Here is a 115,343-nt window from a genome sequence, read left to right as displayed (position 1 = left end):
GAGGGGATCACCTTCCACGAGGTGCTGTGCAAGTCGGCTCTCAACAAGCTCCCCGCGGAGTCGACGCTGCCGTTCCGATTCACCGTCAATACCTTTCGCGGCTGCATGCATGCCTGCCGCTACTGCTTCGCCCGGCCGACGCACGAGTACCTCGACCTCGACGCGGGCACCGACTTCGACACGCAGGTCGTCGTGAAGACCAACGTCGCGGCGGTGCTGCGCCGCGAACTCGCCAGACGATCCTGGAAGCGCGAGCCGGTGGCACTGGGGACGAACACCGACCCCTACCAGCGGGCCGAGGGCCGCTACCGGCTGATGCCGGGAATCGTCACCGCGCTCGCCGAGTCGGGGACGCCGTTCTCGATCCTCACCAAGGGCACGCTGCTGCGCCGCGACCTGCCCCTGCTCACCCTCGCCTCCCGGCAGGTGCCGGTCTCGCTGTCGGTGTCCCTCGCGATCGGCGATCCCGAGCTGCAGCAGGCGATCGAACCCGGAACCCCGACGCCGGGAGCCCGGCTCGACCTGATCCGAGCGATCACCGATGCCGGATTCGACTGTCACGTCATGGTGGCGCCGGTCATCCCGTACCTCACCGACTCGAACGCGCACCTCGACGCACTGCTGTCGGCGATCTCCGAGGCGGGGGCCACCGGAGTGACGGTGTTTCCCATGCATCTGCGCGGCAGTACCCGCGGCTGGTTCCTCAACTGGCTCGCCGAGCACCACCCGGCCCTGATCCGCCGGTACCGGCAGCTGTACGGGCGTGGCTCACACGTGACACCGGAGTACAAGACGTGGCTGCATCGGCGTGTGTCGCCCCTGGTCGACAAGTACGGGCTCGCCGGTGACGCCATCCGGAAGGAGCCGGTCGCCCCGACTCGGGAACTCGTCGGCGCAGGCGCGGCGCCCGCGTTGACGCTGTTCTGATCCCGCTGCGCGAGTAGATTCCGCACCGGGGTGCGAACCGACTGGGCGGCACGACCGGCGTGGAGGTGCGATGAGTGAAGACGACCCGGCGGAGTCACCTGCGCCGACCCCCAAGCGCGTGAACCGAGTCACCCCGGACTCCTCGGGTGCGCGTACATCCGCGGCCGCCAGATCCTCGGTCCGGCGTCTCGGGCCCGAGACCGCCGCGCGGACAACGAACGTGCGATGGCTGCGGCTGATCACCGTGTACGCCGTCCTCGCGATCGCGGCCTATCAGATGTCGGGGTGGCTCTTCCACAATCTGCGAGGCTTCCTCGGCCTGCTGTTCCTGGCCTGGCTGGCCAGCGTCACGATCGAACCGGTGGTCGACTGGTTCGAACGGAAGGGTATGCGCCGCGGCGCGGGCACGGGCATCGTCATGGCGTCACTGACGGTGTTCTCGATCGGGTTCATTGCCCTCTTCGGCACCCTGCTGGCCGAGCAGCTGGCGCAGTTGCTCACCGCGCTGCCCGACGCGCTGTCCCAGGTGACCGAGTGGGCGAACCGCACCTTCGGCACTGAATTCGCCACCGGCAAGGACCTGATCAAGATCACTCCCGAGACCGTCAAGGACCTCGCGCAGCGCTACACACCCAGTGTTCTGGGAGTGGTCTCGTCCATCGTCGGGGTCGTGTTCCAGGCCCTGACGATGCTGCTCTTCGTGTTCTACATGTCGGCGCAGGGACCGCAGTTCCGGCGGACGATCTCGAGTTGGTTCCCGGCTCGGCAGCAGGAGGTCATCGCGACGGTCTGGAGCATCTCGGTCGAGAAGGCAGGCGGCTACGTGGTGTCCAGGCTGATCCTGGCCGCCGTGAGCGCCGTCGGTACGGGAATCTTCCTGATGCTGATCGGGGTCCCGTACTGGCTGCCGCTGGCGATCTGGACCGGCGTCGTCTCGCAGTTCATTCCGACGCTCGGCACCTACCTGGCGATCGCCCTGCCCGCGATCATCGCCGCGGCGCAGCAGCCGATGGACGGCGTGTGGGTGATCGCCTTCGGCACCGCGTACCAACAGCTCGAGAACTACGTGCTCCATCCGCGCATCACGTCGCGGACCGTCTCGATCCACCCGGCCGTCGCATTCGGATCCGTGATCGTGGGCGCGTCACTGTTCGGCGCGATCGGGGCGTTGGTGTCGGTTCCCGTTGTCGCCGTCATCCAGGCGATTGTCGAAACCTACGGTCGCCGTTACGAACTCGTCGCCGAACAGGAGTCGGCGGAGTCGCCGCCCGAGTCGCCGTCCGAGGAGTAGTCGCAGCGGCGGATTCGTCGAGATGCAGTTCGGTCGAACCCGGCACCCACACGTTCCTCAACCACCGGATGGCAGCCGCGGATCGCGGCGCCCCCGGCCTCATCGTTGTGGAGTAGTCAGGTCGTGACGAGTCAGCGGGTGAGCCCGGACGGGTTGTCGAGGTCGCGGGCGCGGTAGGTGTCACAGGCCGACACCTGCCCGGTCTGGTAGCCGGTCAGGAACCACTTCTGCCGCTGCTCCGCCGAACCGTGCGTCCACCCTTCGGGATTGACGCGGCCGGTCGCGGCCTTCTGGATGCGATCGTCGCCGACCGACGCCGCCGCCGACAACGCGTCCTCGACGTCAGACGTCGACAGCGGCTTCAGGAACGGTGTACCGCCGTCGGGCCCCGCCTGGTTGTCGGCGTAGTGCGCCCAGACGCCTGCGTAACAGTCCGCCTGCAACTCGGTGCGGACCGCGCCCGACTCGGGGCCCCGCGGATCGGCCTGCGCGCGGCCGATGTCGCCGAGCTGGTTCTGGATGTGGTGACCGACCTCGTGCGCCACGACGTACTCCTGCGCCAGCGGACCCGCCGACGATCCGAACCGGTCGACGAGCAACTGGAAGAAGCTGGTGTCGAAGTAGGCGGTCGAATCCGCCGGGCAGTAGAACGGCCCGACCTCGCTGGTGGCGTTGCCGCAGCCCGTGGCGACCGAACCGGAGAACAGGACGACCTCGGGCTGCACATACGGCGTGCCCGTCTGGTCGGCCAGTTCGGCGCCCCACACGGAGTCGAGGCTCGCCGCGGTGAACGCCACCCGGCAGTCGACGTCGCGGTTGGCGTCCGCGCCCGTCTCGCAGTTCTCGAGACCGCCGATCGGACCGCTGCCGATCGCGCCGTCGTCGGTCCCCGAGGTGGCCCCGAGCAGAGATCCGGGGTCCCCGCCCAGCAGCAGCGCCAGGATCACCACGACCAGTCCGCCCAGGCCGCCGCCGATCGCGACCTTGCCGCCGCGGCCCCCGCCGCCGCCGACCTTGACCCGGTTCGGGTCGATTCGCGCGCCCTCGTTGAAGGTCATCGGCACCTCTCGTCAGTTGGCCGGCTCCGTCCCGTCACAGCTTGGCACGCGGACCTGCATTGCCGATGGTTCCGGTGCGATGTGTCATCGAATCCGCGCCTCCGTAGGATCACAGGACAACAAGTCCCAGATCCTGTGTGACTGGAAGTGTGAAAGGAACCCCGTGCTGCGCACCCATCTCGCCGGCTCGTTGCGACCCGAGCAGGCCGCCCAGACCGTCACCCTCACCGGCTGGGTTGCGCGGCGACGCGACCACGGCGGCGTCATCTTCATCGACCTGCGCGACGCCTCGGGCGTGTCGCAGGTGGTCTTCCGCAGCGACGACGTTCTCGAGCAGGCGCACCGACTGCGCGCCGAGTACTGCGTCAAGGTGACCGGTGTCGTCGAGGTCCGCCCCGAGGGCAACCAGAACTTCGAGATCCCCACCGGTGCCATCGAGGTGAACGCCACCGTGCTCGAGGTGCTCAACGAGAGCGCCCCGCTGCCGTTCCAGCTCGACGACAACGCCGGTGAGGAAGCACGCCTGAAGTACCGCTACCTCGACCTGCGGCGCGAGGGCCCCGGCCACGCGATCCGGCTGCGGTCGAAGGTCAACGCCGCGGCCCGCGAGGTGCTGGCGCACCACGAGTTCGTCGAGGTCGAAACCCCGACCCTCACCCGCTCCACCCCCGAGGGCGCCCGCGACTTCCTCGTCCCCGCCCGCCTGCAGCCTGGCAGCTTCTACGCGCTGCCCCAGTCGCCGCAGCTGTTCAAGCAGCTGCTCATGGTCGGCGGCATCGAGCGGTACTACCAGATCGCGCGCTGCTACCGCGACGAGGACTTCCGCGCCGACCGGCAGCCCGAGTTCACGCAGCTCGACATCGAGATGAGCTTCGTCAACCAGGACGACGTCATCCTGCTGGCCGAGGAGATCCTCACCAACGTCTGGAAGCTGATCGGGCACGAGATCACCACCCCGATCGCCCGGATGACCTACGCGGACGCGATGCGCCGCTACGGCTCCGACAAGCCCGACCTGCGGTTCGGTATCGAACTGGTCGAGTGCATGGAGTTCTTCAAGGACACCACCTTCCGGGTGTTCCAGGCTGAGTACGTCGGCGCCGTCGTCATGCCCGGCGGTGCGAACCAGCCGCGGCGTGAGCTCGACCGCTGGCAGGAATGGGCCAAGCAGCGCGGCGCCAAGGGCCTCGCGTACGTGCTGATCGCCGAGGACGGCGAGCTGACCGGTCCGGTGGCCAAGAACCTCACCGACACCGAGCGCGCCGGCCTCGCCGCGCACGTCGGTGCCAAGCCCGGCGACTGCATCTTCTTCGCCGCAGGACCGACCAAGCAGATGCGTGGACTGCTCGGCGCGGCACGCGGCGAGATCGCCCGTAAGCAGGACCTGATCGACCCCAACGAATGGGCGTTCGTGTGGGTCGTCGACGCGCCGATGTTCGAGCCGACCTCCGATGCCGTCGCGGGCGGCGACGTCGCACTCGGCTACAGCGCCTGGACCGCGGTGCACCACGCCTTCACCTCCCCGAAGCCGGAGTCGATGGACACCTTCGACACCGATCCGAGCTCGGCACTGGCGTACGCCTACGACATCGTCTGCAACGGCAACGAGATCGGCGGCGGCTCGATCCGTATCCACCGCAAGGACATTCAGGAACGCGTCTTCCAGGTCATGGGAATCTCCCACGAGGAGGCGGAGGAGAAGTTCGGCTTCCTCCTCGACGCCTTCGCGTTCGGAGCGCCGCCGCACGGCGGCATCGCGTTCGGCTGGGACCGCATCACCGCACTGCTCGCGGGAATGGACTCGATCCGCGAGGTCATCGCGTTCCCGAAGTCCGGTGGCGGCGTCGACCCGCTCACCGAGGCGCCCGCCCCGATCACCGCCCTCCAGCGCAAGGAGTCGGGCATCGATGCCAAGCCCGAGCTGAAGGCCGAGAAGGATGCCAAGCCCGAGCCGAAGGCCGAGAAGGACGCCAAGGCCGAGTCGAAGAAGTCCGACGAGGGCGACAGCGACAGCTGATCGCCTCTGACCTCCCGATCCCGGGCGGCCGTGACCGTTTCGCAACAATGAGGACTGTACGGTCTGTTGTCGCTGGTCCGCCCGGGAGAAGGGGGCGAATCGGGGGTGATCGATCCCCGATTCGATGCGGTCGGCATCGCCGACGGCACCCGAACTGTCACACCGGACAGGTAGGTTGTTGGGCGCTATGACCACACTCTTGGCAGATCCAGTCTCCGACGTGGTCGCCGCAGCCGAACGGCTGCTCGAGCGACGCACCGGAGCCCCGGTGTCCCTCGTCGATCCCGTCGACCTCGGAGGTAGTGGGCGCACCGTCGTCCTCCGCGTCCGGTGCGCGGCGAACCCGTTCTCGCTGCCCCGGACCCTGGTGGTCAAACAGGTCCGCGAGCTGTCCGAGGCGGCACACGCCCTCAGTGCGAGCCCGCACTCCGACAGCGCGTTCCCGGACGGGATCCAGGGCGACGGCGTCGACTCCGCGTTCCTCCGCGAAGCGGTGTCCTACCAGTTCGCCACCGCGCTGGCCACCGAGAACCGGCCCGGGCCCTCGCTCATCGCCTACGACCTCGAAGCCCGGCTGCTCATCCTCACCGACCTAGGCGACGCCGCCCCGATCGCCCGGCTGCTCGTGCGACCGGACGAGGCCGCGGTGACCAATTCCCTGATGGCACTGGCACAGGCGATGGGCCGGATGCATGCGGCGACCGTCGGACGCGAGGAAGACTTCTCGGCGTTGCTGCGACGCTCCGGCGTCTCCCACAACGGAAACCTCGTGTCGTCGGAGGTCACCTCCAGCATCCCGCGCTTGCCCACGATGCTCAGCCAGGAGATCGGTGTCACGCCCGGACCGGACGTCACCGAGGCCGCCGAGCGTGGCGTCGCATTGTTCTCGGGTGGACGTCACCGAGCGTTCAGCCCGTCCGACCTGTGCCCGGACAACATCATCGTCGACGACGAGGGCGTCCGGTTCCTCGACTACGAGTGGGGCGGCTTCCGCGACGCGACCCTCGACATCGCGTACGCGCTCGTCTCGTTCCCCGGCTGCCTCTGCAGCTTCTCGCTGTCCCTGGACCGCTCGCTGGCGATGATCGAGGCGTGGCGTGCCGAGGTCGTCGGTATCTGGCCCGCGCTCGCCGACGACCGCACCCTCCACTCGCGCCTGCTCGACGCGCAGTTGGTGTGGGTGTGGCTGTCCACCTACTGGTTCCTGCCCGAGGACCACGCGCGCATCGCCGCGGTGCGTGAGCACCAGCTGTCGGCGCCGCGTTCCAGGGCCCTGATCTCCCGGTGGCGTGCACTCGCCGAGTTCGCCGAACACGTCGGCAACGCCGCGGTCGCCGAGCACGCGCACGAGGTTGCCGCGCGGTTCACCGAGAACTGGGGCTGAGCACCCCGGGGCCGCTGCAGGCGGCCCCGAGTGCAGGTCAGCGCGACCCGAGGGTCACCGCGCAGTTCCCGGCGTAAGCGGAGCGGCCGGCGCCAGTCGCTGACTGCCGTGCGGCGTCGCGAAGCTCGCGCCCACCCGCACACCCGCGCCCGGATCGGTCGGATCGGTGAGGAAGCACCAGTCCATCTGCGCCCGGGACGCGTCGACGTCGAGGACGCCGTACCCGTGCGAGTCGAGTTCGACGTATCGCAGGTGCCGGTTCGTCGTTTGCAACGCCGCCTCGACGGCGGGCGAGGTCGAACGCGGCGGAACGCCGAGACTGTCGTCGATGTTCGGCGAGGTCACCGACGGCACCACGAACTCGGTTCCGACGGTGACACCCGCGGGCTGCGCGGCCGCGTTCAGCGGCAACTCCGCACCCCACGAGCAGTGGATGTCGCCGGTGAGGAAGACGGTGTCGGTGACCGCATCGCCCGCGATTGCATCGAACAGACGACGCCGGTCGGCGGTGTACCCGTCCCACTGGTCGGCGTTGAACGGGATGCCGGAGTCGGGCAGCCCCACCATGTCGGTCAGGGCTTGCGTGGTGCGAGTGTCCAAGGGTGGGAACAGGATCGGCGCGATCATCACGGGATTGCCGACCAGCTTCCACTGCGTCGGCGACGACACGATGCCCGATCGGAGCCAGTCGAACTGGGCGCGACCGGTGAGGCTCCGATCCGGGGAATCGACGTTCTTCGACGTCGCGGACACCTGCAGGTCGCGGTGGCTGCGCAGGTCGAGCATCGACAGTTCGGCGAGCGTGCCGAAACGCAGCCGCCGGTACAGCGGCTGCTCGGTTCCCGACACGCGGATTGGCATCCACTCCAGGTAGGCGCGCTTGCCCGCGGCGAACCGAGATGCCCAGTCGCCCTCCGTCGCCGGGTCGTGGTTCTCCGCGCCGCCGATCCAGGCATTGTCCGCGGTCTCGTGGTCGTCCCACGTGACGATGAACGGGAACCGCGCGTGCAGCGCCTGCAGGTCGGGGTCGGTCTTGTACTGGGCGTGCCGGATCCGGTAGTCGGCGAGGGAGATGATCTCGTGGGCGGGGTCGTGCCAGCGCACGGAGCGGCCCCGGGTGCCGTACTCGCCGCGGCCGTACTCGTAGAGGTAGTCGCCGAGGTGCACGATCGCGTCGAGGTCGTCGCGTGCGGCCAGGTGCCGGTACGCGGCGAACCAGCCCGCCTCCCAGTTGGAACAGGACACGACGCCGAAGCGCAGCGACGACACCGCGGCGTCCTCGGCCGGCGCGGTGCGGGTGCGACCGACCGGGGACCGCGATCCGTCGGGGGCGACGAACCGGAAGTGGTACGACCGGCCGGCCTGCAGTCCGGTGGCGTCCACCTTCACGGTGTGGTCTGCGTCCGCCGTCGCGGTCACCGACCCGGAGCGGACCACGGAACCGAACCCGGCGTCGGACGCCACCTCCCAGCGCACGGTCACCGGACCCCCGAGGCCGGAGCCGGGAACGGCGTCCGGGGTGGGAGTGATGCGCGTCCACAGGATCACCCGATCGGGGAGTGGGTCACCGGAGGCGACGCCGTGAACGAACGGGGTTCCGGACTGCGCGGCAGCGGCAGCCGGGCGAGCGAGCAGTGCGGCGCCGGTCGCCAGGGTGGTTCCGCGCAGCATCGCGCGACGGTTCAATTGCGGCATACCTCGGATGACATATGAATCTGGACGCCCGTTCAATCCAGATTCGCGCTGAACGCCCGATGTTCGCCGAGTGTTCGGCATCTCGTCGCCTTCGGGGTCGGTCATGCCGCCGGGTAGATTCGAACCCGTGAGCGATTGGCTGGGGCCCCGCGACGGCACGGACGGACCGCACGGGTCCGAAGAGGACGGACTGTTCGACACCACCCGTCCCGAATCCCCGCCCGATTCCGCGGGGGTCACCGGCGGACTCGCTCCGACCCGCCCCGACGCGCCGCTCGCCGTCCGGATGCGACCCGAGACCCTCGACGAGGTCCTCGGGCAGGGTCACCTTCTCGAACCGGGTGCACCGCTGCGGCGTCTCGTCGAGGGTTCGGGAGCCGCGTCGGTCATGCTCTACGGGCCGCCCGGAACCGGGAAGACGACGCTCGCGTCACTGATCTCGCGCGCGACGGGCCGCCGGTTCGAGGCGCTGTCCGCGCTGTCCGCGGGCGTCAAGGATGTGCGCGCCGTGATCGACCTCGCCCGCCGCAGACTCACGGCAGGGGAACAGACCGTCCTCTTCATCGACGAGGTGCACCGGTTCTCCAAGACCCAGCAGGATGCCCTGCTCGCCGCTGTCGAGAACCGCATCGTGCTCCTGGTCGCCGCGACCACCGAGAATCCGTCGTTCTCGGTCGTGTCGCCGCTGCTCTCACGCTCGCTGGTGCTGCAGCTGAGATCGCTGACCGACGACGACATCCGGACGCTGCTCGATCGCGCCGTCACCGACCCGCGCGGGCTCGGTGGAGCGGTGACGTTGACCGACGAAGCCACGGGCCACCTGGTGCGGCTCGCAGGCGGTGACGCGCGCCGCGCGCTGACGGCATTGGAGGCCGCCTCCGGCACCGTCCTCGACCGCGACGGAGGCGCCGTCCAGCATCGCGACGGAGGCGCTGTCGTCGACCTCGCCGCCGTCGAGTCCAGCGTCGACAGGGCGGCAGTGCGCTACGACCGCGACGGCGATCAGCACTACGACGTCACCAGTGCCTTCATCAAGTCGCTCCGCGGCTCGGACGTGGACGCCGCACTGCACTACCTGGCCCGCATGATCGTCGCGGGGGAGGACCCGCGGTTCATCGCGCGCCGACTGATGATCCACGCCAGCGAGGACGTGGGGATGGCGGACCCGAGCGCGCTGCAGACCGCGACCGCGGCCGCCCAGGTGGTGCAACTGGTGGGCATGCCCGAGGCGCAACTCGCGTTGGCGCAGGCCACGATTCACATCGCGACCGCACCCAAGTCCGGCGCGGTCACGGCCGCGCTCGGCGCCGCGATAGCCGACATCCGGGCAGGTAAGGCGGGTGCCGTTCCGTCGCACCTGCGGGACGGGCATTACGCGGGCGCACAGAAACTCGGCAACGCAATCGGATACAGGTACCCGCACGACACCACCGACGGTGTCCTCGCGCAGCAGTATCCGCCCGACGAACTGGTCGGCGTCGACTACTACGCGCCGACCACGCACGGTGGTGAACGGGAACTCTCGACACGCGTCGGAAAGCTGCGTCGTATCGTGCGCGGCTGACCTCGGGAGGGTGAGACTGGGCGCACCTCTCGGCGATGGGATCCGTGATGACGCGACAGCGTGAACCGGACTGGCAGCCTCGGTCCGACGAGGTGCAATCCGACCAGGTCGCGTCGTACGACGCGATGCGGGAGGGGTGTCCGATCGCCTATGACGGCAATGACAGTTGGACCGTGTTCGGGCACGCCGACGCCGTTGCGGTCGCCGACGACACCGCGACGTACTCCAACGCCGTGTCACGGCACCTGCAGGTTCCCAACGGATTCGACGGCGCCGCCCACCGCGACTACCGGACGATGATCGGCCGCTACTTCACCGACGACGCCATCGCCGGATTCGAACCGACGCTGCGCAGCATCTGCGCCGATCTCGTCACCGCCGTGCCGCGCGGAGTGGACGTGGATCTGATGGCGGAACTGGCCGAACCGTTTGCGAACGACACGACGTGTGCGTTCATGGCTGGCCGGATTCGCTGCGTGCACCGATGCGGGAGTGGACGGAGAAGAACCGCCGCGCGACCCTCGCCGTCGACCGCACGGCGATGGCCGAGATCGCCGTCGAGTTCGACGACCACATCCGCACCCAACTCGACGCCCGACGGGGACGGCCCGCCACCGACCCGACCGGTGCGCTGCTGGAGGAACGGTTGGACGGTCGACCGCTGAGCGACGAGGAGATCGTGTCGATCATCCGGAACTGGTCGGTCGCAGAACTGGGCACGATCGCGGCGAGTGCGGGCGTCGTCGCGGGCTTCCTCGCGCGGCACCCCGACGTTCAGGAGCAGTTGCGCGCCGACCCCGGGCTGTTCGACGTCGCCACGGACGAGATTCAGCGGATGAACTCGCCGTTCGTCGCGAGCCGCAGGCGTGTCACCGTCGCCACCGAGATCGCAGGCACTCCACTCGAGGCCGAGGACCGGGTGTACGTGGTGTGGATGTCGGCGAACCGCGATCCGCGGGTGTTCGGAGACCCCGACGAGTTCCGTCTCGACCGCGATCCTGCCGACAACCTCGTCTACGGGCGAGGCAAGCACTACTGCCCGGGTGCGCGGTTGGCGCGACTGGAACTGCGGGTGCTGTTCGAGGAACTGTTCTCCGGCACGATCGTGATCGCACCGGGAGTGCAGGCGCCCGTGCCGGCCCGCTGTCCGGCAGGTGGCTGGTCACGGTTGCCGGTCCGGCTGACCTGAACCGGGACGCGAGCCCGCCCGGAGGAAACCCGCCGGGAGAAAACCCGCAGACTCGACAGTTAAGCTTGTGAATGGTCGATTCGCCTCACTCGGCGGCGTCGACGGCAAGGTTCAGTTCACTCGCGAAGGGCAACAAAGGTGCAGACCCACGAGATCCGCAGGCGATTCCTCGACCACTTCGTCAAGGCGGGTCACACCGAGGTGGCCAGCGCCTCGCTGCTCTTCGACGACCCGAACCTGCTGTTCGTCAACGCGGGCATGGTGCAGTTCAAGCCCTACTTCCTCGGTCAGCAGACCCCGCCCTACGACACCGCGACCAGCGTCCAGAAGTGCGTGCGCACCGGCGACATCGAGAACGTCGGTGTCACCACACGGCACAACACGTTCTTCCAGATGGCAGGCAACTTCAGCTTCGGCGACTACTTCAAGCGCGGCGCGATCAAGCACGCCTGGGCGCTGCTGACGAACAGCGTCGAGGATGGCGGCTACGGCTTCGATCCCGAGCGCCTGTGGGTCACCGTCTACCTCGACGACGACGAAGCCCGCGACATCTGGAAGGAAGAAGCCGGCATCCCGGACGAGCGCATCCAGCGCCGCGGCATGGCCGACAACTACTGGTCGATGGGCGTTCCCGGACCGTGCGGCCCGTGCTCGGAGATCTACTACGACCGCGGCCCCGAATTCGGTGTCGAGGGCGGCCCCGAGGCCGACGAGGATCGCTACCTCGAGATCTGGAACCTCGTGTTCATGCAGAACGAGCGCGGCGAGGGGACCGGCAAGGACAGCTTCGAGATCCTCGGGCCGCTACCCAAGCAGAACATCGACACCGGCATGGGCGTAGAGCGCGTCGCCTTCCTGCTCCAGGACGTCGACAACGTCTACGAGACCGACCTCGTGCGTCCCGTGATCACGAAGGCCGAGGAACTGACCGGTCGCTCCTACGGCACCGACCACGAGTCCGACGTCCGGTTCCGCGTCATCGCCGACCATGCCCGGACCGGCGTGATGCTCATCGCGGACGGCGTGAACCCCGGCAACGAGGGCCGCGGCTACGTGCTGCGCCGCCTGCTGCGCCGCATCGTGCGTTCCGCTCGACTGCTGGGCGCGGAGAAGCCGAGCATGGCCGAGTTCGTCACGGTCGTCCGCGACACGATGTCCGAGTCGTACCCGGTGTTGGCGACCGACTTCGACCGCATTCTCGGTGTCGCGGTCGGCGAGGAGACCGCGTTCCTGCGCACCCTCGCGTCGGGGTCGAAGATGTTCGAGGCCGAGGCCGACGAGGTCAAGGCGGCGGGCAAGAAGGTCTTCGGCGGCAGCGAGGCGTTCGTCCTGCACGACACCTACGGCTTCCCGATCGACCTGACGCTGGAGATGGCGGCCGAGGCAGGCCTCTCGGTCGACGAGGACGGGTTCCGGTCGCTGATGGCCGAGCAGCGCAAGCGCGCGAAGGAGGACGCCCAGTCCCGCAAGCACGCGCACGCGGACCTGAGCATCTACAAGGAGTTCGTCGACCGCGGCGAGACCGAGTTCACCGGTTTCGCCGAACTGACCACCGAGGCAACGGTTCTCGCGCTCATCTCGGGCGGAGTCCGGGTCCCGACCGCGACCGCGGGGCAGGAGGTCGAGGTCATCCTCGACCGCACCCCGCTCTACGCGGAGTCCGGTGGCCAGATCGCCGACATCGGTCTCATCACCGGACCGGGTCTGCGGGTCCGGGTCCGCGACGTGCAGAAGATCGCCAAGAAGGTCTGGGTGCACAAGGTCACCGTCGAGGAAGGCCAGCTGACCGAGGGGGACGCGATCCTCGCGCAGGTCGACGCGGCGTGGCGGTCCGGTGCAACTCAGGGCCACTCCGGAACCCACATGGTGCACGCCGCGCTGCGGCAGGTGCTCGGCCCCAACACCACGCAGAAGGGGTCGCTGAACAAGCCCGGCTACCTGCGGTTCGACTTCGCGTGGCAGAACCAGCTGTCGGCGCAGCAACTCGCCGACATCGAGGCCGTCGCCAACGAGGCCGTCGCGGCCAACCACACCGTCAACACGTTCGTCACCGACTTGGACAAGGCCAAGCAGATGGGCGCGATGGCACTGTTCGGCGAGAACTACGGCAACGAGGTCCGGGTCGTCGAGATCGGTGGACCGTTCTCGATGGAACTCTGCGGCGGCACGCACGTGCAGTCGTCGGCGCAGATCGGTCAGATCACGCTGCTCGGTGAGTCGTCCGTCGGCTCCGGCGCGCGCCGCGTCGAGGCGTTCGTCGGCCTCGACTCGTACCGCTACCTCGCCAAGGAACGCGCACTGCTCGCGGGCGTCGCGACCGCCCTGAAGGTGCCGTCGGACGAGGTGCCCGGCCGCGTCGAGCAGCTCGTCGAGCGGCTCAAGGTCGCCGAGAAGGAACTCGAGGCCACCAAGGCGGCGGCGGTGCTCGCCTCCGCGGCGGGCTTCGTCGAGAAGGCGCAGCGCGTCGGTGGGCTGCTGCTCGTCGCCGAGCAGGCACCCGACGGCGTGCCCGCAGGCGATCTGCGCACCCTCGCCACCGACATCCGCGGCCGGTTCGGCACCGAGGCCGCCGTCGTCGTCCTGCTCGGCTCCGCCGACGGCAAGGTTCCGTTCGTCGTGACAGCCACGAAGGCGGCACTGGATCTGGGCGTCAAGTCCGGCGACCTCGTCGGCGCCTTCGGGCCGCTGATCGGTGGCCGCGGCGGCGGCAAGCCCGAGATGGCGCAGGGGTCGGGCAGCGATGCGTCCGGCATTCCCGCAGCGCTCTCGGCTGTCCGCGCCCGCGTCGCCGAGATCGCCGGGTGACGGACCTGGACGGAAGCGGCGACCCCGGTCGGGGTCGCCGCATCGCGATCGACGTCGGAAGCGTCCGCATCGGCGTCGCCGCCAGCGACCCCGACGGTATCCTCGCCACGCCGGTCGAGACCGTACCGAGGTCCAAGAGCAGGGCCGACACCTCCGACCTCCGGCGACTCGCCGCGATAGTCGAGGAGTACGAGGCGGTGGAGGTTATCGTCGGTCTGCCGCAGACCCTGCGTGGGGAACGCGGCGCCGCAGCAGGTCTGGCCGTGAAGTTCGCCGACCAGCTCCGGGAACGGATCGCTCCGATCCCGGTCCGGATGACCGACGAACGCTTCACGACGGTCACCGCGTCGCGATCCCTGCGTGAAAGCGGGGTCAAGGCCAAGGGCCAGCGGTCGGTGATCGATCAGGCAGCAGCTGTCGCGATCCTCCAGGGGTGGCTCGATCAGCGAAGCGCGGCGCTGCGGTCGGCGCAGGCCGCACAACCGGAGGGACCGGACGTGACCGAACCGGAGGGCGCGGAGTGACGCACGACCAGCGGCAGTACGTGAGCCGGGCCGAAGCCCGTCGTGCACGTGAAGCCCAGGAGGCGGCGGTGACCCGCCGCAAGCGCGGTCGCGGGGTCTTCCTCGCGCTGGCGGTCGTGGTCGGCCTCGCCGTCGTCGGCGGCGTCGGGTACGTGGCGTTCGACATGCTCGGTGGCAAAGCTGCCCCCGACTACGCGTCTGGCGAAGCCGGACCCGAGGTGGTCGTCGTCGTGAACGCGGGCGACACCGCGACCCAGATCGGCGCACAGATGGCCGAGAAGGACGTCGTGGCAAGCAGTTCCGCGTTCTACGAGGCCGCGATCGCGAACCCGGACATGCAATCGCTGCAGCCCGGCTACTACCACCTGCAGTCGCGACTGCCGGCCGCCGAAGCCGTCGCCACGCTCGTCGACCCGTCGTCGCGAGTCGGATCCCTGGTGATCTCCGAGGGCAGGCAGCTGCACGACACCCGCGACGTCAACACCGGCGCCGTCAAACGCGGCATCTACACGCTCATCTCGGAGGCGAGCTGCCTGCCGGGGGCCTCCGGCGGGCTCGACTGCGTCACCGTCGACGAGCTCGACGCTGCGGGCGCGAGCCCCGACCTCGTCGGGCTCGGGGTGCCCGCCTGGGCGATCGACCAGGTGCGCAGGGTGCCCGATGCGTCCCGTCAACTCGAAGGGCTCATCGCCGCGGGCAGCTGGGACTTCGATCCCGCCGCCGACGCCACCCAGATCCTCAGCGGGCTCGTCGGCGGAAGCGCCGCGAAGTACCAGTCGACCGGCATCACCACCGCCGGAGCGAACGTGGGGTTGAACCCCTACGAGGTGCTGATCGCGGCCTCGCTCGTCGAGCGGGAGTCGCTGCCCGCCGACTTCGGCAAGGTCGCTCGAGTGATCGTCAACCGTCTCGCCGTGCCCCAGAAGCTCGAGTTCGACTCGACGGTCAACTACGCGCTCGACACCACCGAACTCGCCACCACCGACCAGGACCGGGCCACCGTCACACCGTGGAACACGTACGCGAAGGAAGGCCTGCCCGCGACCCCGATCTCGTCACCGAGCATCGCGGCGGTCCAGGCGGTGGAAACCGCGCCTGCGGGGGACTGGCTGTACTTCGTCACCATCGACGACCAGGGCACCACGCTGTTCACCCACAGCTACGAGGAGCACCTGGAGAACAGCAAGAAGGCCGTGGAAAGTGGGATCCTGCGCAGTGGTCGCTGACAACGTGACGGGTTACGACAACACGGTGAGCGGGCCGCGCCGCGCGGCGGTCCTCGGCAAGCCGATCGAGCACTCCCGCTCACCCGACCTGCACCTCGCCGCGTACCGGGCGCTCGGACTGACCGACTGGACCTACGAGCGCATCGAGTGCACCGGCGAGCAGCTTCCCGCGCTCGTCGACGGGCTCGGGCCGGAGTGGGTTGGACTGTCGGTGACGATGCCGGGCAAGCTCGCCGCGCTCGCCCACGCCACCGAACGGACCGAGCGGGCCGTGCAGGTCGGGTCCGCGAACACCCTCGTCCGCATCGGTGACAGCGGTTCGGGGGGCGGCTGGCGCGCGGACTGCACCGACGTCGACGGCGTCGCGGGCGCGCTCGCCGAGGTCGGGGTCGTCGACCTGAGCGGGTCGAGTGGCGTCGTCATCGGCGCGGGCGGCACCTCACGACCTGCGCTGCGTGCACTCGCCGACCTCGGGGTCGCCGAGGTGACGGTGGTTGCCCGCTCGGCCGACCGCGCCGCGGACACCCTCGCCTGTGCGGAGGTGATGGGCGTGCGCGCCCGGTACCAGGACTTCGACGGACTGTCGGCCCCGTGCCGCGACGCCGCGGTCGTGGTGAGCACGGTGCCCGCCGACGCGATCGCCCCCTATGCGTCCGCCGTTGCGCAGGCGCCGGTGGTGTTCGACGCGATCTACGATCCCTGGCCCACCCCGCTCGCGTCCGCTGTCGCCGCCGCGGGCGGCACCGTCGTCGACGGTCTTCGGATGCTGCTCAACCAGGCGTTCGGCCAGGTCGAGCAGTTCACGGGCAGGCCCGCGCCCCGCGACGCCATGGCCGCTGTGCTCCCGCGTCGTTCATCCACAGGCTGATACGTAACGCCAGGTCACCGCGCCGGTCGGTGCGCGCGGGTGTGGCAGCGTGCACCGCATGGGGGAGATGTGGGAATTCGCGGTGCTCGCCGTGTGGTGTGTGTGGCTGAGCGTGACCGACCTGAGGACGAGACGCCTACCGAACGCGGTGACGCTGTCGGGTGCAGTGGCGATCGTCGGCGTTGCCGGTCTGCGCGGTGAGCTGCGCCCTGCGATCGTGGGCGCACTGCTGCTGGCAGGCGTGTACCTGTTTATGCATCTCGCGTCACCGGCGTCGATGGGCGGCGGCGACGTCAAACTCGCGCTCGGCCTCGGCGCCGCGACGGGAACGGCCGGGTCGGCAGTGTGGCTGGCCGCGGCAGTGGGAGCGTTCGCACTGACCGCCCTCGTGGGCTGTGTCCTGCGGGTTGCCGGGCGTCGTGTCGAGGACCTGCCGCACGGACCGTCGATGTGCTTCGCGACGCTCGCCGCGTTGACGCTGTGACCGGTGTGCATTGCAGTGGTCGGCCCGTGGAATGATGGTCGACGTGCTGCGCTGGATAACTGCTGGAGAATCCCACGGTCCCGCCCTCGTCGCGATGGTCGACGGAATGGTCGCCGGGGTCGAGATCACCTCGGACGAGATCGCCACCCAACTGGCTCGCCGCCGCCTCGGCTACGGTCGCGGTGCCCGCATGAGCTTCGAGAAGGACGTCGTCACCGTTGTCGGCGGCGTCCGGCACGGCCGCACCATGGGCGGACCCGTCGCGATCGAGGTCGCCAACAGCGAGTGGCCCAAGTGGGAGACCGTGATGGCCTCCGACCCCGTCGACGAGGCACTGCTCAAGGACCTCGCCCGGAACGCCCCGCTGACTCGGCCGCGGCCCGGCCACGCCGACTTCTCGGGCATGCTCAAGTACGGCTTCGACGACGCCCGGCCCGTGCTCGAACGCGCCAGTGCTCGCGAAACCGCGGCCCGCGTCGCTGCCGGAACCCTCGCCCGGAACTTCCTCCGCCAGGTGTTCGGTGTCGAGGTCGTCTCGCACGTCATCTCCATCGGCGCCTCGAAGCCCTATGTCGGCCCCGCCCCGCACGCCGACGACCTCGACGCCGTCGACGCCAGCCCCGTTCGCGCGTTCGACAAGGCGGCCGAGGAGTCGATGATCGCTGAGATCGAGGCCGCCAAGAAGGACGGCGACACCCTCGGCGGTGTCGTCGAGGTCGTGATCGAGGGACTGCCCATCGGACTCGGCTCGTTCATCAGCGGCGAGAACCGCCTCGACTCGCGCCTCGCGGCTGCCCTGATGGGCATCCAGGCGATCAAGGGCGTCGAGGTCGGCGACGGCTTCGAGACCGCCCGACGTCGCGGCAGCGCGGCGCACGACGAGATGAAGCCCGGACCCGACGGTGTCCTGCGGTCGACCAACCGCGCGGGCGGACTCGAAGGCGGCATGACCAACGGCGAGGCGCTGCGCGTGCGCGCGGCGATGAAGCCGATCTCCACGGTGCCGCGGGCGCTGGCCACCATCGACATGGCGACCGGCGACGAGGCCGTCGCGATCCACCAGCGCAGCGACGTCTGCGCGGTGCCCGCAGCGGGCGTCGTCGCGGAGTCCATGGTCGCGCTCGTCGTCGCGCAGGCCGCGCTCGAGAAGTTCGGTGGCGACTCCGCCGCCGAGACCCAGCGCAACGTCGAGGGGTACCTCGCGGCAGTGCGGGAGCGGCTGGCACGGTGACTCCACGTGCGGTCCTGATCGGGCCGCCCGGCGCGGGCAAGTCCACGATCGGGCGGCGCCTGGCTCGGGCGATCGACGTCGAGGTCTTCGACACCGACGCCGCGATCGAACACGAGACCGGGCGCAGCATCCCGGAGATCTTCGCCGAGGACGGTGAACCGGCGTTCCGGGAGATCGAAGAGGACGTCGTGCGCCGTGCGCTCCTCGAACAGGACGGCGTCGTCTCGCTCGGTGGCGGCGCGATCCTGTCCGATGCGACGCGTGCCCGCCTGGCCGGGCACACGGTCGTGTACCTGGAGATCAGCGTCGCCGAGGGACTGCGCAGGACCGGCGCGAACACGAGCCGGCCGCTGCTCAACGGCGGCGACCCGCGGCAGAAGTACCGAGAGCTGATGCGGCGGCGCAGGCCGCTCTACCGGGAGGTCGCGACCATTCGGCTGCGCTCCGACGGCCGCAGTCCCGCCCGCCTCGTGCAGCAACTCGTCACGCGACTGGGTGCAGCCCAGTCTCCGAATCCGTCGACGACGCACCCCGACTCATCGAAGGAAGAAGGCACACAGTGAGCGAACCCGTGCGCGTGCAGGTCGAGTCGGCCAGCCCGTACCCGGTGATCATCGGGCGCGGACTGCTCGGTGACATCGTCGACCAGCTGGCCGGGACCAGGACCGTCGCGATCATCCACCAGCCGACGCTGCTGCAGACCGCGGACGTCCTCAAGGCGGCGTTGAAGGAACGCGGTGTCGATGCCCACAGCATCGAGATCCCGGACGCGGAGGACGGCAAGGATCTGGCGGTCGCCGGGTTCTGCTGGGAGGTTCTGGGGCGGATCGGGCTGACCCGCAGCGACGCCGTCGTCAGCCTCGGTGGCGGTGCCGCGACCGACCTCGCCGGCTTCGTCGCCGCAACGTGGATGCGCGGGGTGAAGGTCGTGCACGTGCCGACCACGCTGCTCGCGATGGTCGACGCCGCCGTGGGTGGCAAGACCGGCATCAACACCGATGCGGGCAAGAACCTCGTCGGCTCGTTCCACGAACCGGCCGCCGTGTTCATCGACCTCGCGACGCTGGAGACGGTGCCGCGCAACGAGATCGTCGCCGGCATGGCCGAGGTGATCAAGACCGGGTTCATCGCCGACCCCGTGATCCTCGACCTGGTCGAGGCCGATCCGGAGGCTGCGCTGGATCCGACGGGCGAGGTGTTGCCCGAACTGATCCGCCGCTCGGTGGAGGTCAAGGCGAAGGTTGTCGCCGCGGACCTCAAGGAGTCGAGCCTGCGCGAGATCCTCAACTACGGGCACACCCTCGGCCATGCGATCGAACGTCGTGAGAAGTACCGGTGGCGCCACGGCGCTGCCGTGTCGGTCGGACTCGTGTTCGCTGCCGAGCTGGGCAGGCTGGCCGGACGACTCGACGACGCCACCGCGGACCGGCACCGCGCGATCCTCGAGTCCATCGGCCTGCCGACGAGCTACGACGCCGACGCGTTCTCGGACCTGCTCAAGGGGATGCAGACCGACAAGAAGAACCGCGCGGGCATGCTGCGGTTCGTCGTGCTCGACGGCCTCGCCAAGCCGAGCCGCCTCGAGGGTCCGGACCCGACATTGCTCGCCGCCGCCTACGCCGCGATCGGCCGGGAGTCCGGCGGGAACACCGGAACTGTGCTGTTGTAGCGGGCTCGCACGCCGCTGCGGGCGGGAGGTGGGGTCGCGGGGTGTCAGCCCCGCGACTTCCCTTCCGCAGGTCGTGCCTCATTCACTGCTGGTGTCGGCGGCTCGGGGTTTGCCGGGGCATGGTTCCTTGTACTCGACGTCGGGAGAGACCCACTCCCGCCACTGCTCCTCGCTCGGGTTGGCGACCAGCTTCTCGCACAGCACGTCCTTCCACGCCGCCGGCGCGGGAAGCTGCCAGACCGCGGGGCTCCCGGCAGTTGGCCCGCTGCCGGTCAGCGTCACAGGCAGTCCAACGATGTAGGCAGTCTGTCCGTCCTTGCCGAATTCCACCGAGCCCGCAGCGCCTATGGATTCTGTATCCACTGGCTGGCCGACTTGCTCGCCCGATTCGGCATCCCAGAACCGCAGGGTGTCGTCGGTGCCCACATCGCCGATCGACGCCAGGAAGTCGCCATTGGGGCTGTACACGATGCCGGATATGCCGCTGTGCCCCGTCATGGGCTTGCCGATGGACTCACCGCTGTCAACGTCCCATACTTGAATTTCACCTCGGAGTGTCGCAGTTGCGACTCGGTGACCGTCGGGACTCACGGCCATGTCGTCGAAGTAGGTCGGACTATCCCGACCGGCGACCTGCTCTCCCAAAGGTGGCCGCATAGTCATGTCCCACACCCAGATCGAGCTGTCGCCTCGTGCGAACAGGTGGGTGCCGTCCTGGCTGAAAGTGACCTCGTAGGTCGCGGCTTCATCGCCGGAGAGCGGATCTCCGATCTGTTTGCCTCTCTGCGTGTCCCACAATCGCACGGCGTTGTCATCGCTGGTGTACGCGAGGACCTTCCCGTCGGGGCTGATCGTGAACCCTTTGTCGGCTCCGTTGTATCCGGTGACGGGCTGGCCTGCGGGTCGTCCGTTTGACGTGTCGAGGATACGAATCGCGTTGTCCTCTCCGGCGATGGCGAGCCATCGATAGTCGCGACTCCAGTCCGCAGCCTTGCCGCTTTGCGTCCGGACTGACCGGAGCGTGTCGTTCGTGAAGGTGCTGATGTGCTCCCCGGTGTCGGCATTCAAACGGTGTCTTGAGTTGTCCCGCGTGAACACGATCTGAGGTACATCTGTGGTGGTATCCACACCTAGGGTGTCAGCGAGGTCTAGTGGGGCGGCCTTGCTGCCCGCCGTCTCTACGAGCAGCTGCTCATCGAGTTGTCCATCCAGCTTCTGAACGGACTCATCGGTCACTGCAATTAGCGAGTCCTCCGCTTTCGTGAATGCGACATGCTCCACCGGTGATTGAAAGCGCAATTGATTGCCAGTCGGCTGACCTGTGGCCCCGTCCCACAGTCGCACGCTTTTGTCGGTGCTACCGGTAACGATATGGTGGCCGTCGGGGCTAAACGCTAGGGACCAGATCAGGCCGTAGTCGCCTGCTGCGGGTGCTCCAATCAATTCGCCGGTGTCGGCATTCCATATCCTTAGTGGCGTTCCGCCATTCAGTGACGAAACACCTACTGTAAATCCGCCAGCGGCGACCACGGTCCCGTCCGGACTGAAAGCGAGGCTTGAGACGAAGTCGTAGTCGCGGATTGCTTCGTCGCGGAACTGCGATGTCTCGCGAAGCGCAGCTCCGGTTTCGGCATCCCACAGTTGGATTGTGCCCTCGCGGTCGCTGGTGGCTGTAGCGAGTCGACGTCCGTCGGGGCTGAACGCCAGTGCGGTGACGCTGATGCCGGGATCGGTTGTCAATGTGGCAACCGGCTGCCCCGTCTTGGGGTCCCACAGCCGCAATCCTTGGTCGTCGCTCACTGCAACCCGACGCCCATCCATGCTGACAGCGGCTTCGCCAACTGTGGTTCCGCCAGGCACCCGTTGCCCGATGTAATCTCCGGTGTCGGTGTCCCACACGCCAGTGGTTTTGTCGGTGCTGTCAAAGATCGTGAGGTAGCGGCCACTGAAGTCGATCGCAGTGGCATACGCGGCCGGATTGTCGACCGGAGCGCCGACCGGCATCCACGTTCGGGTGTCGATCAGATGAACGCCATCGTCGTCGGTGTTCGCGACGCGCTGACCGTCGCCGCTGAGGATGCGGCTGAACATGCCCGAGTTCGGATATATCTCGTCAAGGTTCGACCAACCGTCGACCGCCAGGCGCAGTCCTCCAACGTTGGCTTGCGGTGAAAGATTCTGTGCAGCAATAACCTTGACGAACGCGGGAAGTTCACTGCCTGGTTGACCGCCAGAGAGGATCGCCTGCCCTTCCGAAGCGAGTCGTTCGCCGAGCGCCTCCTGTTTGCGGGTATTGGCCTCGTCGTATGCCCGCCAAGTGAGAAGCGCCGCGACGACGGCCAGCACAGCGATGATCACGGTGCCTGCCAGTACCGCGCGCAGGGTGCGGGAGCGTTTGCGCAGCGCGCGGGCGTAGTTCTCGGCTTCCCGTTGGCGCTCATGGGCGTCGCGGAGCGCGGCCTGCTGGCGTTGCTGCGCCGCGGCGTGGCGCGCCTCGCGTGCTGCACTCTCCTCCTGCACACGGCGGCGATCACGGTGTTCTCGCACGACACGCGTGAGCACATCGTGGGTCAGTTCGATCCGTTGCGCGCCGTAGCGCTCCTCGATCCGGAGCAGCCGCGACTGAATCAGCCGGGTGAGTTCGTCATCCGTCAGGTGCGACGGCACCGCGTCCTCGCGGGGGTAGCTGTTGCGGAAACCCTTTTCGGTGATCAGCTCGGACTCGATGAAGCGCGCGACGCGGGGCGGCATCCCATTGACGCACGATGAGTAGTAGTTCGACAGGATGTCGCGTTTGGCGTCCTCGACGAGCTGCTTGTCGAACTGCGGCTGCCCACGTCGCTTCCTCTCCTCGTTGAGCTCGCGGCAGAACAGGCTCAGCAGTGCGGGTTCCACGTCCGATTCGCCGCGGTGATCGTGGGGATGATCGGACTCGGAGTGGGCGGTGTCGTGGCCGCGGTGCAGGTCTTCGCCCGCGACGATGGCGACCACCCGGCGAGCCAGTGGCTCTGTCATGAGGTGCGCCGCTGGTTCGTGCACGGCGGCAAGGGCGTCGCTTGCGCGCAGGTTCAGCAGGCGCACTCGTGAGCGTCCCAGCGATGGAATGAGCTGTCGCCAGCCTTCGAGCTCGGGGAGGAAGTCCTCGCGCAGGCTGATCAACAGCTTCGACGTGCGTGACCGCAGGTCGAATCGCGCAGCCACGCCCTCGTCGTTCTCGATCCGTGCGGCCAGGTCTGCGGGTATGCGGTTCTCGGCCAGATCGCCGAGATCGTCCCTGAACTCGCGAACGAGGTCGGGAACTCGCTCGCCCAGGGTGAACAGTTCTTCGAACTGATCGAGGACGATCACGGGGGTGAGCGGATAGTTCTGCGCGCTCCACAGCTCGAAGTCCTTGCGATGCAGGTACTCCCAGAGTAATTCGCCTTCCGAGGGCAGGACCGCGTCAGGCGCCTGGGCCCGGATCGAATCGCAGACAGCGTGTCGGAGCTGGTCGACGAGTCGTGCCGCGTCCGGCTTCAAATCGAACCGAACATAGATCGGCAGCAGGTGGCGTGCACGCAGGACGGGAAACAGTCCCGCCTGAAGCAGGGACGTCTTGCCTAGGCCGGAACGGCCGTACAGGACGGTGACGGGCGAGTCGAGGACGTGGTTTCCCAGCGCTCCAATTTCACGGTTGCGCCCGAAGAAGTAGGCCTGCGCGTCCTCTTCGAATGATGCCAACCCAGGCCACGGGTTGTCTCTGTCGAGCTGCATGGCATGCTCCGTCGGTCAGGCCGCATTGGTGCGCCGCATGGCGCGGATTTCGGCAGTCAGCACATCGAGCAACTCGGCATCCGGGTCGCCTCCCGGAGCCCGACCGAAATGCAAGCGGCTGAACTCTTCCGGAATCTGCTGGTATCGCCTCGCGTCACCCTCGTAGTCGTCGTCGATGACAACCGGGACGATGAATCTCCGGCGTGGAATCGAGCGCGAGCGATCCGCCGCCTCCAGCCACTCCCGGAAGACGTAGCCTTCGTCCTCGGCCTCCGTGTTGCGTGAGATGACCGGGACGAACAATCGAACGGTTCCGTGAATTCTCGCCAGGACTTCCTTCTCCCACTCATCGCCCGGGCTGATCTGCCGCTCGTCCAGCCACACGTCTCCGCCGAGGCCGTCGATCGCGTCGTAGAGCCGCCGGGCGGCATCGGCGTCCTCCCTCATGTAACTGATGAAGATGGTCGGAGGGGACGACGGTGAACTGGTGGAGCCGACTCCCCGCGAACGATCCGTCTGGTCGAGCGGCGGACGCGCCCTGCTCGCGGTCCGACGCTCCCAGCGTGCGCGCAGCTCCACGACGAACTCGGAAGGCTCCATGTCCAACTGCTGGACCATCGTCCTACGGCAGTAGGTCGCGAAGAAGTTCGACAGTGTGGGCGAGATGGACTTGCCGACGAAGAAGAACTGCTGGTTGCGTTCCAGCGACAGGCGTGAGTTGCTGGACATGCGAAGCAGGAATCGTCCCAGCCAGTCCGGTATTTCGCATCCGAGGAACAACAACGGATGGTGCTTCAGCGGATAGTCGAGCCAATCGGGAAGGCTCGCCGCGTCGCTGAGCAATGAGTGGAGCCACTCGAGTCGGTCTTCCTCGTGAATCGCGTACTGGGGCGTCGACGACGTTTGGCCGAACAAGTTCAGAACGACGGTGTCGGTACTCTCCGCTGGTTCCGAGTTGCGTGACTGTTCGCTCGTGCTCTGATTCGGGGAGAACGACACTTCCCGAACACCCGGGCGGCCGTGGAACCGGACGTCGTTCACCGCGGTTGCGAGCAACCGGTCCGGGGTGGTGCTCACGAACAGGGGAACATTGTCGATCGCGGCGAGGTTCCGGAGCGCGTCTCCGGGAACGGGATCCACCTCGGCGATGATGTCGTTGATGACGCGGTACAGTCGCTCGATCTCATCCCGGCCGCGCTCGTGCAGGAAGGCCGCCACCGCGTCACCCATCGTGGTCGACCCCGGTGGCAGGCGATAGCGATCGGCCAAGCGCCGTCCGATGAGTGTTCCGAGTCGCTCCTCGGTGGTGCCGACCTTGACCAATGTCATGTCCGGACCGACGACGGGTACCAGGAGTCGACCCCCGATATGGGAGAGGAGGTCCTCCCAGAAGACGTCGTTCGCGTCCGTGGTGGACAACTGAGGCATGAATTCATGGTGCTCGGCGGACGGAGCCGCAGCCAGAGTAGCCGACTACTCGACTGCGAGAGTGCTCATGCGGAATGCATGCGTGGCAGGTGCGGCGAGCGGGCTCCGAAGAGTCGGATAGGCGGGAACTCGAGCGAGGGTTCCTGGCATGTCGGACCGGCTGGCGCGGGAGAATGGAACAGCGAGCAAGGCGCGGCGACACCCCAGGAGGTGCAGCGTGGATGGCCGAGACAGTCAGTCCGAGCTCCGCGACCGACTCTGGAACGACGCACCACATGACACGCGGCCCGACGGCAAGGTCATGACCGTCGAGGCCGCGGTGCTCGAACAATACCGGCTCTACGTCGAGATGGCAGACCGCATCAGCGCCCGCCGCGGACTCGCGAACTCGTTCTTCCTGACGCTGAACACCGGCATAGTCACCGTCGTCGCCACGTTCGGCGAGGCTGCCCCTGAGGGCACTCGATCGTGGCTGGCAATTCCACTGGTCGCGGTACTCGGCCAGTGCGCCGCCTGGTTCTACCTGGTGCGCAGCTACCGGCTGCTCAACAGCGCCAAGTATCGGGTCGTCGGCGCCCTCGAGGAACGACTCCCGGCCTCCCCATTCTGGCGCGCCGAATGGTGGGCGCTGGGCGAGGGCGCAGACCGGTCCCGGTACTGGCCACTCGCCCATCTCGAGAAGTGGATTCCAGTCCTCTTCGCGCTTTTGTACGTCGCGGGCTTCGTCGCCATGATGCTCGCGTGAATTGAAGTCCCAGGCTATTCCTGGGGTCGGACGGCGCGGAACGCCTCGGTCGGTGCGTCGTCGGGGTAGCCGTCCGCGCTGGTGGCCGGGTCCGAGTACGGGCCCTCGGCGAATCCGTAGCCGTCGTCCTCGTGTGCCCACTCGTCGCCGCCTGCTGCGCCGACTCCGACCGGGACCGGTGCCGCGGTCCGATCCTCGGTCGCCTCGTTCTTCTGTGCGTCTCGGTGAGCGATGAATCGGCCGACCGCGACCGCCAGCATCGCGGGGACGAACACGAGCAGCAGGGTGAACGCCGCACCCGAGGTGAGCTCGAAGAACAGCGAGTTCTCGCCGAGCGAGACGTCGGAGACCGACCCGATGAGCCAGCACAGTGCACCGGAGAGCAGACCCGCGACTGCACCGGCCTTGAGCCAGGTCATCGTCAGGTCGGCTTCCTCCCGCTCCGACGGGTGCGCACGAGCGTCGCGGATACCGTCGAGACCGGCCCACACGAGGGCGGCGAGCACGACGACGGCCAGGCCGAGCCACCTCATCAGCGACCCGTGCAGTGGCCAGGCCGCGACCGCGACGCCCAGCGCGACCCGGGTGACGACATGCACGAAGGTCATGCCGAGTCCACGAACAATCCAGGAGTTCATACCCACAGCGTAACGAGGGTCACGTTCGTGGCGTGACGCAACCGACATCGACGGTGACGGACATCATCCGGTCACAGTCGCCTTCCGCACGAAGTCGGTGCCCGGCTGTCGTACGTTTGGGCCCATGTCCACTGCAGATCACGGAGCCCGGCGGGCCGCACTGCGCCGCCTGCTCACCGACCGCGAACTCGACGTCCTGATCGTCACCGACCTCCTCAACATCCGGTACCTCACCGGTTTCACGGGATCGAACGCGGCGCTCGTCGTCGACGCCGCCGACGAGCCGGGCGCGGAGGACGGCACCGTCGTCTGCACCGACGGTCGTTACGTCACCCAGGTCGGGGAACAGGTGCCGGACCTGCGGGCGATCATCGACCGGGCGAGCGCCGCCGCGCTGATCCGCACGCTCGCCGACCGCCCAGGTGTGCGAGCCGGATTCGAGAGTCACGTCGTTACGGTCGACGCCCTCGCGGGATGGCGCGACGCTGCGCCGAACCTGACGTTGACCCGCTGCCCCCGCGTGGTCGAACGCCTGCGGGAGGTCAAGGACGAACACGAGATCGGTCTGCTCCGGCGCGCGTGCACAGCAGCCGACGTGGCACTCGCCGCGCTGATCGAACGCGGCGGGCTGCGGCCGGGACGGACGGAACGCGAGGTCGGTCGCGAGTTGGAGTTCCTCATGCTCGAGAACGGCGCCGACGGCATCTCGTTCGAGACGATCGTCGCGGCCGGTGCGAACTCGGCGATTCCGCACCACCGGCCCACCGACGCGGTGCTCGCGTCGGGCGACTTCGTCAAACTCGACTTCGGTGCCACCGTCGCCGGTTACCACTCGGACATGACCCGCACCTACGTACTGGGGTCGGCGGCCGACTGGCAGCGTGACGTGTACGACCTGGTGTCGCGCTCACAGGCGGCCGGACGCGCGGCGCTGGCGCCGGGTGCCCCGCTGGCCGAGGTGGATGCGGCGTCGCGTTCGGTGATCGAGGCAGCGGGCTACGGCGAGCTGTTCCTGCACGGTCTCGGGCACGGCGTCGGCCTCGAGATCCACGAAGCGCCGGGAATCGGCAAGGCCGGGGCCGGTACACTACTAGCCGGTGCTGCGGTGACCGTCGAGCCCGGGGTGTACTTCTCGGGACGCGGAGGCGTCCGGATCGAGGACACTCTCGTGGTTCGCGAGGAGGAGCCGGAGCTCCTCACGCTCACCAGCAAAGATCTGACAATCGTTTAATAAGGAGACACGAAGCCAGTGGCTGACACCAGTGATTTCAAGAACGGGCTCGTACTGAAGATCGAGGGCCAGCTCTGGCAGATCATCGAGTTCCAGCACGTCAAGCCGGGCAAGGGTCCCGCGTTCGTGCGCACCAAGCTCAAGAACGTGCTCTCCGGCAAGAATGTCGACAAGACCTTCAACGCGGGCGTCAAGGTCGAGACCGCGACCGTCGACCGCCGCGACATGACGTACCTGTACCACGACGGTAGCGACTACGTCTTCATGGACGGCGACACCTACGACCAGATCTCGATCAACGAGGCAACCGTCGGCGAGGGCGCGCGCTTCCTGCTGGAGAACATGCAGGTCCAGGTCGCGACCCACGAGGACGCGCCGCTGTTCGTCGAGCTGCCCGTGACCGTCGAGCTCGTCGTCAAGCACACCGATCCGGGCCTGCAGGGCGACCGCTCCACCGGTGGCACCAAGCCGGCCACGCTGGAGACGGACGCCGAGGTCCAGGTTCCGCTGTTCATCAATACGGGCGACAAGCTGAAGATCGACTCCCGTGACGGCAACTACCTGGGCCGCGTGAACTCGTAGCGTGTCCGGTAGCCAGAAGAAGCTCGGGGCCAGGCACAAGGCCCGCAAGCGCGCCGTCGACTTCCTCTTCGAGGCGGAGGCGCGTGATCTCGACCCGGTGGACCTCGCGGCCGAGCGGGTGACGTTGTCCTCGAAGGACGACACCGTCGCACCCGTCAACCCGTACACGGTCACCGTCGTCACTGGTGTCGCGGAGAACCTGGACCGGCTCGACCGGGTCATCGCCGACCATCTGCAGGACTGGACGCTCGAGCGTCTGCCCGCCGTGGATCGTGCGATTCTCCGGATCGCGGTGTGGGAACTGTTCCACGCGACGGATGTGCCTCCGGTGGTCGCCGTCGACGAAGCGGTCGAGCTCGCGAAGGAACTCTCGACCGACGAGTCGCCGGGATTCATCAACGGGATCCTCGGCCAGGTCGTCCTGGTCGCACCTCAGGTGCGTGCCGCTGCAGCGGCGACGGCGCAGACGCCGGTCGACCGAGAGACCTCCGGCGAGAGCTGAACGCCGATGCACGACACGAACGCCGCGGACCTTCGGGGTCCGCGGCGTTCGTCGTTCTCCGACCGGGCACGCCGTCGTGTGGCTGACGACACCTCGCGCGGGTTCGGGTCGGCGGCACCACCGCTGATAGTCTGAGCACCGTCAGACATCCTTTAACGACCCGTCCCGAGAGGCGGAGAAGGAGGTCCATTTGTCCACGTCCGAACCGTCGGCCCATACGCCTCCCGTCAGGGAGTTGCTCTCCGCTGCCGACGTCGGTCGCACGATCGCCAGGATCGCGCACCAGGTCATCGAGAAGACCGCGCTCGACGCGGAAACCGATCCGCCTCGCGTGGTGTTGATCGGAATCCCCACTCGCGGCACCACCCTCGCGCACCGCCTCGCGGTGAAGATCGAGGAGTTCTGCGGAGTCCGACCGCAGGTCGGGTCCCTCGACATCACCCTGTATCGCGACGACCTGCGGACCAAACCGCATCGGCCTCTCGAACGCACGTCCGTTCCGGACGGCGGCGTCGACGGCACGCTCGTCGTCCTCGTCGACGACGTCCTGTTCTCCGGACGCTCGGTCCGCTCCGCGCTGGACGCGCTGCGCGACCTCGGGCGCCCCCGGGCCGTGCAGTTGGCAGTGCTCGTGGACCGCGGTCACCGCGAGCTCCCGTTGCGCGCCGACTATGTCGGCAAGAACGTGCCGACGGCACGCAGCGAAGACGTCCAGGTACTGCTCGAGGAGCACGACGGCATCGACGCCGTCACCCTCAGCAGCGGAGAGAACGAGGAAACCGCACGGTGAAGCATCTGCTCTCGGTCACCGATCTCACGGCCGAGTCGGCCACCCGACTGCTCGACGACGCGGAACGGTTTCAGCAAGCCCTCCTCGGGCGCGAGGTCCGTAAGCTCCCGACCCTACGTGGTCGCACGGTGATGACCGTGTTCTTCGAGAACTCCACCCGCACCCGTGTCTCGTTCGAGGTCGCGGGCAAGTGGATGAGTGCGGACGTGATCAACGTCAGCGCGTCGAGTTCGTCGGTGAGCAAGGGGGAGTCGCTGCGCGACACCGCGCTCACCCTGCACGCCGCCGGCGCGGACGCCTTGATCGTTCGTCATCCCGCCTCGGGTGCGGCGCACCGGATCGCGGAGTGGACCGGCGACGGCAACGGCGGCGGACCTGCCGTCATCAACGCGGGCGACGGCACGCACGAGCACCCCACCCAGGCCCTGCTCGATGCGTTGACGTTGCGTCAGCGCCTCGGGGACATCGCAGGCAAGCGGATTCTGATCGTCGGCGACATCCTCCACAGCCGGGTGGCGCGCTCGAACGCATTCCTGCTGTCGACGCTCGGCGCCGAGGTCGTGCTGGTCGCTCCGCCGACGCTGCTTCCGGTCGGAGTGTCCAGCTGGCCGGTGACGGTGTCGTACTCGCTCGATGCGGAACTGCCCGGCGCGGACGCGGTCCTGATGCTGCGGGTCCAGGCGGAGCGGATGAACGGTGGGTTCTTCCCCTCGCCGCGTGAGTACTCGATCACGTACGGCCTCAACGAGCGTCGGCTGGCGTTGCTGCCCGATCATGCCGCGGTTCTGCATCCCGGCCCGATGCTGCGCGGCATGGAGATTGCCTCTGCCGTCGCTGATTCACCGAAAACTGCAGTGTTGCAACAGGTTACGAATGGAGTTCATGTCCGCATGGCGGTGTTGTTCGGATTGTTGGTCGGTACCGAGGAAGGTGCAGCGCTGTGAGCAGTGACAACTCCCGCGGCGACGTGGTGATCCGCGGGGTGCGGATCTACGGCGAGGGCGAGCCGCAGGACGTTCTGATCTCCGGCGGTGAGATCCGTGAGATCGGCACCGGTCTGACCGCGCCCGACGGCTCGACCGTCATCGACGCCGCGGGTCAGGTTCTTCTGCCCGGCTTCGTGGACATGCACACCCACCTGCGCGAGCCCGGTCGCGAGGACACCGAGACCATCGAATCCGGTTCCGCCGCGGCCGCTCTCGGCGGCTACACCGCGGTGTTCGCCATGGCCAACACGAATCCGGTCGCCGACTCCGTCGTCATCACCGACCACGTGTGGCGACGCGGCCAGGAGGTCGGCCTCGTCGACGTCCATCCGGTCGGCGCCGTCACCGTCGGTCTCGCAGGCAAGCAGCTCGCCGAGATGGCGACGATGGCCGCGGGCGTCGGGCAGGTCAAGTTGTTCTCCGACGACGGGCACTGCGTCGACGACCCGCTCATCATGCGCCGCGCACTCGAGTACTCCAGCGCGCTCGGTGTCCTCATCGCCCAGCATGCGGAGGAGCCGCGCCTGACCGTCGGCGCGGTCGCGCACGAGGGCCCGACCGCGGCCCGCCTCGGGCTCGGCGGCTGGCCCCGCGCTGCGGAGGAGTCGATCGTCGCCCGCGATGCGCTGCTCGCGCGTGACGCCGGGGCGCGGGTGCACATCTGCCACGCGTCCACCGCGGGCACCGTCGAGTTGCTGAAGTGGGCCAAGGGCCAGGGCATCTCGATCACCGCCGAGGTGACACCGCACCACCTGCTGCTCGACGACTCACGGCTCGAGACCTACGACGGCGTCAACCGGGTCAATCCGCCGCTTCGGGAACGTTCCGACGTGGAGGCGTTGCGTGTCGCGCTCGCCGAGGGCACCGTCGACTGCGTCGGCACCGACCACGCCCCGCACGCCGAGCAGGACAAGTGCTGCGAGTTCGCGCAGGCCCGGCCCGGCATGCTCGGGCTGGAAACGGCCCTCGCGATCATCGCGCAGACGATGGTCGAGACCGGTCTCCTGGACTGGCGCGGCGTCGCGAAGGTGATGAGCGAGCGGCCCGCCGAGATCGTCGGACTGCCCGACCAGGGTCGTCCGATTGCGGTCGGCGAACCGGCGAACCTGACGCTGGTCGACCCGAATCGGGAATGGACCGTCCACGGCCCCGAGCTGGCGTCGATTGCGAACAACACGCCGTTCGAGTCGATGACGTTCGGTGCGAAGGTCACCACGACGCTGCTGCGCGGTCGGGTGACCGTGCTGGGCGGGGAGGTGCAGCGATGAGCTGGGACCGGGTCTGGCTGACCGCCGGCTTCGTCCTCGTGTGGGTGCTGCTGGTCGCGCTGATGTACTGGGGTTGGAAGGGCCGCGCCAAGCGTCAACAGGACACGGTCGGGGAGTTGCCCGCCGTCCCCACGGACCTCGGAGCCCAGCTGATCGCACCGAGCACGGGACTGTACGTGGGCAGCACGCTCGCGCCGAGCTGGCAGAACCGGATCGCCGTCGGTGACCTCGGTCACCGCGCGAACTGCGACCTCGCCCGCTACGAACACGGAATCCTGATGGAACGGGACGGCGAGTCCCCGATCTGGATCCCGAACGAATCGATCCGCGCCATCCGCACCGAGCGGGGACTCGCGGGCAAGGTCATGACGAAGGACGGAGTCCTGGTGATCCGGTGGGAGCTCCCCACCGGTACGGAGATCGACACCGGATTCCGTGGAGACGACAAGAGTGTGTACCCGATCTGGGTGAACGGAGAGAAAGCGTGAGCATCGTGCAAGCAGGGCCCGCGGCCCTCGTCCTCGAGGACGGACGGATCTTCCGAGGCGTCGAATTCGGCGCCGTCGGACAGACTCTGGGCGAGGCGGTGTTCTCGACCGGCATGACCGGCTACCAGGAGACCCTCACCGACCCCAGCTACCACCGGCAGATCGTGGTCGCCACCGCGCCGCAGATCGGCAACACCGGCTGGAACGGCGAGGACGGCGAGGCACTCTCGGCCGGCCGCCAGGCCTCCGGCGACTCGAACAAGATCTGGGTCGCGGGCTATGTGGTTCGGGATCCGTCCCGCACGACGTCGAGCTGGCGGGCCACCGGGTCGCTGCAGGACGAGCTGGTCGCTCAGGGCGTCGTCGGCATCGCCGGCATCGACACCCGCGCACTGGTGCGCCACCTTCGTACCCGCGGTTCGATGCGCGCGGGCGTCTTCTCCGGCTCCGCGCTGGGCGACGACGCGTCGATGCTCGCCGCGGTGCAGGGTCAGCCGTCGATGCTCGGCGCCGACCTGGCGCGTGAGGTCAGCACCGACTCCGGCTACGTCATCGAGCCGATCGGCGGCGAGGCGCGGTTCACCGTCGCCGCCATCGACCTCGGTATCAAGACCAACACCCCGCGCATGTTCGCGCAGCGGGGCATCCGGGTGCACGTGCTGCCCTCGACGACGAGCCTCGAGCAGATCCTCGACCTCGGTGCCGACGGCGTGTTCCTGTCCAACGGTCCGGGCGACCCGGCGACCGCGGACGGTGCGGTGCACCTGACGAAGGAGGTCCTGGGCCAGGGGCTTCCTCTGTTCGGCATCTGCTTCGGTAACCAGATCCTCGGCCGCGCACTGGGCCTGAGTACCTACAAGATGAAGTTCGGCCATCGCGGCATCAACATCCCGGTCGTCGAGCACGAGACCGGACGTATCGCGATCACCGCTCAGAACCACGGGTTCGCCCTCGAAGGCGAGGCGGGCCAGGAGTTCGACACCCCGTTCGGTCGCGCCCAGGTCAGCCACACCTGCGCCAACGACGGTGCGGTCGAAGGTGTCCGTCTGCTCGACGGATCCGCCTTCTCCGTGCAGTACCACCCGGAGGCCGCGGCCGGTCCGCACGACGCCGCATACCTGTTCGACCGCTTCACCAGCCTGCTCGAAGGAGCCAAGAAGTAATGCCACGCCGCACAGATCTTCAGCACATCCTGGTGATCGGTTCGGGACCGATCGTCATCGGCCAGGCCTGCGAGTTCGACTACTCGGGCACCCAGGCGTGCCGCGTCCTGCGCGAGGAGGGCCTGCGAGTCTCGCTGGTCAACTCCAACCCCGCGACGATCATGACGGACCCCGAGTTCGCGGACGCCACCTACGTCGAGCCGATCACCGCCGAATTCGTCGAGAAGGTCATCGCCCGGGAAGCCGAGCAGGGCCACAAGATCGACGCCGTGCTCGCCACCCTCGGTGGGCAGACCGCCCTGAACACCGCTGTTGCGCTGCACGAGCAGGGCATCCTCGAGAAGTACGACGTCGAGCTGATCGGCGCCGACTTCGACGCAATCCAGCGCGGTGAGGACCGGCAGAAGTTCAAGGACATCGTCGCGAAGGTCGGCGGCGAGTCCGCGCGCTCGCGGGTCTGCTTCACGATGGCGGAGGTGCACGACACGGTTGCCGAGCTCGGCTACCCGGTGGTCGTGCGGCCCTCGTTCACGATGGGCGGCCTCGGTTCCGGCATGGCGTACGACGTCGACGACCTCAACCGCATCGCGGGCGGCGGCCTGGCCGCCTCGCCCACCGCGAACGTCCTGATCGAGGAGTCCATCCTCGGCTGGAAGGAGTACGAACTCGAGCTGATGCGCGACGGCCGCGACAACGTGGTCATCGTCTGCTCGATCGAGAACGTCGACCCGGTCGGTGTGCACACCGGCGACTCGGTGACCGTGGCCCCTGCCATGACGCTCACCGACCGCGAGTACCAGAAGATGCGCGACCTCTCCATCGACATCCTGCGTGAGGTCGGCGTCGACACCGGTGGCTGCAACATCCAGTTCGCGATGGACCCGACCGACGGCCGCCTGGTCGTCATCGAGATGAACCCGCGCGTGTCCCGTTCGTCGGCGCTGGCGTCGAAGGCGACCGGCTACCCGATCGCGAAGATGGCCGCGAAGCTGGCCATCGGCTACACCCTGGACGAGATCGTCAACGACATCACGAAGGAGACGCCTGCCTGCTTCGAGCCGACGCTCGACTACGTGGTCGTCAAGGCTCCGCGGTTCGCGTTCGAGAAGTTCCCGGGCGCCGACGGCACGCTGACCACGACGATGAAGTCGGTCGGCGAGGCCATGTCCATCGGCCGCAACTTCACCGAGGCGTTCGGCAAGGTCATGCGCTCACTGGAGACCAAGCGGGCCGGTTACTGGACGGGTCCCGAGGTCGAGACCGAGAGCCTGGAGGCGCTGCTGGCCGACCTGTCGGTCCCGCAGGACGGTCGCATGTACGGCATCGAGAAGGCGTTCGCACTCGGCGCCACCGTCGAGCAGCTCTTCGAGGCCACGAAGATCGATCCCTGGTTCCTCGACCAGTTCCAGCAGATCCACGAGCTCGGCGAGCAGATCCGCGCGGCCGAGAACCTGGACGAGCTGACGCTGCGGCAGGCCAAGTACCACGGCCTGTCCGACCGGCAGATCGCGGCGCTGCGCCCCTCGCAGTTCGCGGACGAGGACGCCGTCCGGGCGCTGCGCGACGAGCTGAAGGTGCACCCGGTCTACAAGACCGTCGACACCTGCGCCGCCGAGTTCGAGGCCAAGACCCCGTACCACTACTCGACGTACGAGCTGGACCCGAACGCGGAGACGGAGGTCGCGGAGCAGCGCGATCGGCCGAAGGTCCTCATCCTCGGTTCCGGTCCGAACCGCATCGGCCAGGGCATCGAGTTCGACTACTCGTGCGTGCATGCCGCGCTGACGCTGTCCGAGGCCGGGTACGAGACGGTCATGGTCAACTGCAACCCGGAGACCGTCTCCACCGACTACGACACCGCCGACCGGCTGTACTTCGAGCCGCTCACCTTCGAGGACGTCCTCGAGGTGTACCGCGCGGAGTCGGCGTCCGGAACGGTCGCGGGTGTCATCGTCCAACTCGGCGGACAGACGCCGCTGGGTCTGGCGAAGCGCCTCAAGGCGGCGGGTGTCCCGATCGTCGGAACCAGCCCCGAAGCCATCGACCTGGCCGAGGACCGCGGCGAGTTCGGGCGCGTCCTGACCGAGGCGGGCCTGCCTGCACCGAAGTTCGGCACCGCCACCACCTTCGACGGCGCTCGTGAGATCGCCGCCGGAATCGGATACCCGGTGCTGGTGCGCCCGTCCTACGTGCTCGGCGGCCGCGGCATGGAGATCGTCTACGACGAGGCTTCGCTGCAGGACTACATCTCCCGCGCGACGGAGATCTCCGATGATCGTCCGGTCCTGGTCGACCGATTCCTCGACGACGCCGTCGAGATCGACGTGGACGCGCTGTGCGACGGCACCGAGGTGTACCTCGGCGGCGTGATGGAACACATCGAGGAGGCCGGCATCCACTCCGGCGACTCGGCGTGTGCGCTGCCGCCGATCACGCTCGGACGCGCCGACCTCGAGAACGTGCGCCGGTCCACCGAGGCGCTGGCGAAGGGCATCGGCGTCAAGGGCCTGCTCAACGTCCAGTACGCGCTCAAGGACGACATCCTGTACGTCCTCGAGGCGAACCCCCGCGCGTCCCGCACGGTGCCGTTCGTGTCGAAGGCGACGGCGGTGCAGCTCGCGAAGGCGTGCGCCCGCGTGATGCTGGGCGAGTCGATCGCGGACCTGCGGGCCGCCGGCATCCTGCCCGAGTCCGGGGACGGTCTCGACGCTCCGATGACCGCCCCGATCGCGGTCAAGGAGGCGGTGCTGCCGTTCAACCGCTTCCGCCGCGCGGACGGTACCGGGATCGACACCCTCCTGAGCCCCGAGATGAAGTCGACGGGCGAGGTCATGGGTATCGACAAGGACTTCGGTACCGCGTTCGCGAAGAGCCAGACCGCCGCCTACGGGTCGCTGCCGACCAGCGGGAAGGTCTTCGTCTCGGTCGCCAACAAGGACAAGCGGTCGCTGCTGTTCCCGGTCAAGCGGCTCGCGGACCTCGGGTTCTCGATCCTCGCGACCGAGGGTACGGCCGATGTGCTGCGGCGTAACGGCATTCCCTGCGAGACGGTGCACAAGGCGTCCGGTGAGGTGCTGCCCGAGGGTGCGGTGACCATCGTCGACCAGATCAAGGCCGGCGAGGTCGACATGGTGATCAACACTCCGTACGGCAACTCGGGTCCGCGTGTCGACGGCTACGAGATCCGCGCGGCGGCGGTGTCGGCGAGCATCCCGTGCATCACGACGGTCCAGGGCGCCTCCGCGGCCGTCCAGGGCATCGAGGCGGGAATTCGCGGCGACATCGGTGTCCGGTCCCTGCAGGACCTGCATGCAGTGCTGCGGGAGCCCGCCTCGTGAGTTCCGATCGCTGGGGTGACCGGCTCCGGACCGCGGTCCGGAGCCGGGGCAGGCTGTGTGTCGGCATCGACCCGCATCCGCCTCTCCTCGACGCGTGGGGCCTGCCGAGAACGGCCGAGGGTCTCGCGGCATTCGCCGACATCTGCGTCGAGGCGTTCGCGGGCGAGGTCGCCCTCGTGAAGCCTCAGGTGGCGTTCTTCGAGGCGTACGGCTCGGCCGGGTTCGCCGTCCTGGAGCGCACCATCGTGGCGCTCCGGGACGCCGGGACGCTTGTCGTCGCGGACGCCAAGCGCGGGGACATCGGCTCGACGATGTCCGCGTACGCGCAGGCGTGGCTGGGGGAGGGCTCACCGCTCGTCTCGGACGCGGTGACGGTGTCTCCGTACCTGGGCTTCGGTGCCCTCGATCCGGCCGTGACGTTGGCGGGTGAGACCGGCAGGGGCCTGTTCGCGCTGGCCCGCACCTCGAACCCGGAGGGCGGTGGACTGCAGCAGTCCGTGACGTCCGACGGGCCCTCGGTGGCGCAGTCCATCGTCGATGCAGCGGTGGCACAGAACCGTGACGGCAACGACACGATCGGCCTGGTAGTGGGTGCGACACGCGGTCACGGCCTCGATCTGTCCGAGTTCGCCGGACCGATTCTGGCGCCGGGACTCGGTGCGCAGGGCGCCACCGTGCGTGATCTCGCCGACATTTTCGAAGGATCGCGAGAATTGTTGTTGCCCAACACGTCTCGTGATGTTCTCCGATCGGGTCCGTCCGTTTCGGCTCTGCGTGAGGCGGCTGTGCGGGTCCGTGACGAGGTCGAGACCGGCCTCGCATAGCCGACGCGTTTTGCCGCCTCGGGTCGGGGGGTGGGTTCGCAATCGTCGCCCGGCGTGAGTACGGTCGCTATCGCCCCTGGTTATCCGGGGGTTGTAGGCATTTGCACACGACGAGACGGAGGAACCGTGGCCCTTCCCCAGTTGACCGATGAGCAGCGTGCTGCTGCTTTGGAGAAGGCGGCTGCCGCCCGTAAGGCCCGGGCTGAGCTCAAGGAGCGCCTCAAGCGCGGCGGCACCGACCTCAAGCAGGTCCTCAAGGACGCCGAGAATGACGAGATCCTGGGCAAGATGAAGGTGTCCGCCCTGCTCGAGGCCCTGCCCAAGGTGGGCAAGGTCAAGGCGCAGGAGATCATGACCGAGCTGGAGATCGCTCCGACCCGCCGCCTGCGTGGCCTCGGCGATCGTCAGCGCAAGGCGCTGCTGACCAGGTTCGATTTCGAGGCCTGAGTCGCAGGTGGCTGACGCACACAACGTGTCAGACCGCGAGACCACCACGCCGCGAGCGAAGGGGAGCGCATCCTCCCAGTCCGCGGCGGGGGACGACGCAGTGCGGAGGGGCCGGCTGGTGGTACTGGCCGGCCCCTCCGCCGTCGGTAAGTCGACTGTCGTGCGCATGCTGCACGAACGGCTCCCCGACCTGGTCTTCAGCGTGTCTGCAACGACAAGGGATCCCCGCCCGGGCGAGGTGGACGGCCGCGACTACCGGTTCGTCACGCCCGCCGAGTTCGATCGGATGATCGACGCCGGTGAGCTCCTCGAATGGGCCGAGATCCACGGCGGACTCCAGCGGTCCGGCACGCCCGCCGCGCCGGTCGAGGCCGCGCTCGCCGCCGGACATCCCGTCCTGGTCGAGGTCGACCTGGCCGGAGCCCGCGCGGTGCGGGCTGCGATGCCGGAGGCGGTACTCGTGTTCCTCGCCCCGCCGAGCTGGGAGGAACTGGTGTCGCGGCTGACGTCGCGGGGCACCGAATCCGAGGACGTGGTGGCCCGCAGGCTGGAGACCGCGCGGGTCGAACTCGCCGCCAAGGACGAGTTCGACGAGGTCGTCGTCAACATCGACGTCGACCGAGCCTGCGACGACTTGGTATCCTTGTTGGTCGGCGACCAGCACTGATCGCCGTTGTCGCAGATAACGACCAGTTCAGCTCGATTTTCTCAACCGCTCGACCAACCGTAGGAGACTCGCCAGTGAGCGCAACCACCGCAGTCGCGACCGATCGTCACGGAATCCCGGCGTACGACACGCCGCTGGGCATCACCAACCCGCCGATCGACGAGCTGCTCGAGCGCACCTCCTCGAAGTACGCGCTGGTGATCTACGCGGCCAAGCGCGCGCGTCAGATCAACGACTACTACAACCAGCTCGGCGACGGCATCCTCGAGTACGTCGGCCCGCTGGTCGAGCCGGGCCTCCAGGAGAAGCCGCTGTCGATCGCGATGCGCGAGATCCACTCGGACCTGCTCGAGCACACCGAGGGCGAGTGACCCACTCCGTAATCACCCGGAACGCCCCGATACTGTGGCGTCCGTGACGGATTCGCTTACCGATACCGCCGGTTCACCACGACGCATCGTCGTCGGGGTGGGCGGCGGTATCGCCGCATACAAGGCCTGTTCGATCATCCGTGGCTTCACGGAGGCCGGGCACCACGTCCGGGTGGTTCCCACCGAGTCGGCGCTCGAGTTCGTCGGTCGCGCCACCTTCGAGGCGCTGTCCGGGAACCCGGTGCAGACCGGCGTCTTCACGGATGTGCCGCAGGTGCCGCACGTGCGGCTCGGGCAGGAAGCGGACCTCCTGGTCATCGCGCCTGCCACGGCCGACCTGATGGCCCGTGCCGCGCACGGCCGCGCCGACGACCTGCTCACCGCGACCCTGCTGACCGCGCGCTGTCCGGTGCTGTTCGCGCCCGCGATGCACACCGAGATGTGGGAGCACCCCGCAACGGTCGACAATGTCGCGACCCTGCGGTCGCGTGGCATCGTCGTGATCGAACCGGCCTCCGGCAGGCTCACCGGCAAGGACACCGGTGCAGGCCGCCTGCCCGAGCCCGACGAGATCCTCGGACTGGCGAACCTGCTCCTGGAGCGGGCCGACGGACTGCCTCGGGACCTGGAGGGGCGGCGGATCGTCGTGTCGGCGGGCGGAACGCGGGAACCGCTCGACCCCGTGCGCTTCCTCGGCAACCGCAGTTCCGGCAAGCAGGGCTACGCGATCGCACGCCTCGCCGCGCAGCGCGGCGCCGAGGTGACCCTCGTCGCCGGCTACACGGCCGAACTGGCCGACCCGGCTGCGGTCGACGTCGTCCGGGTGAAGACGGCGCGGGACATGAAGGTCGCGGTCGACGCGATCGCGCCGACCGCCGACGCCGTGGTGATGGCCGCGGCCGTGGCCGATTTCCGGCCCACCACACTCGCTGCGTCCAAGATCAAGAAGGGTGCCGACGAGCCGGACGTCGTCCCGCTGACCCGCAACGACGACATCCTCGCGGGCCTGGTGCGGGCCCGCGCCGACGGCTCGCTGCCCGCCGCGACGCGCATCGTCGGATTCGCCGCGGAAACCGGCGACGCCAACGGCAGCGTCCTCGACCACGCCCGCGAGAAGTTCGCGCGCAAGGGCTGCGACCTGCTGGTCGTCAACGCGGTCGGCGACGGCAAGGCGTTCGAGGTCGACAGCAACGACGGGTGGCTGTTGTCGGCGGACGGTTCCGAGCACGCGCTGGCCCACGGTTCCAAGGCGCTGATGGCGAGCCGGGTGCTCGACGCCGTTGCGGACCTGCTGTCCGGCGATTCCGCGGGTGCCGGGCACGCCGGAAGCTCGTAGTGTGGGTGTGACGGCGATCGCATCGCGAACGCCGTGATCCTAAGTGTTCTTATCTGCCGTACCAGGCATTAATGTTCGTGTGCGATACATCATCAGTTGGCGAGAGGGAGATCTGTGAGCAAGTCCGGTAGTCGGCTATTCACCAGCGAGTCTGTGACCGAGGGGCACCCGGACAAGATCTGTGACGCGATCAGCGACTCCGTTCTCGACGCACTGCTCGAGCAGGACCCCCGCAGCCGCGTCGCCGTCGAGACATTGGTGACGACCGGACAGGTCCACGTCGCGGGCGAGGTCACCACCTCGGCGTACGCCGACATCCCCAAGATCGTGCGTGACAAGGTCCTCGAGATAGGTTACGACTCGTCGGCCAAGGGATTCGACGGCAACTCCTGCGGTGTCAACATCGCGATCGGTGCACAGTCGCCGGAGATCGCGCAGGGTGTCGACCACTCGCACGAGGCGCGCGTCGAGGGCAGCTCCGACGACGACATCGATCGTCAGGGCGCGGGCGACCAGGGTCTGATGTTCGGCTACGCCTGCACCGACACCCCGGAACTGATGCCGCTGCCGATCGCGCTCGCGCACCGGCTCTCCCGTCGCCTCACCGAGGTCCGCAAGTCCGGCGTCCTGCCCTACCTGCGTCCGGACGGCAAGACCCAGGTCACGATCGAGTACGACGGCGACAGGGCCGTCCGCCTCGACACCGTCGTCGTGTCCACGCAGCACGCCGCGGATATCGACCTCGACAACCTGCTCACCCCGGACATCCGCGAGAAGGTGCTCGGCTCGGTGCTCGCCGAGATCGACGTGCCCTCGCTGGACACGTCCGACGTCCGCCTGCTCGTCAACCCCACCGGCAAGTTCGTGCTCGGTGGTCCGATGGGTGACGCGGGCCTGACCGGCCGCAAGATCATCGTCGACACCTACGGCGGTATGGCCCGTCATGGTGGTGGAGCGTTCTCCGGTAAGGATCCGTCGAAGGTGGACCGTTCTGCCGCGTACGCGATGCGCTGGGTGGCGAAGAACGCTGTCGCCGCGGGTCTGGCCGACCGCATCGAGGTGCAGGTCGCGTACGCCATCGGCAAGGCCGCCCCGGTCGGGCTGTTCGTCGAGACGTTCGGCACCGAGAAGACCGATCCGGCCCGCATCCAGTCGGCGATCTCCGAGATCTTTGACCTGCGTCCCGGCGCGATCATCCGCGACCTCGACCTGCTGCGCCCGATCTACGCCAAGACGGCGGCGTACGGCCACTTCGGCCGCACCGACATCGACCTGCCGTGGGAGCACACGGACCGCGCCGAGAAGCTGCGCGCGGCCGCCGGGCTCTAGGGCGTGCCTCCCAATCCCATATCGGCGCCCCTGGCGCCAAATCGCCGCCATGCTGCGTTGTCGTCGGCGCCGGTACAACCCCGGTATCGGCTTCTCCTCCGCGCAGAAGCGGAGCCCGCGGAGCGACTCCTCGGTCTTGCCGGACGCCGATTTCTTCGCCAGGTGCATCCGATGGGAATCGGGAGACACCCCCTGGCTCCTCGTCCGAGCCGCTCACCGTTCGCGGTGGGCGGCTCGTGTCGTTCGGGCCGGTGGGGCGCGTGACGGCCGCCCGTGAGGCCGCGTCCACGCTGCCGGTCGCGCGGGTGTTGCCGATCCTGCCGGTGGCGCATCTGGACCGCGAGTTCGACTACCTGGTTCCCCTGGAGTTGGACGAGCAGGCCCGGCCAGGGGTTCGGGTGCGGATCCGGTTCTCGGGACGGCTCGTCGACGGGTTCCTGCTCGAACGCATCCAGACGAGCGAGCATCCCGGCAAGCTGGGCTGGCTCGAACGGGTGGTGTCGTCCGAGCCGGTGCTGACCGCCGAGGTCGCGACGCTGGTCGACGCCGTCGCCGCCCGCTACGCGGGGACACGTGCGGACGTGCTGCGGCTGGCCGTCCCGCCGCGGCACGCTCGCGTGGAGGCAGAGGAGGCGGCGGAGCCGGCGGTGGCCACCGCCGATCCGGACCTGTCGGCATGGTCCGCCTACCGCTACGGCGACAGTTTCGTGTCCGCGCTGGTCGACGGCCGCTCGCCGCGCGCGGTGTGGCAGGCACTGCCGGGGGAGGACTGGCCGACCCGCATCGGCGAACTCGCCGCGGTGGTGGCGCGTGGCGGACGATCCACCGTGATCGTCGTCCCGGACCAGAAGGACCTCGACCGCGTCGCCTCGGCGTGTGCGGCCGTTCTCGGTGACGACCTGGTCGTTCCGCTTGCCGCGGGACTGGGTCCCGCGATGCGGTATCGACGCTGGCTGGCGGCGCTGCGCGGCACGGCGAAGGTGGTCGTCGGCACCCGCGCTTCGGTGTTCGCCCCCGTCCCCGACCTGGGTCTGATCGTCGTCTGGGACGACGGCGACGACCTGCACGCCGAACCGCGCGCGCCGTACCCGCACGCCCGCGAGGTCGCGCTGCTGCGCGCGCACGGGACGGGTGCGGCCGCCGTCATCGGGTCGCATTCGCGCACGGTGGAGGCGCAGGCCCTCGTCGAGTCGGGGTGGGCGAGCGACCTCGTCGCGGATCGGCCGGTGGTGCGGTCCCGCGCGCCGCAGGTGACGGCGCTCGCCGACAGCGATCACGCACTGGCCCGCGATCCCGGTGCCCGTGCGGCGAGGCTGCCGGGGATCGCGTTCACCGCGGCCCGTGAGGCGCTCGCGGCGGATACCGGCGTGCTGGTGCAGGTTCCACGCCGCGGCTACGTCCCGTCGCTGGCGTGTGGGAAGTGCCGCGCGCCGGCGCGCTGCCGACGCTGCAACGGCCCGCTCGCGTTGCCGGCAGCGGCCGCGCCCGACGGTGCAGGCACACCCAGCTGTCGGTGGTGCGGTGTCGCGGATGCCACACATCGGTGCAACGTCTGTGGTTCGCGGCAGCTGCGCGCGGTGGTCGTCGGGGCGGGTCGAACCGCGGAGGAGTTGGGGCGGGCGTTCCCCGGCGTCCCGGTGCGGATGTCGGGTGGCGGTGAGGTGCTGACGGACGTGAAACCCGGTGCGGCGCTGGTCGTCTCGACTGTCGGCGCCGAACCCGTGATGCAGGGTGGCTACGGCGCCGCGCTGCTGCTCGACGGGTGGGCGTTGCTCGGGCGTGCCGACCTGCGAGCCGAGGAGGAGACGCTGCGCCGCTGGATGACGGCGGGCGCGCTCGTCCGGCCCGCGTCGGCAGGGGGCCGGGTGGTTGTCGTCGCCGACTCGGGTATCCCGGCCGTACAGGCTCTGGTGCGCTGGGATCCTGTGGGGGCGGCGAGGATTCAGCTTGCGCAGCGCGCCGAGGTGCACTTTCCTCCGACCGTTCACATGGCGGCGGTCGATGGCACCCGCGCGGCGATCGACGCGTTCCTCGGAGCCGCCGTGCTGCCCGCGGACGCCGAGAAGCTGGGGCCCGTCCCGCTGCCGGCGGGGGAGCGGGTGCCGTTCGGTGGCGACGGCCCGGAGCCCGACGAGGTGGAACGCATGCTGGTGCGGGTGCCGCGCGAATCGGGTGCCGCGCTGTCGCGGGCGCTGCGGGAGGCGCAGTCGAGCCGCGCGGCCCGCAAGGAGTCCGGACCTCTGCGTGTGCAGATCGATCCGCTCCGGATCGGCTGACGCGCTCCACCTGGCAGCGAACACTGTGACGTCGAGAATCATCCTTGTCGTAGACCGATTGTCGATATATCGTTGAGTGTGTCGATAACGAATGAAGGGAACGACATCATGGATAACATTCAGCGAGACATGAGCGAGCGTGGCCGCCCCAGGCGTCCCGGTCGGATCGGCCGTGACAGCCGCCGCGGGGACATCGGTCCGGAGGGTGGCGGTGACGCGGGTCGAGGCGAATCCGGTCGTCAGGGAGCGGATTTCGGGTCGCGTGGCGACTACGGGCCGCGTGGCGACTACGGCCCTCGTGGTGATTACGGGCCGCGCGGCGACTTCGGTCCGCGCGGGGATTACGGTCCACGGGGTGACTACGGACCGCGAGGGGATTACGGCCCGCGCGGTGACTACGGCCCGGGTGCGGGGCGGCGGTCCCGGGGTCCGGTCGAGGACCGGCTCGGGCGGGGGCGCGGCCGAGGGGGCAGGGGACGCCGCGGCGACGTCCGGTCGGCGGTGCTCCTGCTGCTTGGCGAGCAGCCGATGCACGGTTACGAGCTGATCCAGCGCATCGCAGAACGCAGCAACGGGGTGTGGAAGCCGAGCCCCGGGTCCATCTACCCGGCGCTCTCCCAGCTGGAGGACGAGGGATTCGTTCTCATCGAGAAGGTGGACGGGCGCAAGACGGCCCGGCTCACGGACGCGGGCGTCACCTACGTCGAGGAGCATCGCGACGAACTCGGCAACCCGTGGGACGAGATCAGAGCCTCCGTCGGCAGGCCGGCGCAGGAACTGCGTGGACTGATGAACCAGTTGACCGGAGCGGTCCGTCAGGTCGCCTCCGTCGGCACCATCGATCAGGCCAGGGCTGCGGGCGAGGTGCTGACCGGGGCGAAACGTGCGATCTACCGAATTCTCGCCGACGAACCGGGCGATACCAGCGGAGTTTCTGACAGAGAACAGTGACGAACAGCAGTTCATAATGCGAGCATGATGAGCCTGGTTCCGCGTCGCTCGGGGAGAACGTCATGAGGGTCGGGGTATTGGTTGGCGGCGCGCTGATGGGTGCAGTGATGCTGGTTGCTGCGACGGCAGGTGGCGCGAGTGCGGCACCGGCCGGCAGTGCCGGGTCGACCGCCGCAGACCCGGTGTCGGTGTCGAATGTGCCGCTCCTGCCCGGACCCGTGCAGGCCGCCCATGCGGGGGCCGCCGACTTCGCGGAAGCGCATCCCGGAAGCGTCCCGCCCGGCACCAACGACTTCGGGTGCCGGCCCACCCCGCAGCACCCCAATCCGGTCGTGCTCGCCCACGGCAGCGACTCCAGCACCTACTCGGACTGGGCCGCGATCGCGCCCAGACTTCATAACGCCGGGTACTGCGTGTTCGCCCTCGACTTCGGCGCCGCACCCGGTGCCACGTCGTACGGCAACGAGGACATGTACCTCAGTGCCGAGCAAATCGCCGACTTCGTGGGCCGCGTCCTCCGCGAAACCGGTGCTACGAAGGTCGATCTCGTCGGGTTCTCCCAGGGCGCGACCGTCACGCGGTACTTCGTCAACGATCTCGGCGGCGCGGCGGTCGTCGACAAGTGGATCGGCATCGCGTCACCCAGCTACGGCGGCATCTTCTACGGACTGGTGCCCGCCGCGGACGCGATCCCCGGCGGACGCGACATCGTGAGCCTGTTCACCACGGTGGCCGTCGCGCAGCAGGCGCAGGGATCGGACTTCCTCGCCGACCTCAACGGGAACGGCGACACCGTGCCCGGCGTCCGGTACACCACCATCGGGACCCGCTACGACGAGATGATCCAGCCGTACACGAACATCGCGATGCGGGGCCCTGGCGCCACGAACATCCTGATCCAGGATCGCTGCCCGCAGAACATGACCGGCCACATGAACATGGTCTACGACGAGTACACCATCGGACTCGCGCTGCAGGCCCTCGATCCGACGGCGCCCGACCCCGTCTGCCGTCCGGTGCCACTGGGCACGGGAATGCTCGGCATGATCGGGCGGTGACGGGGTCGAGCGAGGTCGGGAGTCGTCAGTCGGCGAGTGCCGCGAACCCCTGCGCCCACCGGAAGTACTTGTTGGTGCCGAGGTCGGCGACCGTCTTGATGCCGAACGCCGCCGCGAGATGGTCGGCGTCGCTCTCGCTCACCCCCTGAAGAGCGGAGACGGGGGCCTTCGCGATCTCCTCGATCGACTTGCCTTCCCATGCCTTGTCGAGCTTGTTGTCCGTACCTGCCATGTCGACCTCCGTGTGTGTTCGGTGGTACTCGGGCGTGCGCGCGGTCGGGCCGCGCGACAGCAAGTCTGGCAACGAAGTGCGGCGGAACGCGGGGGTACAGGCCGAGGTTTGCGAAACCGTTGCATCGGCGACACCCTCTGCGCCGGTCCGAGGCAGGCGTTGCCGCCTGTGGTCGGGAACGGGGCGCCACTTCCCTAGACTGTTCTGGACCGTCGCATCGACTTCCCGGGAGCAGCCCAGTGAGTGTTCAGCCTGTTCGCCTCTTCGGCGATCCCGTCCTGCGGACCCGTGCGGACGAGGTGGTCGAGTTCGATCGGGAGCTGGAGCAGCTGGTCACGGACCTGGTGGACACCATGCGCGAGCACGAGGGTGCAGGCATCGCGGCCCCTCAGATCGGTGTGTCTCTGCGAGTGTTCGCGTACGACTGCGGCGACATGTTCGGGCACATCGTGAACCCGACCTACGAGGTCGTCGGCGACGACGAGCAGGTGGGCACCGAGGGCTGCCTGTCGATTCCCGGCGTGCGCGCGGACATCCGGCGGGCGACGACCGTTCGCGTCAGCGGCGTCGACATGCACGGCGAACCGGTGTCCTTCGAGTGCACCGACATCATGGCCCGCTGCGTCCAGCACGAGACGGACCATCTGGACGGGGTGCTGTTCCTGTCGCGGATGGAACCGGCCGACCGGAAGTCCGCGATGCGCACACTTCGCGACGCTCCGTGGCTCGGCGCGGACGCGGGGGTGCGCTGACATGCGGATCGTCTTCGCGGGCACACCCGAACCCGCAGTGCCGTCCCTGGCCCGGCTGATCGCGTCGACCCGGCACGAGGTCGTCGCCGTCGTGACGCGTCCAGACGCCGTCGCTGGTCGTGGCCGCAAGGTCACCCGGTCGCCGGTCGGGCTGCTGGCCGACGAGCACGGCATCGAGGTCCTCACCCCCGCCCGGGCGTCCGACCCGGACTTCCTGGCCCGGCTGACGGAGCTGGCGCCGGACTGTGCGCCCGTCGTCGCGTACGGCGCACTGCTGCCGCGGCCTGTCCTCGACGTCCCGAAGTACGGCTGGGTGAACCTGCACTTCTCGCTGCTACCGGCATGGCGTGGCGCCGCGCCTGTGCAGGCCTCGATCGCCGCCGGTGACGACATGACCGGTGCCAGCGCCTTCCGCCTCGAAGAGGGTCTCGACACGGGACCCGTCTACGGGGTCGCCACCGAACGGGTCCGCGACACCGACACCGCGGGCGAGTTGCTCGGTCGGCTCGCGGAAAGTGGCGCTTACCTGCTCGAATCGGTGCTCGACGGCATCGAGGACGGTGCGCTGATCCCGGTCCCGCAGCCCGACGACGGTGTCTCGCACGCCCCCAAGGTGACGGTCGAGTCGGCTCGTGTCGACTGGACGCTGCCCGCCGCGGTGATCGATCGTCGCATCCGGTCCGTGACGCCCGCGCCCGGTGCGTGGACACAGGTCGGGGACCTGCGCGTGAAGGTGGCGCCGGTGACCCCCGTCGACGCGCTGGACGCGCCGCTCGAACCGGGCCAGTTCCTGGTCCGCAAGGACGGCTGCTACGTCGGAACCGCGACCACACCCGTACGGCTGAGTCAGGTTCAGCCGCAAGGAAAGAAGCTCATGGCGGCAGCAGACTGGGCGCGCGGTGCGCGCCTCGACCCCGAGGTGCGTGCACAATGACCGAATCCAGACGTCCGTCCCGCGGCAACCGCGGCCGCCCCCGCGACAACGCGGACCGAACCGGCAACCAGAACGGCAAGCGGCCCAACACGCGCCCCCGGCAGGCGAAGCGGCCCGACGGTGCGGGCGTCGACAAGCCGCGAACCGCGGCTCGCGACGTCCTGCGCGCGGTCCGGGAGCGCGACTCCTACGCGAACCTCGTCCTCCCCGCGTTGCTGCGGGAGCGGGGGATCGACGGCCGCGACGCCGCACTCGCCACCGAACTGACCTACGGCGCGTGCCGTGCCCAGGGACTGCTCGATGCCGTGATCTCCGCGGGAGCGGGCCGGCCGGTCGACGAGATCGACGGACCCCTGCTCGACGTCCTGCGTCTCGGCGCCTACCAGCTGCTGCGAACCCGGATCGGATCGCACGCCGCGGTCGCGACGTCCGTCGACCTGGTCCGCACCGAATTCGGCAGTGGCCGAGCCGGTTTCGTCAATGCCGTGCTACGACGTGTTGCGGAGAAGTCCGAGGACGAGTGGGTCGCGCAGCTCGCGCCCGACGCAGATCGAGACAAGATCGGGTACCTCGCGTTCCGGTATGCGCACCCGGTGTGGATCGCGCAGGCGTTCGCCGACGCCCTCGGCGCCGACGCCGCGGAACTCGAGCAGGTACTGGCCGCGGACGACGCGCGTCCTGCCGTGCACCTCGTCGCGCGGCCGGGGGAGATCTCGGCGGAGGAACTCGCACTGATCACCGGTGGCGAGGAAGGCCCGTACTCGCCGTACGCGGTGCACCTCGACGGCGGCGATCCCGGCCAGCTCGAACCGGTCCGGGAAGGTCTCGCGGCCGTGCAGGACGAGGGCAGCCAGCTCGTCGCCCTCGCGCTCGCGCGCGCCACCCTGAACGGTCCCGACGGCGGGCGCTGGCTCGACCTGTGCGCCGGCCCCGGCGGCAAGGCCGCGCTGCTGGGCGCGCTCGCCGCGATCGAAGGTGCGCGGGTCGACGCCGTCGAGCCTGCGGCGCACCGCGCCGACCTGGTTCGCAAGACCACCCGCGGGCTGCCCGTCGACGTCCACGTCGCCGACGGCCGCGACCCGGGCCTCCAGCCGGGCTTCGACCGGATCCTCGTCGACGCGCCCTGCACCGGACTTGGTGCGTTGCGCAGGCGTCCCGAGGCGCGGTGGCGTCGCAAGCCGTCCGATGTCGCCGAACTCGTCGCCCTGCAGCGTGAACTGCTGGCGTCCGCGATCTCCCTGGTCCGTCCCGGCGGCGTCGTCCTGTACTCCACCTGCTCGCCGCACCTGTCGGAAACGGCCGCCGTCGTCGCGGATGCCGTCCGCAGGCACGGAGTCGAAGCGCTCGACACCCGCGAGTTCGTGCCCGGTGTTCCGACCATCGGCGCCGGTCCGGGGGTTCAGTTGTGGCCGCACCGGCACGGCACCGACGCGATGTTCATGGCGGCGTTGCGCAAGCCGCAGTGATCGAGACCCCCGAACGGGCGGTTGCCGGGACATTCGCCCAAAGGTGGCCTTGGTAGCCGCCCGTTCGACGCTCGCACAGGGCGCGAGTTCAGGTGAGCGGTCCACGTCCGTGTTTGTTGTGCAGTCGATTCGTCGCCGGGTCGCGCTGTAGGTGACCCCGCCGAGAATTCGGGCGGCCGATGCTCACCCGTGAACCCGGATCGGCTGCATCATGTCGTGGTCCTGGTGTTCGAGGTTGTGGCAATGCCAGGTGTACCCGCGGTTCTCCTGGTCGGCACCGTGGTGCCCCTCCGCGTCGGCAGGGACCGGAATCGGTGCGTCCGGGTCGAAGCCGAGGTCGGCGGCCGAGGGCCAGCGCACGAGGAGGGTGAGCACCGCGTCGGCCTCGACGAGCGCGGTATCCTTCCAGCCCGTCTCCCACGCTGCCGGCAATGTTCGCTGCCCGATGAGGAACGGGGTGGGGTCGGGAGCCCAGCGGATGCCGTCCTCGAGCGGCGGGGGCGAGCCGGCCATGTAGCCGGCGGTCCACAGCTTCTGCCTGCCGAGCACCCGGAACCGGGCCAGGTGCAGGTGGACGGGATGTTCGAACGGGAAGGTGTTGACGATCTGCCAGATCTCGGTCGTGCCGGCCTGGGCGACGTTGACGTCGTCGGTGAGGAACGGAAGATTGTTGATCGTCCCCGCCAGTGGCAGCACCGCGGCCGTGCGGTTCAGGTCGAACCGGGCCAGGAACGTCATGATCCGGGTGCGGGCGACGCCGTCGGTGGTGGCGGGGGCGATCGCCGGGGGGAGTCCCGGCCCGCCGCGCAGCCGTCCCGGTATCGGAACCGGTGCGGCCGCAGCCTGATCCGCATCGAACCGCATGATCTCGGGCAGTGCAGGGACCCCGAGCACGGCGTTGCCGGAACTGTTGAGGGCAGTGTTGACGAGTGTCACCGACTCGCCCGGCGCGAGCGCCGAGAAGTCCACCAGCAGGTCGGCGCGTTCCCCGGAGGTCATGACGATGTGGTCGGTGTCGACCGAGGCGTCGAGCAGGCCCTGGTCGCCGCCGATCACCGTGAACCGCATCCCGTTCGAGAACCCGAACCGGTAGGTGCGCGAATTGGAGGCCTGCACGAGTCGTAGCCGATACAGCGTGCGTCGCACCGGCATCCGTGGCCATGCGACCCCGTTGACCACGGCGACGTCGCCGAACTGGCCGCCCTGGTTGTAGCCGGGAGGCTGGAAGCGGGCCAGCCGCGGCTGCAGCGTTCCGTCGGCGTTGAACATGCGGTCCTGCACCATGATCGGCACCTCGAACTCGCCGGCCGGCAGCCCGAGCGGATTGTCGGCGCGTCCGGTGTCGAACTCGTCGCGCAGCAGATAGAACCCGGCGAGCCCGGCCTGCACGTTCAGTCGGGTGTTCGCCATCGCGTGGTCGTGGTACCAGAGGGTGGTGGCCTCCTGGGAGTTGGCGTAGTGATTGGTCTGCACGCCGCCTCGCCGCCACGCGATCAACGGGTGCCCGTCCGAGTCAGGACGGCTCGGCGCGCCGTGCAGGTGCACCGTCGTCCGTGGATTCGTCCGGTCTTCCTCGGTGGCGCCGTGCATCGTCAGGTCGACGGCGTCGCCGAGCGGATTGATGTCGATCCCGTTGGCGAACGACACCGTTGCCGGCGAGCCGCGCCGGGCTTCGAGTGTCGGGCCGAGGAGTCCGGCGTGGTATCCGAGGACTGTCGTCGTCGGCAGATCCGGGTGGTACGCGTGGGTGCTGGACTGCGCGGTGAGCGTTCCCGCCGCCGCCGTCGTCGTCAAGCGTGGCAGGTCGGTGACGAACCGGCGCAGCGGCGGTGACGAGAAATTCAACGGACTCGGGTCGACGGGTGGGGGCAGATCGGGGATCGGGACCGGCGGCGGTGGGACTGGTGCACCCGGTGCGGCGGAGGCCGCGGGTGCGCCCAGCCAGCCGAGCGCGGCGGCCGAACCGGTCAGTCCGAAGAATCCGCGTCGCGAGATTTTCATCGTCGAACTCCTTTGGCTGTCAGGCACAGGGAGAAGCAACTGCTCGGGATGCTACCGAGGGGTCGGCCGCGACACGCCGCTATCCATCGCATCCGAACGACCCGCGGCCCTAGGGCCTCGGGTCCCTTCTGCACATCGCCGACGGCGGGTCGGGTCGTGCGGGAACTGGCTGTGCGTGAGGATGAGCGAGCAACGGTGCGCACTTCGCGCGCTGGACGGTGCCGGTGGCGGTCGGGGTTCGGCTGCCGCCTGGCGGTGGGCGGCGTCCGCGGGCACACTCGCGGGCATGGGTGGATTCTCACGGGCGGCGAAGGTCGTCAACAAGGCAGTGGTCCCGTTGCTCGAACTCCCGGTCGTCGGGCGGCTGCTCGGTCGGGGGATGGTCGTGCTCGCCTATCGCGGGCGCAGATCGGGCAACCGCGTCGAGCTTCCCGTCGCGTATCGCCGTAGTGGCGACGAGGTGTCGGTGAGCGTCGCACTTCCCGATCAGAAGACCTGGTGGCGCAACTTCACCGGCGAGGGTGGTCCGATCGAGCTGCAGCTTCCGGAGGGGACCAGGGCCGGGCACGCCGTCAGCCGCCGCGACGACAAGGGCTCGGTGACGGTGGTCGTCGCGCTCGCTCCGGTGGGGTGAGACGCGCGCTCGCGTCACACTCCTGCCTTCAGTGGTGGTGTGCGACGACGTTGATCACCGTGCCGTCGGGTGCGCGCACGAAGAACCGTCGTACGCCCCACTTCTCGACCGTGAGGGGATGCACGATCTCGTAGTCGGCCCGGACCGCTTCCTCGTAGGCGGCGTCGAGGTCGTCGACGTGGACCGAGATCGCTGAATCCTCGGGCGCCGTCGCGTCTCCGGTGACGAGCTGGACGTGGGCGCCCGTCTCGGGGTCGGTATAGCGGGCGACCCACCCGAGGTTGAACTCCTCGGTGCTCAAGCCGAGATAGTCGGTGTAGAAAGACCTCGCGGCGTCGATGTCGGCCACCGGCAGGTTCGTGGTGATTCGCCTGACTCGCATGGTGTCGATCGTAGTTAGGCTGGACCGATGCGTGGCGAGTACAAGGTTCCCGGCGGCAAACTCGTGATCGTCGATGTCGAGACGGAGGACGGGCGGCTGTCGCGGGTGGGGCTGTCCGGCGACTTCTTCCTCGAACCCGACGAGGCGCTCGGCGACATCGTCGCCGCGGTGACCGGCATGTCCGTGAATGCCGATGCCGCGCAACTGGGGCAGGCGATCACGGATGCACTCGGTGACGGGGTCGCGATGATCGGGTTCACCCCCGAATCCATTGGCATCGCGATCCGTCGCGCACTCGGCCACGCCACGGGCTGGTACGACCACACCTTCGACGTCGTCGGGCCGGTCGTGCTCGACCCGGCGATGCACGTGGCGCTCGACGAGGTCATCACGCGAGAGGTCGCGTCGGGGGAACGCGGGCCGACGCTGCGGTTCTGGGACTGGGACTCACCGCTCGTGGTGATCGGCTCGTTCCAGTCGGTGCGCAACGAAGTCGACGAGGAGGCTGCGGCGCGACACGGCATCGGCATCGTGCGACGCATCTCCGGCGGCGGCGCGATGTTCATGGAACCGGGCAACTGCATCACCTACTCGCTGTCCGTTCCCACCTCGCTCGTCGACGGACTGAGCTTCGAGCGGTCCTACGAGTTCCTCGACCAGTGGGTGATGGGTGCGCTCGCCGACGTCGGTATCAAGGCCCGGTACGTCCTCATCAACGACATCGTCTCCGAGCACGGCAAGATCGGCGGCGCCGCACAGAAGCGGTTCGTCGCCGGTGCGGTGCTGCACCACGTGACGATGTCCTATGACATCGACGCCGACAAGATGACCGAGGTGCTGCGCATCGGCCGGGAGAAGATCTCCGACAAGGGAATCACCAGCTCCGGCAAGCGGGTCGACCCGATGCGCTCCCAGACCGGCATGTCGAGGGCTGAGATCATCGGTGCGTTCGTCGCACATTTCCGCGCCCGCTATGACACCCGGCCGAGCGAGTACACCGACGCCGAACTGGCCGCCGCGCGTGAACTGGTCGAGACCAAGTTCACGACGGACGCCTGGACGCGCCGGGTGCCGTGACGCCTTTCGGCCCGCCTGCGGACACCCGGACTCACGGCACGGGACTGCGCAACTTCGGGACCGTGGGTAGTAGCGCGACGAGGACGGCCAGGACGCCGTAGCCGGCGGTGAGCGTGGCGACCGTGGCGACGCCCGCGACGAGCAGCGGGCCGCCCGCGTCGCCGAGTTCGCGGCCCAGTTCGGCCGCGCCCATCGTCTGCCCGATGCGTTCCGGGGGAGTCGACGACGCGAGGGACGCGAAGCCGAGCGGAGTGATGATGCCGGTGCCGACGCCGATACCGACGGCCGCGACGAGCACGCCCGCCAGGCCCGGCACCATTGCGAAGGCGAGACCGGCGGCGGTGATCAGCAGGCCGACGCTGATGCCCGCGCGGGCGGTGAACCTGCCCGCGTCGTACCGACGTCCGATCTGGGGTTGGACGAACGCGGCGGTCGCGGCGAGGACGGACACCGCGGCTCCGGTCGCGACCGGGCCGAGGCCCGCCGCCGCACCGGAGACCGGGAGGAACCCGACGCCGACCGACAGCGCCGCGGTCGCGGCGGCGAGCGCGGCGGTCGGTGCGAGGAAGGTGCGGTCGGTGAGGCGCCGGGCGAGGTCGACGACGGTCTGCCGGGTCTTCGGCAGCGGCGGTACCGCGGGCACGGCGGCCGCGGCCCACACGGCGGTCACCGCGGCGACGACGGTGAGGACCACGAAGAGGGCCGGCAGTCCGCCGAGCCAGACGATGACGCCCCCGATCAACGGGCCGAGGGTATAGCCGATGCTCTTGAAGAAGCCGTAGCTGCCGAACGCCTTGCCGTGCGAGGCGTTCGGGTTCAGCCGTGCGACGAGGGCGCCGGCAGCGGGGGAGAACGCCGACGCCGCGGCGCCCTGCCCGAGGCGCGTCACCCACAGCCATGTTTCGTCGTCGGCGACGACGAACAGCGCAGAGCAGACGGCGAACGCGATCAGACCGCCGATCATCACGGGCTTGGCGCCGATCCGATCGGCGAGGGTGCCGAACACGGGCTTGAGGATCACCTCGGCGCCGTCGTACAGGGCGAGGAGCAGACCCAGGTAGAGGAGCGAGCTCTGCAGGTCACCGGCGTCGGAACCGAGGGTGGCCGCAACCGAGTGGGCACCGAAGGCGGTGGTGAATCCCGCCGCGTACAGCGGCCACACCTGCCAGGTCGGTGGCGTCGTACTCGGGGAACTCATTCCGCATCCTCTCGGGGGCTCGTGCTGTCGGTTCCGTGCAGCGTCTCGAATACCCGCTCGGTGTAGTCCGCGAGTCGGTCGGTGCAGTGGCGGAGTCGTGCGGCGGCGGCCGCAGCGCTCGGGGCGCCGAACACGTCGCGAGCCTTGATGTCGCGGTGCCAGCGTCGCAGTCGCTCGAGACTCTGCTCCTCCTCGTCGAGTTCCGCGAGGGTGAATTTCGCTGTGCGGATCTCCTTGTCGATCTCCGCTTCGAACTTGTCGCAGTCGGAGAGGAATTCGGTCCAGTCGTCCTCGCGGGCGGCGGTGAACATCGCCTCGAATCGACCGGAGTCGTCGTCGGTGACACCGGTGGCGCGTAGCGCGACGGTCTCGCCGCCGGCGCGGCCTGCGAGTTCCCTCGCTCTGCCGAGGCCGGCCGAGAACGCGGGGACGTCGGGGACCGCCCACACGCCTTGCCCCAAGGACAGTGCGCCCACCTTGCGCAGCTCCCGCCACACCGCAACGCGGTGTCGCGTCGGCTCGGCAGCGAGCCGGATCACCAGCACCGTCCACTCGACATTCGAGGAGGAATCAGCAGTCACACTCTGAAATGTAACAGGCGTTACAAGTCCCAAGCTGACCCCGACGGGAATACCGCGGAGCGTGAGGCGTTTCACTCAGTACTGGGTCCTGCGGATGCCGAGGGCACAGTCCCGGTTATCGGATATCGAGAACCGGGGACAGCGGGTTCGCTCCCCGCGGAGCCCCGCATTCCGCGCCTGCTGGAGGGCTGGGCGACACCACCCGACGCTGTCCGTCGGCGACTGCTGTGCCGCGACCGGTCTTTCGGACCGGAAGGAAGGCACGATCATGACGTTGGCCGTCAGTTTCGTCGAGTTTCTCGCTGCCGGGGCCGTCGCTGTCCCGCTACTCGCATTTCCCTCATCGGTTGCGAATTCGTCAGCGCTCCCGGGTGTCACTGCACCGGTGGCCGTAGTCGGTGTCGATGGTCCGCTCGACGATGGTTCGGACGATGACCGCGACCGGGACCGGGACGCTCAGGACCGCCGCGACGAGCAACGGCAACAGCAGCTTGAACGCCGACAGGAACGATGCGAGGAGTATCAGGTGCCACCGCCGCCGATGTGCATGCTCCCACCGTCCGAATCGGTCGGCTGAGCGCCTCCGCCGGCGCGAGGGCGGGGCGCGCGACGCTGCAAACGTTGCGATACTCGATGTCGAGTGGATTCCCCGGTCCCGGATGGGAGTGCGATGGCTCTGCCCGCGATCCTCAGCGTCGACGACGATCCGAACGTCTCCCGCGCCATCGTGCGCGACCTGCGGCGTCGGTACGGGGAGTCGTACCGGATCGTCCGCGCGCAGTCGGGGGCCGACGCGCTGGACGCGCTCAAGGAGATGAAGTTGCGGGGCGATCCAGTCGCTGTGCTGCTCGCCGACTTCCGGATGCCGGGCATGAGCGGCATCGAATTCCTCGAACAGGGCATGGACCTGTATCCCGCCGCGAAGCGCGTGCTGCTCACCGCGTACGCCGACACCAACGCGGCGATCGACGCCATCAACGTCGTCGACCTCGACCACTATCTGCTCAAACCGTGGGATCCGCCGGAGGAGAAGCTGTATCCGGTCCTCGATGCGTTGCTCGAGGCGTGGGCGACGTCGGACTCCCGGCCCGTCACCGAAATTCGGATCATCGGACACCGGTGGTCCGCGCGGTCGTCGGAGGTGCGGGAGTTCTTGGCGCGTAACCAGTGTCCGTATCGGTGGTACATGTCGGACGAGCCGGAGGGGCAGCGGTTGTTGGAGGCCGCGGGCGCCGACGGCATGCGGTTGCCGGTGGTGATCACCAGCGACGGCCGGGCGTTGGTGGAGCCGACCGATTCGGAACTGGCGGACCGCGTCGGTCTGTCCACGACACCCTGTGCCGACTTCTACGACCTCGTCGTCATCGGCGGCGGCCCGGCCGGGCTCGGCGCGGCCGTGTACGGCGCATCGGAGGGGCTGCGCACCGTCCTCATCGAGCGCACCGCCACGGGCGGGCAGGCCGGACAGAGTTCGCGGATCGAGAACTATCTCGGATTCCCGGACGGGCTGTCGGGAGGCCAGCTCGCCGACCGCGCCAGGCGCCAGGCTGCGAAGTTCGGCGCCGAGATCGTGACCACCCGCGAGGTCGTGGCACTCGAGGTGAACGGGTCCGCGCGGACCGTGCGGTTCGCCGACGGCGCCACCCTCGACGCGCACACCGTCATCCTCGCGACCGGGGTGTCCTACCGGCAGTTGCCGGTGCCGGGGATCGACGACTTCACCGGCCGCGGCGTGTTCTACGGCTCCGCGGTCACCGAGGCGGCGCGGTGCGCGGACCAGGACGTGTACATCGTCGGCGGGGCGAACTCCGCGGGCCAGGCGGCGGTCTATCTGGCGAGGAGTGCCCGCTCGGTCACGATCGTGGTGCGCGCGAAATCCCTCGACGCGTCCATGTCGCACTACCTGATCCAGCAGATCGCCCGGAACCCGCGCATCGTCGTCCGCGCCTGCTCGGAGGTGATCGGAGCGGACGGCGACGACCACCTGTCGCGGATCATGCTGCGCGACAACGTCACCGGAGCGGTCGACACCGTCGATGCGCCCTGGCTGTTCCTGTTCATCGGTGCCGCGCCCCGCACCGACTGGCTCGACGGCGTCGTCGTCCGCGACGACGCCGGATACGTCGTGGCCGGTCCCGACCTCGTCGTGGACGGGCGTCGGCCACACGGCTGGGATCTCGACCGGCCACCTCAGCACCTGGAAACGAGTGTCCCGGGGGTGTTCGCGGCCGGAGACGTACGGGCTGATTCGGCGAAACGAGTGGCGTCCGCGGTCGGTGAAGGCGCGATGGCCGTCATGCTGGTGCACCGCTACCTGGACCGGCAATGAGCGGCGGCGCGGTGCCGGTCTGCTCGCCGGACCTGCTGCGGACACTGTTCCTCTTCGAGAAACTCGACGACGACCAGTTGGACGAGTTGTGCCGGGTGGGGCGGATCGAGACGGTGGAACCCGGTCCGGTGTACCGGGAGGGGGAGCCCGCCACCTGCTTCTACGTCCTGCTCGACGGCACGGTGGTCCTGACGGTGCTGTCGGGTACGCGTGAGGTGGAGATGTCACGCACCTCGCACCGCGGGTCCTACGCGGGCGCATGGACCGCGTACATGGGTGACCGGGTTCCGCAGGTCTACAGCGGATCGATGATGGTGCCGGAGGGCGCCACGTTCTTCGTTCTCGACGCCGGGGACTTCGCGCGCCTGATGGCCGACTGGTTCCCGATGGCACTGCACCTGCTGGAGGGGCTGTTCTTCGGCAATCGCAACGCACGGGAAATCCTCGACCAGCGCGAACGCCTGCTGGCCCTCGGATCACTGTCGGCGGGCCTGACACACGAGCTGAACAATCCCGCGGCGGCCGCCGTCCGGGCCACCTCCGAACTCCGGGACCGGGTCGTGAAGATGCGGCACAAGCTGGGGCTGATCGCGTCCGGTGCCTACGACCCCGCGGTGCTTCACCTGCTCATCGGCATCCAGGAGGACGCGGTGGGGGTCGTCGCGAGCGCGCCGACACTGAGTCCGCTGGAGGAATCCGACCGCGAGGACGAACTCGGTGCGTGGCTCGAGAACCACGGCATCGCGGGCGCGTGGACCCTCGCGCCGACGTTCGTGCAGGCGGGGTTGGACGTCGCCTGGCTCGAGCGGGTCGCGTCGACCGTCGACCCGGAGATTCTCGCCAGTGCAGTCGGGTGGCTCGCGCACACCATCGAGACCGAACTGCTGATGAACGAGATCACCGAGTCCACCTCCAGGATCACCAACCTCGTCGGTGCCGCGAAACAGTATTCGCAGCTCGACCGGGCCCCCGTGCAGGTCTCCGACGTGCACGATCTGCTCGACAGCACACTCGTGATGCTCAGCGGAAAGATCGGCACGGGCGTCGAGGTGGTGAAGGACTACGACCGGACGTTGCCGCCGATCCCGGTACACGCAGCCGAACTCAACCAGGTGTGGACCAACCTCGTCGACAACGCCGTCGGGGCAATGGATGGCCGCGGAACGCTCACCGTCCGCACCCGGCCAGACGGCGACCGCCTCGCCGTTGTCATCGAGGACACCGGGCCGGGCATCCCCGACGACCTGCGCGGCCGCATCTTCGAGCCGTTCTTCACGACCAAACCGGTCGGGGAGGGGACGGGCCTCGGTCTCGACATCTCGTGGCGGATCGTCGACCGGCACGGGGGCGACATTCGCGTCGAATCACGCCCTGGGAAAACCGAATTCGTGGTCCGTGTCCCGCTCACCGCACCGGAGGGAGAAGAACATGACTGACATCGAGGGCATCGCGCCGGACGTGCCGCCGAGCGGACCGGGTTGCGTCGATTGCGACGCCGCGCAGGGGTGGTGGGTGCACCTGCGTCGCTGCGCCGAGTGCGGGCACATCGGGTGCTGCGATTCGTCGCCCGCGCAGCACGCGTCGGCGCACGCCGCCGCGACCGGTCACCCGTTCGTACAGAGCTACGAGCCGGGCGAGGACTGGTTCTGGAACTACCGGACCGAGCGGATGTACGAGGGACCGGAACTCGCCGAGCCCCGGCACCACCCACTGAATCAGCCCGCGCCGGGACCGGAGGGCCGGGTACCGCTGGACTGGCGCGACCACGTTCACTGAGGGCTGTCGGCGGCGCCCAGGGTGATGCGATCGACGCGATGACCGTCGAGTGCGGCGACGGTCAGGCTGACACCGCCCACGGTGACGGCGTCACCGACCCGGGGGACGTGTTGCAGTCGGTGCATGACGAATCCACCGACGGTGTCGAACGGGCCGGGAGGCAGTGCGATGCCCGTCTGCTTCTCGAAGTCGTCGGCGAGAAGTAGGCCGTCGACGGTGTCCGGTCGTGAGGTCGACGAGTCGGATTCGGTGGCGTCGTCGAACTCGTCGCCGATCTCGCCGACGAGTTCCTCGACGATGTCCTCGAGCGTCACGATGCCCGCGGAACCGCCGTACTCGTCGATCACCAGAACCAGTTGGACGTTCTCGCGGCGCATCTCCGCCAGCGCTGACAGTGCCCGCTTGCTGCCGGGAAACTGCACCAGCGGGCGGCACAGGTCGGCCACCACCGCGTCACCGTCCGCCCGGAACAGGTCCCGCAGGTGTACGAACCCCAGGACGGCGTCGAGTGAACCACCGACCACGACGGGAAGGCGACTGTGCCCGAGCTCGATCGCGCGATCCCGGGCCTGCCGAACGGTGCTGTCCGCTTCCAGGTGATCCACCTCGGTTCGCGGGCGCATCACCTCCGTCAGCGTGCGGTTCCCGGCGTCGAACACCTCCGACAGCACCTTTCGCTGCTCGGCGGGGAGCGCGTCGTGTCCGATCAGCAGTTCCCGTAGCTCCTCGGGGGTGACGGCCTCGGCGGTCCGGGACGGGTCGCCGCCGAGGAGCCGGACCACCGCGTCGGTCGAGACGGACAGCAGCCAGATCACCGGACGCATCAGCACCGCGAACCGGTCGAGCGGCGGGCCGGTGGCCCGGGCGACGCCGGTCGAGCGTTGGAGCGCAATCCTCTTGGGCACCAGCTCGCCCAGAACCAGTGAGAGATAGGCGACGACGAGCGTCGTGCCGATCAACGCCAGGACGTCGGCGGTGTCGCTCGAGAGCCCCCACCCGCGGAGGGTGGGGGCGATGTCGGGCGCGATCGCCGATGCGCCGTACGCGGCGGAGAAGAAGCCGGCGACCGTGACCCCGATCTGGACCGCGGACAGGAACCGATTGGGGTTCCTGGCGAGGTCCGCGGTTCGGGCGCCGCGCCTGCCTCGCTGCGACAGCGCCCGGATCTGGCTCTCCCGCAACGACACCAGAGCGATCTCCGTCGCCGCGAACACGCCCCCGACGAGGATGAACAGCAGGACCAGCCCGACGTTGAGTGCCGTGTCGGTGTTCACGGGACGGACCCTGACCGCGTGCGGCGGACGGCTCTCACGTCACCGTCCATGATCCCTCCTTCGTCGTACTCGACGGACCGGGGTCCGGTCAGTCTAGGAAGTCGGCAGCAGTCGCGCGAGGACGTCCGCGAGGGTGATGAGTCCGACGAGCGTTCCGTCGTCGCTGCGCACGATCGCGATGTGACTGCGCGTGTCCCGCATCGTCGCCAGCGCCGCGTACACCGGTGTCCCCGTCGCCAAGCCGAGGACTGGGCGCATCAGGTCGCGTGCCCGCACGTCCGACGCCGTGCCCAGACTGTCGCGGACATGCACCACCCCGAGCACGTCGCCCGCGTCGCGAACGAGCAGTCGAAGGTGGCCACGCCGATCGGCGGTCGCCCGGATCACCTCGACGGTCGCGTCGGCGGAGACGCTGCTCGGTTCGGTGTTCGGCCGGACGATGTCACCGACGGTGAGCGAGTCGAGTTCGAGCGCCCCCGTGAGATGCCCGTGGTAGCGCTCGTCGAGGGTGCCGACCGTCGCGGAGTGCTCCACGAGATGCCGCAGCGCCGCCGGGTCCTGCCCGGACGCAACCTGGTCGACGGGCTGCACACCGACCTTCACCAGGCACCAGTTCGCCAGCCTGTTCAGGCTCACGATGAGTGGGCGGGTCAGCCACATGAACCCGCGCATCGGAATCGCGAGCAGCGTCGCCGACCTCTCGGGGTGGGCGATGGCCCACGACTTCGGTGCCATCTCGCCGACGACCAGGTGCAGGAACGTCACCATCAGCAGGGCCAGTACGAAACCGGCGACGTCGGCGAGCCACTGTGGCGCACCCCAGTGCGAGAACATCGGTGTGAGCCAGTGGTGGACAGCGGGTTTCGTGACCGCACCCAGTGCCAGGGTGCAGACGGTGATGCCGAGCTGCGAGCCGGCGAGCAGGACGGACAGTTCGGACGCACTGCGCAGCGCGGCTCGTGCCGACCGGCTGCTCGGTGCCGCGTCCTCCAATCGGTGCCTGCGCGCGGCGATGAGCGCGAACTCGACGGCGACGAAGAACGCGCTGGCCGCGATGAGCACGACGGTGACGGCGACGACGATCCAGGGGTTACTCATCGCCCTGCCCCTTCACATCTTCTGCGACGGTGACGAACAGTGACGACGGGACGTGTTTGTCGACGCCCCGCACCTCGACGTGCAGCGACTCCGGTGGTGGTGGTTCATTCGCGATGAGGTCCGCGGGATCGGTCGGCAACGCGATCGTCACGGTGTCGCCGACGGCGGGCAGCCCGCCGAACCGCGCGATCACCAGACCGGCGAGTGTCTCGTAGTCGTCGTCCTCCGGCAGGTCCCGGTCGAGAATGCGTCCCACCTCGTCGACGTGGACCGCGCCCGGGATCAGCCAGCCGCCGCCGACGGCCTCGACGTCGGTCGCCTCGCGATCCGGGTCGTGTTCGTCGGCGATCTCGCCGATCAGTTCCTCGGCCATGTCCTCGATCGTGACGGCGCCCGCGAAGCCGCCGTATTCGTCGATGACCAGCGCCATTTCGTCCTTCGCGGACGTCAACCGGGACAGGACGTCCGGCAGCGGGAGCGTGGTCGGAACGAGCACCGCGGGGCGCGCGTGATCCGCGGCGGTGCCCGTCGGGGGTGCACCCAGCAGGTCGTGCAGGTGGACGACGCCGACCAGGTCGTCGCTCGAGGCGCCGACGACGGGATAGCGGGTGTGACCGGAGCCCATCCGCGCGATCACGTCGGAGGCGGGTTCGTCGGCGCGGACCACATCGACCCGGGAACGCGGGACCATCGCGTGTTCGGCTGTGCGCGTGGGGAAGTCGAGGATGCGGTCGAGCAGTGCGGACAGCTCGCGGGGGAGCTCGCCGGTGTTTCGGGACTCGGCGACGATGTGTTCGAGGTCGCGGACGGTTGCCGAGTGCTCGACATCGTGGACGGGTTCGATCCGCAGCGCCCGCAGCAGGAGGTTCGAGGACGCGTCGAACAGTGTGATCAGCCAGCCGAACAGGGTGAGGTACAGCGTCGTCGACAAGGCGAGGCGGCCCGCGACGAGCTCGGGGCGGGCGATCGCGAGGTTCTTCGGGAACAACTCGCCGAACACCATCTGGACGACGGTGGACAGCAGTACGGCCGCGATCGCGCCGATGCCGACCCCGACAGGGGTGGGGATCCCGACGCCGCCGAGGAGTTCCCCGAGTCCGCGGCCGATCAGCGGCTCGGCGACGTAGCCGACCAGCAGGCCGGTGACGGTGATGCCGAGCTGCGCGCCGGACAGCATGAAGGAGGTGCGGCGGGTGACGGCGAGTGCGCGTGCGGCGGCGGGGTCACCGGCTTCGGCACGCGCGGTGAGGCGGGACCGGTCGACGGCCATGAAGGCGAATTCCTGGGCGACGAAGTAGCCGGTCACGGCGGTGATGAGCAGGACGACCGCCACGCCGAAGAGGATCGTGAGGACAGTGATCACGGTCGCGCCTCCGGGAGGGTCGCGGCACCGTGGGGTGTGCGGGGCGGTACGGGTCTTCGAGGTTTGCGCCGTGCGCTCTTCATGAACTCTCTCTGTGTGGGTTCAGACGGGTACCCGTCGAGAATAGGGCAAATCGCCCATCGCGTGATGTGCGCATTCGTCCAAGGTTCACGCCGATCGGTGGCGCACACTCGACTGCATGCACACCTGGGAAGACGTCGTCGCCGCCGCGAGCGGGTTGCCGGAGGTCGCGGAATCCACCTGGTACCGCACCCCGGCGCTGAAGGTGGCGGGCAAGGGCTTCGTCCGTCTGCGCAGCGATGCCGACGGTGGTCTCGTGGTGTGCTGCGGCCTCGACGAGAAGGAGGCCCTGCTGTCATCGGGCGACCGCGCGTTCTACACGACGCCGCACTACGACGGGTACGGGGCGATCCTCGTCGATCTCGACGCCGTCGACCACGACCAGTTGGTGGAACTGGTCACCGAGGCGTGGTGCCGCACTGCGCCGAAGCGACTGCTCGCAGGACGCCCCGGCGACGGCGACTAAGCTCGTCGGCGTGGCTCACCCGATGATCGCACCGTCCATCCTGTCCGCCGATTTCGCTCGACTCGCCGACGAAGCCGCCGCCGTCGCCGGTTCCGACTGGCTCCACGTCGACGTGATGGACGCGCATTTCGTGCCGAACCTCACCCTCGGCCTGCCGATCGTGCAGTCGCTGCTCAAGGCCACCGACATTCCCCTCGACTGCCACCTGATGATCGACAACCCGGGCCGGTGGGCACCGCCCTACGCCGAGGCAGGTGCACACAACGTCACCTTCCACGCCGAGGCCACCGACGATCCGGTCGCCGTCGCCCGCGACATTCGCGCCGCGGGCGCGAAGGCGGGCCTGTCGGTCAAGCCCGGAACCCCGATCGAGCCCTACCTGGAGATCCTCAAGGAGTTCGACACGCTGCTCGTGATGAGCGTCGAACCCGGCTTCGGTGGACAGTCCTTCATCCCCGACGTGCTCGGCAAGGCCCGCGCCGTCCGCAAGCTCGTCGACTCCGGTGAGCTGACGCTCCTCGTCGAGATCGACGGCGGCATCAACACCGACACAGTCGAGGCCGCAGCCGAAGCGGGCGTCGACTGCTTCGTTGCCGGCTCCGCGGTCTACGGCGCGGCCGATCCCGCCGAGGCGGTGCGCAAGCTCCGCGCCCAGGCGGCGTCGGCGTCGCCGCATCTGACACTGGCCGTCTAGTCGTGCCGGGCAGTGCGCACCGCCGCGAGGATGCCGCCGAGCAGGACCTCGCCGCGGTTGCCATCGCGAACGACGCCGCCGAACGCGTGCGAGGCACAACCAGCCCGAATCCGCCCGTGGGTGCTGTGATTCTCGACACGGATGGACTGATCGCGGGGGTCGGCGCGACCAGTCCCGTCGGGGGGCCGCACGCCGAGGTGATGGCGCTCGGCGTCGCGGGGGACCGCGCTCGTGGCGGCACCGCCGTCGTCACCCTCGAACCGTGCAACCACACCGGCCGCACGGGCCCGTGCACGGCCGCACTGATCGAGGCGGGCATCGAGCGCGTCGTCTACGCCGTCACCGACCCCAACCCGCAGGCCGCGGGAGGCGCCGACACACTGCGGGCCGCCGGGGTCGACGTGCTCGGCGGTGTGGGCGCAGACCTCGTCGAACGCACGTCGCTGCGGGCGTGGTTGCACCGTCAGCGGACCGGCCGGGCCCATGTGACCTGGAAGTTCGCCGCGAGCCTCGACGGCCGCAGTGCCGCGGCCGACGGCACCAGCCAGTGGATCACCGGTCCGGAGGCGCGTGCTCTCGTCCACCTCGAACGCGCGAAACTCGATGCGATCGTCGTCGGCACCGGGACCGTCCTCGCCGACGATCCGTGGCTGACGGCCCGCGAACCCGACGGCTCCCTCGCCGACCGGCAACCGCTGCGCGTCGTCGTCGGGGAACGCGAGATTCCGCGGTCGTCGCGGGTGCTCGACGATGCCGCCGAAACGCTGGTCCTGCGGACCCGCGACCCGCATGAGGTGCTTGCCGCGCTCGCCGACCGGCCCGACGTCCTGCTCGAAGGTGGGCCGCATCTGGCCGGCGCGTTCCTGGAGGCGGGATTGATCGACCGCGTCCACGCGTTCCTCTCACCGGTACTGCTCGGTGCGGGCGCCGCAGCCGTGGAGGATGCTGGAGTCGGCACCATCGCGCAGGCGCTGCGGTTCACGCGGGAGTCCGTCGACGCCGTCGGCCCCGATCTGCTGCTCACGCTGCTGCCGCAACGTTCGGACCGCACATGAATCACGCCGCCACACCCCGGACCAACTCACGAGGAGAGAACGACACAGTGTTCACCGGCATCGTCGAAGAACTGGGCGAGATCGTCGCCAAGGAGGACCTGGCCGACGCGGCCCGCTTCACCGTCCGCGGCCCGCTCGTCACGTCCGACGCCGGCCACGGCGACTCGATCGCCGTCAACGGCGTCTGCCTGACGGTTGTCGACGTCCTCGACGGTGACAGCTTCACCGCCGACGTGATGGCCGAGACGCTGAATCGCTCGAGCCTCGGCAACCTCGCCGTCGGCAGCAGGGTGAACCTCGAACGCGCCGCCGCACTGAACAGCCGCCTCGGCGGCCACCTCGTGCAGGGCCACGTCGACGGGACCGGCACGATCATCAGCCGCTCCCCGTCCGAGAACTGGGAGGTCGTGCGGATCTCCCTGCCCGCGTCGATCTCGCGGTATGTGGTGGAGAAGGGGTCGATCACGGTCGACGGCGTCTCGCTGACCGTGTCCGCACTCGGCGGCGATGCCGATCAGGAATGGTTCGAGATCTCCCTGATCCCGACCACCCTCGCTCTGACGGTTCTCGGGACCGCCACCCCGGGAACGCTCGTCAACCTGGAGGTCGACGTGATCGCCAAGTACGTCGAGCGGTTGCAGGCAGCTGGTAACCAGGACACGTGACGGCCTCACACGGATGGGGTCGTACTGTTGAGGTGCATCCGACGGCGCTCGCCCGGTGGTGCACGGAGCAATCGATGAGTGATGGAGCGCAGGACGTGACCAGGTTCGACAGTATCGAGCGCGCAGTCGCCGATATCGCCGCAGGCAAGGCCGTTGTCGTTGTCGACGACGAGGATCGCGAGAACGAAGGCGACCTCATCTTCGCCGCCGAGAAGGCTACGCCGGAACTCGTGGCCTTCATGGTCCGCTACACCTCCGGCTACCTGTGCGTGCCGCTCGACGGCGACGACTGCGATCGTCTGGGCCTGCCCCCGATGTACTCGTCGAACCAGGACAAGCACGGCACCGCCTACACGGTCACCGTCGACGCGAAGGAAGGCATCGGCACCGGCATCTCGGCGTCCGACCGCGCCGCGACGATGCGTCTGCTGGCGGACCCGAGCACCGGCGCCTCCGACTTCACCCGCCCCGGGCACGTCGTCCCGTTGCGCGCCAAGGAGGGCGGCGTGCTGCGTCGTCCCGGGCACACCGAGGCCGCCGTCGACCTCGCCCGCATGGCCGATCTGCGCCCCGCAGGCGTGATCTGCGAGATCGTCAGCCAGAAGGACGAGGGCCACATGGCCCAGACCGACGAGCTGCGCGTCTTCGCCGACGACCACAACCTCGCGATGATCTCCATCGCGGACCTCATCGCGTGGCGGCGCAAGCACGAGAAGCACGTCGTGCGGATCGCGGAGGCCCGCATCCCGACGCCGCACGGCGACTTCCGGGCGGTCGGCTACCAGAGCATCTACGACGAGGTCGAGCACGTGGCCCTCGTCAAGGGCGACATCGCGGGCCCGGACGGTGACGGCTCCGACGTCCTCGTCCGGGTGCACTCCGAGTGCTTGACCGGTGACGTGTTCGGGTCGCTGCGCTGCGACTGCGGCCCGCAGCTCGACGCCGCGCTGGAGATGGTCGCGGCCGAGGGTCGCGGCGTCGTCCTCTACATGCGTGGTCACGAGGGTCGCGGCATCGGCCTCATGCACAAGCTGCAGGCCTACCAGCTGCAGGACGCCGGGTCCGACACCGTCGACGCCAACCTCGAGCTGGGTCTGCCCGCCGACGCCCGCGATTACGGCATCGGCGCGCAGATCCTCGTCGACCTCGGCATCACCTCGATGCGTCTGCTCACCAACAACCCCGCGAAGCGGGTCGGTCTCGACGGCTACGGTCTGCAGATCCTCGAGCGAGTGGCGATGCCGTTGCGTGCCAACGCCGAGAACCTGACCTACCTGCGGACGAAGCGGGACCGCATGGGCCACGACCTCGCCGGTCTCGACGAGTACGAGAAGGGCGGTGCGGTGTGAGCGGCGAGGGACTGCCCGAACTGCAGCTCGGGCAGGCGAAGGACCTGAGCCTCGCCATCGTCGCCGGATCCTGGCACCCCGAGATCTCGGAGGCGCTGATCGCCGGGGCGAAGCGGGTCGCCCGGCAGGCGCAGATCGAGGACGTGAGGTTGGTCCGCGTCGCAGGCGCCATCGAGCTGCCCGTCGTCGCTCAGCAGCTCGCCCGGATGCACGACGCCGTCGTCGCGCTCGGCGTGGTCATCCGCGGTGGCACCCCGCACTTCGAGTACGTGTGCGACGCCGTCACCTACGGCCTGACCCGCGTCTCCCTCGACGAGGGCACCCCCGTTGCCAACGGGGTGCTCACCACCGATACCGAGCAGCAGGCGCGGGACCGGGCCGGGTTGCCCGATTCCGTCGAGGACAAGGGTGGTCAGGCGTGCGCCGCCGCCATCGACACCGCCGTGACGCTGAAGAACCTCCGCGAGCAGGCGGGACAGTGACGATGAGCGACTGGGAACTCGAGGTACGACCCCGCAAGACCGCGCGCTACGCCTACGGTGTCGCCGTTCTCTGCGTGCTGATCTTCCTCGTCCTCGGCGTGCTGCTGCGGACGACGGCGACGGGTGTGTACTTCCGGCTGGTGGATCAGCTCGCGATGATCGGCATCGGGATGATGCTGGCCGGTGGTGTCCTGCTGCTGGCGCGACCCCGACTGCGGGTGAGCCGTGACGGGGTGTGGGTGCGCAACGCCTTCGGTGAGCGTCGAGTCGACTGGGACCTCGTGGAAGGCCTGTCGTTCCCCGACGGCGCCGCCTGGGCCCGCATCGAACTCCCCGACGACGAGTACATCCCCGTCATGGCGATCCAGTCCAACGATCGTGAGCACGCCGTGTCCGCGGTGCAGTCGTTCCGGCGTCTCGCCGAGAAGTACGCGCCCGCGAACAATGCGAGCTGACGGGCACGTCGGAGCCCGCGACTAGTCTGGATTTCGTGCCAGATCCCGCCACCTATCGCCCCGCCACCGGAACCATTCCGACGGCGCCCGGCGTCTACAAGTTCCGCGATCCCCACGGCAGGGTCGTCTACGTCGGCAAGGCGAAGAACCTGCGCAGCAGGCTGAACTCCTACTTCGCCGATGTCGCGTCGCTGCATCCGCGGACGCGTCAGATGGTGACGACGGCGGGCAGCGTCGAGTGGACTGTCGTCGGGACCGAGGTCGAGGCACTCCAGCTCGAGTACAACTGGATCAAGGAGTTCGACCCCCGGTTCAACGTCCGGTACCGCGACGACAAGACGTACCCGGTGCTCGCGGTGACTCTGGGCGAGGAGTTTCCGCGGCTGTTCGTCTACCGCGGTCCGCGGCGCAAGGGGGTCCGGTACTTCGGCCCGTACTCGCACGCGTGGGCGATCCGCGAAACCCTCGACCTGCTGCTGCGGGTGTTTCCGACACGGACGTGTTCCACCGGAGTGTTCAAGCGGCACAACCAGATCGGCAGGCCCTGTCTGCTCGGCTACATCGACAAGTGCTCGGCGCCCTGCGTCGGGCGGGTCAGCGCCGACGAGCACCGCGCCATCGTCGAGGATTTCTGCGACTTCCTCGCCGGCCGAACGGACAAGCTCGTCCGGGAACTCGAGATCCGGATGCAGCAGGCGTCCGACGACCTGGACTTCGAGACCGCGGCACGCCTGCGGGACGACCTCGGGGCACTGCGGAAGGCGTTGGAGAAGCAGGCCGTCGTCCTCGGCGACGGAACCGACGCCGACGTCGTCGACTTCGCCGCCGACGAACTGGAAATGTCCGTGCAGGTCTTCCACGTGCGGGGCGGGCGAGTCCGCGGCCAACGCGGATGGGTCGTCGAACTGTCCGGGGACCAGGACACCAAGGAACTCGTCGAGGAGTTCCTCACCCAGTTCTACGGCGAGCAGGCGGCCCTGACCGACCAGCCCGGACTGCAGGCCGACAAGGCGACGGCGGTGCCGCGGGAGGTGCTGGTCCCGGTGCTGCCCCGCAACGCCGACGAGATGCAGAACTGGCTCAGCGGGCTGCGCGGCTCGGCGGTGTCCCTGCGGGTACCTCAGCGCGGAGACAAGAAGGCGCTCGCCGAGACCGTCGAACGCAACGCGAAAGAGGCACTGGCCCAGCACAAACTGAAGCGGGCAGGCGACCTGACGTCCAGGTCGGCAGCGCTGCAGGGCATCCAGGACGCCCTTGAACTCGACGAGGCGCCGTTGCGGATCGAATGCGTCGACATCAGTCACGTACAGGGCACCGATGTCGTCGCATCGCTCGTGGTGTTCGAGGACGGGTTGCCCCGCAAGTCCGACTACCGGCACTACGCGATCAGAGAGGCTGCGGGAGACGGCAGGTCCGACGACGTCGCATCCATCGCGGAGGTGACGCGGCGCAGGTTCCTGCGCCACGCGCAGGACGTCCGAGGCGGTACCGACGACGCCGCCGAAGCGGGGTCGGGTGGCGATCTCGCTCCCGAAGCGGCCCTCGATCCGACCACCGGCCGCCCGCGTCGCTTCGCGTACCCGCCGAACCTGTACGTCGTCGACGGCGGAAAGCCGCAGGTCACCGCGGCGGCCGCGGTACTCGACGAACTCGGCATCACCGACGTCGCCGTCGTCGGTCTCGCCAAGCGGCTCGAAGAGGTGTGGGTCCCCGGTGAAGACGATCCGGTGATCCTGCCTCGTACCAGCGACTCGCTGTACCTGCTGCAACGAGTCCGCGACGAGGCACACCGGTTCGCGATCACCTTCCACCGCAGCAAACGGTCCCGCCGGATGACCGCGTCGGCACTCGACTCCGTCAAGGGGCTCGGCGAGCGGCGACGCACGGCACTCGTCACCCACTTCGGTTCGGTCGCCCGGCTCAAGGACGCCACCGTCGAGGAGATCACCGCCGTGCCCGGCGTCGGCGTGGCGACGGCTCGGGCCGTCCTCGCCGCCCTGAACGGGGAATCCGAGGTGACGCGCGGGGAAACCCCGGCTGAGGAAACCGATGATCGGGCCCTCGTAGGGGATGATGAGTCGGGGTCCGCCGACGTCGGGCCCGCAGCGGTGGAGGCCGGTGTCGTGAAGTCTGAGAGGGCGGGTGTCGAGTGACCGAACACGTGACCGAACGGCCGGACATCGACGTCGCCCTGGTGACCGGGCTCTCCGGCGCGGGACTGAGTACCGCCGCGAAGGTGCTCGAGGACATGGGCTGGTACGTCGCGGACAACCTGCCACCCGAACTGATCACGCGCATGGTGGACCTCGGGCGGTCACCGTCGTCGCGGATCCCGAAGCTCGCCGTGGTGATCGACGTGCGCAGTCGGCGATTCACGGGCGAACTGGCAGCGGTGGTGAAGGAAGTCGCGGCGAGCGCGACCCGAACCCGCGTGTTGTTCCTCGAGGCGAGCGATCCGGTGCTGGTGCGGCGGTTCGAGAACAACCGGCGCAGCCATCCGCTGCAGAGCGAGGGCAGCGACGGAACCCTCAGCGAAGGGATCGCGTCCGAGCGGGCGCGGCTCGCGCCCGTCCGCGCCGACGCCGATCTCGTGATCGACACCTCGTCGCTGTCGGTGCACGAACTGCGTCATCGCGTGGAGGCCGCGTTCGGTGGCGGCCAGGTACCGTCCGTCGCCGTCACCGTCCAGTCCTTCGGCTTCAAGTACGGGCTGCCGATGGACGCGGATCTGGTGTGCGACGTACGGTTTCTGCCGAACCCGCACTGGATCCCCGAGCTGCGCGAACACACCGGACGTGAGCTTCCGGTCCGCGACTACGTGCTCGGGCAGGACGGCGCCCAGGACTATCTCGACACCTATCACCACATCGTCGATCTCACCACCACCGGTTACCGCAGGGAGGGCAAGCGCTACATGACGATCGCGGTCGGATGCACCGGCGGCAAGCACCGCAGCGTCGCGATGACGGAGGCGCTCGCGTCCCGACTCGCCGCAGACTCGGGCATCACCGTCAAGGTGGTTCACCGCGATCTGGGTCGCGAATGACGCAGGGCTCGCAGGACACAGCTCCGGGTCCGGCGATCGTCGCGCTCGGAGGCGGGCACGGCCTGTACGCGACGCTCCGCGCGGCCCGGCGCCTCAGCAGCGACGTCACCGCAGTGGTGACGGTCGCGGACGACGGTGGTTCGTCGGGGCGCCTTCGTTCCGAACTCGGGCTCATCCCGCCCGGCGACCTGCGCATGGCGCTGGCGGCCCTGGCCTCCGAGGACCCCGACGTCGCGACGTGGACCGAGACGCTGCAGCACCGTTTCGGCGGAACGGGAGCACTCGCGGGCCACTCGGTCGGCAACCTGATCATCGCCGGGCTGACCGAGGTGCTCGGCGACACCGTCAGTGCGCTCGACGAGGTGGCCCGGCTCCTCCGCGTCGAGGGCAGGGTCCTGCCGATGTCGCCGATCCCGCTGGCGATCGAGGCGGACGTCGTCGGCCTCGAGTCCGATCCGCGGGTCAGCCGCACGATCCGGGGACAGGTGGCGGTCGCGACGACCCCGGGGCAGGTGCGGCGGGTGCGGTTGCTTCCGCCCGACCCTCCCGCGACACCCTCGGCGGTCGAGGCCATCGAGCGGGCCGACCTGGTGCTCCTCGGCCCCGGGTCCTGGTTCACGAGTGTCATTCCGCACGTCGTCGTACCCGACATGGCCGCGGCACTGCGCGAGACCCAGGCCCGTAAGGCCCTGATCCTCAACCTCGCCCCCGAACCGGGCGAGACCGCCGGATTCTCGGCCGAACGGCACCTGCACGTCCTTGCCCAACACGCGCCGGATCTGCGGGTCGACGACATTCTCGTCGACTCGCACTCGGTGCCCGAGGGCAGCGAGCGCGACCACCTGTGCCGCGCCGCGGCCCGCCTCGGTGCCAACGTCGGCTACGCCGACGTCGCGCGCCACGGGACCGCGACACACCATCCGGGCAAGGTGGCCGCGGCGCTCGATCAGATCCTGTCTACTGCACTGTTGCGGGGGCACTGCGAACCGCACGCGACACATACGGGAAGGGAGTCCACTTCGTGGCAATGACAGCGGAGGTCAAGGACGAGCTGAGTCGGCTCGTGGTGACCCAGGTGTCCGCACGTCGGGCGGAGGTGTCGTCGCTGCTCCGGTTCGCGGGTGGACTGCACATCGTCGCCGGACGAGTCGTCGTGGAGGCGGAGGTCGACCTCGGGTCGACAGCCCGCCGCCTGCGCGGCGAGATTCACGACCTCTACGGGTACGGCGCAGATGTACACGTCCTCGGAGCGGGCGGTCTGCGCAAGAGTGCGCGCTACATCGTGCGGGTGAGCAAGGACGGCGAGGCCCTCGCCCGCCAGACCGGGCTCCTCGACCTGCGGGGCCGGCCGGTCCGCGGTCTTCCCGCGCAGGTCGTCGGTGGCAGCGTCGTCGACTCGGAGGCCGCGTGGCGCGGCGCGTTCCTCGCGCACGGGTCGCTGACGGAGCCCGGGCGATCCTCCGCGCTGGAGATCAGTTGCCCCGGCCCGGAGGCCGCGCTCGCGCTGGTCGGTGCGGCGCGGCGACTGGGTGTCGCGGCGAAGGCTCGTGAGGTCCGGGGTGCCGACCGCGTCGTGGTGCGCGACGGCGAGGCCATCGGCGCGCTGCTCACCCGCATGGGTGCGCAGGACACGCGATTGACCTGGGAGGAACGCCGGATGCGCCGTGAGGTGCGGGCCACGGCGAACCGGCTGGCGAACTTCGACGACGCCAACCTGCGACGATCCGCACGGGCCGCTGTCGCGGCGGCGGCGCGGGTGGAGCGGGCCCTGGACATCCTCGGCGAGGACGTCCCCGATCATCTCGCGGCCGCGGGCAGCCTGCGGGTGCAACATCGGCAGGCCTCGCTGGAGGAACTCGGCCAACTGGCAGATCCTCCGATGACGAAGGATGCTGTAGCGGGACGCATCCGGCGCCTGTTGTCCATGGCGGATCGCAAGGCCAAGGAGACCGGGATTCCGGACACCGAGTCCGCAGTGACCGCGGAGCTGCTCGACGAGGCGTAGCGAGGCGGAGCCGACCCTCGGGTGCCGAGGAGCAGTGCATCGGATCCAGGCGTCGACTGGGACATCACACGAGAACTGCCAGACGGGAGTACACAGTGACAATCCGGGTAGGCGTGAACGGCTTCGGCCGAATCGGACGCAATCTGTTCAGGGCGGTCGACGCACAGAGGGCGCTCGGCACCACGGACATCGAGATCGTGGCGGTCAACGATCTGACCGACAATGCAACCCTCGCTCACCTGCTGAAGTACGACTCGATTCTCGGTCGTCTGCCGTACGACGTCTCACTCGAAGGCGACGACACGATCGTCGTCGGCGACCGGAAGATGAAGGCCATGTCGCTGCGCGAGGGCCCGTCGGCGTTGCCGTGGGGTGACCTGGGCGTCGACGTGGTCGTCGAGTCCACCGGCATCTTCACCGACGCCGCCAAGGCGAAGGGGCACCTGGACGCAGGCGCCAAGAAGGTCGTCATCTCCGCGCCCGCGAAGGGCGAGGACATCACCATCGTGATGGGTGTCAACGACGGCGCGTACGACGGCAGCCAGAACATCATCTCCAACGCGTCCTGCACGACGAACTGCCTCGGCCCGGTGGCCAAGGTGCTCGACGACGAGTTCGGCATCGTCCGGGGCCTGATGACCACGGTCCACGCCTACACACAGGACCAGAACCTGCAGGACGGCCCGCACCGGGATCTCCGTCGCGCCCGCGCCGCCGCCCTCAACGTCGTCCCGACCAGTACCGGCGCCGCGAAGGCCATCGGGCTGGTGCTTCCTCAGCTGGCCGGCAAGCTCGACGGCTACGCACTGCGTGTGCCGATCCCGACCGGATCGGCCACCGACCTCACCGTGAACCTGCAGAAGCCGGCGTCGGTCCAGGAGATCAACGCCGCCATGAAGGCCGCCGCGGAGGGGCCGCTGAAGGGCATCCTGAAGTACACCGAGGACCAGATCGTATCCTCGGACATTGTCACCGACCCCCACTCGTCGATCTTCGACGCCGGTCTGACGAAGGTCATCGACGACCAGGTCAAGATCGTCGCCTGGTACGACAACGAGTGGGGCTACTCGAACCGTCTCGTCGACCTCATCGGTCTCGTTGGAAAGGCTCTTTGATCACTGTGGCAGTCAAGACTCTGAAGGACCTGCTGGACGAGGGGGTCGCGGGCCGCGCCGTGCTGGTGCGCTCCGACCTCAACGTCCCGCTGGACGGTGCCACCATCACCGATCCGGGTCGCATCCTGGCCTCGGCGCCGACCATCTCGGCGCTCGCCGAGGCAGGCGCGAAGGTCATCGTGATGGCGCACCTGGGCCGCCCGAAGGGCGAACCGGATCCGGCGCTGTCGCTGGCGCCGGTCGCCGCGAAGCTCGGCGAGGTGCTCGGCCGTAACGTCCAGCTCGCCGGCGACGTCGTGGGACAGGACGCGCTCGCCAGGTCCGAGGGGCTCACCGACGGTGACGTGCTGCTGCTCGAGAACATCCGCTTCGATCCCCGCGAGACCAGCAAGGACGACGCCGATCGCCTCGCCCTGGCGAAGGCGCTCGTCGAGCTGACCGACATGAACGGTGCGTTCGTGTCCGACGGGTTCGGTGTCGTGCACCGCAAGCAGGCATCGGTCTACGACGTCGCGACGCTGCTGCCGCACTACGCGGGCACGCTCGTCGCGGCCGAGGTCGAGGTCCTGCAGAAGCTCACGCAGGAGTCCGAGCGGCCGTACGCGGTCGTGCTCGGCGGGTCGAAGGTCTCCGACAAGCTCGCCGTGATCGAGGCGCTGGCCGACAAGGCCGACACCCTCGTCATCGGTGGTGGCATGTACTACACCTTCCTTGCCGCGCAGGGTGTTTCGGTGGGCAACTCGCTGTGCGAGGAGTCGATGATCGACACCTGCAAGGCGCTCCTCGAGCGGTACGCGGACGTCATCCACATCCCGCAGGACGTGGTGATCGCCGATTCCTTCTCCGCCGACGCGGAGGCGAAGACGGTGTCCGTGCTCGAGATCCCGGACGGCTGGATGGGCCTGGACATCGGCCCGGAGTCCGTGGAGCGCTTCGCGGCGATCCTGTCGAACTCCAAGACCGTGTTCTGGAACGGGCCGATGGGTGTGTTCGAGTTCGAGAAGTTCGCGGCGGGCACCAAGGGTGTCGCCGAGGCGATCATCGAAGCCACCGGCAAGGGCGCGTTCAGCGTCGTCGGCGGCGGCGACTCGGCTGCCGCGGTGCGTCAGCTCGGACTCCCGGAGGACGGCTTCTCGCACATCTCCACCGGTGGCGGCGCGTCGCTCGAGTACCTCGAGGGCAAGTCCCTGCCCGGTCTGGAGGTACTCGATGGCGCGTAAGCCGTTGATCGCAGGCAACTGGAAGATGAACCTCAACCACCTCGAGGCCATCGCCCTGGTGCAGAAGATCGCCTTCTCGTTGCCGGAGAAGTACTTCGACAAGGTCGACGTGACGGTGATCCCGCCGTTCACCGACATTCGCAGCGTGCAGACGATCGTCGAGGGCGACAAGCTCCTGCTCACGTACGGCGCGCAGGACGTCTCCCAGCACAAGTCCGGTGCCTACACCGGCGAGGTGAGCGGTGCGATGCTCGCCAAGCTCGGCTGCACCTACGTCATCGTCGGGCACTCGGAGCGTCGCCAGTACCACGGTGAGACCGACGCGATCGTGCTCGCCAAGACCAAGGCGGCGCTGGCGAACGGCGTGACGCCGATCGTGTGCATCGGTGAGGGGCTGAACGTCCGTGAGGCGGGCGACCACGTCGCCTTCAACGTCGCGCAGCTCAAGGGTTCACTCGCCGGGCTGTCGGCGGACGAGATCGGCAAGGTCGTCGTCGCGTACGAGCCCGTGTGGGCCATCGGAACCGGCAAGGTGGCCTCGGCCGCCGACGCGCAGGAGGTGTGCGCCGCGGTGCGTGCCACGCTCGCAGAACTGGCGTCGGCCGCGGTCGCGGCGGACGTGCGGGTGCTGTACGGCGGATCGATGAACGCCAAGAATGTCGGCGAGCTCGTCGCTCAGCCCGACGTCGACGGCGGTCTGGTCGGCGGAGCGTCGCTCAAGGCCGACGAGTTCGCGACGCTGTCCGCGATCGCGGCCGGGGGACCCCTGCCCTGATCCTTCGGATCGAACGAGTACGCGTTGGGCGCGTGCACCTCTCGAGGCGCACGCGCCCAACGGCGTTTCCGGGGGTGCGCTGATTCCTATCCGGTCGCGTCGAGCCCGAGCTGCCTCAGGCGCGCGTCGAATGCCTCTGCGCGCGCGGTGTTCTCGTAGAAGTCCTCCTGCTCGACAATTCGTCCCCACTTGGTGCGAACCTGCAGGATCGTCCTGTTCCGATGCCGGACCGCGCCGTTGGGGGCGATCACGTGGGTGGTGAAGCGGACGAGGGTCGTCATCCGCCACGGTGGGCCACCGAAATACGCTGCGCCGATCTCGCCCCGCAGACGCGAAGCGACGAAGGTCCGCAGGAACTCCTCGATTGCGTCCCGGCCGACATACACACCGGACCAGCGGTGGTCGAGCTCGCCGGATCGCAGGACGGCGTCGTGGCGGTAGGCGCTCAGAAGTGGGCGATGATCACCTGCGTTGAGTGCGGCGACGTCCCGCGTGAACCTGTGCAGCAGTACCCGGAGCAGGACGTAGCGGCCGGTGAATGCTGTTGTCGCACCGGCGGCGAACCAGGCTCTCATCGCCATAGTGTGCAGGATGCCGGCTCGATCCGTCTCTCCACCTCCGCAATGCCCCGTGGTCGACGCGTCTCCGAGGTCGGGTGAAGCCTCGAACCGGGCACTCGAGGTGGTTACGCTGGACCGCACACGATCCGGAGGTGGACATTGTGAAGGTGGAGGAGAACCCGATCGTCCAGAAGATCGGCGTGCAGGTGTTGAAGGTGCACCAGTGGGTGTACGAGCGCACCGGCGGCAGGATCGGGCACCACATCCTCGGCGTGCCCTGCCTACTGCTCGACACCGTGGGCGCGAAGACCGGGCAGGCTCGCGTCAGCAGTCTCACCTACGTCCGTGACGGTGAGGACTATGTCGTCGTGGCGTCCAAAGGCGGTGCCCCGCAGTCGCCGGGGTGGTACTTCAACCTGAAGGCGCAGCCGGAGGCGTCGATTCGAGTCGGTACCACGAGGATCCCCGTCACCGCCCGGTTGCTGGGGCCCGACGACCCGGACTACGCGCGGCTGTTCGCCGCCGCCGATGCCAACAACGGTGGGCGCTACTCCGGGTACCAGCGGCATACGGCGCGCCCGATCCCGGTCGTGGTGCTCACGCCGCGGTGACGGGCTGGGTTGCTCGGGCCTAGTGCGTGAGGAAGTCGCGCTGGAAGATGCCCATCCGGGTGGCGTCGCGGTACTTGCCCGCGGCGAAGAACTCCTCGCGCAGAACGCCTTCGACGGTGAACCCGACCTTCTCGTAGATGTGCACGGCGGCATGGTTCTCGGTGTCGACGATGAGGTGCACCTTGTGCAGGTTCAGTACCCCGAACGCGTGCGCGAGGACTTTCCGCGTCGCGATTCCGGCGTACCCCTTGCCCTGATTGCCTGGCGCCACGATGATCTGGAACTCGCAGTTCCGGTGGATGTAGTCGATCTCCACGAGTTCGACCAGACCGACCGCGGTGCCCTCCGCTTCGATCACGAACCGCCGTTCCCGTTCGTCGTGGATGTGCCGTTCGTAGAGCTGCGTCAGCTCGGCGAGGGATTCGTACGGTTCCTCGAACCAGTACCGCATCACCTGGGAGTCGTTGAACAGTCGATGCACGAACGGCAGGTCGTCGCGTTCGAGTGGACGCAGGGTCACCGTCGTCGAGGTGTCGGCCATGGAATCGAGCCTATCGCTGCTGATGCTCGGATTTCCCCCGCGACACCGTTCGATACATTAATGTATCGAACATGCCGAGGAGTCGAGCGAACACCCGGGAGCGGCTTCTCGCCGCAGCGCTCGACGTGTTCGCCGAGGAGGGGTTCGGGCGCTCGACCGTCGAACAGGTCTGTGAGCGAGCAGGATTCACCCGCGGTGCGTTCTACTCGAACTTCGACTCGCTCGACGAGCTGTTCCTCGCGATGTGGGAGCAGCGTTCGCAGGCGATGCTCGCCGGGATACGCGAGGCCGTCACCGTCGCCGAGGCCGGTGTGGACACGGAATCGTTCGATCTCGAGGACGCCGCCGCGCGGATCGTCGCCGCGATCCCCGTCGAGGACCGGTGGTACCGGATCACGGCCGAGTTCACCGCCCATGCACTGCGCAATCCCGATCTCAGGTCGGTGATGGCCGCGCGCGAGGCGTCGATCCAGTCGACGATCCTGCCGATCGTCGATGCCGCGCTGGCCCGCGCGGGCAGGCGCATCACCGACCCCGAGGCGCTCGGCCGCGCGCTCGTCGCGGTTCACGACGGAACATCCGTCCAGGTCCTGATGGAACCCGACGACCGCGGGATCGCCCGAGCGCGTACCGACCTGTTCGTCCATGTCGTCCGCAGTTACAGCGAGAACAAGTGAGGTGCAGATGTCCGAGACAGCCGATGTCATCGTCGTCGGGGGCGGGCTCGCCGGCCTGGTCGCCACGTACGAACTGACCCGGGCGGGGAAGTCCGTCGTGGTCGTGGATCAGGAGAACGAAGCCAACCTCGGTGGACAGGCGTTCTGGTCGCTCGGCGGCCTGTTCTTCGTGGACAGCCCCGAACAGCGCCGGATGGGCATCAAGGATTCCCTCGAACTCGCGATGCAGGACTGGATGGGCAGCGCCGGTTTCGATCGTGACCGCGAGGACCACTGGCCGCGGCAGTGGGCCGAGGCCTACGTCAACTTCGCGGCCGGCGACAAGCGGTCCTACCTGCACGACCTCGGCCTTCGCGTGATGCCGAACGTCGGGTGGGCCGAACGCGGCGGCGGACTGGCCACCGGGCACGGCAACTCCGTGCCCCGCTTCCACATCACCTGGGGCACGGGCCCCGAGGTCGTTCGAGTGTTCCGGGAACCGGTGCTCGAGGCCGCCGCTCGCGGACTGGTCACCTTCCGGCACCGGCACCAGGTCGACGAGCTGATCGTCGAGAACGGCGCAGCTGTCGGCGTCCGCGGCACCGTTCTCGCGCCGTCCCACGAACCGCGGGGCGTCGAGTCCACGAGGGAAGCGGCGGGACAGTTCGAGTTGCGTGCCCAGGCGGTCGTCGTCACCTCCGGCGGTATCGGCGGCAACTTCGAACTGGTGAAGGAGAACTGGCCGACCGAACGACTCGGACGGGCACCGGAACGGATGATCACCGGCGTCCCGGCACACGTCGACGGCCGGATGCTGGGGATCACCGAGTCGGCGGGCGGCAACATCGTCAACCGAGATCGCATGTGGCACTACACCGAGGGCATCGTCAACTGGGATCCGATCTGGCCCAACCACGCGATCCGCATCATCCCCGGCCCGTCGTCGATGTGGCTGGACGCGACGGGTACACGTATGCCCGTCCCGCTGTTCCCCGGCTACGACACCCTCGCGACGCTCAAGCACATCGTCGGCACCGGCCACGACCACACGTGGTTCATCCTCACGCAATCGATCATCGAGAAGGAGTTCGCGCTCTCGGGCTCCGAGCAGAATCCGGACATGACCGGCAAGGACCTCAAACTCCTGCTCGGCCGCATCAAGAAGGGTGCGCCCGGTCCCGTCGAGGCGTTCAAACAGCACGGCGAGGACTTCGTGGTCCGCGACAACCTGCGCGACCTCGTCGACGGCATGAACGCCATCAACCCGGGGCCGCCGCTCGACTTCGAGCAGGTCGAACGGGAGGTCGTCGCCCGCGACCGGGAGATCGAGAACACGTACACCAAGGACATGCAGATCATGGCCGTCCGCAACGCCCGCACCTACGCGGTCGACAAGGTGATCCGCGTCGCCAAGCCGCACAAGCTGCAGGACCCGGCGCACGGTCCGATGATCGCGGTCCGGTTGAACCTGCTCACCCGCAAGACGCTCGGTGGACTGGAAACCAACCTCGATTCGCAGGTGATCCGCCCCGACGGCACCGCATTCGACGGGCTCTACGCGGCAGGCGAGGTCGCAGGCTTCGGTGGTGGCGGTGTGCACGGCTACAACGCCCTCGAAGGCACCTTCCTCGGCGGTTGCATCTTCTCGGGGCGCAGCGCCGGCCGGGCGCTGGCCCGCAGGCTGTAGGGCAGCCGCCCGTGCGTGGTCTCACCCCGAGGGTCGAGACCACGCACGGGCGTGAAGTGCTACCCGAGCAGCTTCGCCTTCAACTTGCCGATGGTCTCGGGGGACAGGCCGAGCCCCTCGGTCAGGTACTTGTCCATCGAGCCGTAGGTGGTGTCCACCTGGTCGAGGCCCGCCTGCAGGAAGCTCGCCTGCACGGACACCAGCGGGATGTAGTTGAGGTAGGCGTCACCGAACGCGCGCTTGATTCCTTCGGTGTTCTTCGCGATCGAGTCCTTCGCGTACTCGTTGGTGAGCAGGTAGTCCTCCATGATCGTGCTGTCGGATGCGCCGGCAAGGCTCAGCAACAGCGCGGTGGTCCAGCCGGTGCGATCCTTGCCTGCGGTGCAGTGGAAGACCTGGGCGCCGTCGGTGTTCGCCATTGCGGTGAGGAGTTCGGCGAACTTCGCGCGCTCGACCTCACCGGTGACGAACGACCGGTTCATGTCCTCCATCATCGTGACGGCGTCCTCGGGGGCCTTGATCTTGCCGAGCATCTCGTTGATGTTGCCGGACAGGATCGGAATCCGCTTGTACACGACGCCGGCGGGCAGCACATTCTGCTTCTGCGCGACCTCGTCGTCGGTGCGCAGGTCGTACACCGTGGACAGGTTCAGCCCGGCGAGGGTCGCGAGATCCGCCTCGTTGGGGACGATCGCGTTCGCTCGGTAGAACACGCCCTTGTTCACGTGCCTGCCGTGGGTGCCCACGTAGCCGGCGCCGGTGCCTGCGACGTCGCGGAAGTTGTCGACGCTCGTGAGTCGGGGGGCGTCCGGGGCGACGGGCGCGGAGCTGCCGAGCGAGGCGGAGCCGGAGTCCAGCAGCGCGGCTACCGGTGCAGGGAGTCCGGTTTCCGCCTGTGCGACGCCACCGATGCTCGTGAGTAGCGCCACCCCGGCGGCGACGAGGACTCCGACAGCTCTGGAACGATGTGACATGGGCAATCTCTTCCGATCGACTGGTGGTGGAGGTGCGTACGCGTCGGAAGTGTCCAGGTGGCATCGTGATCTACGTCATAGTTGTTCCCGTCCAGCGGGAAGCGGAGCGGTGCGCGTCCGGTATCCGTAAGGTCCGATTGCCGACCAACAGGTGTAATACCGGTAGGCTGGGCACGCTTGTGGCCACAATCGTCGCGCGAAGGGCTGAGTACGGTCGAGATGAGACTCTTTCTGGACATCCTGCTGGTGATCTCCAGCCTCCTGCTGATCCTGCTGGTGCTGCTGCACCGTGGTAAGGGCGGCGGCCTGTCCAGCCTCTTCGGTGGCGGCGTCCAGTCGAGCCTGTCCGGCTCCACCGTTGTCGAGAAGAACCTCGACCGGTTCACCGTGTTCACCGGCCTGATCTGGCTCATCGCGATCCTCGGCATCGGCCTGGAGATCAAGTTCAGCTGACCCACCTGAGGTTGGCGGCGGCATCACTGCGCTCGCGCTGCGGGTAGCGCGGTGCGCCTCGATACTGAGGCGATGACGACGCCGGACGACGCCGCACGCCCGTCGCGGGAGGCCACCGAGCCTCTGCGTGAGGACATTCGACTGCTCGGCGGCATACTCGGGCAGACCGTCCGCGACCAGGCCGGCGACGAGGTCTTCGAACTCGTCGAACGCGCCCGGGTCGAGTCGTTCCGCGTCCGTCGCTCCGAGGTCGAGCGCACCGAGCTCGCCGACCTGTTCGCCGGAGTCGACACGGCGGTCGCGATTCCCGTGATCCGGGCGTTCAGTCACTTCGCGCTCCTCGCGAACCTCGCCGAGGATCTGCACCGCGAACGTCGGCGCGCCGTCCACGTGCGTGCCGGCGAACCGCCGCAGGACAGCAGTCTCGCCGCCACCTACGCCAAACTGGATGCGGCGGAGATCGATCCGTCGACCGTCGCGCACGCGCTCGCCGGTGCCCAGGTCGTGCCCGTGATCACGGCGCATCCCACCGAGACGCGACGTCGGACGGTGTTCGAGACGCAGAACCGCATCACCGAGCTCATGCGGCTGCGCGAACGCACCGACCTCGACGACATCGAGACGGCGGAGTGGGAGACCGCGCTGCGCCGCCAGATCCTCACTCTCTGGCAGACCGCGCTGATCCGGCTGTCGCGCCTGCGGATCCAGGACGAGATCGAAGTCGGGCTGCGGTACTACGACGCCGCGCTGTTCGACGTCGTGCCCCGAATCAACGCCGCCCTTCGACGTGAACTGCGCGGACGCTGGCCGGGCGCCGGCCTGCTACCCGAACCGATGCTCCGCACCGGGACCTGGATCGGTGGCGATCGTGACGGGAACCCCAACGTCACGGCCGAGGTGGTGCACCGCGCCACGCACCGTGCCGCGGCGACCGCGCTCGACCGACACCTGCACGACCTCGAGACCCTCGAACAGGAACTTGCGATGTCGGCGCGGCTGGTCACCGTATCGGAGGCGCTGGACGCACTCGCGGCAGCGTCCGGGGACACTGCCCCGTCTCGAGCGGACGAACCCTACCGCCGAGCGCTGAGGGGGATGCGCGGCCGGTTGACCGAGACGGCGATCTCCGTGCTCGGCGACGACCTGGCGCGCACGTCCTCGGCGGCACGTGCCGACACCGGGCTGGCGCCGTACCTCACGGCCGACGAACTGCTCGCCGACCTCGACGTGATCGACGGGTCGCTGCGCGGGCACGGCGACGGCATGCTCGCGGACGATCGTCTCGCGACCCTCCGGGAATCGGTGGAGGCCTTCGGATTCCACCTCGCGGGTCTCGATCTGCGCCAGAACTCGGAGGTGCACGAGGAGGTGATCGCGGAACTGTTCGCCTGGGCAGGCGTGCATCCCGACTACGCCTCCCTCGACGAGGCCGCCCGCGTCGAGCTGCTCGCCGCGGAACTGCGGACGCCGCGTCCGCTGACCAGGCCCGGCGCGGTATTCGGAGAGAGGACGACGTCGGAGCTCGCGATCTTCGCCGCCGCCGCGGACGCCGTCGCAGAACTCGGTACCCGCGCAGTCCCGAACTGCATCATCAGCATGTGCCAGACCGTCAGTGACATGCTCGAAGCGGCCGTCCTGCTCAAGGAGGCCGGACTGCTCGTGCCCGGCTCCTCCCGGCGGCGGGGACCGAACATCGTGCCGCTCTTCGAGACGATCGAGGACCTGCGCGGGGGAGCGGACACCCTGCGCGCGGTCCTCGCCGTCCCCGAGTACCGGGCCGTGGTGGACGCCCACAACGGGCTGCAGGAGGTCATGCTCGGCTACTCGGACTCGAACAAGGACGGTGGGTACCTGGCGGCGAACTGGGCGCTGTACCGGGCGGAACTCGACCTCGTCGAGGCGGCGAAGGACACCGGAATCCGGTTGCGGCTCTTCCATGGTCGCGGCGGAACCGTCGGTCGCGGCGGCGGCCCGAGCTACGAGGCGATCCTCGCGCAACCACCGGGCGCAGTCAGGGGATCGCTCCGGATCACCGAACAGGGCGAGGTGATCGCCGCCAAGTACGCACAGCCACGCGCATCGCGCATCGCAACCTCGAGACACTGGTCGCGGCGACGCTCGAATCGACTCTCCTCGACGTCGAGGGGCTCGGGGACGACGCCGACGACGCATACGCACTGCTCGACGAACTCGCCGAGCGGGCCCGCGTCGCCTACAGCGAACTCGTCCACGACACACCGGGTTTCGTCGAGTACTTCACGACGTCGACACCCGTCGCGGAGATCGGTGCGCTGAACATCGGGTCGCGGCCGTCGTCGCGGAAACCCACTCGCTCGATCGCCGACCTGCGCGCGATCCCGTGGGTGCTGGCGTGGAGTCAGTCGAGGGTGATGCTGCCCGGGTGGTACGGCACCGGAACCGCCTTCGAATCATGGACCGGGGACGATCCGGAGAAACTGGCACGCCTGAGCGAGCTGTACCGGCGGTGGCCCTTCTTCCGGACGGTCCTGTCCAACCTGGCGATGGTGATGGCGAAGTCCGATCTCGGACTGGCCGCACGCTACGCCGAACTCGTCCCCGACGTGGCATTGCGGGACAAGGTGTTCGGGATGATCGCGGCCGAGCACGCCCGGACCGTCGCGATGTACCGGGCGATCACCGGCAACGACTCCCTCGTAGCGGACAACCCTGCGCTGGAACGGTCCATGTACAACCGGTTCCCGTACCTCGAACCGCTCGGCCACCTACAGGTCGAACTGCTCCGCCGATTCCGGGCTGGAGACGACAGCGACCTGGTCCGGCGTGGCATCCAGCTGACGATGAACGGCCTCGCCACGGCGCTGCGCAACAGCGGGTAGCGACACCGGTCACTGCTCGCCGTTGGCGAACTCCTCGATCCAGTCGACGGCCGAGTCCGTCAGTTCCGACTCGCCGTCGGTGGAATCGCCTACCCACCAGCTGGGGTTCGTCTCGCCCCCGTTGACGGCGAGGATCTCGTCCCGGACCGACGGATCGAGAGGCTCACCGTTGTGTTCGACGAGCCAGTCACGGGAGTCGGCGGAGAGGAGCTGCCACCACGTCGCGATGTCCATGCCGCCATTGTCCCGGGAACATCACCGTGGCGCATCGGGGGGAGCCCCTGATGCAGCCCGATTCGGTCGGCGGGGCCACCGACCGCACGGGTTGACTGCTGGGCATCGCCGACAGACCGGGCGGTGTGGCGTCGGAACCGCACGGAACGGGAGCGCGGTTCCGTGCGTCATATCCATCAACGAGAGTTGAGGAGGGTGCCGACGATGACACGCTGCGCGGGAACGCAGGACTGGCGTGGGGGAATCCGGGGGAGCACGACGGGACGCGCGACCCTGCGCAGTCACTCCCTCCTTCACGGCAGGCGGGGCGGATCCACACCGCCGGAGCCGAATCCCCGTCCGTCCGACGAGGAAACGGCCACCGACTGAGCCGGTCAGTCCGGCAGGTTCGCGGCTGCCGCTCGGTCGAGGAACCACACCGTTTCCTCGGCGCCGATGGCGCCCGCGGACGGAATGTCGACGGGATCGGCGCCGCCGACCGCAGCTGCCACCGCTTCCGCCTTGTCCGCGCCCGCGACGAGCAGCCAGACCCGCCGTGCCCGCCGTACCGCGGGGAGCGTCAGCGTCACCCGCTGGGCGGGAGGCTTGGGGGAGTCGGTCACTCCGACCACGAACCGGGTTTCCTCGCGGACGGCGTCGGTGTCGGGGAACAGCGAATTGACGTGGCCCTCACCGCCCATCCCGAGCAGGTGGATGTCGAAGTCGGGGATCGGGCCGTCGCCGGCGTGTGCGGCGAGAAGGTGCTCGTAGGCGTGTGCCGCCGCGTCCGGGTCGCCCGCGTACGCCCCGTCCCCGTACGGCATCGGATGCAGGCGCGCCGGGTCGACGGGCACGTGGTCGAGCAGTGCCTCGTGGGCCTGGACCTCGTTGCGATCCGGATGCCCGGCGGGGACGAAACGTTCGTCACCCCAGAACACCTCGACCTTGGACCAGTCGACCTTGCCCGAATCGGCGCGAAGCGCGCGCAGTACTCCGATCCCGTTGCCGCCACCAGTGAGGACGACGGAGGCGACGCCCCTCTCGGACTGCGCGTCGACGATCACATCGATCAACTTCGCGGCCGCTGCCTCGATGAGCGCAGCGGAATCGTCGTAGGTCTGCACGGTCACGGAATCAGTCATGAGGTCACCCTAGGCGTTGCGACGCGTCAGGTGGAGGACCGTTCCCGATCCGAACGACCCACCCCGAGCTATTCCCAGATGACGCGTTCGAGCCCCGCGAGCGCGGCGTGATAGATCTCGTCGGGATCGAGGCGACGCAACTCCTCGGCCAGGCAGTCGCGGGTCTCCCTGCGCGCCAACGACACCAGGGCGTCGGGTGCTCCGGTCCGGCTCAGAGTGGCGGTCTTGCCCGTCTGCGGACGGCTCAGGGTGATGGTTCCGCTCTCGCGCTGAAGGTCGATCCGCAGTTCGCCACCACGTCTGCGGACGGGTCCGTCGATGCGGCTGGCGAGCCAACCCGCGATCAGGTCGACGGCCGGTTCCGCGGACAGTCCCGAGACCGTCGCGGACACCAGGCTCTCGTGCGGCGGCTGGTCGACCGCCGACGTGAGCAGGGCCCGCCACGGGGTTGCGCGCGCCCACGCGAGGTCGGTGTCGCCCGCCGTGTACGCCTGAAGTCGCGACCGGATCGTCGCGGCCGGGTCCGCTGTGCCCGTCGCGTCGGTGATCCGCCGAATCGCCAACTGGCCGAGCGGGTCCCGTGCTGGGATCGCGGGCGGAGTGTCGGGCCACCAGGCCACGACCGGAGTGTCCGGGAGCAGGAACGGAACCACCACGCTGTCGCTGTGGTCGGCGAGTTCGCCGTACAGCCGCAACACGACGACCTCGGACGCACCAGCGTCGCCGCCGACCCGGATCTGCGCGTCGAGACGGGAGTCGCCCACGCGTCCCCCGCGGGTGACGACGATGACACGGCACGGATGCTCGCGGCTCGCCTCGTTGGCGGCATCGATCACCGCTTCCGCGTTGTCGTCGTCATCGGTGCTGACGACCAGCGTCAGGACGCGGCCGAGGGTGACAGCGCCGCCCGTCTCGCGCACCTCGACGAGCTTCTTGTTCACGGCGCCCGTCGTCGTGGCGGGAATGTCGATGATCACGAGTGGACCACTCCTAGCGTCACGGTCGTCTCCATTCGCGTCCGGAGCGGCGAAGCATCTCCTGCGACGACGGCGGGCCCCAGGTGCCCGCTTCGTACGGTTCCGGACGCCCGGACGCCGCCCAGTGGTCGAGCACGGGGTCGAGGATCTTCCAGGAGAGCTCGACCTCCGCGTTCGCCGGGAACAGCGAGGGCTCGCCGAGCAGGACGTCGAGAATCAGTCGTTCGTACGCCTCGGGGGAGGACTCGGTGAACGCCTGGCCGTAGCTGAAGTCCATGTTGACGTCCCGGACCTCCATCGAGGAGCCGGGCACCTTGGAGCCGAACCGCATCGTGACGCCCTCGTCGGGCTGCACCCGGATCACCAGCGCGTTCTGGCCGAGTTCCTCGGTCATGGTCTGGTCGAAGGGCAGGTGCGGGGCGCGTTTGAACACGACCGCGATCTCGGTCACCCTGCGGCCCAGGCGTTTACCGGTGCGCAGGTAGAACGGCACCCCGGCCCACCGGCGGGTGTCGACCTCGAGGGTGATGGCGGCGAACGTCTCGGTGGTGGAGTCCTTCGAGAATCCCTCCTCGTCGAGCAGGCCGACGACCTTGCGGCCACCCTGCCAGCCGCCCGAGTACTGCCCGCGGGCGGTGGTCTCGTCGAGGGGCTGCGCGAGCCGCGTCGCGGAGAGCACCTTGACCTTCTCCGCCTGCAGCTCCGACGGCTCGAAGCTCACCGGCTCCTCCATCGCGGTGAACGCGAGGAGTTGCAGCAGGTGATTCTGAATGACGTCACGGGCGGCGCCGATGCCGTCGTAATAACCGGCGCGGCCACCCAATCCGATGTCCTCGGCCATCGTGATCTGGACGTGGTCCACGTAGTGGGCGTTCCAGATCGGGTCGAACAGCTGGTTCGCGAACCGCAACGCCAGGATGTTCTGGACCGTCTCCTTGCCCAGGTAGTGGTCGATGCGGAACACCGAGTCCTCCGGGAAGACGGTGTTCACGACCGCATTGAGGTCCTGCGCCGACTCGAGGTCGTGGCCGAAGGGCTTCTCGATGACCACGCGCCGCCACTGCTCCTCGCCCGGCTCGGCGAGGCCGGATCGCGACAGCTGCTCGCACACCGTCGGGAAGGCGGCAGGCGGGATCGCCAGGTAGAAGGCGTGATTGCCGCCGGTACCGCGCCGCTCGTCCACCGATGCGAGGGTCTTCGCGAGCTCGTCGAACGCGGCATCGTCGTCGAAGTTGCCCTGCACGAAGCGAATTCCCTCGGCGAGTCGCTCCCACACCACCTCGCGGAACTTGGTGCGTGCGTGCTCGCGCACCGAATCGTGCACGACGGCGGCGAAATGCTCGTCCGTCCAGTCCCGCCGGGCGAACCCGATCAGGGTGAACCCAGGCGGGAGCAGTCCCCGATTCGCGAGGTCGTAGACGGCAGGAAGAAGCTTCTTGCGTGCCAGGTCTCCGGTGACGCCGAAGATCACCAGGGAGCACGGGCCCGCGATACGGGGCAGTCGTTTGTCGCGTTCGTCACGCAGCGGATTGACCCACTGTGGCGTCGACGCGCCGGTCCTGCGCCGCTCTGCGGCACCCGTGCCTCCCACGGTGATCAGCCTGCCGCGGCGAGGGATGCGGCGGTGGCTCCCAGAAGTTCGTTCCAGGAGACCTCGAACTTGTCGACACCCTCGGACTCGAGCTTGTCGAACACGTCTGCCAGGTCGACCCCGACGGCCGCGACCGCGTCGAAGACCTCCTGCGAGGCGGCGGCCGTACCCGAGATGGTGTCGCCCGAGACGACACCGTGGTCGGCGACCGCGTCGAGAGTCTTCTCCGGCATCGTGTTCACCGTGTTCGCGGCGACCAGCTCGGTGACGTACAGGGTGTCGGGGTAGTCGGGGTTCTTCACGCCCGTCGACGCCCACAGCGGGCGCTGCACGCGTGCCCCGGACTTCGCCAGCTCGGCGAAGCGGTCACCGGACTCGAACACCTCCTGGTACGCGGCGTACGCGAGGCGGGCGTTCGCGACGCCTGCCTTGCCCCGCAGCGCCAGTGCGGCGCCGGTGCCGATCGTCTCCAGCCGGGCGTCGATCTCCGTGTCCACGCGGGAGACGAAGAACGAGGCGACCGAATGGATGGTCGCCAGGTCGTGACCGGCGGCCTTCGCGGACTCCAGACCCGCGAGGTAGGCGTCGATCACGGCCTTGTGCCGTTCGACCGAGAAGATCAGCGTCACGTTCACGCTGATGCCCTCCGCGATCACCCGGGTGATCGCGGGCAGACCCGCGAGCGTGGCCGGGATCTTGATGAGCAGGTTCGGACGGTCGACGATCTTCCACAGCTCGACCGCCTGTGCGACGGTTCCCTCGGTGTCGTGCGCGAGGCGCGGATCGACCTCGATGGACACCCGGCCGTCGACGCCTGCCGACGCCTCGTACTGCGGGTTCAGCAGGTCGCACGCGTTGCGCACGTCGTCGGTGGTCAATGCGCGAACGGTGTCGTCCACGTCGGCGCCGCGAGCAGCCAGCTCGTGCAGCTGGGCCTGGTACTCCGGGCCCTTGAGCGCGGCCTGGAAGATCGACGGGTTCGTCGTCACACCGACGACGGACTTCTCCGCCACCAGCTGCGCCAGGTTGCCGGTCTCGAGCCGCGAGCGCGAGAGGTCGTCCAGCCACACCGAGACACCGGCGGCAGACAGATCCGCGAGGTACTTGTTCTGGGTCATGACGATCAGCCCTTCACTCGATCGAGGGTGCGGCGAGCGGCGTCGGTCACGGCCTCGGACGTGATCCCGAACTCACGGAACAGCACCTTGTAGTCGGCGGACGCACCGAAGTGCTCGATGGAGACGGCCTCACCGGCGTCGCCGAGCAGGCGCCACCACGGCATGGCGATGCCTGCCTCGACGGAGACGCGGGCACGCGCTGCCGGCGGGAGCACCTCGTCGCGGTACGCCTGGTCCTGCTGGTTGAACCAGTCGAGGCAGGGAACCGACACGACGCGGGTGCCGATGCCGTCGGCCTCGAGGACCTTGCGTGCCTCGACCGCGAGGTGCAGCTCGGAACCGGACGCGAGCAGGATCACCTGCGGGGTCCCCGTCGACGAGTCCTCGAGGACGTACGCGCCGCGGGCGACTCCCTCGGCTGCCCGCTCCTTGGTGCCCTCGAGGATCGGGATGTCCTGACGCGTCAGGGCCAGCGCCGTCGGGCCGGTGGTGTTCTCCAGGGCGTACCGCCATGCCTGTGCGGTCTCGTTGGCGTCGCCGGGGCGGACCACCGACAGGTTCGGGATGGCACGCAGCGCCGCGAGATGCTCGATCGGCTGGTGCGTCGGCCCGTCCTCGCCGAGACCGATGGAGTCGTGAGTCCACACGTAGATGGCCGGGGTGCCCATCAGCGCGGCCAGCCGGACGGCCGGGCGCATGTAGTCGCTGAACACCATGAAGGTCCCGCCGTAGGGGCGGGTCGGGCCGTGCAGTGTGATGCCGTTGAGGATGGAGCCCATCGCGTGCTCGCGGATACCGAAGTGCAGGGTGCGGCCGTAGGGCTGCGCGGTCCAGTCCTTCGTCGAGATCGACGGCGGGCCGAACGAATCCGAACCGTCGATCGTCGTGTTGTTGCTGCCCGCGAGGTCGGCCGAGCCGCCCCACAGCTCCGGCAGGATCGAACCCAGTGCGTTCAGGGTCTTGCCGGACGCCTTGCGGGTCGCGGCGCCCTTCGCGTCCGGCTCCCAGGTCGGGAGGACGTCCGTCCAGCCCTCGGGGAACTCGCCCGCGTGCAGGCGGTCGAACAGCGCCTTGCGCTCGGACTCGCGTCCGGCCCACGCGTCGAAGGACTGCTGCCACTGCGCGTGCGCCTGCGAGCCGCGGGTCTGCACCTCGCGGGCGTGCGCCAGCGCGGACGCGTCCACGTCGAAGCTCTTCTCCGGATCGAAACCGAGGGCGGCCTTCACGCCGGCGACCTCGTCCGCACCGAGTGCGGCGCCGTGCACGTCGCCGGTGTTCATCTTGGTCGGAGCCGGGTATCCGATGATGGTGCGCAGGATGATGATCGACGGCTTGTCGGTGACGGCCTTCGCGGCCTCCGCTGCCTCGATGATCGCGGTGACGTTCTCGCCGCCCTCGACGCGCTGCACGTGCCAGCCGTACGCCTCGTAGCGCTTGGCGACGTCCTCGCCGAATGCGATGGCGGTGTCGTGCTCGATCGAGATCTCGTTGTCGTCGTAGAAGACGATCAGGTTGCCGAGCTGCTGCACGCCCGCGATCGAGGAGGCCTCGGAGGTCACGCCCTCCTGCAGGTCGCCGTCGGAGGCGATGACGTACACGTGGTGATCGAACGGGCTCGTGCCTGCCGGGGCGTCGGGATCGAAGAGTCCGCGCTCACGACGAGCGGCCATCGCCATTCCGACCGCCGACGCGAGACCCTGGCCGAGCGGACCGGTGGTGATCTCGACACCGGTGGTGTGACCGAACTCCGGGTGGCCCGGGGTCAGCGAACCCCAGGTGCGCAGTGCCTCCAGGTCGGCCAGCTCCAGGCCGTATCCCGACAGGTACAGCTGGATGTACAGCGTCAGGCTCGAATGACCGCACGAGAGGACGAAGCGGTCGCGCCCGACCCACCCGGCGTCCGTGGGGTCGTGCCGCATCACCCGCTGGAACAGCGTGTACGCGAGGGGAGCCAGGCTCATCGCGGTGCCGGGGTGGCCGTTGCCGACCTTCTGCACGGCGTCGGCGGCGAGGACACGGGCGGTGTCGACCGCCTTCGTGTCCAGGTCGGTCCAGTCGGCGGGATGCGCCGGCTGGGTGAGGACGCGGATCTCGTCTGTGGTCGACACGAGCTTGAAGTCTCCTGACATAGGTGAACGGCGACGCGGGACGTGCGCGGCGAGCTCGATTCGCATCGGGCCCGTCTGATCGCGAACCCAACACCGAACCGCGAGGGTCGTCGCCTCGCGCATCCGGTGGGTTCGAAACCAAGCGTAGTTCCGACACAACAGTAGTGCTCGGGTGCAGGCCGGTCGATCTGGTGCCCACCCGGCGCGCCCTCTCGGCCCCGGCCCGGTTCGGTTCTGGTCGGCTCGCCGTCTACCATCGTGTGTAGTAGTGCTCTGGGCCCCCGTCAGCGGAGTGTCACCGGAGCGGTTGACGTCGGCGCGCGCACGGTCCTTCCGGCCGAGTCGTGAACCCGGGCCCCTCGGCAGGGCCCGAGAAGTAGGAGACACGGTGCGGATAGTGGAGCGTGGCGGACACGGTCTCGCCGGAGCCCCCGATGCCACTCCTTCCACCAGGTCGGACACCGTCTGGGGTCGGATACTGGGGACGGTTCTCGCGTACCTGGCGCTGACCAAGCCTCGGGTCATCGAACTCCTCCTCGTCGCGACCATCCCGGCGATGCTGCTGGCGGACCGCGGCACGGTCGACTTCCCGCTCATCCTCGCCACCCTGTTCGGCGGCTGGATGGGCGCCGCGAGCGCGAACACCCTCAACTGCGTGGTCGACGCGGACATCGACAAGGTGATGAAGCGCACGGCCCGGCGCCCGCTGGCCCGGATGGCGGTGCCCACGTCGCACGCGTTGATCTTCGGACTGGCCCTCGGCATCGCGTCCTTCGGATGGCTGTGGTGGGCGACGTACCCGCTGGCCGCGATCCTGATCGCGCTGACCATCGCGTTCTACGTTCTCGTCTACACCATGGTGCTCAAGCGGCGGACCTGGCAGAACGTCATCTGGGGCGGCGCCGCGGGCTGCATGCCCGTGATGGTCGGCTGGGCCGCGGTCACCGGCAGCATCAGCTGGGAACCGATCGTGCTGTTCCTCGTCATCTTCTTCTGGACGCCGCCACACACCTGGGCGATGGCCATGCGGTACAAGGAGGACTACAAGGCCGCGGGCGTGCCGATGCTCCCGGTGATCGCCACCGAGGAACGCGTCACCAAGCAGATCCTCGTCTACACCTGGTTGACCGTCCTCACCACACTCGTCCTGGTGCCCGCTGCGGGCGTCATCTACGCCGCGGTCGCTCTGATTGCCGGTGCCTGGTTCCTGCTGATGGCGCACCAGCTCTACGCCGGCGTGCGCCGTGGTGAGCAGGTCAAGCCGCTGCGGCTGTTCCTGCAGTCCAACAACTACCTTGCCGTCGTCTGCCTCGGACTCGCCGTCGACTCGGTCCTCGGCTGGGACACGATCGCCGCCCTCTTCTCCTGACCCTTCCGACCGCGCTCGGTCGGGAACGGACCGTGCATTCCCCTCAGCGGGACTGCACGGTCCGTTCACTTCGTGCGGTCAGGGCACCAGGACGACGGATCCGGTCGTTTTCCGGCCCTGCAGGTCGCGGTGTGCCTGCGCTGCCTCGGTCAACGGATAGGTGGCACCGACACGGATCGTCAGCGTCCCGTCCGCGATCGCGGCGAACACGTCGCCCGCCCGCCACAGCAGTTCCTCGCGGTCCCGGGTGAAGTGCGCCAGGGTCGGACGGGTCAGGACGAGCGATCCGGCCTTGTTGAGACGCTGCGGGTCGAACGGGGGAACCGGCCCGCTCGCCGCGCCGAACAGTGCCAGCGTGCCACGGATACGCAGCGACCCCAGGCTCGCCTCGAAGGTGTCCGCGCCGACACCGTCGTACACCGCGGCGACACCCTCGCCGCCGGTCAGTGCCCGCACCCGGTCGGCCAGGTCGTCGCCGTACCGCAGCACCTCCGCGGCGCCCGCCTCGCGGGACAGCGTCTCCTTCTCGTCGGTCGACACCGTCGTGATCACGCGTACCCCGCGGGCCGCGGCGAGCTGCGTCAGGATCAGGCCGACGCCGCCCGCACCCGCGTGCACGAGCACGGTGTCGCCGGGCTGAGCCGGATACACCGAGCGCAGCAGGTAGTGGGCGGTCATGCCTTGCAGGAGCGCCGACGCCGCCTGCGCCGCCGGGACGCCGTCCGGCACCGGTACCGCCTTCGCCGCGGGAACCGCGACCAGCTCGGCGTAGCTGGACGGCGCGTCTGACCACGCGACGCGGTCGCCCACCCGCAGATCGGTCACCCCGGAACCCACCGCCTCGACGACGCCGCTGCCCTCGGAACCGGCGATGTACGGCAGGTCGACGGCGTACGCGCCGGTGCGGAAGTAGGTGTCGATGAAGTTCACGCCGATGGCCTCGGTGCGGACCAGGACGTCGAGTTCGCCCGGCACCGGGTCCGGACTGTCGGTGAGGGTGAGGACGTCGGGTCCGCCGAATTCGTTCACGGTGATTGCGCGCATGAGTCCGATTCTGCACTCCCGTATCCTGAGCGTATGACTGTGGACACCCAGGGTTCGGGCGCCGCCGCGCCGACCGTTGTCGCACCCCCGCGAATCGTTGCCGCGGTGCGCAAGTTCGTTGCCGAGCACGGCGGTTCCGCGACCGCCGTCATTCAGCCGATCGGCTACGCGGGCGTGCGGATCACGCTGGTCGGAGCCGACGGCATCCTCGGTGACGAGGTGGTCGCAGACATCGCCACCGCCGACGCCGTCGTCGAGGCGGTCGACGGACTGTCCACGTCGGGGTGGGAGCGCAGCGTCACCAGCATCGTCACCCCGCGTGTCGGGCACTGGAAGAAGATGGCCGGCTGGGTCGCGCACCAGACCCGTTTCCCGAAGGCCCGCAACGGCCTGGGCTGACACCTCGCGACATGCGTCGGGCCGGCTCACCGTCACGGTGAGCCGGCCCGACGCATGTTCCCTGCCTCAGTCGGCGAGCTGCTCGAGTTCCCTGCCTCAGTCGGCGAGCTGCTCGAGTTCCCTGCCTCAGTCGGCGAGCTGCTCGAGCACCGCCAGGTTGGCGGCCATACCGTCCCGCCACACCGACGTCCGGTGCTCGAGGATCGCAGCTTCCCGGTCCGGGAACCGGCTGATGAAGTCCGTCAGCGGAGACGGTCCGGGGCAGGCCTTCGCCCACTGCCGCACGACGGTGCCATCACCCTCCGCGTCGACCTCGAAGCCCCACAGTGCAAAGGGAGCGTCGGCCGGTCCGACCCGCCACACCCAACGCCTGCCGTCCTCGACCTCGACCACTTCCGATTCGGTGTGCCAGTCGCCCATCTGAGGACTCGCGTTGTAGCCACGGAAGCGGGCACCCATCGCGACACCGGTCGCGCCGTCCAACCACTCCACCCGCTGCAACTCACCGTCGGCTCGCGTCGGCAGTTCGATGTCGGTGACCAGCGCCCAGGCACGCTCCGGGTCGCAGGCCAGCCGGGCGGTGACCTCGACGGTCGGTGTGTCACGCAAACGCATGTCGGCTCCTTCGGGATGTCGAATCGATGTTCGGCAGTGACGCCGCGCCGATGATATTCGCTGGAATCGACAGGCCCGGTGCGGGATCCGGCTCCCGCGCGGAGAGCGCGCGTGAAGTGGGGTCAGGCGGCAGTGGCGGCCGGTGCGTCGGCCTGCGCGGGCGCAAGTTCCCGGACCCGGCCCGCCGCGTACAGGGCGGCGGTGGCCGCAGTGCACGCGCCCGCGAGCGCCACGTGAATCGTCACGAGGACAGCGGGGACATCCGTCCAGAACTGGACCAGCCCGACAGCTGCCTGCGCGAGGACCAAGCCGACCACGACCTTCATCCGCAGCGTGATCGCGGCCCGTGCACCCACCGCGTACAGCGCGAATCCGAGGCCGACCAGCAGGGACAGATACCCGACCAGCAGCTCGGCATGCAGGTGCACGAGATTCGTGATGTCCAGATCGAGACGTGCGACGGTGCGCTCCGGCGACTTGTCGCCCGCGTGCGGACCCGCACCCGTGACCATCGTGCCCGCGACGAGAGTGCCCGCCAGCGCGACACCGGACAGTGCCGCGAGCCACCGCAACTGCTTGGGCAGCACGACCACATCGACGCCGTCATCGGGTTGGTCGATCTTGTGGACCAGGATCACCGACAGCCACACCATCGCCATCGAGACCAGCATGTGAATCGCGACCGTCCACCACAGCAGGCCCGTCAGCACCGTGATGCCGCCGATCACCGCCTGCGCGACCGTCGACAGCGGCATCAGCCACGCGTAGAACAGCACCTCGCGCCGCCGGGCGGCACGGGTGACGGCGATGACAACGGCTGCCGCGGTCGCCACCACCACGAAGGTGAGCAGCCGGTTGCCGAACTCGACCGCTTGATGGAACCACGGCGCCGTGGACGTCCCCGTCGGCACGAAACTGCCCGGATGGCACTGCGGCCACGTCGTGCAACCAAGGCCCGACGCCGTCACCCGGACCACCGAACCCGTGACGGCGATACCGCCCTGACTCACGACCACCGCGATCGCGATCCACTTCTGGACCGCCAACGACGGCAGGGGCAGACGATTGACCAGGTTCACGAACCCGCGATACAGCACGCGACCGATGGTAACGACCGATCAACTACAGGCTGTCGTTGGGGCGGCATCGCCGCCGCGTCGCTGTGCGGCACCGCCCGTCCGAAGCGCGTGGAGTCTGTACTACCGCTCAGGTGAATTTGGCGCTCAGGTGAATTTGAACAGCCGCACGGCCAACCACGCCCCGGCTGCACCCCACGCCACCATCACGACGATCGCGAAGACGTCCACCGACCCCGTCAGTCCCTGGTCCAGCGCTTCCGCGAACGCTCCCGACGGAACGAGCCGGGCGAGGGTGTGCAGTGCGTCGGGGATTCCGTCTCCGCCGAACACGACCGCACCGATGCCCGCCATGACGAACCACAGGACGTTGGCCAGCGCGAGGACGATCTCGGCCTTGAGCGTTCCGCCGAGCAGCAGCCCGAGGGCCGCGAACATGACGGTGCCGAGGGCGATCACGACGACCCCGAACAGCAGGCCGGTCACCTCGGGGCGCCAGCCGAGCGCGAACCCGATGGCGCCGAGCATGATCATCTGGATCGCGACGACGATCGCCACCGCGGCGCTCTTGCCCGCGATGATGCCCCACCTGGGCAGGGGGGTGGCGCCCAGCCGCTTCAACGCTCCGTAGCGTCGGTCGAACCCGACGGCGATCGCCTGACCGGTGAACGCCGTGGACATGACGGCCACCATCATCACCGCGGGCATCACCCGGTTCACCCGGGGATCACCGAGGTCACCGAACGGCAGCAGCGTCAGGCCGATCAGCAGAGTGATCGGGATGAACATCGTCAGGAGCAGCTGTTCGCCGTTGCGGAGCAGCAGCGTCAGTTCCAGCTTCGTCTGCGCGGCGAGCATCCGCAGGCGCGGCGCAGGCCTGGGATCGGGGGCGAACGTTCCCGCGGCGAAGCGGTTGTCGGCCCGCCGATCGGCGTGGGACATGCTCATCCCCTCAGCTCCCGTCCGGTCAGGTCGAGGAAGACGTCCTCGAGGCGGCGCTGGTCGACGCGAATCTCCGTGACGAGGACGCCCTGGTCGGCGCACCACGTCGTCACCGCGACGAGCACGCTCGGATCGATGTCGCCCTCGACGACGTAACTGCCCGGTGTCGCCTCACTCGGTGTGAAGCCGGCGGGTAGTGCCGCGGCGAGCGTCGTCAGATCCAGGTTCTCGGGCGCGGTGAACTGGAGTTGCCCCGCGGCGCCGTGTCGGGTGAGTTCGTGCGGAGTGCCCTCCGCGACGACACGACCGTGGTCGATGATCACGAGGCGGTCGGCGAGGGCTTCCGCCTCGTCCATCAGATGGGTGGTCAGCAGAATCGAGACGCCGTCGCGGCGCAGGGCCTCGATCAGTTCCCACACCATCAGCCGGGCCTGGGCGTCGAGTCCGGCCGTCGGTTCGTCGAGGAACACCAGTTCGGGGCGTCCGACGAGGGCGCATGCGAGCGCGAGGCGCTGCTGCTGTCCACCGGACAACCGGCGGTACGGAGTGCGGACGGAGTCGGTCAGGCCGAGTTCGCGCAGCAGCCACGCCGGATCGAGGGGGTTCGCCGAGTACGCGGCGACGAGGTCGAGCATCTCGCCCGCCTTCGACCCCGGGTACGCGCCGCCGCCCTGCAACATGACGCCGATCCGTGCGCGGACCTGGGCCGACGCGGTGACCGGATCGAGCCCGAACACGCGGACGGTGCCGCTGTCGGGTCGACCGAACCCCTCGCACATTTCGACGGTGGTGGTCTTTCCCGCACCGTTCGGTCCGAGTAGCGCCAGGACCTGGCCACGTTCGAGGGTCAGGTCGAGGCCGTCCACGGCTCGGATGCCGTCGAACGCCTTCACGACACCGTCGAGATGCAGTACGGGAGTGGACAGGGATGAACTCACGGGACCTCAGCGTAGGCGTCGCCCGAACGCGTTCCGTCCGATGCCCCGGTGTCGGCCCGCCACGGGAGTGTGTTGCGGGTCGCCGCGATGATCGAACCGCAGACGAGGATCGTCGCGATCGCGGCCTGCACGATGATGAATGGCGCGTACTCGCCGCCGTTCGGCATCACGATCAGGCTGACCACCGACGAGAACGCGATCGCAGGGATGCGGAACACGGGTCGGGTCGCCCACGCGGCGAGCGGAATCACCGCCCACAGCAGGTACCAGGGCTGCACGACCGGGAACAACAGAACGAGGAATCCGAGGGAAACGCCGAGCGCGCCGATCGGGTGGATCCGCCCGACGAGCACGGCGATGAGCATGCGCAGCGCCACGAAAGCCGCAGCCAGGGACGCGATCGGGCGGGTAAGGCTCAGCACGGCGGTGGTGTGGTCGCCGAGCCCGAGCAGAACGCCCACCAGACCGGTTCCGAGGCCGAGCAGGGTCGGCAACGACATCCAGCTGCGGACCTCGTTGGCGGTGCCGAGGGTGTCGGGGCTGAGCCAACCGAAGCCGAGGCCACTCACAAGGCTGACGGCGAGGATGACGGTCGTCGTCACCGCGAGTAGCAGCGCCGCGGCTGCGCACACCGACCGGAAGGTGCCGCCCCACCGCCGGGCCAGCGCCATGCCGAGGAAGCCCAGTGCGAGCAGTGTGGGAATTTTCACAGTCGCGGACAGGGCGATCAGGGCGGATCCGGCCAGCAGCAGCGCCAGTGCGCGCCGCTCGGCGGGTGACCCGCGGAGCCGGAACCGGACGTCGGGTGGACTCTCGATGGCACGCAGCGCGATCTCGATGCCTGCGAGCATCAAGCCGAGCATGAGCGCTTCGTTGTGGATACCGGCGACCAGGTGGAACAGCAGCAGAGGGTTCGCGGCGCCGAGCCACAGCGCCGCGACGGGTGCGACGCCACACCTGCGGGCGAGGCGGGGCAGCGCCCACACGATCAGCGCGACGCCCGCGAGGGCGACCATGCGGTGCAGGAAGATCCCCGCGACGATGTTCTCGCCGGTCAGCGCGGAGATCCCCTTGCCGATCCAGATGAACAGTGGCCCGTAGGGGGCGGGGGTGTCCCGCCAGATGGTGGGCACGGTTCGCGTCAGGACGTGGTCGACACCGAGCGCCTGAGCAGGACCGATGGCGTAGGGGTCGAGGCCGCGCGCGGCGATCTCCGACTGTGCGAGGTACGAGTAGACGTCCTTGCTGAACATCGGGGGCGCGATCGCGAGAGGGACGATCCACAGCAGCAGGGTGCGGTCGAGTTGGGACCGGGTGAGGCGTCGGACCGGGGAACCGCCGCGGAAGGTACCGATGACGAATCGGCCGAGCAGCAGCCACGCCAGCACCACCATGGCACTGCCCGTCATCGTCAGGGTCAGAGCGACACTCGGCATGCGTGCGGGCAGGCCGAGGAGGCGAAGTCCCTGAACCGGGTTCTGCAGTACGGGCTGCGCGCCTGCACCCAGCGCACCGAGTGCCATGAGGAGCGCGCCGGTGGCGCCGAACCGCCGGACGCCACGCAATTGGGCGGTCTCCCTGGCGTTCAGTCCGGGTGCTTCGGCCTCGTCCCCGTGGAGGCTGGTGACGGCGAATCCGTCGTGATCCCGGTCGAGGCCGAGGGCACGACGAGCCAGCGTCGCGGCCCGCGCCGTCCGAGTAGGAGGAGCGGTGAGCGTCTCGTTGCCACCGTTCTCCGGTGTGTCGTCCGTCTGCGGCACAGGTGAAGCGTAGCGGTGTTACTCAGGGCACCCTTGCTGGACCGCCCTCGCGAATTCCGTCACACTGGTGTTGTGAAAACGGTCCGCGGGCACTCCGAGTGCGACGAAAGCGCAGGTTACGCACCTGATGCTGCGTCCCGTTCGGTCGTTGCCCCCGCTACCGTCATGGCCCCCGAGGGGCACACCCGCGCCGCAGTGGTGAAGCTGCTCCTCGAACAGGGTCCGATCACGGCCACGGAAATCGGAGCCGAACTCGGGCTCAGCGCGGCAGGCGTGCGCCGTCACCTCGATGTCCTCATCGATGCAGGCGAAGCCAGGTCGACCCGCTCCGCGGCATGGCAGCAGAAGGGTCGCGGCAGGCCCGCCAAGCAGTTCCAGCTCACCGCGGCGGGGCGCTCACGACTCGGGCACTCCTACGACGACCTCGCGGGCGCCGCGATGCGTCAGCTGAGGGAGATCGGCGGTGAGGCTGCGATCACCGAGTTCGCGCGTCGCCGCGTGCAGACGATCGTCGCCGACATCGATCCCGCCACCGGGCACGACGTCGACGAGGTGGAGCAGACCGCCGACGCCATCGCCGACGCGTTCACCACGGCTGGATTCGCCGCGACGACCCGCCCCGTCGGCAACGGAGTCCAGATCTGCCAGCATCACTGCCCGGTCGCGCACGTCGCGTCCGAGTTCCCAGAACTGTGCGAGGCGGAGACCCAGGCGTTCGCCGAACTTCTCGGTACGCACGTCCAGCGGCTCGCAACCATCGTCAACGGGGACTGCGCGTGCACCACGCACGTGCCTCTGGTGGCACCCGCCGCAAAGCACCAGGAAGCGACCTGACCGCCGCCGAAGACCCGACCCGCCCCCAGAAACGTCACATTCCGCCGGTGCCCAGCCTGTACCGGTACGCAACAAGACTCCGGAAGGAGCTCGCATGACCGTCACTCAAGACCAGGCAGCCGGTGGCTCGCAGGCCATGACACAGGACGAGACCATTGCCTCGCTCGGTCACTACGGCTACGGCTGGTCCGATTCGGACGTTGCAGGTGCCAGCGCCCAGCGCGGCCTGTCCGAGGCTGTCGTACGGGACATCTCCGCGAAGAAGAACGAGCCCGAGTGGATGCTCGACATCCGGCTCAAGGCGCTCGCGACCTTCGACAAGAAGCCGATGCCGAACTGGGGCTCGAACCTCGACGGCATCGACTTCGACAACATCAAGTACTTCGTGCGGTCCAGCGAGAAGCAGGCCGAGTCCTGGGAGGACCTGCCCGAGGACATCAAGAACACGTACGACAAGCTGGGCATCCCGGAGGCGGAGAAGCAGCGCCTCGTCGCCGGCGTTGCGGCGCAGTACGAGTCCGAGGTCGTCTACCACTCGATCCGCGAGGACCTCGAGAAGCAGGGCGTGATCTTCCTCGACACCGACACCGGTCTGCGCGAGCACCCGGAGATCTTCAAGGAGTACTTCGGCTCCGTCATCCCGGCGGGCGACAACAAGTTCTCCGCGCTGAACACCGCCGTGTGGTCGGGCGGCTCGTTCATCTATGTCCCTCCGGGCGTCCACGTGGACATCCCGCTTCAGGCCTACTTCCGGATCAACACCGAGAACATGGGCCAGTTCGAGCGGACGCTGATCATCGTCGACGAGAACGCCTCCGTGCACTACGTCGAGGGCTGCACCGCGCCGATCTACAAGTCCGACTCGCTGCACTCCGCGGTCGTCGAGATCATCGTGAAGAAGGGCGGCCACTGCCGCTACACCACGATCCAGAACTGGTCGAACAACGTCTTCAACCTCGTGACCAAGCGCACCAAGGTAGACGCGGGCGGTTCCATGGAGTGGATCGACGGCAACATCGGCTCCAAGGTCACGATGAAGTACCCGGCCGTGTGGATGATGGGCGAGCACGCCCGCGGCGAGGTGCTGTCGGTGGCGTTCGCAGGCGAGGGTCAGCACCAGGACACCGGCGCGAAGATGCTGCACCTGGCGCCGCACACGTCCTCGACCATCGTGTCGAAGTCCGTCGCCCGGGGCGGTGGACGCGCCTCCTACCGCGGCCTCGTCAAGGTCAACAAGGGTGCGCACGGGTCGAAGTCGACCGTCAAGTGTGACGCGCTGCTCGTGGACCAGATCTCGCGTTCCGACACGTACCCGTACGTCGACATCCGCGAGGACGACGTGTCGATGGGTCACGAGGCCACCGTCTCCAAGGTGTCCGAGGACCAGTTGTTCTACCTCATGAGCCGCGGCCTCACCGAGGACGAGGCGATGGCGATGGTGGTGCGAGGCTTCGTCGAGCCGATCGCCAAGGAGCTGCCGATGGAGTACGCCCTCGAGCTCAACCGCCTGATCGAACTGCAGATGGAAGGGGCGGTCGGCTAAGTGAGCTCCGTCAACAACACAGCCGTCGCGGCCGAGGCCCGTACACCGGCTGTCAACAAGGGTGAGGTCTTCACGTCGTTCGACGTGAACGCGTTCGAGATTCCGGGTGGCCGGGACGAGGTGTGGCGGTTCACGCCGCTGCGTCGTCTCCGCGGCCTGCACGACGGCACCGCCGTCCGCACCGCGACCGCGACGGTCGAGGTGTCCGCACACGACGGCGTCACCGTCGAAACCGTCGGGCGCGACGACGCGCGCCTCGGTCAGGGTGGCGTTCCCGCGGATCGGGTTGCCGCCCAGGCATATTCGGGATTCGAGTCGGCGACCGTCGTCACGGTCGGTGCCGAACGCGAGATCGCCGAGGCGGTCAACATCGTCGTCACCGGCCCTGGCGTCGACCAGGTCGCCTTCGGGCACATCCAGATCCGCCTCGAGCAGTTCGCGAACGCGACGGTCGTCCTCGACCAGCGGGGCAGTGGAACCTACGCGGAGAACGTCGAGTTCGTTCTCGCCGACAGCGCGAAGCTGACGGTCGTCGCGGTGCAGGACTGGGCCGACGACGCCGTGCACGCCGCCGCTCATCACGCCCGCATCGGGCGCGACGCGGTGCTGCGCTACACGGCCGTCACGCTCGGTGGCGACGTCGTCCGCGTCACCCCGGTCGTGAAGTACGAGGGCCCGGGCGGCGACGCCGAACTCCTCGGCCTGTACTTCGCGGACGCCGGACAGTTCTTCGAGCACCGTCTGCTCGTCGATCACTCGCAGCCGCACTGCAAGTCGAACGTCGTCTACAAGGGCGCGCTCCAGGGCGAAGTCGACTCGCACAAGCCGGACGCGCACACGGTGTGGGTCGGTGACGTGCTGATCCGCGCGGCCGCCGAGGGCACCGACACGTTCGAGCTCAACCGGAACCTCGTGCTCACCGACGGCGCCCGCGCCGATTCGGTGCCGAACCTCGAAATCGAGACCGGCGAGATCGTGGGTGCCGGGCACGCGAGCGCCACCGGCCGGTTCGACGACGAGCAGTTGTTCTACCTGCGTTCGCGGGGCATCTCCGAGGAACAGGCACGCCGTCTCGTCGTGCGTGGCTTCTTCCACGAGATCATCCAGAAGATCGCCGTCCCCGAGGTGCGTGAGCGTCTCGAAGCCGCCATCGAGGTTGAGCTCGCCGCAGTCGGCGTCTGAGCCGCGCGCCGAGTTCGTCGCCGCCACAACACTTCTCAAAGGAATTTTGGAATGACTACTCCTGAAACCTCCGTTCTGGAGATCAAGGACCTGCACGTCCGCGTCGCGCAGACCGACGAGAACGCCGAGCCGATCAACATTCTCAAGGGCGTCAACCTGACGGTGCGCTCCGGTGAGACCCACGCGATCATGGGCCCCAACGGCTCCGGCAAGTCGACCCTGTCGTACGCCATCGCGGGTCACCCCAAGTACGAGATCACCTCGGGCAGCATCACGCTGAACGGTGAGGACGTCCTGGAGATGAGCGTCGACGAGCGGGCCCGCGCCGGCCTGTTTCTCGCGATGCAGTACCCCGTCGAGGTGCCCGGCGTCTCGATGTCGAACTTCCTGCGCACCGCCGCGACCTCGGTCCGCGGCGAGGCGCCGAAGCTGCGGCACTGGGTCAAGGAGGTCAAGGGCGCGATGACCGAGCTCGAGATCGACCCCGCGTTCAGCGAGCGGTCCGTCAACGAGGGCTTCTCCGGTGGCGAGAAGAAGCGCCACGAGATCCTGCAGCTCGGCCTCCTCAAGCCGAAGATCGCGATCCTCGACGAGACCGACTCCGGCCTCGACGTCGACGCGCTCCGCATCGTTTCCGAGGGTGTCAACCGTTACCAGGAGCGTGAGCACGGCGGCGTCCTGCTGATCACGCACTACACCCGCATCCTGCGCTACATCAAGCCGCAGTTCGTGCACGTGTTCGTCGGTGGCCAGGTCGTCGAGTCCGGCGGACCCGAGCTGGCCGACGAGCTCGAGGCCAACGGCTACGTGCGCTTCACGCAGGCCGCAGCGGCGGGAGCCTGACTTTCATGACCAGCACTGCGGCGGCGCTCGACGTCACCAGCATCCGCAAGGACTTCCCGATCCTGGCCCGTACAGTCCGGGACGGGAAGCCCCTGGTCTACCTCGACTCCGGGGCGACCTCGCAGCGGCCGGTGCAGGTTCTCGACGCCGAGCGTGAGTTCCTGACGACCTGCAACGCTGCGGTGCACCGCGGTGCGCACCAGCTCGCCGAGGAGGCGACCGACGCCTACGAGGACGCGCGCGCGTCGATCGCCCGTTTCGTCGGCGCGGACGCGGACGAGTTGGCGTTCACGAAGAACGCGACCGAGGCGCTGAACCTGGTCACCTATGTGCTCGGCGACGACCGGTTCGACCGCCACGTCGGCCCGGGCGACGAGATCGTCATCACCGAGCTCGAACATCACGCGAACCTCGTTCCGTGGCAGGAGCTCGCCCGGCGCACGGGTGCGACCCTGCGCTGGTACGGCGTCACCGACGACGGACGCATCGACCTCGAGTCGCTCGAATTGAGCGACTCGGTGAAGGTCGTCTCGTTCACCCACCAGTCCAACGTGACCGGCGCTGTCGCTCCCGTCGAGGAACTGGTGCGGCGCGCCCGGTCCGTCGGCGCGCTCGTGGTGCTCGACGCCTGCCAGTCGGTGCCGCACATGGCCGTCGACTTCCACGCGCTCGACGTCGACTACGCGGCGTTCTCCGGCCACAAGATGCTCGGCCCGTCCGGGGTCGGCGTGCTCTACGGCAAGCGGGAACTGCTCGCGGCGATGCCACCGTTCATCACGGGCGGTTCGATGATCGAGACGGTGACGATGGAGGCCAGCACGTACGCGGCTCCGCCGCAGCGTTTCGAGGCGGGCGTGCCGATGACCTCGCAGGTCGTCGGCCTCGGTGCCGCGGTCCGCTATCTCGAGGCGATCGGCATGGACGCCGTCGCGGCCCATGAGCACGAACTCACCGCACTCGCGCTCGACCTGCTCGGCGCGATCCCCGGGGTCCGGATCGTCGGCCCGACGACCACCGAGAACCGCGGCGGTGCCGTGTCCTTCGTGGTCGACGGCATCCACGCCCACGACCTCGGCCAGATCCTCGACGACGAGGGCGTCGCGATCCGCGTCGGACACCACTGCGCGTGGCCGCTGCACCGGAAGTTCGGTGTCGCCGCGACCGCGCGGGCGTCGTTCGCGGTCTACAACACCGAAGACGAGGTGCGGGCGCTCGCGGCGGCAATCCGCCGTGCCCAGGAATTCTTCGGAACCCACGAGGCGTTGCAGGAGCCGAGGGAAGACGGCAGCACGATCGACGGGGCGTCCTGACATGCGGATGGAGCAGATGTACCAGGAAGTGATCCTGGACCACTACAAGCATCCACACGGCCGGGGCCTGCGGGAACCGTTCGGCGCCGAAGTGCACCACGTCAACCCGACCTGCGGTGACGAGGTCACCCTGCGGGTCCACGTCACCGACGACGGACGCGTCGGCGACGTCTCGTACGACGGTCAGGGCTGCTCGATCAGCCAGGCTGCGACGTCGGTGCTCACCGACCAGGTGACGGGAATGCCGGTCCGGGAAGCTCTCGACGTCGTCGAGGCGTTCAACGAGATGATCACCAGCCGCGGCGCCGTCGAGGGCGACGAGGACGTGCTCGGTGACGGCATTGCGTTCGTGGGTGTCGCGAAGTACCCCGCACGCGTGAAGTGCGCACTGCTGGGATGGATGGCGTTCAAGGACGCGGTCGTACAAATTGTCGATGACGACGCGGCGGGGGAGAACGTGCCCGCCGGGACCGGAGGAGTTACATCATGAGTGACACACAGGCGGACGTCACCGGTGTCGACGCCGTTGTCGAGACGGCTGCCGTTGACGCGGCTTCCGGCGAGGAGACCGCAGCCGAGGTGGCCGCTCCGGTGGAGCTGACCGCCGAGCAGCAGGCGTTCGTCGACGACATCGAGGAAGCGATGCGCGACGTCGTGGACCCCGAACTCGGCATCAATGTCGTCGATCTCGGTCTCGTGTACGGCATTTCCGTCGACGAGTCCGAGGAGACCGTCGCGATCGTCGACATGACGCTCACGTCGGCGGCCTGCCCGCTGACGGATGTGATCGAGGAGCAGGCGCGCGGCGCGCTGGTGAAGAGCGGCCTCGTCGACGACCTGAAGCTCAACTGGGTGTGGCTGCCGCCGTGGGGCCCGGACAAGATCACCGAGGACGGACGCGAGCAGCTGCGCGCGCTCGGATTCACGGTCTGACCGTCTGAATTCGAACAACTGAAAACGAGAAGGTCCCGCCGATCCCCTGTGTCGGCGGGACCTTCTCGTCTGCGCACCGCGCGCGGATAAGTTAATCACTGTTCGCGGCTCGTGTCGACAATGTCATTCGGTTGGAGCGGTTCCCGGGCGAGTGTCGTCGGCGCTACACTCGCAGCGAAGTTAATCGCTGTTCGCAATCTTTTGGGAGTGTAGTGGGAAGAGCTGCCCGTGCTGCCGTTCTCGGGGCCTACGGTGAGCCACTGGAGATCCGCGACGTCGAAGTGGGTGATCTGCGAGACGACGAAGTGCTCATACGGATAGCCGGAGTCGGCATCTGTCACACCGATCTCACGGCCGCGGCCGGGGGCGTTCCCGTTCCCGTCCCCGCGGTGCTCGGCCACGAAGGGGCCGGCGTGGTGGAGGCGGTCGGCGGCGCCGTCGACTCCCTGGTCCCCGGGGATCACGTGCTGCTCAGCTACTCGGCGTGCCGCGACTGCGTCAATTGCGCCAATGGGCATCCGGCGTACTGCACGCGATTCGCGCTCCGTAACTACTCCGGTCGCCGAGCCGACGGCAGCACCACCCTGTCGATGGATTCCGTTGCACTGCAAGGCAACTGGTTCGGTCAGTCCTCCTTCGCGACGCACGCCGTTGTTGCCGCGTCCGACGCCGTCCAGGTCGCAGGCGACCTGCCGATCGAACTCCTGGGCCCGCTCGGTTGCGGCATCCAGACCGGGGCTGGTGCGGTGCTGCGAGTGCTGCGTCCTCGCACGGGCTCGTCCATCGTCGTGTTCGGCGGCGGGGCGGTCGGTCTGGCTGCCGTGTTGGCCGCGGTGGTTGCCGAATGCTCGACGATCGTTGTCGTCGATCCGCTGCCCACACGGCGGGAACTGGCGCTCTCCCTCGGTGCGACCGCGGTGTTCGACAGCGCCGAACCCGACCTCGCGAAGCAACTGCGTGCGGCGACCGGCGGCGGCGCCGACCACACCGTCGATGCCGTCAGCACGCCCGAGGTGCTGGCCACCGCGGTGGCGGTGCTGCGATCGCCCGGAAGTTGCGTGACCGTCGGACTGCGCGGGGGCCGCAACCCCGTGACACTCGACCAGTCGGCGCTCCTGATGGGCCGGAGCGTCACCGGTGTCATCGAGGGTGACGCGGACCCTCAGCAGTTCCTGCCGGAACTGATCGCGCTGTGGCGGGCCGGGAAGTTCCCGTTCGACAAGCTGATCACCACATTCGACTTCGACGACCTGCATGCCGCGCTGGAGGCAACCCGCTCCGGTGCGGCGGTCAAACCCGTACTCACGTTCGCATCCTCGGAAGGACAGGCATGAACCACCACGATCAGGTCGAGAAGCTGCTCGCGGCCGAGAGCGTCGACCCGCGAGAACTGGACGAGCTGTGGGCGGCCCTGCCGGTCGTGCACATCGACGAGCTCTCCGGCCGGTGGCGCGGCCGCGGATTTCGCACCGGACACCGCACAGAACAGCTGCTCGAGAAGACCCGCTGGTACGGCAAGACGTTCGGATCCTGCTTCGACGTGCAGCCGCTGGTGTGCCGCGGCGAGGACGGAGAGCTGTTCTCCGACGTCAAGGGCGGCAAGGGCGTCGCCAGTCTCTGGATGGTCGAGTTCCGCGGCGAGGTGACCGCGACGATGGTCTACGACGGAATGCCGGTGTTCGACCACTTCAAGCGGGTCGGCCCCGACACCCTCATCGGTGTGATGAACGGCAAGGGTGTCCTGGACAACGGAGAGCACTACTGGTTCGCGCTCGACCGCGACACCGAATAGTCCGGCAGGATCAGCCGGCTGCGGACTTCTTCGCCTCGTCGACGCTGCGCTGCAGTGCGGCGACGAGGTCGACCACCTCGGCGTCGGCCTCCTGGCCTGCGCCGACAGGAAGGCTGACCTTCTCGCCGCCGTTCGCGATCGTCTCGTCGAGGATCTTCTGCAGTTGGATCTGGTAGTCGTCGGTGTACGACTCCGGGTGGAAGTCCTCGGACATCGAATCGACGAGCATCGTCGCCATCGCGAGTTCCTTCTCCGACGGCGACGATGCCTCGTCGAGGGACCCGAATTCGGCGGCGCGGACCTCGTCCGGCCACAGCAGGGTCTGCACCACCAGCACGCCGTCACGTACCCGCAGCGCCGCGAGTCGGGTGCGCTGGCGGAGCGTGAAGTGCACGAGCGCCGTGCGTTCGCTGTCGGTCAGCGTCGACGCGAGGAGTTGGTACGCCTTGGGGGAGGCGGAGTCCGGCTCGAGGAAGTAGCTCTTCTCGAACAGGATCGGGTCGATCTGATCGGACGGGACGAACTGCAGGACCGGGATCTCGTGCTTCTCCGCCGCGGGGAGCTTCTCGAAGTCCTCGTCGGTGAGGACCACCTGGGCGCCGTCGTCGGAGATGTAGGCCCGGTCGATGTCCGCGTACTGCACGACCTGACCGCATTCGCTGCACACGCGGTTGTACTTGATGCGTCCGCCGTCCTTGCCGTGGACCTGGTGGAATCTGATGTCGTGGTCCTCGGTGGCGGAATAGACCTTCACCGGGACGTTCACCAGACCGAACGCGATGGAGCCTTTCCATATCGACCGCATCACCCCATGATGGTCCATACTGTGTGATCAGGCCAGGTGAGGCCGAATCGGTGGGCGGGTGCTGATGGCGCACAACACTGCGGTCCGGGTCGGAAATCGACGCCTGACCCTGACGAACCTCGACAAGGTGCTGTACCCGGACTCGGGCACGACGAAGGCCGAGGTCCTGCAGTACTTCACCGAGGTCGGACCCGCGCTGGTGCCGTTGCTGACGGGGCGTCCACTGACCCGGAAGCGGTGGCCGGACGGAACCGCCGCCGACCCCTTCTTCCAGAAGAACGTCGAGGCCGCGACCCCCGACTGGATACCTCGGCACACGCTCACGCAGGGGTCGCGGACCGTCGTGTACCCCGAGGTGGACGAGCTCGCGGACCTCGTCTACTTCGCACAGTCCGGAGCACTCGAGTTCCATGTCCCGCAATGGCGGTTCGCGCCCGACGGATCGCCCGGAGCCCCCGACCGGCTCGTGATCGACCTCGACCCGGGGCCGGGCGTGACGCTCGACGAGTGCGCGCAGGTGGCGTTGCGGGTGCGTGAGCGACTGCAGGCCCGCGGTCTCGACGCGCTGCCGGTGACCAGCGGCAGCAAGGGGATTCACCTGTACGCGGGCGTGGGCGACGGGTGGACGTCACGGCGCTGCTCCGAGGTTGCGAAGGAGATCGCCGTCGAACTCGAACGGCAGACCCCGGAGCAGGTGACGTCGACGATGTCCAAGGCGGTGCGCGCGGGGAAGGTGTTCGTCGACTGGAGCCAGAACTCGGCCACCAAGACCACCATCTCGCCGTACTCCCTGCGCGGCACCGCGCAGCCGACTGTGGCTGCGCCCCGTACCTGGGCGGAGCTCACGGCACCGGATCTGCGCCAACTCGACTTCCACGAGGTCGTCGAGCGGCTGCGCGGTGGTGTCGCACCCGCGACCGTCCCGCGGCCACACGAGGCGAGGCAGGCGATCGCGGGTGCCGGAGTGGTCGGCGGCCGGAACCGGGTGGAGGCGCCGATGCTGGCCACCGCGGCCACGGCGTCGGAGTTCGCGTCGCGCGCCGATCCCGACACCTGGGCGCTGGAGTACAAGTACGACGGAATCCGGGCACTCGTGTCGTTCGGCGGCGAGGATCACCCGGTGCGTCTGACCAGCCGGAACGGCCTGGACATCGGCGTCGGCTATCCCGAGTTGCTGCATCTGCCCGCCGGGCTCACGGGCCACTCCGGGGTGCTGGACGGCGAGATCGTCGCATTCGGCGACGACGGTGCACCGAGCTTCGGGCGGCTCCAGCAGCGGATGGGCCGGTCGCGTCCGCCGTCGGCGCGGGAACGGGAATCGAATCCGGTGGCGCTGCTGCTCTTCGACGTCCTGGAGCTGGACGGTGTGTCCGTGCGGGACAAGCCGCTGCGGGATCGCCGCCGGGTGCTCGAGGCGATCAGGATTCCGGAGGGCGACTCCTGGCGCGTGCCGGACCTGGCGCCTCCCGACCTGGACGAGGCCCTCGACAGCAGTCGGGCGGCGCACATGGAAGGCCTGGTCGCGAAGCGATGGGACAGTGGCTACCGGTCGGGTCGCTCGTCGGTGTGGCTCAAGCTCAAGCACTTCCGGACGTGTGAGGTGGTGATCGGGGGCTGGCTGCCGGGGGAAGGCGGCCGAGCGAAAGGCGTCGGCTCGGTTCTGGTGGGTCTGCCCGCGGGCCCGGGACGGCTTCGCTACCTCGGCCGGGTCGGCAGCGGCATGTCGGACGCAACGCTCGGACGCCTGCGCGACCTCGTGGCGGAGACAGCGTCGGGCGACTCGCCTTTCGGGGACACCGTGCCCGCCGTCGATGCTCGGTCGGCGCGCTGGGTGCGCCCGGAAACGGTTGCGGAAGTGCGTTACTCGGAGTTGACGGACGACGGCAGGCTGCGGCACCCCGTGTGGCGGGGCCTGCGGCCGGACAAGTCCGCTGCGGATGTCGAGGGCGTCGAGGGTGGGGGCTGCTGAGGGGATCTCGACGAACGGTGGGCGTCGGCTCGGTGACGAATGGGGCAGTGGCAGAGTCTGTTCGGCGAAGGGAGGGTGAACGGTGAGTCCGGGGGCGCCTCTCGGCAGGCGTTTGGTCTAGACCTACTGCACGATCGTGGGCGTGACCAACCACAAGCGAATCACAGCCACTTCGACCACACTTGCCGCTGCAGTCGCGGCCTGCGCCCTCGTCTCCGGCGCGGCCTCGGCCTCGGCACTCGATCTCGGTTCCTCCACCGCGGCGGGCCCGACCAAGACCGTCGTCATCGGTCTGGATGGCACCATGCTCGACTTCGTCAAGTCCGCTGACGCGCCGCGCCTGCACCAGTTGATCGCCGAGGGCGTCAGCGGCCAGTCCTCGATCGCCGGGCACCCGACCATCTCCGGGCCTTCCTGGTCGACCATCCTGACCGGCGTCTGGAACGACAAGCACGGTGTCCAGGACAATTCGTTCAACGGTGCGAACTACGACGAGTACCCGACCGCGTTCACGCGAATCGAAGCAGCGAACCCCGCTCTCGGCACACAGTCGATCTCCACCTGGAACGGTATCGCCACCATCGCGGGGAGTGGCACTCCCACGGCCGACGTGGTGACCACCACCGCGGGGGCAGGAGGACTTGCCGCCACGGACACCGCAACCGCGACCGCGGTCGCCGACCAGATCGTCTCCGCGGGACCTGATTTCATCTTCACGCAACTCGATCAGGTCGACGGCGCCGGCCACTCCGGCGGCACCACAGCGGCGGCGTACGCGGAGTCGATCGCCCGAGTGGACGCCGAGGTCGGGCGGATCGTCGACGCAGTGGACAAGCGCGCCAAGGATTCCGGGGAGTCGTGGACGATCCTCGTCACTTCCGATCACGGCCACAAGCCGAGTGGCGGGCACGGTGGACAGTCCGTTGCGGAGACCACCACCTTCGTGATCGCGCGCGGAGCGGGATACGCGGGCGGAACCACCGACAACAGCTACACCATCGCCGACATCACCCCGACCGTCCTCGACAACCTCGGGATCGCACTGCCCGAGAACCTCGACGGCGTGCCGTTGGCGAAGACCGCGCCGACGCAGCCCTCCGGGTTCCCGTCCTTCGGGTCCTGACCTGCCTCTCCTGCGGGCACCGGTGCCGGTGCCCGCAGGAGCACGGTTCTGTCGGGGGTGGTTGGTAGATTTCGGGCCGTCGTGGGCGGCTCGGTTCGGGCAGCGCACTTGTCGTTCTGTCCGAGAGGTTTTCGCTTCATGGTTATGGGTCCGACCCATGCTGTCTCCGGTGCGGTCGCCGGACTGCTCGCCGCCCAGGTACTACCGCCGGAGTGGGGCGGCCCGACGTCGACGGCGGAAGTGTTCACCTTCGCCGGTGTGTGCGCGGGCGCCGCGTTGCTCCCCGACCTCGACACCGGTCAATCGACCGTGGCTCGGTCCTTCGGGCCCGTGAGCTGGGCCCTCGCGAAGGTCGTCGACGAGGTGTCCCTCTGGTACTACCGCCTGACCCGCGGTCGACGCGATCCGAAACGCACCGGTGGGCACCGAACCCTCACCCACACCGCACTGTTCGCGATCGCGATCAGTTTCGGTGTGTCGGCGCTGGTCGTGGCGTTCGGGCGTCCCGCGGTCATCGGCACGCTGTTCCTCACACTCGGACTGGCACTACGGGGTCTGGCGGGAGGCTGGGCGAAACGCAGCGGCTGGATCGCCGTCACCCTCGTCGCGGGCGTGCTGGCTGCCTTGACCTGGACCTGGTACCCCGACGAGATCGGTTCGCGGGCACTCGGAGTCGCGGTCGGTCTGGGGTGCGCCGTGCACTGCCTCGGGGACGCCATCACCAAGGAAGGTGTCCCGTTCCTGGCTCCGCTGCTGCCGTGGCGGGGGAGGCGATGGTGGGAGTTTCAGCTGCCGTCGTGGCTGTCGATCCGGGCCGGAGGAACGTTCGAACGCGCTTTCCTCGGGCCGGTGCTGACGCTGATCGCGGGCGGACTCGCGCTCTGGGCGCTCGACGGAGTTCCCGAGGCCGTCAACGATGCACTGGTGCAGTTCGGGGCGTTGCGCTGAGAGCGTCCGTCGAGAGCGCTGCCACCAGGTCTCGCACGTGCGTGAGATCGACGTCGTATCCGGGGAAGTAGCAGCACACGCGGTCGGCGTGGTCGCCGAAACGGCGGACGATCTCGGCGGCGCACTCCTCCGGCGTGCCCCGCACGGCCAGCGTCTCGAGCATCGTGTCGTCGATCAGGGCGATCATCTCGGCGATCGCGCCACGCTTGGACAGGGTGTTGAGTTGCTCCTGCAGGTGCGCCCAGCCCTCCACCTCGAGCACAGGCCGGTAGGCGGGCGTCGACCCGTAGAACGCCAGCAGCGCCCGCACCCCGGTGGCTGCGGCGCTCAGCTCCGCGTCGGTTCGGCCGGTCGCCACGATCACCTGTGGCACGATCTCGAAGCCGTCGCGCTCGCGGCGCGCCAGGCCCAGGTCCACCGCAGGCAGAGTGCGCTCGTGGAAGTGCCGCTCACTGTGGAACGGCATCACGAGCAGACCGTCCGCGACCTCGGCGGCGGTCCGCGTCATCACCGGGCCGAGCGCTCCGAGCAGGATCGGGGGTACGCCGTGCGGGTTCGGTCCTGGCACGAATGTCGGTGGCATGAGGGTGTGGGTGTGGAACTCGCCGCGGTAGTCCAGTCGGGTGCCGTTCTGCCAGGCCTCGAGGATCGCCCGGACGGCGAGCACGGTGTCGCGCATGCGTGCGGCCGGCCGGGACCAGGTCGAGGAGTACCGCTTCTCGATGTGCGGGCGGATCTGTGAGCCGAGCCCGAGCCGGAACCTGCCCCCGCTCATCGACTGCAGGTCCCATGCGGCGTTCGCGAGGTGCATCGGACTGCGGGGCAGGGCGATCGCGACGTTCGTCGCCAGGTCGACGTCGACGACGCCTGCCGCCGCGACGAGGGGGAAGAACACGTCGTGCGGTCCCTCGAAGGTGAACAGTCCGGCGGCACCTGTTCCGGCGAGTTCGACGGCCCGGCGGGCGGCGTCGACCGGTGGTGCGTCGAGCTGGATCTCGACCTTCATCAGGGCTCTCCTTCGTTGAGCTCAGCGGTGACGCGGCAGCGCGGCGCCGACCAGTGTGCGCCGCACGGGCATCGACGCGTGGCGAAACAGCGTCCACATCGCCGACGCGGTGGCACGCGGCTCGATGCGCTGCGACAGGTAGGCCCGCTGCAACTGCGGTGGCAGCGCGAAGAAGTCGTCGAAGAACTCGGGGACGAGCGGGGCCGGCAGTGCGAGGAGGGCCCGCAGACCCACCTCCCGCAGCGCCCGCACCGTGCGAGCGGGCCGCGGCCACAACGCCTTCCCCGGATCGTCTCCCGCGACGAGCGCCCCGACGAGGTCGTCGACAGCGCCGAGCGACGCCGCGACGCTGTAGCCGGTGCCGGGATGCATCAGCGCACCGCGAGACCCGAACGCGAGCGCGTCCCCGCCAGGTCGAGGTGCCTCGACGGGGAAGCGAACCTTCTCGACCTCCGCGTCGGCGGGAACGTCGACGCCGCGGTGGCTCAGCCGGGTGAGCAATCGCTCGCGCAGCGCGGACACGGGGAGCGCGGGACGGCCGACCAGACACGTCTCCTCGAGCAGCACGCGGCCGTTCCCGACGGGGACCGCGTACAGGAACGACGGCGGATCGTCGGTGGTTGTTCCGTTGTCGCGTCGCCAGTCCATGAACAGCGCGGGCGCATCGCCCAGGGCAGGCCCCGCTGCCGCCGCGGGCACGACGATCCCGTACGCCGTCTGCTCCGCCGCACCGCCGCCGGCCCGAAGACCCCGCGCGTCGACAAGGTGCCGGGCCCGCAGCACCGTGCCGTCGCCCAGTGTCACCGCGGACCCGT

Annotated in this window: 106 protein-coding genes and 1 pseudogene (2 of these 107 cut by a window edge); 75 read left to right on the top strand and 32 right to left on the bottom strand. The window is 68.8% G+C overall.

All coding sequences use genetic code 11. The features are described 5' to 3' along the window. Together RHCRD62_RS17525 and RHCRD62_RS17520 are read left to right on the top strand one after the other, a co-directional pair. On the top strand, nucleotides 1–927 hold the 3' portion of the coding sequence (locus RHCRD62_RS17525; RefSeq protein WP_050066029.1) for an Rv2578c family radical SAM protein. The gene continues 111 nt to the left of window position 1, outside the view; 927 of the gene's 1,038 nt are visible here — the last part of the coding sequence; the start codon falls outside the window, past its left edge; the stop codon is at nucleotides 925–927. A 70-nt stretch (nucleotides 928–997) separates the two neighbouring features. Then, a complete protein-coding gene (locus RHCRD62_RS17520) occupies nucleotides 998–2,218 on the top strand; it encodes an AI-2E family transporter (RefSeq protein ID WP_084734335.1) in 1,221 nt (406 codons plus the stop codon). 131 nt (nucleotides 2,219–2,349) lie between these two features. Here RHCRD62_RS17520 and RHCRD62_RS17515 read toward each other — a convergent pair whose 3' ends face one another. Continuing rightward, nucleotides 2,350–3,276 carry a KPN_02809 family neutral zinc metallopeptidase gene (locus RHCRD62_RS17515; RefSeq protein ID WP_050066027.1) on the bottom strand — a complete coding sequence of 309 codons (927 nt, stop codon included), beginning with the start codon at nucleotides 3,274–3,276 and terminating at the stop codon, nucleotides 2,350–2,352. A 163-nt stretch (nucleotides 3,277–3,439) separates the two neighbouring features. On the opposite strand from RHCRD62_RS17515, the gene aspS reads away from it, so the two are divergent. Continuing rightward, complete coding sequence (gene aspS / locus RHCRD62_RS17510; RefSeq protein ID WP_050066026.1) at nucleotides 3,440–5,293, top strand: aspartate--tRNA ligase; 1,854 nt, start codon at nucleotides 3,440–3,442, stop codon at nucleotides 5,291–5,293. Between the two features lie 187 nt (nucleotides 5,294–5,480). Then, nucleotides 5,481–6,677, top strand: coding sequence for a phosphotransferase family protein (locus RHCRD62_RS17505; RefSeq protein ID WP_050066025.1), 1,197 nt, complete (start codon nucleotides 5,481–5,483; stop codon nucleotides 6,675–6,677). A 54-nt stretch (nucleotides 6,678–6,731) separates the two neighbouring features. On the opposite strand, the gene RHCRD62_RS17500 is transcribed toward RHCRD62_RS17505, so the two are convergent. After that, nucleotides 6,732–8,372 (bottom strand): alkaline phosphatase D family protein, encoded by a 1,641-nt coding sequence (locus RHCRD62_RS17500; protein ID WP_050066024.1) that lies wholly within the window; start codon nucleotides 8,370–8,372, stop codon nucleotides 6,732–6,734. A gap of 127 nt (nucleotides 8,373–8,499) precedes the next feature. On the opposite strand from RHCRD62_RS17500, the gene RHCRD62_RS17495 reads away from it, so the two are divergent. The 11 genes from RHCRD62_RS17495 to aroB all read left to right on the top strand — a co-directional run bounded on the left by RHCRD62_RS17495 (nucleotide 8,500) and on the right by aroB (nucleotide 19,932). After that, a complete protein-coding gene (locus tag RHCRD62_RS17495; RefSeq protein WP_050066023.1) occupies nucleotides 8,500–9,936 on the top strand; it encodes a replication-associated recombination protein A in 1,437 nt (478 codons plus the stop codon). Between the two features lie 47 nt (nucleotides 9,937–9,983). Next, a complete protein-coding gene (locus RHCRD62_RS26460; protein WP_253277363.1) occupies nucleotides 9,984–10,601 on the top strand; it encodes a cytochrome P450 family protein in 618 nt (205 codons plus the stop codon). Then, entirely contained in the window at nucleotides 10,487–11,125 is a 639-nt protein-coding gene (locus tag RHCRD62_RS26455; protein WP_253277382.1) for a cytochrome P450, read from the top strand. The genes RHCRD62_RS26460 and RHCRD62_RS26455 overlap by 115 nt, the downstream gene beginning before the upstream one ends. Before the next feature lie 138 nt (nucleotides 11,126–11,263). Continuing rightward, the gene (alaS, locus tag RHCRD62_RS17485) at nucleotides 11,264–13,930 is read left to right on the top strand and encodes an alanine--tRNA ligase (protein WP_050066022.1); all 2,667 of its coding nucleotides are present in this window, start codon (nucleotides 11,264–11,266) and stop codon (nucleotides 13,928–13,930) included. Next, nucleotides 13,927–14,454: a Holliday junction resolvase RuvX gene (gene ruvX, locus RHCRD62_RS17480; RefSeq protein ID WP_050066021.1), complete on the top strand. Its 528-nt coding sequence runs from the start codon at nucleotides 13,927–13,929 to the stop codon at nucleotides 14,452–14,454. The genes alaS and ruvX overlap by 4 nt, the downstream gene beginning before the upstream one ends. Then, nucleotides 14,451–15,680, top strand: coding sequence for an endolytic transglycosylase MltG (gene mltG, locus RHCRD62_RS17475; RefSeq protein WP_050066020.1), 1,230 nt, complete (start codon nucleotides 14,451–14,453; stop codon nucleotides 15,678–15,680). Before ruvX ends, mltG begins: the two co-directional genes overlap by 4 nt. Then, the gene (locus RHCRD62_RS17470) at nucleotides 15,670–16,548 is read left to right on the top strand and encodes a shikimate dehydrogenase (RefSeq protein WP_253277362.1); all 879 of its coding nucleotides are present in this window, start codon (nucleotides 15,670–15,672) and stop codon (nucleotides 16,546–16,548) included. The genes mltG and RHCRD62_RS17470 overlap by 11 nt, the downstream gene beginning before the upstream one ends. Nucleotides 16,549–16,606: 58 nt before the next feature. Next, nucleotides 16,607–17,032: a prepilin peptidase gene (locus RHCRD62_RS17465; protein ID WP_050066019.1), complete on the top strand. Its 426-nt coding sequence runs from the start codon at nucleotides 16,607–16,609 to the stop codon at nucleotides 17,030–17,032. Between the two features lie 43 nt (nucleotides 17,033–17,075). Further along, nucleotides 17,076–18,263: a chorismate synthase gene (aroC, locus tag RHCRD62_RS17460; RefSeq protein WP_050066250.1), complete on the top strand. Its 1,188-nt coding sequence runs from the start codon at nucleotides 17,076–17,078 to the stop codon at nucleotides 18,261–18,263. After that, nucleotides 18,260–18,826 (top strand): shikimate kinase, encoded by a 567-nt coding sequence (locus tag RHCRD62_RS17455; RefSeq protein WP_050066018.1) that lies wholly within the window; start codon nucleotides 18,260–18,262, stop codon nucleotides 18,824–18,826. The genes aroC and RHCRD62_RS17455 overlap by 4 nt, the downstream gene beginning before the upstream one ends. Beyond that, nucleotides 18,823–19,932 carry a 3-dehydroquinate synthase gene (aroB, locus tag RHCRD62_RS17450; RefSeq protein ID WP_050066017.1) on the top strand — a complete coding sequence of 370 codons (1,110 nt, stop codon included), beginning with the start codon at nucleotides 18,823–18,825 and terminating at the stop codon, nucleotides 19,930–19,932. Before RHCRD62_RS17455 ends, aroB begins: the two co-directional genes overlap by 4 nt. A gap of 78 nt (nucleotides 19,933–20,010) precedes the next feature. Here aroB and RHCRD62_RS17445 read toward each other — a convergent pair whose 3' ends face one another. Further along, nucleotides 20,011–23,685, bottom strand: coding sequence for an nSTAND1 domain-containing NTPase (locus RHCRD62_RS17445; RefSeq protein WP_050066016.1), 3,675 nt, complete (start codon nucleotides 23,683–23,685; stop codon nucleotides 20,011–20,013). Nucleotides 23,686–23,700: 15 nt separating this feature from the next. Continuing rightward, the gene (locus RHCRD62_RS17440; RefSeq protein ID WP_050066015.1) at nucleotides 23,701–25,113 is read right to left on the bottom strand and encodes a toll/interleukin-1 receptor domain-containing protein; all 1,413 of its coding nucleotides are present in this window, start codon (nucleotides 25,111–25,113) and stop codon (nucleotides 23,701–23,703) included. A 217-nt stretch (nucleotides 25,114–25,330) separates the two neighbouring features. Between RHCRD62_RS17440 and RHCRD62_RS17435 the strand changes: the two genes are divergently transcribed. Continuing rightward, on the top strand, nucleotides 25,331–25,858 hold the full coding sequence (locus RHCRD62_RS17435; RefSeq protein WP_157050973.1) for a RipA family octameric membrane protein: 528 nt from the start codon (nucleotides 25,331–25,333) through the stop codon (nucleotides 25,856–25,858). Between the two features lie 14 nt (nucleotides 25,859–25,872). Here the strand turns inward: RHCRD62_RS17435 and RHCRD62_RS17430 are convergent, their stop codons facing one another. Continuing rightward, nucleotides 25,873–26,496, bottom strand: coding sequence for a B-4DMT family transporter (locus tag RHCRD62_RS17430; RefSeq protein WP_050066014.1), 624 nt, complete (start codon nucleotides 26,494–26,496; stop codon nucleotides 25,873–25,875). A 124-nt stretch (nucleotides 26,497–26,620) separates the two neighbouring features. On the opposite strand from RHCRD62_RS17430, the gene RHCRD62_RS17425 reads away from it, so the two are divergent. The 18 genes from RHCRD62_RS17425 (at nucleotide 26,621) to RHCRD62_RS17340 (ending at nucleotide 46,103) form a co-directional block, all read left to right on the top strand. Beyond that, nucleotides 26,621–27,727: a M24 family metallopeptidase gene (locus tag RHCRD62_RS17425; RefSeq protein WP_050066013.1), complete on the top strand. Its 1,107-nt coding sequence runs from the start codon at nucleotides 26,621–26,623 to the stop codon at nucleotides 27,725–27,727. An 18-nt stretch (nucleotides 27,728–27,745) separates the two neighbouring features. Continuing rightward, complete coding sequence (gene efp / locus RHCRD62_RS17420) at nucleotides 27,746–28,309, top strand: elongation factor P (RefSeq protein WP_050066012.1); 564 nt, start codon at nucleotides 27,746–27,748, stop codon at nucleotides 28,307–28,309. Nucleotide 28,310: 1 nt separating this feature from the next. Further along, nucleotides 28,311–28,811, top strand: a complete 501-nt coding sequence (nusB, locus tag RHCRD62_RS17415; RefSeq protein WP_050066011.1) for a transcription antitermination factor NusB — start codon at nucleotides 28,311–28,313, stop codon at nucleotides 28,809–28,811. A gap of 190 nt (nucleotides 28,812–29,001) precedes the next feature. Continuing rightward, nucleotides 29,002–29,601 carry a bifunctional pyr operon transcriptional regulator/uracil phosphoribosyltransferase PyrR gene (gene pyrR / locus RHCRD62_RS17410; protein ID WP_050066010.1) on the top strand — a complete coding sequence of 200 codons (600 nt, stop codon included), beginning with the start codon at nucleotides 29,002–29,004 and terminating at the stop codon, nucleotides 29,599–29,601. After that, the gene (locus RHCRD62_RS17405) at nucleotides 29,598–30,545 is read left to right on the top strand and encodes an aspartate carbamoyltransferase catalytic subunit (protein ID WP_050066009.1); all 948 of its coding nucleotides are present in this window, start codon (nucleotides 29,598–29,600) and stop codon (nucleotides 30,543–30,545) included. Before pyrR ends, RHCRD62_RS17405 begins: the two co-directional genes overlap by 4 nt. Next, nucleotides 30,542–31,855 carry a dihydroorotase gene (locus RHCRD62_RS17400; protein ID WP_050066008.1) on the top strand — a complete coding sequence of 438 codons (1,314 nt, stop codon included), beginning with the start codon at nucleotides 30,542–30,544 and terminating at the stop codon, nucleotides 31,853–31,855. The genes RHCRD62_RS17405 and RHCRD62_RS17400 overlap by 4 nt, the downstream gene beginning before the upstream one ends. Continuing rightward, entirely contained in the window at nucleotides 31,852–32,343 is a 492-nt protein-coding gene (locus RHCRD62_RS17395; protein WP_050066007.1) for a PH-like domain-containing protein, read from the top strand. Before RHCRD62_RS17400 ends, RHCRD62_RS17395 begins: the two co-directional genes overlap by 4 nt. Further along, the gene (carA, locus tag RHCRD62_RS17390) at nucleotides 32,340–33,506 is read left to right on the top strand and encodes a glutamine-hydrolyzing carbamoyl-phosphate synthase small subunit (RefSeq protein WP_050066006.1); all 1,167 of its coding nucleotides are present in this window, start codon (nucleotides 32,340–32,342) and stop codon (nucleotides 33,504–33,506) included. Before RHCRD62_RS17395 ends, carA begins: the two co-directional genes overlap by 4 nt. After that, nucleotides 33,506–36,844 (top strand): carbamoyl-phosphate synthase large subunit, encoded by a 3,339-nt coding sequence (carB, locus tag RHCRD62_RS17385; RefSeq protein WP_050066005.1) that lies wholly within the window; start codon nucleotides 33,506–33,508, stop codon nucleotides 36,842–36,844. Before carA ends, carB begins: the two co-directional genes overlap by 1 nt. Next, nucleotides 36,841–37,668: an orotidine-5'-phosphate decarboxylase gene (gene pyrF, locus RHCRD62_RS17380; RefSeq protein ID WP_084734334.1), complete on the top strand. Its 828-nt coding sequence runs from the start codon at nucleotides 36,841–36,843 to the stop codon at nucleotides 37,666–37,668. The genes carB and pyrF overlap by 4 nt, the downstream gene beginning before the upstream one ends. Before the next feature lie 126 nt (nucleotides 37,669–37,794). Beyond that, nucleotides 37,795–38,115 carry an integration host factor, actinobacterial type gene (gene mihF / locus RHCRD62_RS17375; RefSeq protein WP_050066004.1) on the top strand — a complete coding sequence of 107 codons (321 nt, stop codon included), beginning with the start codon at nucleotides 37,795–37,797 and terminating at the stop codon, nucleotides 38,113–38,115. A gap of 118 nt (nucleotides 38,116–38,233) precedes the next feature. Further along, nucleotides 38,234–38,782 carry a guanylate kinase gene (gmk, locus tag RHCRD62_RS17370; protein ID WP_050066247.1) on the top strand — a complete coding sequence of 183 codons (549 nt, stop codon included), beginning with the start codon at nucleotides 38,234–38,236 and terminating at the stop codon, nucleotides 38,780–38,782. 74 nt (nucleotides 38,783–38,856) lie between these two features. Beyond that, nucleotides 38,857–39,153: a DNA-directed RNA polymerase subunit omega gene (gene rpoZ, locus RHCRD62_RS17365; protein WP_050066003.1), complete on the top strand. Its 297-nt coding sequence runs from the start codon at nucleotides 38,857–38,859 to the stop codon at nucleotides 39,151–39,153. Between the two features lie 34 nt (nucleotides 39,154–39,187). Next, nucleotides 39,188–40,489, top strand: coding sequence for a bifunctional phosphopantothenoylcysteine decarboxylase/phosphopantothenate--cysteine ligase CoaBC (gene coaBC / locus RHCRD62_RS17360; protein ID WP_050066002.1), 1,302 nt, complete (start codon nucleotides 39,188–39,190; stop codon nucleotides 40,487–40,489). Between the two features lie 114 nt (nucleotides 40,490–40,603). Continuing rightward, nucleotides 40,604–41,818 (top strand): methionine adenosyltransferase, encoded by a 1,215-nt coding sequence (gene metK, locus RHCRD62_RS17355; protein ID WP_050066001.1) that lies wholly within the window; start codon nucleotides 40,604–40,606, stop codon nucleotides 41,816–41,818. Between the two features lie 260 nt (nucleotides 41,819–42,078). Next, a complete protein-coding gene (locus RHCRD62_RS17350) occupies nucleotides 42,079–44,094 on the top strand; it encodes a primosomal protein N' (protein ID WP_172671089.1) in 2,016 nt (671 codons plus the stop codon). A gap of 108 nt (nucleotides 44,095–44,202) precedes the next feature. After that, nucleotides 44,203–45,045: a PadR family transcriptional regulator gene (locus tag RHCRD62_RS25550; RefSeq protein WP_084734333.1), complete on the top strand. Its 843-nt coding sequence runs from the start codon at nucleotides 44,203–44,205 to the stop codon at nucleotides 45,043–45,045. Nucleotides 45,046–45,107: 62 nt separating this feature from the next. After that, nucleotides 45,108–46,103, top strand: coding sequence for an esterase/lipase family protein (locus RHCRD62_RS17340; protein WP_050066000.1), 996 nt, complete (start codon nucleotides 45,108–45,110; stop codon nucleotides 46,101–46,103). Between the two features lie 25 nt (nucleotides 46,104–46,128). On the opposite strand, the gene RHCRD62_RS17335 is transcribed toward RHCRD62_RS17340, so the two are convergent. Then, entirely contained in the window at nucleotides 46,129–46,335 is a 207-nt protein-coding gene (locus RHCRD62_RS17335; protein WP_050066244.1) for a hypothetical protein, read from the bottom strand. Nucleotides 46,336–46,574: 239 nt separating this feature from the next. Here RHCRD62_RS17335 and def point away from each other — a divergent pair, with 239 nt between their 5' ends. From def to RHCRD62_RS17320, 3 genes are read left to right on the top strand one after another with little or no spacing between them, the layout of a single operon-like run. Beyond that, nucleotides 46,575–47,087 (top strand): peptide deformylase, encoded by a 513-nt coding sequence (gene def, locus RHCRD62_RS17330; RefSeq protein ID WP_050065999.1) that lies wholly within the window; start codon nucleotides 46,575–46,577, stop codon nucleotides 47,085–47,087. Between the two features lies 1 nt (nucleotide 47,088). Beyond that, nucleotides 47,089–48,021 carry a methionyl-tRNA formyltransferase gene (fmt, locus tag RHCRD62_RS17325; RefSeq protein ID WP_050065998.1) on the top strand — a complete coding sequence of 311 codons (933 nt, stop codon included), beginning with the start codon at nucleotides 47,089–47,091 and terminating at the stop codon, nucleotides 48,019–48,021. After that, complete coding sequence (locus RHCRD62_RS17320) at nucleotides 48,018–49,487, top strand: RsmB/NOP family class I SAM-dependent RNA methyltransferase (RefSeq protein ID WP_050065997.1); 1,470 nt, start codon at nucleotides 48,018–48,020, stop codon at nucleotides 49,485–49,487. The genes fmt and RHCRD62_RS17320 overlap by 4 nt, the downstream gene beginning before the upstream one ends. A 183-nt stretch (nucleotides 49,488–49,670) precedes the next feature. Here the strand turns inward: RHCRD62_RS17320 and RHCRD62_RS17315 are convergent, their stop codons facing one another. After that, a complete protein-coding gene (locus tag RHCRD62_RS17315) occupies nucleotides 49,671–51,488 on the bottom strand; it encodes a multicopper oxidase family protein (protein WP_050065996.1) in 1,818 nt (605 codons plus the stop codon). Nucleotides 51,489–51,669: 181 nt separating this feature from the next. Between RHCRD62_RS17315 and RHCRD62_RS17310 the strand changes: the two genes are divergently transcribed. Further along, complete coding sequence (locus tag RHCRD62_RS17310; RefSeq protein WP_367379652.1) at nucleotides 51,670–52,122, top strand: hypothetical protein; 453 nt, start codon at nucleotides 51,670–51,672, stop codon at nucleotides 52,120–52,122. A 28-nt stretch (nucleotides 52,123–52,150) separates the two neighbouring features. Here RHCRD62_RS17310 and RHCRD62_RS17305 read toward each other — a convergent pair whose 3' ends face one another. After that, complete coding sequence (locus RHCRD62_RS17305) at nucleotides 52,151–52,504, bottom strand: VOC family protein (protein WP_050065995.1); 354 nt, start codon at nucleotides 52,502–52,504, stop codon at nucleotides 52,151–52,153. Between the two features lie 27 nt (nucleotides 52,505–52,531). On the opposite strand from RHCRD62_RS17305, the gene RHCRD62_RS17300 reads away from it, so the two are divergent. Next, nucleotides 52,532–53,581: a lipoate-protein ligase LplAB gene (locus tag RHCRD62_RS17300; protein ID WP_050065994.1), complete on the top strand. Its 1,050-nt coding sequence runs from the start codon at nucleotides 52,532–52,534 to the stop codon at nucleotides 53,579–53,581. Nucleotides 53,582–53,612: 31 nt separating this feature from the next. Here the strand turns inward: RHCRD62_RS17300 and RHCRD62_RS17295 are convergent, their stop codons facing one another. From RHCRD62_RS17295 to RHCRD62_RS26635, 3 genes are all read right to left on the bottom strand, one after another. Continuing rightward, nucleotides 53,613–54,779 (bottom strand): MFS transporter, encoded by a 1,167-nt coding sequence (locus RHCRD62_RS17295; protein WP_050065993.1) that lies wholly within the window; start codon nucleotides 54,777–54,779, stop codon nucleotides 53,613–53,615. Further along, entirely contained in the window at nucleotides 54,776–55,360 is a 585-nt protein-coding gene (locus RHCRD62_RS17290; RefSeq protein ID WP_050065992.1) for a Chromate resistance protein ChrB, read from the bottom strand. The genes RHCRD62_RS17295 and RHCRD62_RS17290 overlap by 4 nt, the downstream gene beginning before the upstream one ends. A gap of 358 nt (nucleotides 55,361–55,718) precedes the next feature. Next, complete coding sequence (locus tag RHCRD62_RS26635) at nucleotides 55,719–55,844, bottom strand: hypothetical protein (RefSeq protein ID WP_301280728.1); 126 nt, start codon at nucleotides 55,842–55,844, stop codon at nucleotides 55,719–55,721. Between the two features lie 186 nt (nucleotides 55,845–56,030). On the opposite strand from RHCRD62_RS26635, the gene RHCRD62_RS17285 reads away from it, so the two are divergent. The 3 genes from RHCRD62_RS17285 to RHCRD62_RS17275 are packed head-to-tail and all read left to right on the top strand — an operon-like array spanning nucleotide 56,031 to nucleotide 59,465. After that, nucleotides 56,031–57,689 (top strand): NAD(P)/FAD-dependent oxidoreductase, encoded by a 1,659-nt coding sequence (locus RHCRD62_RS17285; protein ID WP_050065991.1) that lies wholly within the window; start codon nucleotides 56,031–56,033, stop codon nucleotides 57,687–57,689. Beyond that, complete coding sequence (locus tag RHCRD62_RS17280; RefSeq protein ID WP_050065990.1) at nucleotides 57,686–59,125, top strand: ATP-binding protein; 1,440 nt, start codon at nucleotides 57,686–57,688, stop codon at nucleotides 59,123–59,125. Before RHCRD62_RS17285 ends, RHCRD62_RS17280 begins: the two co-directional genes overlap by 4 nt. Next, nucleotides 59,118–59,465: a UBP-type zinc finger domain-containing protein gene (locus tag RHCRD62_RS17275; RefSeq protein ID WP_050065989.1), complete on the top strand. Its 348-nt coding sequence runs from the start codon at nucleotides 59,118–59,120 to the stop codon at nucleotides 59,463–59,465. The genes RHCRD62_RS17280 and RHCRD62_RS17275 overlap by 8 nt, the downstream gene beginning before the upstream one ends. Here the strand turns inward: RHCRD62_RS17275 and RHCRD62_RS17270 are convergent. From RHCRD62_RS17270 to RHCRD62_RS17260, 3 genes are all read right to left on the bottom strand, one after another. Then, a complete protein-coding gene (locus tag RHCRD62_RS17270) occupies nucleotides 59,459–60,739 on the bottom strand; it encodes a hemolysin family protein (RefSeq protein ID WP_050065988.1) in 1,281 nt (426 codons plus the stop codon). The genes RHCRD62_RS17275 and RHCRD62_RS17270 overlap by 7 nt on opposite strands. A 93-nt stretch (nucleotides 60,740–60,832) precedes the next feature. Continuing rightward, nucleotides 60,833–61,837, bottom strand: a complete 1,005-nt coding sequence (locus tag RHCRD62_RS17265; RefSeq protein WP_050065987.1) for a hemolysin family protein — start codon at nucleotides 61,835–61,837, stop codon at nucleotides 60,833–60,835. Then, the gene (locus RHCRD62_RS17260; protein ID WP_050065986.1) at nucleotides 61,830–63,200 is read right to left on the bottom strand and encodes a hemolysin family protein; all 1,371 of its coding nucleotides are present in this window, start codon (nucleotides 63,198–63,200) and stop codon (nucleotides 61,830–61,832) included. Before RHCRD62_RS17260 ends, RHCRD62_RS17265 begins: the two co-directional genes overlap by 8 nt. A 199-nt stretch (nucleotides 63,201–63,399) precedes the next feature. Between RHCRD62_RS17260 and RHCRD62_RS17255 the strand changes: the two genes are divergently transcribed. From RHCRD62_RS17255 to tpiA, 14 genes are all read left to right on the top strand, one after another. Beyond that, complete coding sequence (locus RHCRD62_RS17255) at nucleotides 63,400–63,747, top strand: MmcQ/YjbR family DNA-binding protein (protein ID WP_050065985.1); 348 nt, start codon at nucleotides 63,400–63,402, stop codon at nucleotides 63,745–63,747. Between the two features lie 10 nt (nucleotides 63,748–63,757). After that, a complete protein-coding gene (rpe, locus tag RHCRD62_RS17250) occupies nucleotides 63,758–64,441 on the top strand; it encodes a ribulose-phosphate 3-epimerase (protein WP_050065984.1) in 684 nt (227 codons plus the stop codon). A gap of 2 nt (nucleotides 64,442–64,443) precedes the next feature. After that, nucleotides 64,444–65,496 (top strand): bifunctional diaminohydroxyphosphoribosylaminopyrimidine deaminase/5-amino-6-(5-phosphoribosylamino)uracil reductase RibD, encoded by a 1,053-nt coding sequence (gene ribD / locus RHCRD62_RS17245; RefSeq protein WP_050065983.1) that lies wholly within the window; start codon nucleotides 64,444–64,446, stop codon nucleotides 65,494–65,496. A gap of 47 nt (nucleotides 65,497–65,543) precedes the next feature. Further along, complete coding sequence (locus tag RHCRD62_RS17240) at nucleotides 65,544–66,161, top strand: riboflavin synthase (RefSeq protein ID WP_050065982.1); 618 nt, start codon at nucleotides 65,544–65,546, stop codon at nucleotides 66,159–66,161. 95 nt (nucleotides 66,162–66,256) lie between these two features. Continuing rightward, nucleotides 66,257–67,510 (top strand): bifunctional 3,4-dihydroxy-2-butanone-4-phosphate synthase/GTP cyclohydrolase II, encoded by a 1,254-nt coding sequence (locus RHCRD62_RS17235; RefSeq protein ID WP_050065981.1) that lies wholly within the window; start codon nucleotides 66,257–66,259, stop codon nucleotides 67,508–67,510. Continuing rightward, entirely contained in the window at nucleotides 67,507–67,992 is a 486-nt protein-coding gene (ribH, locus tag RHCRD62_RS17230; RefSeq protein ID WP_050065980.1) for a 6,7-dimethyl-8-ribityllumazine synthase, read from the top strand. Before RHCRD62_RS17235 ends, ribH begins: the two co-directional genes overlap by 4 nt. Nucleotides 67,993–67,994: 2 nt before the next feature. Next, nucleotides 67,995–68,447 (top strand): PH domain-containing protein, encoded by a 453-nt coding sequence (locus RHCRD62_RS17225; RefSeq protein ID WP_050065979.1) that lies wholly within the window; start codon nucleotides 67,995–67,997, stop codon nucleotides 68,445–68,447. A 35-nt stretch (nucleotides 68,448–68,482) separates the two neighbouring features. Beyond that, a complete protein-coding gene (gene uvrC, locus RHCRD62_RS17220; RefSeq protein ID WP_050065978.1) occupies nucleotides 68,483–70,600 on the top strand; it encodes an excinuclease ABC subunit UvrC in 2,118 nt (705 codons plus the stop codon). Further along, entirely contained in the window at nucleotides 70,597–71,493 is an 897-nt protein-coding gene (gene rapZ / locus RHCRD62_RS17215) for an RNase adapter RapZ (protein WP_050065977.1), read from the top strand. The genes uvrC and rapZ overlap by 4 nt, the downstream gene beginning before the upstream one ends. Next, nucleotides 71,490–72,524, top strand: a complete 1,035-nt coding sequence (gene yvcK, locus RHCRD62_RS17210; RefSeq protein ID WP_050065976.1) for a gluconeogenesis factor YvcK family protein — start codon at nucleotides 71,490–71,492, stop codon at nucleotides 72,522–72,524. Before rapZ ends, yvcK begins: the two co-directional genes overlap by 4 nt. Further along, nucleotides 72,521–73,498, top strand: coding sequence for a DNA-binding protein WhiA (gene whiA, locus RHCRD62_RS17205; protein ID WP_172671098.1), 978 nt, complete (start codon nucleotides 72,521–72,523; stop codon nucleotides 73,496–73,498). Before yvcK ends, whiA begins: the two co-directional genes overlap by 4 nt. Before the next feature lie 95 nt (nucleotides 73,499–73,593). Further along, complete coding sequence (gene gap / locus RHCRD62_RS17200) at nucleotides 73,594–74,613, top strand: type I glyceraldehyde-3-phosphate dehydrogenase (RefSeq protein ID WP_050065974.1); 1,020 nt, start codon at nucleotides 73,594–73,596, stop codon at nucleotides 74,611–74,613. A 5-nt stretch (nucleotides 74,614–74,618) separates the two neighbouring features. Continuing rightward, a complete protein-coding gene (pgk, locus tag RHCRD62_RS17195) occupies nucleotides 74,619–75,833 on the top strand; it encodes a phosphoglycerate kinase (RefSeq protein ID WP_050065973.1) in 1,215 nt (404 codons plus the stop codon). Then, entirely contained in the window at nucleotides 75,823–76,608 is a 786-nt protein-coding gene (gene tpiA, locus RHCRD62_RS17190) for a triose-phosphate isomerase (protein ID WP_050065972.1), read from the top strand. Before pgk ends, tpiA begins: the two co-directional genes overlap by 11 nt. Nucleotides 76,609–76,694: 86 nt before the next feature. On the opposite strand, the gene RHCRD62_RS26450 is transcribed toward tpiA, so the two are convergent. Next, entirely contained in the window at nucleotides 76,695–77,183 is a 489-nt protein-coding gene (locus RHCRD62_RS26450) for a nuclear transport factor 2-like protein (protein ID WP_253277361.1), read from the bottom strand. A 146-nt stretch (nucleotides 77,184–77,329) separates the two neighbouring features. Between RHCRD62_RS26450 and RHCRD62_RS17180 the strand changes: the two genes are divergently transcribed. After that, a complete protein-coding gene (locus RHCRD62_RS17180; RefSeq protein ID WP_253277380.1) occupies nucleotides 77,330–77,779 on the top strand; it encodes a nitroreductase family deazaflavin-dependent oxidoreductase in 450 nt (149 codons plus the stop codon). Nucleotides 77,780–77,798: 19 nt separating this feature from the next. Here the strand turns inward: RHCRD62_RS17180 and speG are convergent, their stop codons facing one another. Beyond that, nucleotides 77,799–78,320: a spermidine N1-acetyltransferase gene (gene speG, locus RHCRD62_RS17175; RefSeq protein WP_050065971.1), complete on the bottom strand. Its 522-nt coding sequence runs from the start codon at nucleotides 78,318–78,320 to the stop codon at nucleotides 77,799–77,801. 71 nt (nucleotides 78,321–78,391) lie between these two features. On the opposite strand from speG, the gene RHCRD62_RS17170 reads away from it, so the two are divergent. Both RHCRD62_RS17170 and RHCRD62_RS17165 read left to right on the top strand, forming a co-directional pair. Further along, complete coding sequence (locus RHCRD62_RS17170; RefSeq protein ID WP_050065970.1) at nucleotides 78,392–78,997, top strand: TetR/AcrR family transcriptional regulator; 606 nt, start codon at nucleotides 78,392–78,394, stop codon at nucleotides 78,995–78,997. A 7-nt stretch (nucleotides 78,998–79,004) separates the two neighbouring features. Then, nucleotides 79,005–80,663: an FAD-binding dehydrogenase gene (locus RHCRD62_RS17165; protein WP_050066240.1), complete on the top strand. Its 1,659-nt coding sequence runs from the start codon at nucleotides 79,005–79,007 to the stop codon at nucleotides 80,661–80,663. Nucleotides 80,664–80,722: 59 nt separating this feature from the next. Here the strand turns inward: RHCRD62_RS17165 and RHCRD62_RS17160 are convergent, their stop codons facing one another. Then, nucleotides 80,723–81,637, bottom strand: a complete 915-nt coding sequence (locus tag RHCRD62_RS17160; RefSeq protein WP_050065969.1) for a tyrosine-protein phosphatase — start codon at nucleotides 81,635–81,637, stop codon at nucleotides 80,723–80,725. Between the two features lie 219 nt (nucleotides 81,638–81,856). On the opposite strand from RHCRD62_RS17160, the gene secG reads away from it, so the two are divergent. Together secG and ppc are read left to right on the top strand one after the other, a co-directional pair. Next, the gene (gene secG / locus RHCRD62_RS17155) at nucleotides 81,857–82,090 is read left to right on the top strand and encodes a preprotein translocase subunit SecG (protein WP_050065968.1); all 234 of its coding nucleotides are present in this window, start codon (nucleotides 81,857–81,859) and stop codon (nucleotides 82,088–82,090) included. 72 nt (nucleotides 82,091–82,162) lie between these two features. After that, a pseudogene (gene ppc, locus RHCRD62_RS17150) lies at nucleotides 82,163–84,948 on the top strand (phosphoenolpyruvate carboxylase). A gap of 9 nt (nucleotides 84,949–84,957) precedes the next feature. Here ppc and RHCRD62_RS17145 read toward each other — a convergent pair. The 6 genes from RHCRD62_RS17145 to tkt form a co-directional block, all read right to left on the bottom strand. Then, nucleotides 84,958–85,182, bottom strand: coding sequence for a hypothetical protein (locus RHCRD62_RS17145; RefSeq protein WP_050065967.1), 225 nt, complete (start codon nucleotides 85,180–85,182; stop codon nucleotides 84,958–84,960). A gap of 374 nt (nucleotides 85,183–85,556) precedes the next feature. Then, nucleotides 85,557–86,303: a 6-phosphogluconolactonase gene (gene pgl, locus RHCRD62_RS17140; protein ID WP_050065966.1), complete on the bottom strand. Its 747-nt coding sequence runs from the start codon at nucleotides 86,301–86,303 to the stop codon at nucleotides 85,557–85,559. A gap of 68 nt (nucleotides 86,304–86,371) precedes the next feature. Next, nucleotides 86,372–87,280: a glucose-6-phosphate dehydrogenase assembly protein OpcA gene (gene opcA / locus RHCRD62_RS17135; RefSeq protein ID WP_050065965.1), complete on the bottom strand. Its 909-nt coding sequence runs from the start codon at nucleotides 87,278–87,280 to the stop codon at nucleotides 86,372–86,374. Between the two features lie 19 nt (nucleotides 87,281–87,299). Continuing rightward, nucleotides 87,300–88,871: a glucose-6-phosphate dehydrogenase gene (gene zwf / locus RHCRD62_RS17130; RefSeq protein WP_050065964.1), complete on the bottom strand. Its 1,572-nt coding sequence runs from the start codon at nucleotides 88,869–88,871 to the stop codon at nucleotides 87,300–87,302. A 5-nt stretch (nucleotides 88,872–88,876) separates the two neighbouring features. Continuing rightward, nucleotides 88,877–89,989, bottom strand: a complete 1,113-nt coding sequence (gene tal, locus RHCRD62_RS17125) for a transaldolase (RefSeq protein WP_050065963.1) — start codon at nucleotides 89,987–89,989, stop codon at nucleotides 88,877–88,879. A gap of 5 nt (nucleotides 89,990–89,994) precedes the next feature. Continuing rightward, a complete protein-coding gene (tkt, locus tag RHCRD62_RS17120; RefSeq protein WP_050066239.1) occupies nucleotides 89,995–92,097 on the bottom strand; it encodes a transketolase in 2,103 nt (700 codons plus the stop codon). A gap of 388 nt (nucleotides 92,098–92,485) precedes the next feature. Between tkt and RHCRD62_RS17115 the strand changes: the two genes are divergently transcribed. Beyond that, on the top strand, nucleotides 92,486–93,466 hold the full coding sequence (locus RHCRD62_RS17115; protein WP_050065962.1) for a heme o synthase: 981 nt from the start codon (nucleotides 92,486–92,488) through the stop codon (nucleotides 93,464–93,466). 78 nt (nucleotides 93,467–93,544) lie between these two features. On the opposite strand, the gene RHCRD62_RS17110 is transcribed toward RHCRD62_RS17115, so the two are convergent. Next, the gene (locus RHCRD62_RS17110; RefSeq protein WP_050065961.1) at nucleotides 93,545–94,510 is read right to left on the bottom strand and encodes a quinone oxidoreductase family protein; all 966 of its coding nucleotides are present in this window, start codon (nucleotides 94,508–94,510) and stop codon (nucleotides 93,545–93,547) included. A 33-nt stretch (nucleotides 94,511–94,543) separates the two neighbouring features. On the opposite strand from RHCRD62_RS17110, the gene RHCRD62_RS17105 reads away from it, so the two are divergent. Beyond that, nucleotides 94,544–94,909: a hypothetical protein gene (locus RHCRD62_RS17105; RefSeq protein ID WP_050065960.1), complete on the top strand. Its 366-nt coding sequence runs from the start codon at nucleotides 94,544–94,546 to the stop codon at nucleotides 94,907–94,909. A gap of 126 nt (nucleotides 94,910–95,035) precedes the next feature. On the opposite strand, the gene RHCRD62_RS17100 is transcribed toward RHCRD62_RS17105, so the two are convergent. The 5 genes from RHCRD62_RS17100 to mptB form a co-directional block, all read right to left on the bottom strand. Next, on the bottom strand, nucleotides 95,036–95,524 hold the full coding sequence (locus RHCRD62_RS17100) for an SRPBCC family protein (RefSeq protein WP_050065959.1): 489 nt from the start codon (nucleotides 95,522–95,524) through the stop codon (nucleotides 95,036–95,038). A 122-nt stretch (nucleotides 95,525–95,646) separates the two neighbouring features. Next, entirely contained in the window at nucleotides 95,647–96,621 is a 975-nt protein-coding gene (locus RHCRD62_RS17095; RefSeq protein WP_050065958.1) for a COX15/CtaA family protein, read from the bottom strand. Nucleotides 96,622–96,747: 126 nt separating this feature from the next. Beyond that, complete coding sequence (locus RHCRD62_RS17090) at nucleotides 96,748–97,548, bottom strand: ABC transporter permease (protein WP_050065957.1); 801 nt, start codon at nucleotides 97,546–97,548, stop codon at nucleotides 96,748–96,750. Beyond that, on the bottom strand, nucleotides 97,545–98,480 hold the full coding sequence (locus RHCRD62_RS17085) for an ABC transporter ATP-binding protein (RefSeq protein WP_050065956.1): 936 nt from the start codon (nucleotides 98,478–98,480) through the stop codon (nucleotides 97,545–97,547). Before RHCRD62_RS17085 ends, RHCRD62_RS17090 begins: the two co-directional genes overlap by 4 nt. Beyond that, nucleotides 98,477–100,240 (bottom strand): polyprenol phosphomannose-dependent alpha 1,6 mannosyltransferase MptB, encoded by a 1,764-nt coding sequence (gene mptB / locus RHCRD62_RS17080; protein ID WP_050065955.1) that lies wholly within the window; start codon nucleotides 100,238–100,240, stop codon nucleotides 98,477–98,479. The genes RHCRD62_RS17085 and mptB overlap by 4 nt, the downstream gene beginning before the upstream one ends. A 165-nt stretch (nucleotides 100,241–100,405) precedes the next feature. On the opposite strand from mptB, the gene RHCRD62_RS17075 reads away from it, so the two are divergent. The 9 genes from RHCRD62_RS17075 to RHCRD62_RS17035 all read left to right on the top strand — a co-directional run bounded on the left by RHCRD62_RS17075 (nucleotide 100,406) and on the right by RHCRD62_RS17035 (nucleotide 108,677). Then, entirely contained in the window at nucleotides 100,406–101,074 is a 669-nt protein-coding gene (locus RHCRD62_RS17075; RefSeq protein ID WP_283235397.1) for a helix-turn-helix transcriptional regulator, read from the top strand. 94 nt (nucleotides 101,075–101,168) lie between these two features. After that, nucleotides 101,169–102,617: a Fe-S cluster assembly protein SufB gene (gene sufB, locus RHCRD62_RS17070; RefSeq protein WP_050065954.1), complete on the top strand. Its 1,449-nt coding sequence runs from the start codon at nucleotides 101,169–101,171 to the stop codon at nucleotides 102,615–102,617. Then, a complete protein-coding gene (gene sufD / locus RHCRD62_RS17065; protein ID WP_050065953.1) occupies nucleotides 102,618–103,799 on the top strand; it encodes a Fe-S cluster assembly protein SufD in 1,182 nt (393 codons plus the stop codon). A 51-nt stretch (nucleotides 103,800–103,850) separates the two neighbouring features. Further along, the gene (sufC, locus tag RHCRD62_RS17060; protein WP_050065952.1) at nucleotides 103,851–104,642 is read left to right on the top strand and encodes a Fe-S cluster assembly ATPase SufC; all 792 of its coding nucleotides are present in this window, start codon (nucleotides 103,851–103,853) and stop codon (nucleotides 104,640–104,642) included. A 5-nt stretch (nucleotides 104,643–104,647) separates the two neighbouring features. Continuing rightward, nucleotides 104,648–105,952: a cysteine desulfurase gene (locus RHCRD62_RS17055; protein WP_050065951.1), complete on the top strand. Its 1,305-nt coding sequence runs from the start codon at nucleotides 104,648–104,650 to the stop codon at nucleotides 105,950–105,952. A gap of 1 nt (nucleotide 105,953) precedes the next feature. After that, nucleotides 105,954–106,442: a Fe-S cluster assembly sulfur transfer protein SufU gene (gene sufU / locus RHCRD62_RS17050; RefSeq protein WP_050065950.1), complete on the top strand. Its 489-nt coding sequence runs from the start codon at nucleotides 105,954–105,956 to the stop codon at nucleotides 106,440–106,442. Next, nucleotides 106,439–106,885, top strand: a complete 447-nt coding sequence (locus tag RHCRD62_RS17045; protein ID WP_050065949.1) for a metal-sulfur cluster assembly factor — start codon at nucleotides 106,439–106,441, stop codon at nucleotides 106,883–106,885. Before sufU ends, RHCRD62_RS17045 begins: the two co-directional genes overlap by 4 nt. A gap of 212 nt (nucleotides 106,886–107,097) precedes the next feature. Next, nucleotides 107,098–108,219 carry an NAD(P)-dependent alcohol dehydrogenase gene (locus RHCRD62_RS17040; protein WP_050065948.1) on the top strand — a complete coding sequence of 374 codons (1,122 nt, stop codon included), beginning with the start codon at nucleotides 107,098–107,100 and terminating at the stop codon, nucleotides 108,217–108,219. Then, nucleotides 108,216–108,677: a DUF4334 domain-containing protein gene (locus RHCRD62_RS17035; protein WP_050065947.1), complete on the top strand. Its 462-nt coding sequence runs from the start codon at nucleotides 108,216–108,218 to the stop codon at nucleotides 108,675–108,677. The genes RHCRD62_RS17040 and RHCRD62_RS17035 overlap by 4 nt, the downstream gene beginning before the upstream one ends. Nucleotides 108,678–108,687: 10 nt before the next feature. On the opposite strand, the gene RHCRD62_RS17030 is transcribed toward RHCRD62_RS17035, so the two are convergent. After that, on the bottom strand, nucleotides 108,688–109,482 hold the full coding sequence (locus tag RHCRD62_RS17030; protein WP_157050971.1) for a non-homologous end joining protein Ku: 795 nt from the start codon (nucleotides 109,480–109,482) through the stop codon (nucleotides 108,688–108,690). Nucleotides 109,483–109,546: 64 nt separating this feature from the next. On the opposite strand from RHCRD62_RS17030, the gene ligD reads away from it, so the two are divergent. From ligD to RHCRD62_RS17015, 3 genes are all read left to right on the top strand, one after another. Further along, complete coding sequence (gene ligD / locus RHCRD62_RS17025; RefSeq protein ID WP_084734359.1) at nucleotides 109,547–111,451, top strand: non-homologous end-joining DNA ligase; 1,905 nt, start codon at nucleotides 109,547–109,549, stop codon at nucleotides 111,449–111,451. 142 nt (nucleotides 111,452–111,593) lie between these two features. After that, nucleotides 111,594–112,574: an alkaline phosphatase family protein gene (locus RHCRD62_RS17020; RefSeq protein ID WP_253277360.1), complete on the top strand. Its 981-nt coding sequence runs from the start codon at nucleotides 111,594–111,596 to the stop codon at nucleotides 112,572–112,574. Nucleotides 112,575–112,712: 138 nt separating this feature from the next. Further along, nucleotides 112,713–113,522, top strand: coding sequence for a metal-dependent hydrolase (locus tag RHCRD62_RS17015; RefSeq protein WP_050065943.1), 810 nt, complete (start codon nucleotides 112,713–112,715; stop codon nucleotides 113,520–113,522). Here the strand turns inward: RHCRD62_RS17015 and RHCRD62_RS17010 are convergent. Together RHCRD62_RS17010 and RHCRD62_RS17005 are read right to left on the bottom strand one after the other, a co-directional pair. Continuing rightward, entirely contained in the window at nucleotides 113,485–114,528 is a 1,044-nt protein-coding gene (locus RHCRD62_RS17010; protein WP_050065942.1) for a TIGR03617 family F420-dependent LLM class oxidoreductase, read from the bottom strand. The genes RHCRD62_RS17015 and RHCRD62_RS17010 overlap by 38 nt on opposite strands. 21 nt (nucleotides 114,529–114,549) lie before the next feature. Further along, nucleotides 114,550–115,343: the 3' portion of a lycopene cyclase family protein gene (locus RHCRD62_RS17005; RefSeq protein ID WP_084734358.1), read on the bottom strand. It continues 334 nt past the right edge of the window; only the last 794 of its 1,128 coding nucleotides appear in the window; its start codon lies beyond the right edge, outside the window; the stop codon is at nucleotides 114,550–114,552.

The organism is Rhodococcus sp. RD6.2, assembly GCF_001040705.1.
Lineage (GTDB): Bacteria > Actinomycetota > Actinomycetes > Mycobacteriales > Mycobacteriaceae > Rhodococcus_G.
Note: the sequence above shows the minus strand (reverse complement) of the source record. Positions and strands in the feature narration are given on the sequence as shown.

Bases quoted from the DNA above. Each gene is read 5' to 3' on its own strand.
- RHCRD62_RS17520 (WP_084734335.1), top strand. From the start codon at position 998: ATGAGTGAAGACGACCCGGCGGAGTCACCTGCGCCGACCCCCAAGCGC.
- RHCRD62_RS17515 (WP_050066027.1), bottom strand. From the start codon at position 3,276: ATGACCTTCAACGAGGGCGCGCGAATCGACCCGAACCGGGTCAAGGTC.
- RHCRD62_RS17505 (WP_050066025.1), top strand. From the start codon at position 5,481: ATGACCACACTCTTGGCAGATCCAGTCTCCGACGTGGTCGCCGCAGCC.
- RHCRD62_RS17500 (WP_050066024.1), bottom strand. From the start codon at position 8,372: ATGCCGCAATTGAACCGTCGCGCGATGCTGCGCGGAACCACCCTGGCG.
- RHCRD62_RS26460 (WP_253277363.1), top strand. From the start codon at position 9,984: ATGACGCGACAGCGTGAACCGGACTGGCAGCCTCGGTCCGACGAGGTG.
- RHCRD62_RS17465 (WP_050066019.1), top strand. From the start codon at position 16,607: ATGGGGGAGATGTGGGAATTCGCGGTGCTCGCCGTGTGGTGTGTGTGG.
- RHCRD62_RS17445 (WP_050066016.1), bottom strand. From the start codon at position 23,685: ATGCAGCTCGACAGAGACAACCCGTGGCCTGGGTTGGCATCATTCGAA.
- RHCRD62_RS17440 (WP_050066015.1), bottom strand. From the start codon at position 25,113: ATGCCTCAGTTGTCCACCACGGACGCGAACGACGTCTTCTGGGAGGAC.
- RHCRD62_RS17430 (WP_050066014.1), bottom strand. From the start codon at position 26,496: ATGAACTCCTGGATTGTTCGTGGACTCGGCATGACCTTCGTGCATGTC.
- RHCRD62_RS17425 (WP_050066013.1), top strand. From the start codon at position 26,621: ATGTCCACTGCAGATCACGGAGCCCGGCGGGCCGCACTGCGCCGCCTG.
- RHCRD62_RS17395 (WP_050066007.1), top strand. From the start codon at position 31,852: ATGAGCTGGGACCGGGTCTGGCTGACCGCCGGCTTCGTCCTCGTGTGG.
- carB (WP_050066005.1), top strand. From the start codon at position 33,506: ATGCCACGCCGCACAGATCTTCAGCACATCCTGGTGATCGGTTCGGGA.
- RHCRD62_RS25550 (WP_084734333.1), top strand. From the start codon at position 44,203: ATGGATAACATTCAGCGAGACATGAGCGAGCGTGGCCGCCCCAGGCGT.
- RHCRD62_RS17340 (WP_050066000.1), top strand. From the start codon at position 45,108: ATGAGGGTCGGGGTATTGGTTGGCGGCGCGCTGATGGGTGCAGTGATG.
- RHCRD62_RS17335 (WP_050066244.1), bottom strand. From the start codon at position 46,335: ATGGCAGGTACGGACAACAAGCTCGACAAGGCATGGGAAGGCAAGTCG.
- fmt (WP_050065998.1), top strand. From the start codon at position 47,089: ATGCGGATCGTCTTCGCGGGCACACCCGAACCCGCAGTGCCGTCCCTG.
- RHCRD62_RS17320 (WP_050065997.1), top strand. From the start codon at position 48,018: ATGACCGAATCCAGACGTCCGTCCCGCGGCAACCGCGGCCGCCCCCGC.
- RHCRD62_RS17315 (WP_050065996.1), bottom strand. From the start codon at position 51,488: ATGAAAATCTCGCGACGCGGATTCTTCGGACTGACCGGTTCGGCCGCC.
- RHCRD62_RS17310 (WP_367379652.1), top strand. From the start codon at position 51,670: ATGAGCGAGCAACGGTGCGCACTTCGCGCGCTGGACGGTGCCGGTGGC.
- RHCRD62_RS17305 (WP_050065995.1), bottom strand. From the start codon at position 52,504: ATGCGAGTCAGGCGAATCACCACGAACCTGCCGGTGGCCGACATCGAC.
- RHCRD62_RS17300 (WP_050065994.1), top strand. From the start codon at position 52,532: ATGCGTGGCGAGTACAAGGTTCCCGGCGGCAAACTCGTGATCGTCGAT.
- RHCRD62_RS17295 (WP_050065993.1), bottom strand. From the start codon at position 54,779: ATGAGTTCCCCGAGTACGACGCCACCGACCTGGCAGGTGTGGCCGCTG.
- RHCRD62_RS17285 (WP_050065991.1), top strand. From the start codon at position 56,031: ATGGCTCTGCCCGCGATCCTCAGCGTCGACGACGATCCGAACGTCTCC.
- RHCRD62_RS17280 (WP_050065990.1), top strand. From the start codon at position 57,686: ATGAGCGGCGGCGCGGTGCCGGTCTGCTCGCCGGACCTGCTGCGGACA.
- RHCRD62_RS17275 (WP_050065989.1), top strand. From the start codon at position 59,118: ATGACTGACATCGAGGGCATCGCGCCGGACGTGCCGCCGAGCGGACCG.
- RHCRD62_RS17265 (WP_050065987.1), bottom strand. From the start codon at position 61,837: ATGAGTAACCCCTGGATCGTCGTCGCCGTCACCGTCGTGCTCATCGCG.
- RHCRD62_RS17255 (WP_050065985.1), top strand. From the start codon at position 63,400: ATGCACACCTGGGAAGACGTCGTCGCCGCCGCGAGCGGGTTGCCGGAG.
- RHCRD62_RS17225 (WP_050065979.1), top strand. From the start codon at position 67,995: ATGAGCGACTGGGAACTCGAGGTACGACCCCGCAAGACCGCGCGCTAC.
- yvcK (WP_050065976.1), top strand. From the start codon at position 71,490: ATGACGCAGGGCTCGCAGGACACAGCTCCGGGTCCGGCGATCGTCGCG.
- whiA (WP_172671098.1), top strand. From the start codon at position 72,521: ATGACAGCGGAGGTCAAGGACGAGCTGAGTCGGCTCGTGGTGACCCAG.
- tpiA (WP_050065972.1), top strand. From the start codon at position 75,823: ATGGCGCGTAAGCCGTTGATCGCAGGCAACTGGAAGATGAACCTCAAC.
- RHCRD62_RS26450 (WP_253277361.1), bottom strand. From the start codon at position 77,183: ATGAGAGCCTGGTTCGCCGCCGGTGCGACAACAGCATTCACCGGCCGC.
- speG (WP_050065971.1), bottom strand. From the start codon at position 78,320: ATGGCCGACACCTCGACGACGGTGACCCTGCGTCCACTCGAACGCGAC.
- RHCRD62_RS17170 (WP_050065970.1), top strand. From the start codon at position 78,392: ATGCCGAGGAGTCGAGCGAACACCCGGGAGCGGCTTCTCGCCGCAGCG.
- RHCRD62_RS17165 (WP_050066240.1), top strand. From the start codon at position 79,005: ATGTCCGAGACAGCCGATGTCATCGTCGTCGGGGGCGGGCTCGCCGGC.
- RHCRD62_RS17160 (WP_050065969.1), bottom strand. From the start codon at position 81,637: ATGTCACATCGTTCCAGAGCTGTCGGAGTCCTCGTCGCCGCCGGGGTG.
- secG (WP_050065968.1), top strand. From the start codon at position 81,857: ATGAGACTCTTTCTGGACATCCTGCTGGTGATCTCCAGCCTCCTGCTG.
- RHCRD62_RS17145 (WP_050065967.1), bottom strand. From the start codon at position 85,182: ATGGACATCGCGACGTGGTGGCAGCTCCTCTCCGCCGACTCCCGTGAC.
- pgl (WP_050065966.1), bottom strand. From the start codon at position 86,303: ATGACTGATTCCGTGACCGTGCAGACCTACGACGATTCCGCTGCGCTC.
- tal (WP_050065963.1), bottom strand. From the start codon at position 89,989: ATGACCCAGAACAAGTACCTCGCGGATCTGTCTGCCGCCGGTGTCTCG.
- RHCRD62_RS17110 (WP_050065961.1), bottom strand. From the start codon at position 94,510: ATGCGCGCAATCACCGTGAACGAATTCGGCGGACCCGACGTCCTCACC.
- RHCRD62_RS17105 (WP_050065960.1), top strand. From the start codon at position 94,544: ATGACTGTGGACACCCAGGGTTCGGGCGCCGCCGCGCCGACCGTTGTC.
- RHCRD62_RS17100 (WP_050065959.1), bottom strand. From the start codon at position 95,524: ATGCGTTTGCGTGACACACCGACCGTCGAGGTCACCGCCCGGCTGGCC.
- RHCRD62_RS17090 (WP_050065957.1), bottom strand. From the start codon at position 97,548: ATGAGCATGTCCCACGCCGATCGGCGGGCCGACAACCGCTTCGCCGCG.
- RHCRD62_RS17075 (WP_283235397.1), top strand. From the start codon at position 100,406: ATGGCCCCCGAGGGGCACACCCGCGCCGCAGTGGTGAAGCTGCTCCTC.
- sufB (WP_050065954.1), top strand. From the start codon at position 101,169: ATGACCGTCACTCAAGACCAGGCAGCCGGTGGCTCGCAGGCCATGACA.
- sufC (WP_050065952.1), top strand. From the start codon at position 103,851: ATGACTACTCCTGAAACCTCCGTTCTGGAGATCAAGGACCTGCACGTC.
- RHCRD62_RS17055 (WP_050065951.1), top strand. From the start codon at position 104,648: ATGACCAGCACTGCGGCGGCGCTCGACGTCACCAGCATCCGCAAGGAC.
- sufU (WP_050065950.1), top strand. From the start codon at position 105,954: ATGCGGATGGAGCAGATGTACCAGGAAGTGATCCTGGACCACTACAAG.
- RHCRD62_RS17045 (WP_050065949.1), top strand. From the start codon at position 106,439: ATGAGTGACACACAGGCGGACGTCACCGGTGTCGACGCCGTTGTCGAG.
- RHCRD62_RS17035 (WP_050065947.1), top strand. From the start codon at position 108,216: ATGAACCACCACGATCAGGTCGAGAAGCTGCTCGCGGCCGAGAGCGTC.
- RHCRD62_RS17030 (WP_157050971.1), bottom strand. From the start codon at position 109,482: ATGCGGTCGATATGGAAAGGCTCCATCGCGTTCGGTCTGGTGAACGTC.
- ligD (WP_084734359.1), top strand. From the start codon at position 109,547: ATGGCGCACAACACTGCGGTCCGGGTCGGAAATCGACGCCTGACCCTG.
- RHCRD62_RS17015 (WP_050065943.1), top strand. From the start codon at position 112,713: ATGGTTATGGGTCCGACCCATGCTGTCTCCGGTGCGGTCGCCGGACTG.
- RHCRD62_RS17010 (WP_050065942.1), bottom strand. From the start codon at position 114,528: ATGAAGGTCGAGATCCAGCTCGACGCACCACCGGTCGACGCCGCCCGC.